General features: G+C 72.6%; 96 protein-coding genes, 3 tRNA genes, 1 other RNA gene, 1 pseudogene and 1 riboswitch (2 of these 102 only partly in view). Of the genes and pseudogenes, 36 read left to right on the forward strand and 65 right to left on the reverse strand.

The window, feature by feature from the left end; translation table 11 throughout:
* Window positions 1-120 carry the end of a hypothetical protein gene (locus IF20_RS17005; RefSeq protein WP_199896636.1) on the forward strand. It extends 126 nt beyond the left edge of the window, so 120 of the gene's 246 nt are visible here — the last part of the coding sequence; its start codon lies beyond the left edge, outside the window; its stop codon occupies window positions 118-120.
* A 166-nt stretch (window positions 121-286) separates the two neighbouring features.
* Here the strand turns inward: IF20_RS17005 and IF20_RS17010 are convergent, their stop codons facing one another.
* Entirely contained in the window at window positions 287-670 is a 384-nt protein-coding gene (locus IF20_RS17010; RefSeq protein WP_052866052.1) for a rodlin, read from the reverse strand.
* A gap of 87 nt (window positions 671-757) precedes the next feature.
* On the opposite strand from IF20_RS17010, the gene IF20_RS39225 reads away from it, so the two are divergent.
* Window positions 758-949: a hypothetical protein gene (locus tag IF20_RS39225; RefSeq protein ID WP_199896637.1), complete on the forward strand. Its 192-nt coding sequence runs from the start codon at window positions 758-760 to the stop codon at window positions 947-949.
* Between the two features lie 146 nt (window positions 950-1,095).
* On the opposite strand, the gene IF20_RS17015 is transcribed toward IF20_RS39225, so the two are convergent.
* The 5 genes from IF20_RS17015 to IF20_RS17035 all read right to left on the reverse strand — a co-directional run bounded on the left by IF20_RS17015 (window position 1,096) and on the right by IF20_RS17035 (window position 4,020).
* Entirely contained in the window at window positions 1,096-1,374 is a 279-nt protein-coding gene (locus IF20_RS17015) for a hypothetical protein (RefSeq protein WP_052866053.1), read from the reverse strand.
* Window positions 1,375-1,688: 314 nt separating this feature from the next.
* Window positions 1,689-2,483 (reverse strand): chaplin, encoded by a 795-nt coding sequence (locus IF20_RS40715; protein WP_052866054.1) that lies wholly within the window; start codon window positions 2,481-2,483, stop codon window positions 1,689-1,691.
* Window positions 2,484-2,618: 135 nt separating this feature from the next.
* Window positions 2,619-2,852, reverse strand: coding sequence for a chaplin (locus tag IF20_RS17025; RefSeq protein ID WP_052866055.1), 234 nt, complete (start codon window positions 2,850-2,852; stop codon window positions 2,619-2,621).
* A gap of 325 nt (window positions 2,853-3,177) precedes the next feature.
* The gene (locus IF20_RS17030) at window positions 3,178-3,564 is read right to left on the reverse strand and encodes a rodlin (RefSeq protein ID WP_052866056.1); all 387 of its coding nucleotides are present in this window, start codon (window positions 3,562-3,564) and stop codon (window positions 3,178-3,180) included.
* A 210-nt stretch (window positions 3,565-3,774) separates the two neighbouring features.
* A complete protein-coding gene (locus IF20_RS17035; RefSeq protein WP_052866057.1) occupies window positions 3,775-4,020 on the reverse strand; it encodes a chaplin in 246 nt (81 codons plus the stop codon).
* Window positions 4,021-4,375: 355 nt separating this feature from the next.
* On the opposite strand from IF20_RS17035, the gene IF20_RS17040 reads away from it, so the two are divergent.
* Window positions 4,376-4,615, forward strand: coding sequence for a chaplin (locus tag IF20_RS17040; RefSeq protein WP_052866058.1), 240 nt, complete (start codon window positions 4,376-4,378; stop codon window positions 4,613-4,615).
* 93 nt (window positions 4,616-4,708) lie between these two features.
* On the opposite strand, the gene IF20_RS17045 is transcribed toward IF20_RS17040, so the two are convergent.
* From IF20_RS17045 to topA, 7 genes are all read right to left on the reverse strand, one after another.
* Window positions 4,709-4,954, reverse strand: coding sequence for a hypothetical protein (locus IF20_RS17045; protein ID WP_052866059.1), 246 nt, complete (start codon window positions 4,952-4,954; stop codon window positions 4,709-4,711).
* 663 nt (window positions 4,955-5,617) lie between these two features.
* Entirely contained in the window at window positions 5,618-6,529 is a 912-nt protein-coding gene (locus IF20_RS17050) for a DUF2382 domain-containing protein (protein WP_052866060.1), read from the reverse strand.
* Between the two features lie 497 nt (window positions 6,530-7,026).
* Window positions 7,027-7,100, reverse strand: a tRNA-Thr gene (locus IF20_RS17055).
* A gap of 70 nt (window positions 7,101-7,170) precedes the next feature.
* Window positions 7,171-8,763 carry an alpha/beta hydrolase gene (locus tag IF20_RS17060; RefSeq protein WP_052866061.1) on the reverse strand — a complete coding sequence of 531 codons (1,593 nt, stop codon included), beginning with the start codon at window positions 8,761-8,763 and terminating at the stop codon, window positions 7,171-7,173.
* Between the two features lie 243 nt (window positions 8,764-9,006).
* Window positions 9,007-10,242 (reverse strand): DNA polymerase III subunit delta', encoded by a 1,236-nt coding sequence (locus IF20_RS17065; RefSeq protein ID WP_052866062.1) that lies wholly within the window; start codon window positions 10,240-10,242, stop codon window positions 9,007-9,009.
* Window positions 10,243-10,509: 267 nt separating this feature from the next.
* Window positions 10,510-13,890 carry a dTMP kinase gene (tmk, locus tag IF20_RS17070; RefSeq protein WP_052866063.1) on the reverse strand — a complete coding sequence of 1,127 codons (3,381 nt, stop codon included), beginning with the start codon at window positions 13,888-13,890 and terminating at the stop codon, window positions 10,510-10,512.
* Between the two features lie 82 nt (window positions 13,891-13,972).
* Window positions 13,973-16,810, reverse strand: coding sequence for a type I DNA topoisomerase (topA, locus tag IF20_RS17075; protein WP_052866064.1), 2,838 nt, complete (start codon window positions 16,808-16,810; stop codon window positions 13,973-13,975).
* Window positions 16,811-17,271: 461 nt separating this feature from the next.
* Between topA and IF20_RS17080 the strand changes: the two genes are divergently transcribed.
* Window positions 17,272-17,775: a DUF2752 domain-containing protein gene (locus IF20_RS17080; RefSeq protein ID WP_110944249.1), complete on the forward strand. Its 504-nt coding sequence runs from the start codon at window positions 17,272-17,274 to the stop codon at window positions 17,773-17,775.
* A 46-nt stretch (window positions 17,776-17,821) separates the two neighbouring features.
* On the opposite strand, the gene IF20_RS17085 is transcribed toward IF20_RS17080, so the two are convergent.
* The 6 genes from IF20_RS17085 to bldG form a co-directional block, all read right to left on the reverse strand.
* Window positions 17,822-18,019 carry a hypothetical protein gene (locus tag IF20_RS17085; RefSeq protein WP_052866065.1) on the reverse strand — a complete coding sequence of 66 codons (198 nt, stop codon included), beginning with the start codon at window positions 18,017-18,019 and terminating at the stop codon, window positions 17,822-17,824.
* Between the two features lie 114 nt (window positions 18,020-18,133).
* On the reverse strand, window positions 18,134-19,726 hold the full coding sequence (locus IF20_RS17090) for a DUF7059 domain-containing protein (protein ID WP_052866066.1): 1,593 nt from the start codon (window positions 19,724-19,726) through the stop codon (window positions 18,134-18,136).
* A 124-nt stretch (window positions 19,727-19,850) separates the two neighbouring features.
* Window positions 19,851-20,423: a hypothetical protein gene (locus tag IF20_RS17095; protein WP_052866067.1), complete on the reverse strand. Its 573-nt coding sequence runs from the start codon at window positions 20,421-20,423 to the stop codon at window positions 19,851-19,853.
* Between the two features lie 213 nt (window positions 20,424-20,636).
* Window positions 20,637-23,033 carry a sodium-translocating pyrophosphatase gene (locus tag IF20_RS17100; RefSeq protein WP_052866068.1) on the reverse strand — a complete coding sequence of 799 codons (2,397 nt, stop codon included), beginning with the start codon at window positions 23,031-23,033 and terminating at the stop codon, window positions 20,637-20,639.
* A gap of 1,121 nt (window positions 23,034-24,154) precedes the next feature.
* Window positions 24,155-24,610: an ATP-binding protein gene (locus IF20_RS17105; protein ID WP_052866069.1), complete on the reverse strand. Its 456-nt coding sequence runs from the start codon at window positions 24,608-24,610 to the stop codon at window positions 24,155-24,157.
* Between the two features lie 110 nt (window positions 24,611-24,720).
* Window positions 24,721-25,062, reverse strand: a complete 342-nt coding sequence (gene bldG, locus IF20_RS17110; protein WP_052866070.1) for an anti-sigma factor antagonist BldG — start codon at window positions 25,060-25,062, stop codon at window positions 24,721-24,723.
* Between the two features lie 55 nt (window positions 25,063-25,117).
* Here bldG and IF20_RS17115 point away from each other — a divergent pair, with 55 nt between their 5' ends.
* On the forward strand, window positions 25,118-27,721 hold the full coding sequence (locus IF20_RS17115) for a DEAD/DEAH box helicase (RefSeq protein ID WP_110944250.1): 2,604 nt from the start codon (window positions 25,118-25,120) through the stop codon (window positions 27,719-27,721).
* A 170-nt stretch (window positions 27,722-27,891) separates the two neighbouring features.
* Here the strand turns inward: IF20_RS17115 and IF20_RS37825 are convergent.
* From IF20_RS37825 to ssd, 7 genes and pseudogenes are all read right to left on the reverse strand, one after another.
* Window positions 27,892-28,104 (reverse strand): annotated as a pseudogene (locus tag IF20_RS37825) (Rv3654c family TadE-like protein); the annotation flags it as partial.
* A 76-nt stretch (window positions 28,105-28,180) separates the two neighbouring features.
* Complete coding sequence (locus IF20_RS17125; RefSeq protein ID WP_234426721.1) at window positions 28,181-28,507, reverse strand: TadE family type IV pilus minor pilin; 327 nt, start codon at window positions 28,505-28,507, stop codon at window positions 28,181-28,183.
* 55 nt (window positions 28,508-28,562) lie between these two features.
* Window positions 28,563-28,796 carry a DUF4244 domain-containing protein gene (locus IF20_RS40540; protein WP_052866416.1) on the reverse strand — a complete coding sequence of 78 codons (234 nt, stop codon included), beginning with the start codon at window positions 28,794-28,796 and terminating at the stop codon, window positions 28,563-28,565.
* Between the two features lie 355 nt (window positions 28,797-29,151).
* Window positions 29,152-29,736, reverse strand: a complete 585-nt coding sequence (locus IF20_RS17135; RefSeq protein ID WP_052866072.1) for a type II secretion system F family protein — start codon at window positions 29,734-29,736, stop codon at window positions 29,152-29,154.
* Between the two features lie 241 nt (window positions 29,737-29,977).
* Complete coding sequence (locus IF20_RS17140; protein WP_052866073.1) at window positions 29,978-30,970, reverse strand: type II secretion system F family protein; 993 nt, start codon at window positions 30,968-30,970, stop codon at window positions 29,978-29,980.
* On the reverse strand, window positions 30,967-32,121 hold the full coding sequence (locus IF20_RS17145) for a TadA family conjugal transfer-associated ATPase (protein WP_052866417.1): 1,155 nt from the start codon (window positions 32,119-32,121) through the stop codon (window positions 30,967-30,969). Before IF20_RS17145 ends, IF20_RS17140 begins: the two co-directional genes overlap by 4 nt.
* 221 nt (window positions 32,122-32,342) lie before the next feature.
* Window positions 32,343-33,521: a septum site-determining protein Ssd gene (gene ssd / locus IF20_RS17150; RefSeq protein ID WP_234426692.1), complete on the reverse strand. Its 1,179-nt coding sequence runs from the start codon at window positions 33,519-33,521 to the stop codon at window positions 32,343-32,345.
* A 440-nt stretch (window positions 33,522-33,961) separates the two neighbouring features.
* Here ssd and IF20_RS17155 point away from each other — a divergent pair, with 440 nt between their 5' ends.
* A complete protein-coding gene (locus IF20_RS17155) occupies window positions 33,962-34,843 on the forward strand; it encodes an HAD family hydrolase (RefSeq protein ID WP_052866074.1) in 882 nt (293 codons plus the stop codon).
* Window positions 34,844-35,262: 419 nt separating this feature from the next.
* On the opposite strand, the gene IF20_RS17160 is transcribed toward IF20_RS17155, so the two are convergent.
* Window positions 35,263-36,084: a Fic family protein gene (locus tag IF20_RS17160; protein WP_052866075.1), complete on the reverse strand. Its 822-nt coding sequence runs from the start codon at window positions 36,082-36,084 to the stop codon at window positions 35,263-35,265.
* A gap of 101 nt (window positions 36,085-36,185) precedes the next feature.
* On the opposite strand from IF20_RS17160, the gene IF20_RS17165 reads away from it, so the two are divergent.
* From IF20_RS17165 to IF20_RS39990, 7 genes are all read left to right on the forward strand, one after another.
* The gene (locus tag IF20_RS17165) at window positions 36,186-37,178 is read left to right on the forward strand and encodes an ATP-binding protein (RefSeq protein WP_052866076.1); all 993 of its coding nucleotides are present in this window, start codon (window positions 36,186-36,188) and stop codon (window positions 37,176-37,178) included.
* 352 nt (window positions 37,179-37,530) lie between these two features.
* On the forward strand, window positions 37,531-39,873 hold the full coding sequence (locus tag IF20_RS17170; RefSeq protein WP_110944251.1) for a bifunctional SulP family inorganic anion transporter/carbonic anhydrase: 2,343 nt from the start codon (window positions 37,531-37,533) through the stop codon (window positions 39,871-39,873).
* Between the two features lie 204 nt (window positions 39,874-40,077).
* Window positions 40,078-42,039 carry an acetate--CoA ligase gene (gene acs, locus IF20_RS17175; protein ID WP_052866077.1) on the forward strand — a complete coding sequence of 654 codons (1,962 nt, stop codon included), beginning with the start codon at window positions 40,078-40,080 and terminating at the stop codon, window positions 42,037-42,039.
* Between the two features lie 298 nt (window positions 42,040-42,337).
* Complete coding sequence (gene nhaA, locus IF20_RS17180) at window positions 42,338-43,693, forward strand: Na+/H+ antiporter NhaA (protein WP_234426723.1); 1,356 nt, start codon at window positions 42,338-42,340, stop codon at window positions 43,691-43,693.
* Window positions 43,694-43,735: 42 nt separating this feature from the next.
* Window positions 43,736-44,218 carry a phage holin family protein gene (locus IF20_RS17185; RefSeq protein WP_052866079.1) on the forward strand — a complete coding sequence of 161 codons (483 nt, stop codon included), beginning with the start codon at window positions 43,736-43,738 and terminating at the stop codon, window positions 44,216-44,218.
* Window positions 44,215-45,168, forward strand: a complete 954-nt coding sequence (locus IF20_RS17190; RefSeq protein WP_052866080.1) for an alpha/beta fold hydrolase — start codon at window positions 44,215-44,217, stop codon at window positions 45,166-45,168. Before IF20_RS17185 ends, IF20_RS17190 begins: the two co-directional genes overlap by 4 nt.
* A 161-nt stretch (window positions 45,169-45,329) precedes the next feature.
* Complete coding sequence (locus tag IF20_RS39990) at window positions 45,330-45,527, forward strand: hypothetical protein (RefSeq protein ID WP_110944252.1); 198 nt, start codon at window positions 45,330-45,332, stop codon at window positions 45,525-45,527.
* 117 nt (window positions 45,528-45,644) lie between these two features.
* Here the strand turns inward: IF20_RS39990 and IF20_RS17195 are convergent, their stop codons facing one another.
* The 3 genes from IF20_RS17195 to nth form a co-directional block, all read right to left on the reverse strand.
* Window positions 45,645-46,844, reverse strand: a complete 1,200-nt coding sequence (locus IF20_RS17195; protein ID WP_052866419.1) for a MarP family serine protease — start codon at window positions 46,842-46,844, stop codon at window positions 45,645-45,647.
* A gap of 13 nt (window positions 46,845-46,857) precedes the next feature.
* Complete coding sequence (locus IF20_RS17200; protein ID WP_052866081.1) at window positions 46,858-47,637, reverse strand: NUDIX hydrolase; 780 nt, start codon at window positions 47,635-47,637, stop codon at window positions 46,858-46,860.
* A 74-nt stretch (window positions 47,638-47,711) separates the two neighbouring features.
* Window positions 47,712-48,773, reverse strand: coding sequence for an endonuclease III (gene nth, locus IF20_RS17205; RefSeq protein WP_407702524.1), 1,062 nt, complete (start codon window positions 48,771-48,773; stop codon window positions 47,712-47,714).
* Between the two features lie 476 nt (window positions 48,774-49,249).
* Between nth and IF20_RS17210 the strand changes: the two genes are divergently transcribed.
* Window positions 49,250-49,924 carry a Crp/Fnr family transcriptional regulator gene (locus tag IF20_RS17210; protein ID WP_030260115.1) on the forward strand — a complete coding sequence of 225 codons (675 nt, stop codon included), beginning with the start codon at window positions 49,250-49,252 and terminating at the stop codon, window positions 49,922-49,924.
* Between the two features lie 121 nt (window positions 49,925-50,045).
* Here IF20_RS17210 and IF20_RS17215 read toward each other — a convergent pair whose 3' ends face one another.
* The 4 genes from IF20_RS17215 to IF20_RS37835 form a co-directional block, all read right to left on the reverse strand.
* Window positions 50,046-50,876: an MBL fold metallo-hydrolase gene (locus tag IF20_RS17215; protein ID WP_052866082.1), complete on the reverse strand. Its 831-nt coding sequence runs from the start codon at window positions 50,874-50,876 to the stop codon at window positions 50,046-50,048.
* Complete coding sequence (locus IF20_RS17220) at window positions 50,873-51,790, reverse strand: NUDIX hydrolase (RefSeq protein WP_052866083.1); 918 nt, start codon at window positions 51,788-51,790, stop codon at window positions 50,873-50,875. Before IF20_RS17220 ends, IF20_RS17215 begins: the two co-directional genes overlap by 4 nt.
* 282 nt (window positions 51,791-52,072) lie before the next feature.
* Entirely contained in the window at window positions 52,073-52,537 is a 465-nt protein-coding gene (locus IF20_RS17225; protein ID WP_052866084.1) for a RidA family protein, read from the reverse strand.
* Window positions 52,534-52,692, reverse strand: a complete 159-nt coding sequence (locus tag IF20_RS37835) for a DUF4177 domain-containing protein (RefSeq protein ID WP_003967454.1) — start codon at window positions 52,690-52,692, stop codon at window positions 52,534-52,536. Before IF20_RS37835 ends, IF20_RS17225 begins: the two co-directional genes overlap by 4 nt.
* A gap of 160 nt (window positions 52,693-52,852) precedes the next feature.
* Here IF20_RS37835 and IF20_RS17230 point away from each other — a divergent pair, with 160 nt between their 5' ends.
* Window positions 52,853-53,881 (forward strand): ArsA family ATPase, encoded by a 1,029-nt coding sequence (locus tag IF20_RS17230; RefSeq protein WP_052866085.1) that lies wholly within the window; start codon window positions 52,853-52,855, stop codon window positions 53,879-53,881.
* Window positions 53,878-55,269 (forward strand): ArsA family ATPase, encoded by a 1,392-nt coding sequence (locus IF20_RS17235; protein WP_052866086.1) that lies wholly within the window; start codon window positions 53,878-53,880, stop codon window positions 55,267-55,269. Before IF20_RS17230 ends, IF20_RS17235 begins: the two co-directional genes overlap by 4 nt.
* Before the next feature lie 614 nt (window positions 55,270-55,883).
* Here IF20_RS17235 and IF20_RS17240 read toward each other — a convergent pair.
* Complete coding sequence (locus IF20_RS17240; RefSeq protein ID WP_052866087.1) at window positions 55,884-56,222, reverse strand: WhiB family transcriptional regulator; 339 nt, start codon at window positions 56,220-56,222, stop codon at window positions 55,884-55,886.
* Window positions 56,223-56,821: 599 nt separating this feature from the next.
* Here IF20_RS17240 and IF20_RS17245 point away from each other — a divergent pair.
* Window positions 56,822-59,041 carry a transglycosylase domain-containing protein gene (locus tag IF20_RS17245; protein WP_052866088.1) on the forward strand — a complete coding sequence of 740 codons (2,220 nt, stop codon included), beginning with the start codon at window positions 56,822-56,824 and terminating at the stop codon, window positions 59,039-59,041.
* A gap of 80 nt (window positions 59,042-59,121) precedes the next feature.
* Here IF20_RS17245 and IF20_RS17250 read toward each other — a convergent pair whose 3' ends face one another.
* The gene (locus tag IF20_RS17250; RefSeq protein WP_052866089.1) at window positions 59,122-59,586 is read right to left on the reverse strand and encodes a GatB/YqeY domain-containing protein; all 465 of its coding nucleotides are present in this window, start codon (window positions 59,584-59,586) and stop codon (window positions 59,122-59,124) included.
* A gap of 322 nt (window positions 59,587-59,908) precedes the next feature.
* On the opposite strand from IF20_RS17250, the gene IF20_RS17255 reads away from it, so the two are divergent.
* From IF20_RS17255 to IF20_RS17265, 3 genes are all read left to right on the forward strand, one after another.
* Window positions 59,909-60,835, forward strand: coding sequence for a metallophosphoesterase (locus IF20_RS17255; RefSeq protein ID WP_052866090.1), 927 nt, complete (start codon window positions 59,909-59,911; stop codon window positions 60,833-60,835).
* Window positions 60,836-60,968: 133 nt separating this feature from the next.
* A complete protein-coding gene (locus IF20_RS17260) occupies window positions 60,969-61,754 on the forward strand; it encodes a Pr6Pr family membrane protein (protein ID WP_052866091.1) in 786 nt (261 codons plus the stop codon).
* A 12-nt stretch (window positions 61,755-61,766) separates the two neighbouring features.
* Window positions 61,767-61,840, forward strand: a tRNA-Pro gene (locus tag IF20_RS17265).
* A 191-nt stretch (window positions 61,841-62,031) separates the two neighbouring features.
* On the opposite strand, the gene IF20_RS17270 is transcribed toward IF20_RS17265, so the two are convergent.
* Together IF20_RS17270 and IF20_RS17275 are read right to left on the reverse strand one after the other, a co-directional pair.
* Window positions 62,032-62,682, reverse strand: a complete 651-nt coding sequence (locus tag IF20_RS17270) for a TlpA family protein disulfide reductase (protein ID WP_052866092.1) — start codon at window positions 62,680-62,682, stop codon at window positions 62,032-62,034.
* A gap of 89 nt (window positions 62,683-62,771) precedes the next feature.
* Entirely contained in the window at window positions 62,772-63,692 is a 921-nt protein-coding gene (locus IF20_RS17275; protein ID WP_052866093.1) for a LysR family transcriptional regulator, read from the reverse strand.
* 101 nt (window positions 63,693-63,793) lie between these two features.
* Between IF20_RS17275 and IF20_RS17280 the strand changes: the two genes are divergently transcribed.
* A complete protein-coding gene (locus IF20_RS17280) occupies window positions 63,794-65,095 on the forward strand; it encodes an MFS transporter (RefSeq protein ID WP_234426693.1) in 1,302 nt (433 codons plus the stop codon).
* A gap of 198 nt (window positions 65,096-65,293) precedes the next feature.
* Here the strand turns inward: IF20_RS17280 and cobN are convergent, their stop codons facing one another.
* On the reverse strand, window positions 65,294-68,998 hold the full coding sequence (gene cobN / locus IF20_RS17285) for a cobaltochelatase subunit CobN (RefSeq protein WP_234426694.1): 3,705 nt from the start codon (window positions 68,996-68,998) through the stop codon (window positions 65,294-65,296).
* A gap of 88 nt (window positions 68,999-69,086) precedes the next feature.
* Window positions 69,087-69,182, reverse strand: a riboswitch (cobalamin riboswitch).
* A gap of 83 nt (window positions 69,183-69,265) precedes the next feature.
* Between cobN and cobG the strand changes: the two genes are divergently transcribed.
* From cobG to cobJ, 3 genes are read left to right on the forward strand one after another with little or no spacing between them, the layout of a single operon-like run.
* Window positions 69,266-70,762: a precorrin-3B synthase gene (gene cobG, locus IF20_RS17290; RefSeq protein WP_110944253.1), complete on the forward strand. Its 1,497-nt coding sequence runs from the start codon at window positions 69,266-69,268 to the stop codon at window positions 70,760-70,762.
* Window positions 70,759-71,406 (forward strand): precorrin-8X methylmutase, encoded by a 648-nt coding sequence (locus IF20_RS17295; protein ID WP_052866095.1) that lies wholly within the window; start codon window positions 70,759-70,761, stop codon window positions 71,404-71,406. Before cobG ends, IF20_RS17295 begins: the two co-directional genes overlap by 4 nt.
* Window positions 71,403-72,980 carry a precorrin-3B C(17)-methyltransferase gene (cobJ, locus tag IF20_RS17300; RefSeq protein ID WP_110944254.1) on the forward strand — a complete coding sequence of 526 codons (1,578 nt, stop codon included), beginning with the start codon at window positions 71,403-71,405 and terminating at the stop codon, window positions 72,978-72,980. The genes IF20_RS17295 and cobJ overlap by 4 nt, the downstream gene beginning before the upstream one ends.
* Before the next feature lie 4 nt (window positions 72,981-72,984).
* Here the strand turns inward: cobJ and IF20_RS17305 are convergent, their stop codons facing one another.
* Complete coding sequence (locus IF20_RS17305; protein ID WP_052866096.1) at window positions 72,985-73,764, reverse strand: cobalt-precorrin-6A reductase; 780 nt, start codon at window positions 73,762-73,764, stop codon at window positions 72,985-72,987.
* An 11-nt stretch (window positions 73,765-73,775) separates the two neighbouring features.
* On the opposite strand from IF20_RS17305, the gene IF20_RS17310 reads away from it, so the two are divergent.
* The gene (locus tag IF20_RS17310; RefSeq protein ID WP_052866097.1) at window positions 73,776-74,918 is read left to right on the forward strand and encodes a cobalt-precorrin-5B (C(1))-methyltransferase; all 1,143 of its coding nucleotides are present in this window, start codon (window positions 73,776-73,778) and stop codon (window positions 74,916-74,918) included.
* Window positions 74,919-74,995: 77 nt separating this feature from the next.
* Here IF20_RS17310 and cobM read toward each other — a convergent pair whose 3' ends face one another.
* Together cobM and cbiE are read right to left on the reverse strand one after the other, a co-directional pair.
* Window positions 74,996-75,745 carry a precorrin-4 C(11)-methyltransferase gene (gene cobM, locus IF20_RS17315; protein ID WP_052866098.1) on the reverse strand — a complete coding sequence of 250 codons (750 nt, stop codon included), beginning with the start codon at window positions 75,743-75,745 and terminating at the stop codon, window positions 74,996-74,998.
* Window positions 75,742-77,160 (reverse strand): precorrin-6y C5,15-methyltransferase (decarboxylating) subunit CbiE, encoded by a 1,419-nt coding sequence (gene cbiE / locus IF20_RS17320; RefSeq protein ID WP_110944255.1) that lies wholly within the window; start codon window positions 77,158-77,160, stop codon window positions 75,742-75,744. The genes cobM and cbiE overlap by 4 nt, the downstream gene beginning before the upstream one ends.
* Before the next feature lie 193 nt (window positions 77,161-77,353).
* Here cbiE and IF20_RS17325 point away from each other — a divergent pair, with 193 nt between their 5' ends.
* Window positions 77,354-79,162: a S9 family peptidase gene (locus tag IF20_RS17325; protein WP_052866099.1), complete on the forward strand. Its 1,809-nt coding sequence runs from the start codon at window positions 77,354-77,356 to the stop codon at window positions 79,160-79,162.
* A 217-nt stretch (window positions 79,163-79,379) separates the two neighbouring features.
* Here the strand turns inward: IF20_RS17325 and IF20_RS17330 are convergent, their stop codons facing one another.
* From IF20_RS17330 to ffs, 10 genes are all read right to left on the reverse strand, one after another.
* Window positions 79,380-80,207, reverse strand: a complete 828-nt coding sequence (locus tag IF20_RS17330) for an SURF1 family protein (protein ID WP_052866100.1) — start codon at window positions 80,205-80,207, stop codon at window positions 79,380-79,382.
* Window positions 80,208-80,335: 128 nt separating this feature from the next.
* Window positions 80,336-81,901: a hypothetical protein gene (locus IF20_RS37845; protein ID WP_110944256.1), complete on the reverse strand. Its 1,566-nt coding sequence runs from the start codon at window positions 81,899-81,901 to the stop codon at window positions 80,336-80,338.
* Window positions 81,898-82,563 carry a SigE family RNA polymerase sigma factor gene (locus tag IF20_RS17340; RefSeq protein WP_110944257.1) on the reverse strand — a complete coding sequence of 222 codons (666 nt, stop codon included), beginning with the start codon at window positions 82,561-82,563 and terminating at the stop codon, window positions 81,898-81,900. The genes IF20_RS37845 and IF20_RS17340 overlap by 4 nt, the downstream gene beginning before the upstream one ends.
* A 457-nt stretch (window positions 82,564-83,020) precedes the next feature.
* Window positions 83,021-84,199 carry an aspartate-semialdehyde dehydrogenase gene (locus IF20_RS17345; RefSeq protein WP_234426695.1) on the reverse strand — a complete coding sequence of 393 codons (1,179 nt, stop codon included), beginning with the start codon at window positions 84,197-84,199 and terminating at the stop codon, window positions 83,021-83,023.
* Window positions 84,196-85,467, reverse strand: coding sequence for an aspartate kinase (locus IF20_RS17350; RefSeq protein ID WP_052866101.1), 1,272 nt, complete (start codon window positions 85,465-85,467; stop codon window positions 84,196-84,198). The genes IF20_RS17345 and IF20_RS17350 overlap by 4 nt, the downstream gene beginning before the upstream one ends.
* A 432-nt stretch (window positions 85,468-85,899) precedes the next feature.
* Entirely contained in the window at window positions 85,900-86,559 is a 660-nt protein-coding gene (locus IF20_RS17355; protein WP_052866102.1) for a DUF5063 domain-containing protein, read from the reverse strand.
* The gene (gene recR, locus IF20_RS17360; RefSeq protein WP_052866103.1) at window positions 86,552-87,151 is read right to left on the reverse strand and encodes a recombination mediator RecR; all 600 of its coding nucleotides are present in this window, start codon (window positions 87,149-87,151) and stop codon (window positions 86,552-86,554) included. The genes IF20_RS17355 and recR overlap by 8 nt, the downstream gene beginning before the upstream one ends.
* Before the next feature lie 195 nt (window positions 87,152-87,346).
* Window positions 87,347-87,706: a YbaB/EbfC family nucleoid-associated protein gene (locus tag IF20_RS17365; protein ID WP_110944258.1), complete on the reverse strand. Its 360-nt coding sequence runs from the start codon at window positions 87,704-87,706 to the stop codon at window positions 87,347-87,349.
* A gap of 197 nt (window positions 87,707-87,903) precedes the next feature.
* Window positions 87,904-90,678, reverse strand: coding sequence for a DNA polymerase III subunit gamma and tau (locus IF20_RS17370; protein WP_052866105.1), 2,775 nt, complete (start codon window positions 90,676-90,678; stop codon window positions 87,904-87,906).
* 128 nt (window positions 90,679-90,806) lie between these two features.
* Window positions 90,807-90,905, reverse strand: an RNA gene (gene ffs, locus IF20_RS37850) — signal recognition particle sRNA small type.
* A 129-nt stretch (window positions 90,906-91,034) separates the two neighbouring features.
* Here ffs and IF20_RS17375 point away from each other — a divergent pair.
* The 6 genes from IF20_RS17375 to IF20_RS17400 all read left to right on the forward strand — a co-directional run bounded on the left by IF20_RS17375 (window position 91,035) and on the right by IF20_RS17400 (window position 96,158).
* A tRNA-Ser gene (locus IF20_RS17375) sits at window positions 91,035-91,122 on the forward strand.
* A 630-nt stretch (window positions 91,123-91,752) separates the two neighbouring features.
* Window positions 91,753-93,264: a sensor histidine kinase gene (locus IF20_RS17380; protein WP_324605573.1), complete on the forward strand. Its 1,512-nt coding sequence runs from the start codon at window positions 91,753-91,755 to the stop codon at window positions 93,262-93,264.
* A gap of 54 nt (window positions 93,265-93,318) precedes the next feature.
* Window positions 93,319-93,705, forward strand: coding sequence for a roadblock/LC7 domain-containing protein (locus tag IF20_RS17385; protein WP_052866427.1), 387 nt, complete (start codon window positions 93,319-93,321; stop codon window positions 93,703-93,705).
* On the forward strand, window positions 93,702-94,073 hold the full coding sequence (locus IF20_RS17390) for a DUF742 domain-containing protein (protein ID WP_052866107.1): 372 nt from the start codon (window positions 93,702-93,704) through the stop codon (window positions 94,071-94,073). The genes IF20_RS17385 and IF20_RS17390 overlap by 4 nt, the downstream gene beginning before the upstream one ends.
* Window positions 94,054-94,677 (forward strand): GTP-binding protein, encoded by a 624-nt coding sequence (locus IF20_RS17395; RefSeq protein WP_052866108.1) that lies wholly within the window; start codon window positions 94,054-94,056, stop codon window positions 94,675-94,677. The genes IF20_RS17390 and IF20_RS17395 overlap by 20 nt, the downstream gene beginning before the upstream one ends.
* Complete coding sequence (locus IF20_RS17400) at window positions 94,674-96,158, forward strand: cytochrome P450 (protein WP_052866109.1); 1,485 nt, start codon at window positions 94,674-94,676, stop codon at window positions 96,156-96,158. The genes IF20_RS17395 and IF20_RS17400 overlap by 4 nt, the downstream gene beginning before the upstream one ends.
* Window positions 96,159-96,184: 26 nt before the next feature.
* Here IF20_RS17400 and IF20_RS17405 read toward each other — a convergent pair whose 3' ends face one another.
* The gene (locus tag IF20_RS17405) at window positions 96,185-97,441 is read right to left on the reverse strand and encodes a pyridoxal phosphate-dependent aminotransferase (protein ID WP_234426697.1); all 1,257 of its coding nucleotides are present in this window, start codon (window positions 97,439-97,441) and stop codon (window positions 96,185-96,187) included.
* A 5-nt stretch (window positions 97,442-97,446) separates the two neighbouring features.
* Window positions 97,447-98,553 (reverse strand): tryptophan dimethylallyltransferase family protein, encoded by a 1,107-nt coding sequence (locus tag IF20_RS17410; protein WP_234426698.1) that lies wholly within the window; start codon window positions 98,551-98,553, stop codon window positions 97,447-97,449.
* A 499-nt stretch (window positions 98,554-99,052) separates the two neighbouring features.
* On the opposite strand from IF20_RS17410, the gene IF20_RS17415 reads away from it, so the two are divergent.
* Together IF20_RS17415 and IF20_RS17420 are read left to right on the forward strand one after the other, a co-directional pair.
* Window positions 99,053-99,661, forward strand: coding sequence for a DUF4232 domain-containing protein (locus tag IF20_RS17415; protein WP_052866110.1), 609 nt, complete (start codon window positions 99,053-99,055; stop codon window positions 99,659-99,661).
* A 457-nt stretch (window positions 99,662-100,118) separates the two neighbouring features.
* On the forward strand, window positions 100,119-100,385 hold the full coding sequence (locus tag IF20_RS17420; protein ID WP_052866111.1) for a hypothetical protein: 267 nt from the start codon (window positions 100,119-100,121) through the stop codon (window positions 100,383-100,385).
* Window positions 100,386-100,478: 93 nt separating this feature from the next.
* On the opposite strand, the gene IF20_RS17425 is transcribed toward IF20_RS17420, so the two are convergent.
* The 10 genes from IF20_RS17425 to IF20_RS17470 form a co-directional block, all read right to left on the reverse strand.
* Window positions 100,479-102,038: an ABC transporter ATP-binding protein gene (locus tag IF20_RS17425; protein WP_110944316.1), complete on the reverse strand. Its 1,560-nt coding sequence runs from the start codon at window positions 102,036-102,038 to the stop codon at window positions 100,479-100,481.
* A gap of 65 nt (window positions 102,039-102,103) precedes the next feature.
* Window positions 102,104-102,958 carry an ABC transporter permease gene (locus tag IF20_RS17430; protein WP_052866113.1) on the reverse strand — a complete coding sequence of 285 codons (855 nt, stop codon included), beginning with the start codon at window positions 102,956-102,958 and terminating at the stop codon, window positions 102,104-102,106.
* Window positions 102,955-103,887, reverse strand: a complete 933-nt coding sequence (locus tag IF20_RS17435) for an ABC transporter permease (RefSeq protein ID WP_052866430.1) — start codon at window positions 103,885-103,887, stop codon at window positions 102,955-102,957. Before IF20_RS17435 ends, IF20_RS17430 begins: the two co-directional genes overlap by 4 nt.
* Window positions 103,888-103,949: 62 nt before the next feature.
* Window positions 103,950-105,530, reverse strand: coding sequence for an ABC transporter substrate-binding protein (locus IF20_RS17440; protein WP_052866114.1), 1,581 nt, complete (start codon window positions 105,528-105,530; stop codon window positions 103,950-103,952).
* 47 nt (window positions 105,531-105,577) lie between these two features.
* On the reverse strand, window positions 105,578-106,399 hold the full coding sequence (locus tag IF20_RS17445) for a class I SAM-dependent DNA methyltransferase (protein ID WP_234426699.1): 822 nt from the start codon (window positions 106,397-106,399) through the stop codon (window positions 105,578-105,580).
* A 20-nt stretch (window positions 106,400-106,419) separates the two neighbouring features.
* Window positions 106,420-107,688, reverse strand: coding sequence for an MFS transporter (locus tag IF20_RS17450; protein ID WP_052866115.1), 1,269 nt, complete (start codon window positions 107,686-107,688; stop codon window positions 106,420-106,422).
* On the reverse strand, window positions 107,685-108,785 hold the full coding sequence (locus IF20_RS17455; RefSeq protein ID WP_052866116.1) for a dipeptide epimerase: 1,101 nt from the start codon (window positions 108,783-108,785) through the stop codon (window positions 107,685-107,687). The genes IF20_RS17450 and IF20_RS17455 overlap by 4 nt, the downstream gene beginning before the upstream one ends.
* Window positions 108,786-108,796: 11 nt before the next feature.
* Window positions 108,797-109,873, reverse strand: a complete 1,077-nt coding sequence (locus IF20_RS17460; protein ID WP_052866117.1) for a PLP-dependent cysteine synthase family protein — start codon at window positions 109,871-109,873, stop codon at window positions 108,797-108,799.
* On the reverse strand, window positions 109,870-110,724 hold the full coding sequence (locus tag IF20_RS17465; protein WP_052866118.1) for a Rossmann-like domain-containing protein: 855 nt from the start codon (window positions 110,722-110,724) through the stop codon (window positions 109,870-109,872). Before IF20_RS17465 ends, IF20_RS17460 begins: the two co-directional genes overlap by 4 nt.
* A complete protein-coding gene (locus IF20_RS17470; protein ID WP_199896638.1) occupies window positions 110,721-111,977 on the reverse strand; it encodes an ATP-grasp domain-containing protein in 1,257 nt (418 codons plus the stop codon). The genes IF20_RS17465 and IF20_RS17470 overlap by 4 nt, the downstream gene beginning before the upstream one ends.
* Window positions 111,978-112,132: 155 nt before the next feature.
* Here IF20_RS17470 and IF20_RS17475 point away from each other — a divergent pair, with 155 nt between their 5' ends.
* Window positions 112,133-113,626: an alpha/beta fold hydrolase gene (locus tag IF20_RS17475; RefSeq protein WP_110944260.1), complete on the forward strand. Its 1,494-nt coding sequence runs from the start codon at window positions 112,133-112,135 to the stop codon at window positions 113,624-113,626.
* Window positions 113,627-113,648: 22 nt separating this feature from the next.
* Complete coding sequence (locus IF20_RS17480; RefSeq protein WP_052866119.1) at window positions 113,649-114,248, forward strand: GNAT family N-acetyltransferase; 600 nt, start codon at window positions 113,649-113,651, stop codon at window positions 114,246-114,248.
* Window positions 114,249-114,281: 33 nt separating this feature from the next.
* On the opposite strand, the gene IF20_RS17485 is transcribed toward IF20_RS17480, so the two are convergent.
* On the reverse strand, window positions 114,282-114,816 hold the final stretch of the coding sequence (locus IF20_RS17485) for a PTS ascorbate transporter subunit IIC (protein ID WP_052866120.1). The gene runs 1,028 nt beyond the window's last position; the window shows 535 of its 1,563 coding nt (coding positions 1,029-1,563); its start codon lies off the right edge, out of view — the gene reads right to left on this strand; its stop codon occupies window positions 114,282-114,284.

Raw genomic sequence — 114,816 nt, forward strand, 5'->3', positions numbered from 1 at the left:
TTCCCGCCCCGCCGCGAACTCCCCGACGACGCCGAACCGCAGGCGGACCCGCCGCTCCGGGCGCCACGGGTGCCCGACCCGCCGCGCCGGCCGCCCCGCCAGCGCCCGTACGAACTCTGACCGTACGGACCCGGCCGTCCGTACCGCCCGCCCCGGCCGCGGCGGCCGGGGCCGTCGCCGTGCCGGTACCGTGCGCCGGCGTGCCGCTCCTGTCGGCCCACCCGAACGGCGAAAGGCCCGGGCCGCCCCTCCGGAGAGGGTGCGGCCCGGGCCTCCGACGGCATTCCTAGTGGTTGCCGGTACCGTTCGCCGACAGGATCGGCACGTTCTCGAGGAGGTGCGCCAGCGACTGGTCCCCCTTGTCCTGCGAGGAGTTCTCGGTGCACTGCATGTTCTGCTGGTCCGAGAGGATCGGGATGTCGTCGATGAGAGCGATGGGGATCTTGTAGAAGGCGATGCAGGGCTTGTTGAAGGAGCCCTGGATCAGGCCGATCTGCGGGCTCATGTTGCCTTGCGTGGTGGAGTTGCCGTAGGCCTCGGCCGCGCCGTTGCCGGTGACGCTGGCGGGCCCGTGGTCGTCTCCGATGGCAAGCGCCTGCGGGGCAGTCGCGGCCGACACCCCGACGACGGACGCCGCCACCGCGGCGGTGGCCATGAACTTCTTGATCACGATTCACCCTTCTTGTTACTGAATGCCCGCATCCGGAGCGCTCTGCCCAACTCATCTCAGCGGGTTTGGTTGTGCAATTTCACCCATATGATTCTTGGCCCGGATCCCGAATTCACTGTGGCGGCGCAGCCGCACGAAGGAATAACGGCACGGGCGTTCGTCCATACGTTCAAGAAAACCCGCACACCCTTCCATGAAATCGATGCACCGCCGGGCATCCGCCGTTCGACGGTAAATTCGGCGGTGCGCCGGACAACGGGCACCGGCACGGTATGTTGAACGAGCGGCCGACCGGCGAGGACGATTCCGTTCCCCTTCATCCGGAACCGTCCTCGCGGTCGCGGGCCCGGACGGGCCGTACGCCGTCCCGCTGCGCGGCGGCCGATCCTTGCGCCGGATCGGCCGCCCGGCGGTGCGGGCCAGGACTATTTCAGCGCCACCAGGGGCGCGTTGCCCACGAGTCCGGTGGCCCCGTCCACCAGCTTGTCGGCGTTGCCGTGCTTCACTGCTCCGGCCGTCTCCGCCAACCGGTCCAGCACCGGATCGACCTCTTCGCCCCTCGTCCTGGCGAGGGCGTCGTACACCCCGCCGTTCAAGCTCATGTGCGGTGAGGTCGTAGGGGAGGCATCGGCGAACGCAGGGGTCGCACCTACCAGCACCGCCACGGAGCCGGCGAGGATTGCCGCGGTCTTCACGAGCTTCATCTTCAGCGTCCTTTCCACAACAGGGTCTTGCCACAACGGCGCCCTGCGTGTCGTGCAGGTACTGCGGAGTGCCGCGCATTCCGCTGCCGGCACCCTGGGTAACGACCCGGCCTCCGTACGGAAACTACGCCTCTGTCGCTTTTTCCGACGACACTCGAACGACGCGAATTATTGCTGATTTGCAGGCGTTATCCTCTGCGCCGTCCCGGAGCAACGCCGACCCATCCATAAGGAAATCTGAATTTCTCCCCGGTGGCCTGCACCGGCTCCGTACCGTGCTGCCCGGCGGCGCATGGGGCACCCGGCAGCGGGTTTCAGCGCCGCGCCGTACGTGCCCGGCGGTACAGGATCGCCCCGCCGACCACCAGCGTGGCTCCGGTACCGGCCGCCACACCGATCCACTGGGTACCGGTGCGGGCCAGTTGCGTTCCCACGGACTCCGGCTCGGTGGCGCGCGGCGCCGCGTCCGCCTCCTGGTGTGCCGGGCGCGCGTCCTTCCCCTCGTCGGCCCGCGGCTTCTCCTGCCCGGCCGGCCGCGACTCCTTCGGCCCACCCGGCCGCGGCGACTCGGACGTCACATGCTGCGGTACGGAGTCGTCGGCGTGCTCCTGCTCGTCGGCGTACTCCTGCTCGCTCGACGAGGAGACGCAGCGGTTGCCGAAGGCGGGATTCAACAGGCCGACGACGTCGACGGAGTTGCCGCAGGCGTTGACCGGTACGTCGACGGGTGCCTGGGCGTTGTTGCCCGAGCCGGCGCCCGGTGAGTTCTGCGTCGAGCCGGTCGCGCTCGCGCCCCCACCGCTGTCCTTGCCGCCCTCCGCGTGCTGTTCGCGATGCGCTCCGTGCGCCTGCCCGTCGTCACCTCCCCCGTCACCGGCACAGCCGTTGCCGAAGCTCGGATTGAGCGCCCCGACGGCATCCACGCTGTTCCCGCAGACGTTCGCGGGCAGCTCCACCGGCGCTTGGACGGTGTTCCCGGAGAGGACGCCCGGGGAGTTGCCGCTTCCGCTGCTCGCCCCCGCGTCCGCGAACGCGATGCCTCCGGTCACCCCGAGCACACCCGTGGTGGCCGCGGCGGCGAGGAGACCCTTTGCCAGGACCTGTCGCATTGGTCTTCCTGTCTTCGCTTGCCATCGCGTAAGGGCTGCTGCCCGTACGCCCGTAACTACAAGGCGGCCCCGGGGCGCATGGCATGCGTCCCGAGGCCGTCCAGGTCGAACTCGCACCTGCGTGCGTCGCGGACGTCAGTCGTTGACGCAGGTGTTGCCGAAGGCGGGGTTCAGCAGGCCGATGATGTCGATGGTGTTGCCGCAGACGTTCACCGGAATGTGAATCGGAATCTGGGCGACATTGCCGGACAGCACGCCCGGAGAGTTGTTGGCGGCACCGCTGGCACCCGCGTCGGCGAACGCCGGCGCGGCGGCGCCCGCAGCCATCAGCGTTCCAGCGGCGACCGCGGCGACCTTCGTGTACTTCACTTTCAGCCCTTTCTGCAGCGAAGTTCGTAACGGTCACGACCTTCGTGCCGCACGAGCGCTATCCCGATCGCCCGTAACAACGCTGCCGTGTCTGGTAACGAGCACCCTGGAGAATCGAAACCCCACCACCCGAACTTTCCGCGGAACCCCCTCTAATGACCCAACGAGTCGGCCCGACGTAATGCTTGTAGGAATTTCCGTTCGTCACCTCTTCGGTGCCGGATTCGGCGGCCGAGGATTCCCCGCGGAACTTTCCGAGAACGCGATAAGGCCCGGACCGCCAGCGGAGAGAACTGGCGGCCCGGGCCTTCGCGGACGGTGAGGATCAGCTGTTGCCGGTACCGTTCGCCGACAGGATCGGCACGTTCTCGAGGACGTCCGCCAGCGACTGGTCCTGCTTGTCCTGCGACGAGTTCTCCGCGCACTGCATGTTCTGCTGGTCGGAGAGGATCGGGATGTCGTCCACGAGAGCGATCGGGATCTTGTAGAAGTTCAGCAGGCACATGTCGTTCAGCGTGCCCTGAGTCAGGCCGTCCTGGGGGCTCATGTGGCCGTGCGTCGTCTGGTTGCCGTAGGCCGACGAGGAACCGTTACCGGTCATCGAGGTGGGGCCATCGTCGTCACCGACCGCCAGCGCCTGGGGAGCGGAGGCCGCCGCCATTCCGATGATGGATGCCGCCACGGCTCCCGTGGCGAGGATCTTCTTGAACACGATTCACCCTTCTCAGTGCAGATTGCCCGTAGTCGGAGCGAACTGGTCAACGCGATCCGATGGGTTTGGTTCTGTACTGTCACCCGAATGAACGCGCAACGGCGCGGCAGCCTGACGCCCGGAAGGACATCAGACTGCCGCGCCGTACGGAAAACGGACCGCAGCCGCATTGCCGTAAACCGACTCATAGGCCGGCGCGCGGCACACCTGTCATCGGTTGAGGCACGGGTTGCCGAACGTCGGGTTGAGCACCCCGATCACACTGACGGTGTTGCCACAGGCGTTCACCGGAACATGCACGGGGACCTGGACCAGATTCCCGGAACCGACGCCCGGGGAATTCTCGGCGGCACCGAACGCGCCCGAACCGGAGGTGGCGGACGCCATACCGGAAGCCCCGAGTACGGCGGCCCCGGCTACGGCGGTGAGCAGGGCGGTCTTGACAACGCGCGACATAGCAGTACCTCTTCACTGAACAGCGGACGGTGACGTCGGCTTCGATTCCTTCGCCCAGTTGGGCTAACAAACCGATCAACGCATCAACGGTCGGACGGGTACGGTTCCGATCGGGTGAATCACTGGTCAGGTGTACGGGCCGCAACACGCCGAAGGCCACTTCGGCGACCGATACGCACTCCGGCGTTCCGCACCAGCCAGAATTCGGAACGCAGCCGATCGGCCCCGCACATTCAGCGCATTGAGCCGATCGAAGGTTTATCGGCGGCTGCCCGTAGCCGATGGACCGGAACTGCGTTCAGCACGATGCGGCGCCCGTCCGGAGCCGCGGTAACCATCCCTGGAGGGATTCCCCATGAAGAATGCCCACAAGGCCGCTCTGGTCCTGGCCGCTGCCGGCCTCGCCACGGGTGCCGCTTCCGGTGCCGCGCTGGCCGACAGCGGCGCCTCCGGCGCTGCCGTTGGTTCGCCGGGTGTCCTGTCCGGCAATGCCGTCCAGGTTCCGATCCACGTTCCGGTGAACGTCTGCGGCAACACCATCGACATCATCGGTCTGCTGAACCCCGCTTTCGGCAACACCTGCGTCAACGACTGACGTCCGCGCACGGCAGGAAACAGCGGAAGGGCCCCGCGAGAGCGAGGCCCTTCCGCTTTCCGTTTCCCCTGTGAAGAACCGACGTACCCTCCCTCAGAGGAGGCTGATGCCGCCGAGGTCGTAGTCGAAGTAGTGGTGGTGGTGACCCCAGCCGTGGTCCCAGCCGTGATCCCAGCCGTGGTCCCAGCAGCTGTGGGACCAGCAGGGCCAGGTCGCCGAGGCGGACGTCGGGGCGGCAGCGGCCTCTTGCGACTGTGCCGAGGCCACGCCGGAGAGCGGGACAACGGCTGCCGCCGTGAGCGCGGCGGTGGCGGCGAAGCGTCCGATGAACTTGCGCATGGTCTCTCTCCTTCTGCGCAGAAATGGGACACAAGAATGATGACAGCCGCACACTGTTCGACGCTCGTCCAGCCCTACTAATAACTCCGGTGGGGGAATCCGGTGGCCGCCTTCTCGCGCACTTTGCCACCCGGCGTTATGGTGCCCCGAAAAACGGCGGCGCTTGACCTTTCAACTGAACGGCCGAATACGGCACCCGATCGGCCGATCGCCCCGGAAAAATAATGCCCGAAGGATTCGGAAGCCCGCATCGCGCGGCAGGACGCCGGCGAGGGGTCGCCGCCGGGTACGTGAGTCGGCTCCGGCGGCGACCGTGCGCGAGAAGGCGTGGCTCCCCGTCCGCGTCTTCTGGCGCTGTTTTCGCCCGTCACCGGCCGCCGGGAGCGCGGGATGACCCCGACGGGACAAGTCCGGGAGGGCGGGGCCGGAAGACCGCGACGTCGCCGCAGACTCGGCGGATCTCCGGCCGTTCATGGGCCCGGATGACGATCTCGGGGGCTCGGAGATCCACTGCTGCACGCCGTACCGGGAGGTGTGGTGCCCACTGCCGGTACGGAACTTCCGTACGGCTCCGAGGCTAGAACCTCCGCCCCGCTGCCGGAAAGCCCCATTCACGACAGCCTGCCGCTGCCCGGCTCGCCGCCCGGCCGGGCAGACGGTCACTCAGCGGTCGCGCTCCTCGGGCCGGCGGGTCCGTTCGGCCTGCCCGGTCCGGTCGTGCTCCTCGGGCAGATCGGTCTCGATCTCCTCCTTGCGGACCTCGCCCCGGACGGTCTCCTCGTCGGTGCGCTCCTCGGTCGTCAGACGGACCCGCTCCACCGGTACGGTCTCGGTCTCCACCACCGGCCGCTCCTCGTGCAGCGTCACCTCGTGCTCGGCCTCGGAGATGTCCGGCCCGGCCATCGCCGCGTCACGATTGGCCTCGGTGATCGGTTCCCGTTCGATACGGGCCTCTTCGTGCCGCACCGGAACGGTCCGCTGGACCTCCTCGGTGACCACGTACTTGCGCAGCCGCGCGCGCCCCGCCTCCCGGCGCTCGGTCCCGGTGCGCAGCCGCTCCTCGGAGCGCGTCATCGCGTCGTCGGTGGACTCTCCTGCGACCGCGGGCCCGGTGGCGGCGGGGCCTCCGGCCTCGGCGGTGGGCTCCTCGGTCACGGGTCCCGGTGCCGCGGCCGCGGCAGACCGCTCGGCATCCGGCCGCGCAGTGCCCGGGCGGCTGCCTTCCGCCGGCTGCGCGGACCACTGTTCCGCCTTCTCGTCGACGAGGCCGTAGTGCACGAACAGCCGCTCCTCGTCGGACGGGGACAGATGCCCGCCGGCGTCCACGTCGACGTGCGGGGCGTCCTTGACCGTGCTCTTGGGGTACGGCACCTCCAGGTGGTCCTGAACGACAGTGGCTTCCAGAGTGGGCACGAAGGTCTCCTTCGTACCGAACAGACCGGTCCTGACGGTGACCCAGTCGGGCCGGCCCGTCAGGTCGTCGAAGAAGATGTGCTTGGCGTCGCCGATCTTGTTGCCCTCGGCGTCGTAGACCGGGTGGTCCAGCACCACGGGTATCTGCTCCTGGGTGATCACTTTCACCCTCCTTGTCTTGGCCTGACCGCATCCGCGTAACCGGCGCCCGAGACCGGAAACAGGGATGCGCGGACCGAAGCGGCCACAACCGGGGCTGCTGTTCCGCCGCCCTCGCGTCCGGCCGCGCCCAACGGTGCCGAGGCAGCCGCAAGCGCACCGCCGGGCGCTCCATCCGCCCAGCTCGGACGCCTTCCGACCACCGCCCGGGACACACCGCGCACACCAGCCGTCTACGCGACGCCGCACAACGAGAAGCCCACATCGCGTCACCGGTAGGGGCAGCAAGAAGCGGACGCCCGGCCGCCAGATGCCGAGGGGCCGGGTCCCCCGACGAACCCTGCCGGACCGGCCCTTCCGGCCCCACGACACGACGCAGCGCACTCCCTGCGACCGGCTCAAGACGCAGAAGAGCGGGCGCCCACCGGCGATCCCGCTGCCGCATCCGATAACGGAAGAAGCCCCAGGTCACGGATGTGACCTGGGGCTTCCCCTCGCCGAGCCGCCTAAGGGAATCGAACCCTTGACCTACGCATTACGAGTGCGTCGCTCTGGCCGACTGAGCTAAGGCGGCGTGGTGCGCGGCCCAGTCTACACATGGCGGAGGGGTGGTTCGTAATCGACTTCGGCGGCGGTAGGCGAGGTCAGGAGCAGCGCTTGTTCTTGGCGGGCGGGGTGCCCTCCAGGAGGTAGGTGTTCACGGCGGTGTCGATGCAGTCGCTGCCGCGACCGTACGCGGTGTGGCCGTCGCCCTCGTACGTCAGCAGGCGTCCCGACGAGAGCTGGGACGCCAGGCCGCGGGCCCACGGGTACGGGGTCGCGGGGTCGCGGGTGGTGCCGACGACGAGGATCGGGGCGGCGCCCTTCGCCTCGATGCGGTGCGCCTCCCCGGTGGCCTTCACGGGCCAGTACGCGCAGTTCAGCGGGGACCACGCGAAGTTCTCGCCGAAGACCGGGGAGGCCTTGCGGAAGGCGGGGAGCGCGGCTTCGACCTGTGCGGGCGAGGAGAAGGCGGGCGGCAGGTCGAGGCAGTTCACCGCGGGGTTGGCGAACATCTGGTTGGCGTAGCTGCCGTCCGGTTCCCGCTCGTAGTACGAATCGGAGAGGGCGAGCAGGCCGCTGCCGTCGCCCTTCTGCGCCTTGGCGAGATACTCGCGCAACAGTGGCCAGGCCGCCTGGTCGTACATGGCGGCGATCACGCCGCTGGTCGCCAGGGACTCGGTGAGCTTGCGGCTCTCCCCCGTGGCGACGGGGTGCGCGTCCAGGCGCCGGAAGAAGGCGGAGAGCCGCTTGCCGGCATCCGCAGTGCTCTTGGTGCCGAGCGGGCAGTCGCGCTTCTTGATGCAGTCGGCGGCGAAGGACGTGAAGGCGGTGTTGAAGCCGGCGGTCTGGTCCTCGTTGAGCTGCCGCGAGGTGAGCGAGGGGTCCATCGCGCCGTCCAGCACGAGCCGGCCGACGCGGGAGGGATACAGGCCGGCGTACGTCGCGCCGAGGAAGGTGCCGTACGAAGCGCCCACGTAGGTGAGCTTCCGGTCGCCGAGGACGGCCCGGAAGATGTCCATGTCGCGCGCGGCCTCGACGGTCGAGACGTGGCCGAGCACCTTGCCGGAGCGGGACTTGCAGCCGTCCGCGAAGTTCTTGAAGGCGGTGGTGAGCTTCTTCTGCTCCGCCTTGTCGTCCGGGGTCTGGTCGACCTGCGTGTACGCGTCCATCCGCTGGTCCGAGAGGCAGCGCACCGGTTCGCTGCGGGCGACGCCGCGCGGGTCCATCGCGACCATGTCGTACCGGGCCTTCACGGCGGCCGGCTCCGGTGCGTACTGCTGGAGGTAGTTGATCGCGGAGGCGCCGGGACCGCCCGGGTCGACCATCAGGGAGCCGAGCCGCTTGCCGGGGCCGGTGGCCTTCTTACGGGAGACGGCGAGCTCCAGGTCGGTGGCGCGGCTGGGCTTCGCGTAATCGAGGGGCGCCCTGAGGGTGGCGCACCGGAAGCCCTTGGGGCCGCAGGAGCGCCAGGTCAGCTTCTGGTCGTAGTACGGGCGCAGGGCTGCCGGCACGGCCGCGGGCAGGGGTTCCAGGGCCTTGGACGCCTTGTCGCTGTCCGGGCGCGCGTCGGGACCGTTCTGGGCCGGGGAGGCGACGGTGTCGCCGTCCGTGCTCGCGGACGAGCTGCAGGAGACGAGCAGCGCGGCGGCCGCGAGCAGGGCGCCGGAGGTACGAAGCAGACGGCTGGTGTCCATGGGTACGGTCCCTCGGTCGGCGGCGGGCGGCACATGGCTCGGTGACTGTTCGTGACCAATGGTGACAGTTGGCGACAGCTCTGGGGAGCGTATCCGTACCGCTGCGCTCGCGCCCGGCCTATTGCCCTCGTCCGAGTGACTTCAGCCGCCCGGTGGGCACCGCCCGGCCACATCGACGGGGCACGGGGTGGCCGGCCGGGAGCCCGTACGTGCGCCACGGCCGACCCCTGCGCGTGCGGACGCTCAACTCGCTCGGAGGGCGGCTGTCATGGCTTCGACGGCCAGGAGCGGTGCCACGTTGCGGTCCAGGGCCCGGCGGCAGGCGAGGACCGCTTCTATGCGGCGCAGGGTGCGCTCGGCGGTGGAGCCGGTGGCGATGCGCTGGACGCTGTCCCGTACGTCCTCGTTGGCCAGCTCGACGGCGCTGCCGAGCTGGAGCGCCAGGACGTCGCGGTAGAAGCCCGTCAGATCGCTGAGGGCGAGGTCCAGGCTGTCGCGCTGGGTACGCGTGGAGCGCCGCTTCTGCTTGTCCTGCAGGTCCTTCATCACGCCCGCCGTACCGCGCGGCAGCCGGCCGCCCGTCCCGGCAGCGGCGCCCAGCGCGGCCCGCAGCTCCTCGGTCTCCTTGGCGTCGACCTCCTCGGCGACCTGCTTGGCGTCCTCCCCCGCCGCGTCGATCAGCTCCTGCGCGGACCTGAGGCAGCCGCCGATGTCGTCGATCCGGAGCGGCAGCTTGAGGACGGCGGCGCGGCGGGCGCGGGCCCGCTCGTCCGTCGCCAGCCGGCGGGCCCGGCCGATGTGCCCCTGGGTGGCGCGCGCCGCGGCACCGGCGGCGGCCGGCTCGATGCCGTCCCGCCGCACCAGCATGTCGGCCACGGCCGACGTGGCGGGCGTCCGCAGCGTCAGCAGGCGGCAGCGCGAGCGGATGGTGGGCAGCACGTCCTCGATGGACGGCGCGCAGAGCAGCCAGACCGTGCGCGGCGCGGGCTCCTCGACGGCCTTCAGGAGGACGTTGCCCGCGCCCTCGGTGAGGCGGTCGGCGTCCTCCAGGACGATCACCTGCCAGCGGCCGCCGGCCGGCGACATGGAGGCCCGGCGGACCAGGTCGCGGGTCTCCTTCACGCCGATGGACAGCAGGTCCGTACGGACCACCTCGACGTCGGCGTGCGTCCCGACCATCGCGGTGTGGCAGCCGTCGCAGAAGCCGCAGCCGGGGGCGCCGCCGAGGGCGCGGTCGGGACTCACGCACTGCAGCGCGGCCGCGAAGGCACGCGCCGCGGTGGACCGGCCGGAGCCGGGCGGCCCGGTGAAGAGCCAGGCGTGCGTCATCCTGGACGCGCTCATGGAGGCCGGCGCGGACTCGGACACCGCAGCGCGCCCCGCCTCCTCGACCGTGACCAGGGCGTCCGCGTCGCGCGCCGCGGCGGCGAGCTGATCCGTCACCCGCTCCTGGCCCACCAGGTCGTCCCACACCGCCATTGCCGCTCCGCCGTCCTGTCCGTGTCTGCCGTGCACCGTCGCCCGCCGTGCCGCCGCCGATGGCGGTCACGTACGTGTACGGATGTCGCGCCGCCGCCCCGGGTGGCCCGTCGCCTTCCATTGTGGTGGACGGGACCGACATCCCGGACCGCCTGTGGACAACCCCGGCCGAAGGAGCCCGCCGGAGGTTCCGGAAAGCCGACCGGAAAAGCCCCGGCCCCCGGCACGCCGTACGCGCCAGGGGCCGGGGCCCGGAAACAGGGCAGGTCAGCGGCGGCCCCAGTGGCCGCGCTGCTCCTTCTCTTCCGTCTCTTCCGTGTCGCGCGGGCCGAGCAGTTCGTCCGCGAGGGTCGGGAGGTCGTCCAGCGGGGTCTCCTCGGCCCACTCCGGGCGTCGGCGGCCGGCCGGCCGCGGCTGCTGCTGCTCGTACTGAGGGTGCGGCTGCTGCGGCGCGTACGACTCGTACGGCGACTGACCGGCGGGCCGGCCGTGGGTCGGCAGGCCGGTCGCCGGGTCGATCTGCGGCAACTCGGCCGTGCGCTCGACGCTCGACTCGCCCGCGGGCCGCCGCGTACCGCCCTCGTCCGGGCGGAACATCCACGACGGCACCCGGTCCTCCGGGCCCTCGGAACGCACGGGCGGCAGAACGGCGGTCTCGTCGGCCGCGCGGCTCCGGTCGGCGTCCTCGGGCCGTACGGACGGCAGGACGGCCGTCTCGTCGGCCGCGCCGGCGCCCGCGGTGGGCGCCCGCCGGCCGTCACCGGACCCGTCGTCGTCCGCGGCCGCCTCGGGCTGCGGCAGCACCGCGGTCTCTTCGGAGTCGAAGCCGGTCCGGTCGTCCCGGTCCGCGGCGTCCGCGGCGTCCGCGGCGTCCGCGCCGGAACGGGGCGCGTTGCCGAAGCCGGGCGCCGCCTCCTTGCGCATCTCCACCCGCGGCGTCCCGCCGGGCACGGTCTCCGCCGCGTCCGAAGCGGTACCCCGCGTGTCCGCCTGCGGCTCCTTGCGCATGCTGATGACCGGCGTCTCGGTCGTCGGCGCGTCGGCGTCGTGCACGCCCTCGGCGGCCGAGGCCGCGGCGAGCCGCGCCTGCTCGGTGCGGAGCAGCGCCTCCTCCGCCTTGCGCTGCTTCTCCAGGCGACGCTCCTCGGCCTCCTGGCGGAGCCGCTTCTCCTCCTCGTGCTGGCGGCGCAGCCGCTCCTGCTCGGCCTTGCGCGCGGCCTCCTCGGCCTCCCGGCGCTTGCGCTCCTCCTCGGCCTGGCGGCGGGCCTCCTCGGCACGCTGCCGGGCCTCCTCCGCCTGCCGCGCCGCCTCGCGCGCCTTGGCCGCCTCGATCTCGCGGCGCTTGCGCTCCTCCTCCTCGGCGCGCAGCCGGGCCAGCTGCTCCTGGCGCTCGCGCTCCTGCCGCTCCTCCTCGGCCTTGCGCGCCGCCTCTTCCTCGGCCTTCTTGCGGGCCGCCTCCTCGGCGGCCTTGCGGGCCTCGGCCTGGGCCTCGACCTCGGTCTCGGAGAGCGGCAGCACCTGGTCCAGGCGGTGCCGTACGACGGTGGTGACGGCCTCGGGCTCCTGGCCGGCGTTCACGACCAGGTAGCGCGCCGGGTCGGCGGCGGCGAGGGCGAGGAAGCCGTTGCGCACCCGCTCGTGGAACTCGGCGGGCTCGGACTCCAGCCGGTCCGGCGCCTCCGTGAAGCGCTCGCGCGCGGTCTCCGGGGAGACATCCAGCAGGACCGTGAGGTGCGGGACGAGGCCGTCGGTGGCCCAGCGGGAGATGCGGGCGATCTCGGTGGGGGCGAGGTTGCGGCCCGCGCCCTGGTACGCCACCGAGGAGTCGATGTACCGGTCGGTGATGACGACGGCGCCGCGCTCCAGGGCGGGCCGGATCACGCTGTTCACGTGCTCGGCGCGGTCCGCGGCGAACATCAGGGCCTCGGCCCGGTCCGACAGGCCGGAGGTGGACACGTCCAGGATGATCGAGCGCAGCCGCTTGCCGATGGCGGTGGCGCCCGGCTCCCGGGTCACCACGACCTCGTGGCCCTTGGCCCTTATCCAGTCGGCGAGCGCCTCGACCTGGGTGGACTTGCCGGCCCCGTCGCCGCCCTCCAGGGCGATGAAGAAGCCGGTCGCGGCCGGGGCCTCAGCCGGGTCGCCGCCGCGCAGCGCCTCGCGCAGGTCGCGGCGGAGCGGTACGCCCTGCCGGTCGTCGGTCTTGCCGAGCACCCACGCGGCGACCGGCAGCAGCAGCGCGCCGACGAGCATCAGCGTGAACGCGGCGCCGCCGTGCGCGAAGACGAACGAGCCGGTACCGAGGTGGTGCGGGCCGATGGCGGCGGCCAGCAGCGGGCCGACGATCGCGGCGGGGGCGACGGCGAGCCGCACGACGGCGTGCAGGTGCTCGGTCGTACGGGAGGTCCGGAACTCCTCGGCCTCCTGGTCGAGCAGGACGTGCCCGGTGTTGGCCGCGACGCCGGCGCTCACGCCGGCGAGCAGGGCCAGCAGCAGGACCGTGGTCGGGTCGGGGACCAGGCCCATGGCCAGCAGCGCGAGGCCGGTGACGGCGACGGCGAGGGCGAGCAGCCGGCGGCGCGAGAAGCCGGGCAGGATCTTGCCGGCGCCGCGGATGCCGAGGACCGGGCCGCCGCTGAGGGCCAGCACGAAGAGGGCGAAGCCGACCGGGCCGCCCCCGAGGTCGCGTACGTGCAGGACGCTGAGCGCGACGGCGGCGGCGATCGCGGCGGCGACCGCCGCGCAGGCCAGCACGAGGAGCGGGATGGCGCCCGTACGCCCCTTGTCGACGCCCGTGCCGCTCTTGGGCCGGCGCAGGCCCTCAAGGGGCGAGCGCGGACGCGGCGTACGGGAGCCGGGGAACGCGAGGAAGTACAGGATCGAGACGGACGCGGCGAACAGGCCGGCGGCCACGTACGAGCCGAGGGCCGCCTGGTGGGTGTGGAACCACGCGATGCCCGCGCCCAGGGCGTTGCCGAGGAGGGTGACGAGCAGCAGGCCGGCGGCGGCGATGGGCAGCGACACGAAGCCGGTGCGCAGGAAGAGCCGGCGCAGCGCGTCGTGGTGGTCCGGCTGCGGTCTCACGGCGTCGCCCTCGGCGGGCGGCGCGGGCAGCAGCGCGGGGGCCGCGCTCTCCCGGCACACCGTCCAGAAGCGCTCGGCGACGCCGGTCACGAAGGCCGTGATCAGCACGCAGGCCAGGGCGTTGTCCGGGAGCCAGTCGATCCACAGGGGGGCGATGATCAGCAGCAGGGCCCGCACGCCGTCCGCGGCGATCATCGTCCAGCGACGGTCCAAGGGGCCTTCGGGAGCGGTCAGCGCGGAGAGCGGGCCGAGCAGCACGGCACCGAAGAGCAGCGTCGACAGCAACCGGGCACCGAAGACGGCGGCGACCGCGAAGGCCGCGCCCCGGTATCCGCCGCCGAAGGCCGCGGCGCCTCCGTGGGGGGTGAAGACCGCCGCTTGAAGCGCGAGCAGGACCAGGACCAGCACGCCGAGGGCATCACCGATGCCGCCGACGAACTGGGCGCTCCACAGCCGTTTGAGGGGAGGGAAGCGCAGCAGGGCTCGCACGGCGCGCTCGCGGGAGTCCGCGGCGAGGGCGCCGGATGTGGGGGTCACGACCGTTGGCTGCTCGGTACGCGTCATTCCGCCAGCCTAGCGGGACCCGGTGACACACCGGGTCCCCGCCCGAACAGAAGATCGGCCCCCGGACGGGCCGACCCTCCCGTCAGTCGTCGGACGCCGCCGACTTCGCCGCCGTCTTCTTGGCGGCGGTCTTCTTCGCCGTCGTCTTCTTCGCCGTCGTCTTCTTCGCGGCCGTCTTCTTGGCCGCGGTCTTCTTCGCCGGCGCCTTCTTGGCGGCCGTCTTCTTCGCTGCCGTCTTCTTGGCGGCCGTCTTCTTGGCCGGGCCCTTGGCGCGCTTCTCGGCGAGCAGTTCGTACCCGCGCTCGGGCGTGATCGACTCGACGTCGTCGTCCCGCCGCAGCGTCGCGTTGGTCTCGCCGTCGGTGACGTACGGGCCGAAGCGGCCGTCCTTGACCACCACGGGCTTCTCGCTGACCGGGTCGGTGCCCAGCTCCTTCAGCGGCGGCTTGGCCGCGGCCCGGCCGCGCTGCTTGGGCTTGGAGTAGATCTCCAGCGCCTCGTCGACCGTGATGGTGAAGAGCTGCTCCTCGCTCTCCAGGGAGCGCGAGTCCGTGCCCTTCTTCAGGTACGGGCCGTAGCGGCCGTTCTGCGCGGTGATGTCCACGCCCTCGGCGTCCTGGCCGACCACCCGCGGCAGCGACATCAGCTTCAGCGCGTCCGCGAGCGTCACGGTGTCCAGGGACATCGACTTGAAGAGCGAGGCCGTGCGCGGCTTGACGGCGTTCTTGCCGGTCTTCGGGGTGCCCTCGGGCAGGATCTCCGTGACGTACGGGCCGTACCGGCCGTCCTTGGCCACGATCTGGTGGCCGGACTCCGGGTCCGTGCCCAGCTCGAAGTCGCCGCTGGGCTTGGCCAGCAGCTCCTCCGCGTACTCCACGGTCAGCTCGTCGGGCGCCAGGTCGTCCGGCACGTCGGCGCGCTGGTGGTTGTCGGTGTCCTTCTCGCCGCGCTCCACGTAGGGGCCGTAGCGACCCACCCGGAGCACGATGCCGTCGCCGACCGGGAAGGAGGAGACTTCGCGGGCGTCGATCGCGCCCAGGTCCGTGACGAGCTCCTTGAGGCCGCCGAGGTGGTCGCCGTCGCCGTTGCCCGCCTCGGAGGCGGCGCCCTCGGCCTCGCCCTCGCCGAAGTAGAAGCGGCGCAGCCACGGCACGGACTGGGCCTCGCCGCGTGCGATGCGGTCGAGGTCGTCCTCCATCTTGGCGGTGAAGTCGTAGTCGACGAGCCGGCCGAAGTGCTTCTCCAGGAGGTTGACCACGGCGAAGGACAAGAAGGACGGCACCAGGGCCGTGCCCTTCTTGAAGACGTAACCGCGGTCCAGGATGGTGCCGATGATCGACGCGTACGTCGACGGGCGGCCGATCTCCCGCTCCTCCAGCTCCTTGACCAGCGTGGCCTCGGTGTAGCGGGCCGGCGGCTTGGTGGCGTGGCCGTCGACGGACATCTCGCGGGCGGTCAGCGGGTCGCCCTCGGTGACCTGCGGCAGCCGGCGCTCGCGGTCGTCCAGCTCGGCGTTCGGGTCGTCGGCGCCCTCGACGTACGCCTTGAGGAAGCCGTGGAAGGTGATGGTCTTGCCGGACGCGCTGAACTCGGCGTCCCGGCCGTCGCTCGCCGTGCCGCCGAGCTTGACGGTGACGCTGTTGCCGGTGGCGTCCTTCATCTGGGAGGCGACGGTGCGCTTCCAGATCAGCTCGTACAGCTTGAACTGATCGCCGGTCAGGCCGGTCTCGGCGGGCGTGCGGAAGCGGTCGCCGGAGGGGCGGATCGCCTCGTGCGCCTCCTGCGCGTTCTTCACCTTGCCCGCGTAGGAGCGCGGCTTCTCGGGGAGGTAGTCGGCGCCGTAGAGCTGCGTGACCTGCGTCCGGGCCGCCGCGACGGCGGTGTCCGACAGCGTCGTGGAGTCCGTACGCATGTAGGTGATGAAGCCGTTCTCGTACAGCTTCTGGGCCACCTGCATCGTCGACTTCGCACCGAAGCCCAGCTTGCGGCTGGCCTCCTGCTGCAGCGTCGTCGTACGGAACGGCGCGTACGGGGAGCGGCGGTACGGCTTGGACTCGACCGAGCGGACGGAGAACCGCGTGTCCTCCAGCGCCGCGGCCAGCGCGCGGGCGTTCGCCTCGTCCAGGTGCAGCACCTGGTCGCTCTTCAGGCGGCCGTCGGCACCGAAGTCGCGGCCCTGGGCAACGCGGCGGCCGTCGACCGTGGTCAGGCGGGCGCCGAAGGTGCCCGGGTCGGACACGTCGCCCTCGCGCCCTGTGGCGAAGGTGCCGGTCAGGTCCCAGTACTCGGCGGAGCGGAAGGCGATGCGCTCGCGCTCCCGCTCGACGACGAGGCGGGTGGCCACGGACTGCACGCGGCCGGCCGACAGCCGCGGCATGACCTTCTTCCACAGGACCGGCGAGACCTCGTAGCCGTAGAGGCGGTCGAGGATGCGGCGGGTCTCCTGGGCGTCGACGAGCTTCTTGTTCAGCTCGCGCGGGTTCGCCACGGCGTCCCGGATGGCGTCCTTGGTGATCTCGTGGAAGACCATGCGGTGGACGGGGACCTTGGGCTTGAGGATCTCCTGCAGGTGCCAGGCGATGGCCTCGCCCTCGCGGTCCTCATCGGTGGCGAGGAAGAGTTCGTCGGACTCGGCCAGCAGCTCCTTGAGCTTCTTGACCTGGTCCTTCTTGTCGCTGTTCACGACATAGATCGGCTGGAAATCGGCGTCGACGTTCACGCCGAGGCGCGCCCAGGACTCGCCCTTGTACTTCGCCGGGACCTCGGCCGCGCCGTTCGGAAGGTCACGGATGTGCCCGACGCTCGCTTCGACGACGTATCCAGGGCCGAGGTAGCCCTTGATCGTCTTCGCCTTGGCAGGCGACTCGACGATGACGAGTCGGCGGCCGCCGCCTTGTGCGGTGTCGCTGGTCGGGGACAACTTCGCTCTTCTCTCCGGTCGACGCTGGGGGGTACCTCGGGACGGAACTCCCGAGGGCGACTCTGCGGTGACGCTGCGGAGTGTGACGGTACATCCCGCCCCCGTGTCAAACGGAAAAAGCCCACAACGCCACTCGAACGGTAACCCGAGTCCAGCCCTTCGTGCCGCCCGGACCGCGCTCCGCCGCCCGCGGCACGCTGCGTGATCACCGGCCGCTCGGGAACCGCGGAAGGGGCCGCGGAAGCGCACGCGCGGCCCTCGTCGCCACGGAAGGGGATACTCCGGATCCGGCTCCGCCCGTCCCGCCCGAACAGCAACGGAAGGGGCCCGAGGCATATTCCGTTTGCGGCTCCGTTCCGCCCCGGGGACCGGTCGCCGGCCGGGGTCGCGGAGCCCCTCCCGGGGCGGCTGGCAGGATGGTGGCGGGTCACACAGATATACGTCTTCGGGGGGCACCGGCCATGGCCGAGGAGCACGACGGCCGCACCGGTGCGGCGACGGACGCGGCGGCCCCGATCTCCCCGCCCGCCTCGGGCGCGTCGCCGTACGCCGCTTCGGGGGCGGCGGCCGACGCGACACGAGTGCGGCGTACGACGCTGCGCACAGCTGTGGTGGTGACCGGTCTCACTGCCGCGGCCGCCGCCTACCTGTGGCACACGAACCCGCACCGGCCGGGGCAGGCACTGCCGCGCTGCCCCTTCAACGCCATGACCGGGCTGCTCTGCCCGGCGTGCGGCGGCACCCGCATGGCGTACGACCTGCTGCACGGCGACCTGCCCGCGGCGTTCCACGACAACGCGGCGCTGCTCGTCCTCGGGGTGCCGCTCGCCGCCTACGTGGGCGGGCGGCTGCTCTACGAAGGGCTGCGGGGGCGGCGCTACCGTGTCCGGCCCACGCCACGCACGCTCGCCGCGATTCTCGCCACTGCACTTGTATGGGGCGTCGTACGGAACGTGGCGGGCTGACCCGGGCCCCGCGGAGCGAACCCGGGGCCGCCGGGCCCCTGGGGTGTCAGGCGACGGCCAGCAGCCAGCAGCCCGCTGTCAGAAACAGCGTGCCGAAGAGCGCGGTCATGGTCACCGCGAGCGGCCGGCTGACGCCGAGCGCGACCGGCGCGTGGAGGCTGGCACGCGCCACCAGCCACAGCAGCAGTCCGCCGCCGAACAGCGCAAAGGCGACACCGGAGAACAGCGCGGGTCCACTTTCCATGGCCGCAGCCTGGCACTCCCGCGCGTCCCCCCGGCGAACGCCGGGTGAACACGCGCGATCCACCCCTCGTGCGGGCTCCTCCGAGGCTGTCGGGAGCCCGCCCGGACGCGCCCGTCAGCCCTCTGCCGCGTCGCCGTCCTCCGCCGGGCCGCCGACCGGCTCCAGGAAGCCCTGTTCGACCAGCATCCGGATCGCCTCCGGCGTGCGGTCCCGCAGCATCACCGGGTCCTCGCCGACCAGCTGCGCGATCGCGTCCAGGATGCGCCCGGCCGGCAGCGAGCCGTCGCAGACCCCGGCGAAGCCCGCGCCGACCGTGTCGACCTTCGTGGCCCTTCGCATGCCCCGGTTCTGACGGAGCACCACATGCTCCGGGTCCTCCGCGCCCGGCAGCCCGACCTGCTCCTGCACGACCTCGGGGGCGAGCTTGAACCGCCCGGCCAGCAGCGCCGCGTCGTCCGTGGCCCGCAGGAAGTCCTGGCGCGCGAAGTGGCCGAGGACGGCGGGGCCGAGCGGCTGCTCGACCGGGTGCGGCCACTCCTCGATCGTGATCGCGGGCTCGTCGGCGCCGGACTTGCGCAGCGTGATCCACCCGAAGCCGACCGCCTTGGTCTTGCGCGCCTCGAACTCGTCCAGCCACGCCTCGTACCGCGCGGCGTACTCCTCGGGGCCCGCTCGGTGGTCGCCGGCGTCCCGCAGCCACAGTTCGGCGTACTGCGTGACGTCCTGCACCTCGCGCTGCACGATCCAGGCGTCGCAGCCGCGCGGCACCCACGAGCGCACGCGGTCCTTCCAGTCCTCCCCCTCGACGTGCTGCCAGTTGGCGAGCAGCTGGCAGTACCCGCCGTCGTTCAGATGGCCGGCCGCCTGCTGCACGAGTGTGCGGCACAGGTCGTCGCCGCCCATGCCGCCGTCGCGGTACGTGAGGCGGGCGCCCGGGGAGATCACGAAGGGCGGGTTCGAGACGATCAGGTCGTACGTCTCCTCCCCCACGGGCTCGAACAGCGAGCCCTCTCGAAGGTCCGCGGGCTGCGCGCCGGAGAGCGCCAGGGTGAGGGCCGCCATGCGCAGCGCCCGTGGGTTGAGGTCCGTGGCGGTGACGCGGGTGGCGTACTCGGCGGCGTGCAGCGCCTGCACGCCGGAGCCCGTACCGAGGTCGAGGACGGAGTCGAAGTGCGGTCCCGCGGCCGGCGCACCGGCCTGGGGGCGCAGCATGAGCCCGGCGAGGGTGGTGGACGCGCCGCCCACCCCGAGCACCAGCTCGGCGCGGTCCACGTCGGCCGGGCCACGGCCGATGCCGCCCGCGCCGCCGACCGCGCAGCCCAGGTCGGACACGATCCACCAGTCCTGGCCCTCGGGGCCGCCGTACGGGCGTACGTCCACGGTCGCGCGTACGTCGTCGCCGTCCCGGACGAGCCAGCCGTCGGCGAGGCAGTCGTCCAGGGGCAGCGCGTCGCCCGCGCGGGCGGCCGGTACCGGCTGCTGGAGCAGGAAGAGCCGCACGAGAGCCGTCAGCCGGCCCTCGCCTCTGGTGGCGCGCAGGGCCGGCACGGTCTCGCTGCGGGCCAGCGCGGCGTAGGCGGTGGCACCGAGCAGCTCCAGCAGGCCGTCGGCGGTGAAGCCGGCGGCCAGCAGCGCCTCCCGCAGCCGGGCGGTGCGGGCGGCGGACTGGGGGTCTCGGTCGTCTGCGACGGGGAGGTGCGTACTCACGCCCCCATTGTCAGGGCAAGCGTCGGTGGCGAACCACCGGCACGACGGCGACGGCCCGGCCGGTCCGTACGGACGAAGCGTCAGGAGGGCCGGGCCGCCGACCGCGCGGACCGTCCGTTTCCGCTCAGGAGCCCTTCTGGGACGAGGTCGACGCCTTCTGCGTCTGGCAGCCCTTCTGACCGGACATCGCCTTGCCGACGTCGCCGGACTCCAGCTTCTTGAAGGCGGCCTCGCTCTTCTTGTTGAGCTTGTTGATGCCGTCCGACAGCGAGCGCAGCCCATCGGCGAACTTCTGCTTGTCCTTGGTGTCCAGACCGTCGACCTGCTTCTTGAGGTCGGCGTAGCCCGAGGAGAGCCCCTTCAGCTCCTTGACCGCCTTCTTCTGGTCCGCGTCGCCGCCGTCGACCGGCGGGGCGCCCGCCTTGTTCAGCGCCGTGGCCAGCGAGCCGTAGGCGTCCGAGATCTTCTGGAACGCCTGGGAATCGGTCTGCTGGACCTTCTTGGAGTCGGTCGTGCCGTCGTCCGCTGTCTGCATCGACGCGTTGGCGTCCTGGATCTGCTTGAACTGAGCCTGCGCCGGATCGCAGAAACGCTTGGCCCAGTCATTGAGCTTCTTGTCGCCGTCGTCGCTGCAGCCGGTCAGCGCGAGCACCAGTGCCGCACCGCCGGACAGTGCAGCCACAAGCTTCTTGTTCACCGGATTGGTCCCTTCCATGGCTCTCGGCCCCGGAACATACACGCCCAACAGGCTTTGACCATGAGACGAGCATCCCGTACGACCCGCATTGAAGCCATTTGCACCAAGGGACGGTGACCGATACCTCTCGCTTCCGGCATACGTACGGGCGGGTGGCCGAGGCACACAAAACGCCTCGGCCACCCGCCCGTTGAGGGGTTGTGCAGCCGTCCGTCAGGAAACGACCGCCGGGTCGGCCGTCTGAGCGACCTTGCCGGAGTTGTCTTCGTCACCCACGGCGATGCCGCGGCGCTTGGAGAGGTACACCGCGCCCACGATGATGAGCAGCGCGACGACCGCGGCCGTGACCCGTACGCCCATGTTCGCGTCGGCGCCGTAGCTGAACTTGACCACGGCCGGCGCGATGAGCAGCGCGACCAGGTTCATCACCTTCAGCAGCGGGTTGATGGCCGGGCCCGCGGTGTCCTTGAAGGGGTCGCCCACGGTGTCACCGATGACGGTGGCCGCGTGCGCCTCGCTGCCCTTGCCGCCGTGATGGCCGTCCTCGACCAGCTTCTTGGCGTTGTCCCAGGCACCACCGGAGTTGGCGAGGAACACCGCCATCAGGGTGCCGGTGCCGATCGCACCCGCCAGGAAGGAACCGAGCGCGCCGACGCCGAGCGAGAAGCCCACCGCGATGGGCGTGAGCACCGCCAGCAGGCCGGGGGTGGCCAGCTCGCGGAGCGCGTCCTTCGTGCAGATGTCGACGACCCGCCCGTACTCGGGCTTCTCGGTGTAGTCCATGATCCCGGGCTTCTCCCGGAACTGCCGGCGCACCTCGAAGACCACCGAACCCGCCGAGCGGGACACGGCATTGATGGCCAGTCCGGAGAAGAGGAAGACCACCGCGGCACCCAGGACCAGCCCGACCAGGTTGTTGGGCTGGGAGATGTCCAGGCTCAGGCCCATGCCCTGCGCCGCATCGCCCACGTCCCGTACGGCCGTGGCGATGGCATCGCGGTACGAGCCGAACAGCGCGGCCGCCGCGAGCACCGCCGTCGCGATGGCGATGCCCTTGGTGATGGCCTTGGTGGTGTTGCCCACGGCGTCCAGGTCGGTGAGCACCTGCGCGCCGTCGCCCTCGACGTCGCCGGACATCTCGGCGATGCCCTGGGCGTTGTCGGAGACCGGCCCGAAGGTGTCCATGGCGACGATGACGCCTACGGTGGTCAGCAGGCCCGTACCGGCGAGCGCGACCGCGAACAGCGCCAGCATGATGGACGCGCCACCCAGCAGGTACGCGCCGTACACGGCCAGACCGATCAGCACGGCCGAGTAGACCGCCGACTCCAGACCGATGGAGATGCCCGACAGCACGACGGTCGCGGGGCCGGTCAGCGAGGTCTTGCCGATGTCCCGTACGGGGCGCCGGCTGGTCTCGGTGAAGTAGCCGGTCAGCTGCTGGATGAGCGCGGCGAGCACGATGCCGATGGCGACCGCGACCAGGGCCAGCACGCGCGGGTCGCCCGACCGGCCGGTGATCGAGTCGTCGGTGACGCCGGCCAGGCCCGCGTAGGTGGACGGCAGGTACGTGAAGGCCGCGATGGCCACCAGTACCAGCGAGATCGCGGCGGAGATGAAGAAGCCGCGGTTGATGGCGGTCATACCGCTGCGGTCGGAGCGCCGGGGCGCGACGACGAAGATGCCGATCATCGCCGTGACCACCCCGATGGCCGGGACGAGCAGCGGGAAGGCGAGACCCGAGTCACCGAAGGCGGCCATGCCGAGGATCAGCGCGGCGACCAGGGTGACGGCGTACGACTCGAAGAGGTCGGCCGCCATGCCGGCGCAGTCGCCGACGTTGTCGCCCACGTTGTCCGCGATGGTCGCGGCGTTGCGCGGGTCATCCTCGGGGATGCCCTGCTCGACCTTGCCGACGAGGTCGGCTCCGACGTCCGCGGCCTTGGTGAAGATGCCGCCGCCGACTCGCATGAACATGGCGATCAGCGCGGCGCCGAGGCCGAAGCCCTCCAGCACCTTCGGGGCGTCGACCGCGTACACGAGGACGACGCAGGACGCGCCCAGCAGGCCGAGGCCCACCGTGAACATGCCGACGACCCCGCCCGTACGGAATGCGATCTTCATCGCCTTGTGCGAAACGGCCGTCAGATCACGGGGCGCCGTGTCCCCTTCGGCCGGGGTGGCTTCGCGGGCCGCCGCGGCCACTCGCACATTGCTGCGCACGGCGAGCCACATGCCGATATAGCCGGTGGCCGCGGAGAATCCCGCGCCGATCAAGAAGAACACGCTGCGCCCGATGCGCTGTGTCCACGTGTCCGCGGGCAACAGCATGAGCAGGAAGAACACCACGACGGCGAATACGCCGAGGGTGCGCAACTGCCGTGCGAGATAGGCATTGGCGCCTTCCTGCACGGCAGCGGCGATCTTCTTCATACTGTCGGTGCCCTCGCCGGCCGCGAGCACTTGCCGTACCAGTACGGCCGCGACGGCGAGCGCCGCCAGGGCCACGACGGCGATCACCAGCACGATGCCGCGGTTGCCGCTCGTCAGCGATGGCTCGGCCAGGTATGTGGGGGTGTCGAGCATCTGAGGGGTGTAAGGCCCCGCCATTCGTCCTCCTTGACGTTTGGCACATGGGCGCGCGAATGCACGCTCAGGCGTCCTGAGCAAAGATGTGGACGGATTGTAGGGAGCCGCACTAGATCAAAACAGTACGCGTCAAAGGGAATTCGCCTGCAGCCGCGAAGATCAATAGGTGATCGCTCCGAGAATTAGCCCGGAAGGCGGAATGCGGCAAATTCGCTGACCGCGTGCGGATGATCTCGCTGTCCTATTGAACGCCGCTGCTCAGAGGCGAGCGGGAGATCCTTTTCGCACAGGCCGCACGGCGCGCGACGCGGAGCCGCACACTCCGCTCCGGCGCCCGGCGCCGACGGGGCGTCCCGCGTGTGCGTACGCGTACGAACACGTAGGCGTAGGCGTAAGCCGACCGGTACACCTGCCCTCGGCGACCGGCACCGCTGCACGGCGTGGGACCGGTACGGCACCGGTAGGAGGCGACACCCGGCCGGCGAGGCGGCCCCGCGGGGACACTTGGGGGCCCCAGGGAGGGCCGGGGAGGGCCGGAGAGGGCCGGGGAGGGCCTGGGAGGGCCAGAGAGCCGCGGGCCTGGGAATGGCTGGGGCCGGGGCGGGTTGAGGCCGGGGCGGCTCGGGGTTCGGGGCTGGGGGGGCCGGGCTCGGGGCTTGGGACTTGGGGTTCGGGGCTCCGGGCACGGGGCTTGAGGTTTAGGGCTCGGGGCTCAAGGTTTGGGAAAGGCTGGAACCGGGCCGTTGGGGGCCGGGAGGGGAGGTCCGCGGGCCAGCGCGGCTACGGGCTCGCGGGGCTGTTTCGGGCCAGCGGGCCAGCGCGACTGCGGCCTGCGGGCCTGTAAGCCGGCGCGGCTGCGGACCAGCGGGGGCGCGGGGCGCGGGCCAGCGGGGCGCGGGCCAACGGCGGGAACAGCGTGCGGCGATGACGGCACATGGCGGCGTACGGCAGTGACGGCGTACAGCGGGGCTGCGGCGGTGATGGGCAGTCCAGGGCGCGATGGCGCGAGGAGGGGCGGGCCGGGTCCGAACGGGTTGGCTCCGGCGGGTCGCACGCCACGGGTAAACAGCCGGGCCCGGGCGGGCCCGCAAGGTAGGAACGAGCCGGGCCCCGGTCGTCGCCGGCCGCGGCCCCCCAGGCCGCTACGGCAGGACCGGGTCCGGGACCGTCGGCCAGCTCATCCGGATGACGCCGCCGGTCTCGCTGGAGGACACCTCGACGTCGTCGACCAGACCGCTGATGACGGCGAGGCCCATCTCGTCCTCGATCTCGTCGCCCGCCACGGACTCCACGCCGTCCGGCTCGCCGTCCGCCGCGCGCACGCCCGGTACGGAACCGGCGGCCGATCCCGGCACCTCGTCGCCGACCTCGATGGAGAACTTCTTCTCGTCCTCGATCAGCATCACCGTGATCGGTGCGGCGAGATCGTTGTTGCGGTGCAGACCCACGGCGCGACTGCACGCCTCACCGACGGCGAGGCGCACCTCGTCGAGCACCGCCTCGTCCACCCCGGCCCGTCGTGCCACGGCGGCCGCGACCAGACGCGCGGTCCGAACGTGCTCGGGAAGGGCGCTGAAACGAAGTTCGACGGTGGCCATTGCCATCCCCCTCGGTATGCGGGCGTGCTAGGCAGGGGGCCGGACGCGTCGCCCGGTACCCCCCACTGCTTCCTGCCCCCGCGCACGCGGCACGGGGCACCGGACAGCTGTCAGTCGGTGGCCGAGACGGCCTCGTCGACCGAGGTGTGAATCGGGAACACCTTCGTCAGTCCGGTAATACGGAAGATCTTGAGAATGCGCTCCTGGTTGCAGACCAGGCGCAGCGAGCCCTCGTGGGCACGCACCCGCTTCAGGCCACCCACCAGAACGCCGAGCCCGGTGGAGTCGAGGAAGTCGACGCGCTCCATGTCCACCACGAGGTGGTAGCTGCCGTCATTCACGAGCTCGACCAGCTGCTCCCGCAGCTTGGGCGCGGTGTATACATCAATCTCGCCACCGACGTCGACGACCGTACGGTCGCCAACGGTACGGGTCGACAGGGACAGGTCCACGGATCCTCCAGCACCTTGCTATCGAGCGGTCGCCCCCCATGGATCGGCAGCCGCGATGGCATTCAATCACTTACCAGCAGGCGCGCACGACGCCTTAAGAGCATTGTCCGTCACACCGGTGACACACTCGGTGCCGATGGCCTCCAATCAACCTCCGCCGGATGCGGGTGCACGCCCCTCCCCGGGCATGGTCCTCGACCGTCTCGCCAGGGGAGAGATCCGCGCTACGCGCATCACTCATACGGAGCACTTGCCCCCGCGGATCGGCAGCCATGCCGACTGGCCCGCATCTATCCGTACGGAAGTGATCGACGCCATCCGTACCGCGGGCATCGAGCGCCCCTGGAAGCACCAAGCCCGCGTGGCCGAACACGCGTTGCAGGGTGAATCCGTCATCGTCGCCACCGGCACCGCCTCCGGAAAATCGCTGGCGTACCTCGCTCCCGTGTTGTCCGGGCTGCTGGACGGTTCGGAGGCGCCGAACGGCCGGGGCGCCACCGCCCTGTACCTCGCTCCGACCAAGGCACTCGCGGCCGACCAACGGCGTGCCGTCCGCGATCTGGCCGCCCCGCTGGGCACCGCGATCCGCCCGGCCGTGTACGACGGCGACACGCCGGTCGAAGAACGCGAATGGGTGCGCCAGTACGCCAACTACGTCCTCACCAACCCCGACATGCTGCACCGCGGCATCCTCCCGGCCCACCCCCGCTGGTCCTCCTTCCTGCGCGCGCTGCGCTACGTGGTCATCGACGAGTGCCACACCTACCGCGGTGTTTTCGGGTCGCATGTCGCCCAGGTCATACGCCGGCTGCGCCGGATCTGCGCCCGGTACGGCGCCGAGCCGGTCTTCCTGCTGGCCTCCGCCACCTCCGCCGAGCCTGCCGAGTCGGCCGGGCGGCTCATCGGCACGCCGGTCGTGCAGATCACCGAGGACACCTCGCCGCGCGGCGAGGTCGTCTTCGCGCTCTGGGAGCCGCCGCTGACCGACCTGCACGGCGAGCAGGGCGCCCCCGTACGCCGCACCGCCACCGCCGAGACCGCCGACCTCCTCACCGACCTCGCCGTGCAGGGCGTACGCAGCGTCGCCTTCGTACGCTCCCGGCGCGGCGCCGAGCTGATCGCCCTCATCGCCCAGGAGCGGCTGGCCGAGATCGCGTCGTCGGCGCCGGACGCCGCGGGCCGGTCCCTCCCCGGCCGGGTCGCGGCGTACCGGGGCGGCTATCTCCCCGAAGAGCGCCGCGCCCTGGAGCGTGCCCTGCACACCGGCGACCTGCTCGGCCTGGCCGCCACGACGGCACTCGAACTGGGCATCGACGTCTCCGGCCTGGACGCCGTCCTGATCGCCGGCTATCCCGGCACCCGCGCCTCCCTGTGGCAGCAGGCGGGCCGGGCCGGGCGGGCGGGGCAGGGCGCGCTCGCCGTGCTCGTCGCCCGCGACGATCCCCTGGACACCTACCTCGTCCACCATCCCGAAGCCCTCTTCGACCGGCCGGTCGAGTCCACCGTCCTCGACCCCGACAACCCGTACGTGCTCTGGCCCCACCTGTGCGCCGCCGCCGCCGAGATACCGCTCGGCCCCGAGGACCTGGCCCTCTTCGGCCCGGAGACCCCGGACGTCCTCGCGGGCCTGGAACGCCGCCGGCTGCTGCGCCGCCGCGGGAAGTCCTGGTACTGGACCCGCCGCGAACGCGCCGCGGACCTCACCGACATCCGCGGCCAGGGCGGCTCCCCCGTCCAGGTCGTGGAGGCCGCCACGGGCCGGCTCCTGGGGACGGTCGACGAGGCCGCCTCGCACTCCACCGTCCACGAGGGCGCCGTCCACCTGCACCAGGGCCGTACGTACGTGGTCGAGCACCTGGACCTGGAGGACAGCGTCGCCCTGGTCGAGGAGGCCACACCGCCCTATTCCACGGTCGCCCGCGACACCACCGCCATCTCCGTCCTGGAGACCGACATCGAGGTGCCGTGGGACGACGCGCGCCTGTGCTTCGGCTCCGTCGAGGTCACCCATCAGGTCGTCTCCTACCTGCGCCGCAAACTGATTACCGGAGAGGTGCTCGGCGAGACCAAGCTCGACCTCCCGCCGCGCACGCTGCGCACCCGCGCCGTGTGGTGGACCATGACCGAGGACCAGCTCGATGCGGCCCGGGTCAATCCGGAACAGCTGGGCGGCGCCCTGCACGCCGCCGAACACGCTTCCATCGGCATCCTTCCGCTCTTCGCCACCTGCGACCGCTGGGACATCGGCGGCGTCTCCGTGCCGCTGCACCCGGACACCCTCCTTCCGACGGTCTTCGTCTACGACGGCCACCCGGGCGGCGCGGGCTTCGCGGAACGCGCCTTCCACACCGCCGCCGACTGGCTCGCCGCCACCCGTAAGGCCATCGCCTCCTGCGAGTGCGACGCCGGCTGCCCCTCATGCATCCAGTCCCCCAAGTGCGGCAACGGCAACGAACCCCTGCACAAACGCGGCGCCATCCGCCTGCTGACAGAACTCCTCCGAGGAGCGGAGAAGGCGCCGCATGAACCCCACCGCACCGGTCCGGCCGCCTCGACCGGCTCGATCGCTTCGACCGGCTCGACCGCTTCGACCGGGACGGACGGGGAGATGCCCGACACCACCCATCCGCTCAAGACGGAGGAGGAGAAGAAGGGGTGAGCGGCCGGCGAGGTGGCCCGGGAGCCGCTGGTCCCGCCGGGTTCGGGGACCGCTGACCCCGCCGGGCCTATGAGGCTCGCCGGTGTGACCGGGTTGAGGGGCGTGTCCGACGGGCCCGCTCGGGAGCGGATCCGCGGGGTGAACGGTCCCGCGCGGGACTCCGCCGACACGTCGGCGATCTCCGCCCGTACCGAGCACCGCACCAGCCTCGCGTGCTGCGCCGAGGCCACCCGACGGGCCGCGTCGCACGCCTCGGTCTCCCCGTACAGGCTCCGCCCCGCTGCGGCGAGCGCCGCCAGGTCAGCCGCCGCGCCCGCCCTGTGACGGGCGATCGCCGCCTGTCCGAGGGCCAGCACCACGGCGAACACCACACACAGGGCCATCGCACCCACCGCCGCGCAGACCGTCGCCGCCCCTTCGTCTCCCGTCCGTCGTCGCGACCCACCGCTCCAGCGCCGCTCACCGCCCCACCGTCTCCTCAGCAAGAGCCACCGCCTCCCCTCTGAGCGTCATGTTCAGCGGCCCCATCGCCGGAGCCGCAGCCGCGACCCGTACGCGGACCAGGTCGCCCTCCCTTTCGAACGCCACCCGCGCTCCCTGCGGGGCGATCGCCCGGACGGCCGCCAGCGTGCTGCCCTCGGCCTCCGAACGCGCCGCCGCCCGGGCCCCGGCACGGGCGGCGTCCACGCACTGGATCTGCGCGCACGCCGCCATCAGTCCCCACAGGAGCATCGCCACGAGCAGCACCAAGGTCGGGATCACCGCCGCCGTCTCGGCCGTCACCATCCCCCGGTCCGACGTCGTCCTCGCCGACACGGCTGCCCGCGCGGAGACGGTCGTGTCAGACCGGCGCATGAAGCGCCCTGCCGATCAATGAGCTCAGGGCCGAGCTGACCGACCCACTCGTCACGACCTTGAACAGCACCGCGGCGAACGCACAGGCCGCCAACGTGCCCATGGCGTACTCGGCCGTCGTCATCCCGCGGTCCGCGCGCTTCCGCAGCGCAAGCCGCCACTGGCTGCCCCACCTGCTCCCGTACCTCGCCGCTCGGCGCCTCCTCTCCAGCCGCCGCATCACCCTGCCGAAGTCGAGGCGAGCGACGGCCCATGCGGCCCACCCAGGAGGGCCTCCCGTCACCATCACCGAGCCGTGGCCGCCCGCCACGGCCGCCGCCGTCCACACCGGCCCCACCGTCGCTCCGCTCGTTGCCCCTTTCGATGCTTCGCTCGTTGCCTCCTTCAGTGCTCCGTTCGTTGCTTGGCTCGTTGCTTCGTTCGTCGCCTCCTTCGTCGCTCCGTTCCTCGCGTCGCTTCCTGCTCCCTCTGTCGTCGCTCCGGACGGCATACGTGCTGTGGTCGTCATGAGATCCCCCTGTAGGTCATGCCTGTTGATGTGTGGTGATGGGTGTTCCATGCGTGCCGGTCGGGTGTCACACCCGGGGCAGTAGTCCCTGGGCCAGCCCGACGAGTACCGGGGCCACCCCGAGCGTCAGGAAGGCCGGCAGGAAGCAGACCGCCAACGGCAGGGTGACCAGCACCCCTGCCTTGCGCGCCGCCTCGGTCGCCGCGCGGCCCCACTCGGACCGCAGGTCCGCCGCGATACGTGCGACCGACTCGACGGCCGGCGCACCGGATATGTCCGCGCGCGCCAGACAGCGTCCCAACTCCCGTGCGCCGGGGAGCTCGGCGAACCGCCCCCAACTGGCTTCCCCTTCGCCTCCGAGGCGAAGTTCCGCCGCCGTGTGCCGCAGACGCTCGCCGACCGGGCCGCCCAGGGACTCGCCCACCGCGGCCGCCGCTTCGGCGGGACTCGCCCCCGCCGCCAAGCAACCGGCCAGCAGGTCGGCTGCCGTGGCCAGTTGCTCGCGTACGGCTGCCTCCTCCGCACGGGCGGCGGATCGGACACGCACCTGGCGCCGTCGGCGTCGGGTGGCGTACGCGGCCCCGGCTCCCGCTGCGGCTCCCACGACGCCGCCGACCAGGACGAATCCGGTAACGGCCGCGACGACGAACACGGTCCCCTCCCGTACGGCTGCGGTCCGCCGCTCGTCGCGGGCCCGGCTCTCCGGTCCACCGCGAGGCGCTCCGCACCTGGTCGAGAGGGCGCCTGCCGTGTTGGCGGCTGAGAAGATACGGATCGCGCGCCGCCGTGCAGTTCGTGCGTGGGCGGCCTGCCGCATGACCGAGGTCGTGCAGATCGCCGTACAGAGCACGGTAGTCGTCAGCGGGAAAACCGTCCCCAGGCTGTGGATAACTTCAACGGCCCCCATCGGCTCGCCGCCCTTCGGCCGCACGGACGATACGGATCGTCCAGAGAATCCCGGCCCACTCCAGCAGCCCGCCGACCGCCAGAAGGCCCCAGCCGACCGGCGTGTGCAGAAGAACGCGGATGGGGTCCGCTCCCAACGCGCTGCCCATCAGCAGCCCGAACGCCGGGAGGAGGGCGAGCATCAGGGCAGTCGTTCTCGCTCCCGCCAATTGCGCCGAGAGGTCGGCTTGTTGATGTCGCTGCGCCCGCAGGCCAGTCGTAACGCGGTCGATGCCGGCTGCGAGCCCCACGCCGCCCTCGACCGCGACCTGCCAGCAGGCCGCCACACCGGTCAGCCCCTCTGCGCCCGGTAGGCGCGCCGCCTCCCGCAGGGCAGCCGGCACGTCACCGCCGTACCGCGCCGCAGCCAGCACCGCAGCTCCCGGTTCTCCCAGCCCGCCCGGACCCGCACCGCTCGGGCCCGTGTCCCGCGCCGCCTCCGTACCGGCGAGCAAGAGGGCCTGCCCCGGTTGGCGTCCCGAGCGCAATTCGGCGGCGGCTGCGGCACAGAGCACGATCACGTGGTCCCGGCGCCGGTCGCGCTCCCGCTGGGCCGCGCGACCGCACAGCCGACGGTGGGCGATCGGCACGGCCAGCACCCCGAGGGCCGGCGGCAGCAACGACTGGCCCAGGAGTCCGAGTCCGGCGCCGAGCGGCAGGCACCACAGGGCATGGCCCAGACGTGCCAGTCGGGCTGCCCAGGACCGGGCCCTCAGAGCCGTACGTTCGCCGTACGCCTGGAGCCGGCCGGGGCGCGGCCGGCGTCCGGCACCCGGTCGCCGTACGGCGTGCCCGAGAGCGGAGGCCTGGCCGCCCGCCAGCAACAGGCGGGCGCGGCGTACGGAGTCGTTCCGGCCGGCGACCGTCCAGAGACCTGCCCCCGCGCACAGCAGCGCCGCGCACACCGGTGTCATCGCGTCCTGCGCGAGCTGCGCGGTCATGGCGCTTCCCCGTCCATCGCGCGGCCCCGGTCGCAGAGTTCGGTCAGGCGGGGCCAGCCTTCGGCGCGCCGGAAGCCGGCCGGGTGCCAGAGCGCGGCGGGTGTGGTGGTGACCAGGCCGGAAGGGGCCCGGTCGAGGACGTGGATCTCGGCGATGCGGCGCCGGCCCGCACGGTCGCGTACGAGGTGGAGCACGACGGACAGCGCGGCGGCCAACTGGCTGTGCAGGGCCGCCCGATCCAGCCCGGCAGTCGAGCCGAGCGCCTCCAGACGGGTCGGTACGTCGGCGGCGGCGTTGGCGTGCACGGTGCCGCAGCCACCCTCGTGGCCGGTGTTGAGCGCGGCCAGCAGGTCGGTGACCTCCGGGCCGCGGACCTCACCGACGACCAGCCGGTCCGGTCGCATGCGCAGCGCCTGACGCACCAGGTCCCGCAGGGTGACCAGCCCTGCGCCTTCCTGGTTGGCCGGGCGGGTCTCCAGCCGTACGACGTGCGGATGGTCGGGCCGCAGCTCGGCGGAGTCCTCGGCGAGCACGATCCGCTCCTCCTCGCCCACCAGGCCCAGCAGGGCGCTGAGCAGCGTGGTCTTGCCGCTGCCGGTGCCGCCGCTGATCAGGAAGGAGAGTCGGGCGGCGAGGATCGAGCGGAGCAGTCGGTCGCCACCGGGCGGCACCGTGCCCGCCGCGGCCAGCTCGTCCAGCGTGAACGCCTTGGGGCGCAGTACGCGGAGCGAGAGGCAGGTCGAGCCGACGGCCACCGGTGGGAGTACGGCGTGCAGTCGCGTTCCGTCGGGCAGCCGCGCGTCCACCCACGGGTGCGCGTCATCCAGTCGCCTGCCCGCCACCGCCGCCAGACGCTGGGCGAGCCTGCGGACGGCCGCGGCGTCGGGAAAGCGCACGTCGGCGCGGCGGAGTCCGCCGCCACGATCCACCCAGACCTCATCGGGCGCGGTGACCAGTACGTCCGTCACGTCCGGTGCGGCGAGCAACGGCTCCAGAGGGCCGCTGCCGATCATTTCCGAGCGCAGCGCCGTCACGACACCCAGCACCTCGGCGTCCCCCAGCAACCGCCCCTCCGCGCGCAACGCCACGGCCACGCGGGCGGGCGTCGGCTCGGCACCGGCCCTGGCGAGCCGCAGGCGTACCGCGTCCAGGAGTGGCCGTGCCGTGCCGCCGCCTGCGGCCCGGTCCTGCGCAGCTTCGCCGGTGTCGGCCTTCGATGCTGCACGGGCGTGGGAAAGGGCTGCGGAGCATGCCGTGTTGCCGGCCGGGGCCACGAAGCCGGCCGGATCCGGGTCCTTGAGTCGGGCACTCAAGCCGTTCATGCGAGCGAAGCCGTTCATGCGAGGGAGGCCGTGCACAAGAGGAAGACCGTTCATGAGAGGCCGCCCTCGTCGAGCCAGGAACGGCTGCCGACTCCGAGACCGGGTACGCCACGCCCCTGGTGGCAGGGGCGCGCGGGCTCCGGTCCGTCCAGCACTCGGGCCCAGAACTCCGTGCAGAACCGGCTCAGTGGTGCCCGCGGATGAGCTCCTGGTGGGATGCCTCGGCCGAGGGACTCCGCAAGGTGCGGGTCCCACGGCAGGGTGCCGACCGGCGGCAGGGCGAGCAGTCGGGCCGGTTCGCCGTCCGGCAGACCGGGCCCCGGCGTCTCGCGCGCCACGACGCGCAGATCACGCAGGAGAGTGCGGGCCGAGGCGGCGACGCGCCCCGCCGCTGCCGTCGCGCGCAGCTCGGCGGGGATCAGCAGCAGCCCCACGTCGATCTGGGCGAGCGCTTCCGCGACGGCTCCGTCGAGGCGGCGCGGCAGGTCCACGACCACGATGCCGCCGCGCCTGCGTGCCGCCGACATCACCGCGCGCATGGCCGTCGGCGGGATCGTCACCGACTCGCCGCGGTCCCAGCTCAGTACGCGGAGCGCGTGCAGCCGCGGCAAGGAGTCGGCCAGGGCACCGCCACCGACCCGGCCGCGGGACTCGGCGAAGGCAGGCCAGCGCAGTCCCTTCTCCCGCTCGCCGCCGAGCAGGACGTCGAGGCCACCGCCGAGGGGGTCGGCGTCGATCAGTATCGTCCGGTGTCCCTGGCGCGCTGCCGTCACCGCCAGGGCACAGGCCAGGGTGCTCGCGCCGGAGCCGCCCCGGCCGCCGAGGACGCCCACCGTGAGGGCCGGGCGCCCGTCTCCTTCCACCGCGTCGGCGATGCGGTCCACCAGCCAGCTCTCGCCGTCCGGCAGCCCGAGGACCCGCTCGGCGCCGATCTCGACGGCCTGCTGCCACACGCGGGTGTCGTCCGGCTGCTGCCCGATGAGGACGACGCCGGGCCGGCGGCCGACGCCTCGCAGCCGGTCGATGCAGTCCTCCCCGACGATCACCAGCGGGGCCGAGTCCCAGCCGGCCGTACCGGCACCCCCGCCATGCGTCACGGCCGGCATCGTGCCCGCCGCCGCGCAGAGCCTCAGAAGATCATCGAGGAGATTCTCGTCCTCCGTGACGATCAACGGGCCGGGCTCTTGCGCGTCGCGCTCCGCCCCATCTGAATCGTTGCTTCCGACCACGTTCTGTCCCCCTGTCGCTACACAACTCACACATCCGCGAACTTCGCGGACTTTCACGGTGCAGCGATCCGGAAAATCACGTGGATCTTGGTCGAAAACTGTGGACAACTACTGGGGCTGTGAATATCCCGGTCACCTATACCAGCGACTTTGGCAAAATTCCTGAGAGCATCCTTCTGATTACGGTAAGTTACGAACGGCGCGCGTGGCAGCGCACGGCGACCGACCGCCAAAGGAAGATCAAAGAGGTGCCCCCGCGGCCCAGAAACGGGTCCGGACATGCGACGACCCCCGCCGGGGGGGAGAGCGGGGGTCGTCCCCACGGCCGACTCGGGGGGGGAGGAGTCGGGCCGGGTTAGCACGGTCGCGAACGATCCGTGACTTCCATGGTGTACCCGAGAGCCTTCTCAGGCAAACCCACGCGCCACACCTTACGCCGAATGGTGCCCCCCTATGCTCGCCTTGTGGAAAACCGAAGCTCGCTTCCTTCAGCACCCCACTCGGCTCCTCGGACGGCCGCGTTCTTCGACCTGGACAAGACAGTCATTGCTAAGTCGAGCACGCTGACCTTCAGCAAGTCGTTCTACCAAGGCGGCCTGATCAATCGGAGGGCCGCGCTGCGTACCGCGTACGCGCAGTTCGTCTTCCTCGCGGGCGGTGCGGACCACGACCAGATGGAGCGGATGCGGGAGTACCTCTCCGCGCTCTGCCGTGGGTGGGACGTGGCCCAGGTACGGGCGATCGTCGCCGAGACCCTCCACGACCTGATCGATCCCCTCATCTACGACGAGGCGGCCTCCCTCATCGAGGAGCACCACACCGCCGGGCGGGACGTCGTCATCGTCTCCACCTCCGGCGCCGAGGTGGTCGAGCCCATCGGAGAGCTGCTGGGAGCCGACCGGGTGGTGGCCACGCGGATGATCGTCGGCGCGGACGGCCGCTTCACGGGCGAGATCGAGTACTACGCCTACGGCCCCACCAAGGCCGAGGCGATCCGGGAACTGGCCGTGTCCGAGGGGTACGACCTCGCACGCTGCTACGCGTACAGCGACTCGGCGACGGACCTCCCGATGCTGTCGGCCGTCGGCCACCCGCACGCGGTCAACCCCGACCGCGCGCTGCGCCGCGAGGCCGCCTCCCGTGGCTGGCCGGTGCTCACCTTCAGCCGGCCGGTCCGGCTGAAGCAGCGGATCCCGTCGCTGGCCATGCCGGCACGCCCGGCACTGGTCGCCGCCGCGGTGGGTGCGGCGGCCGCCACGGCGGGCCTGGTCTGGTACGCCAGCCGGCGCCGCGGTGCGCCGGCGCGCGCCCTCTCGACCTGAGCCGCCGGCCCCTCACCGCAGCCCGACGCTGCGCACGCGGCACACGCTGCGCACGCGCCTGAATCGTCCTCTTTTGAAGGTAAAAGTAAAGATGTGCAGCGAGGGGTTCCGCTTGCCGGGCCGCAGGAGTACAAAGGAATTGACGGCCCGCGAGACCAAGGATCTCCGAGAGGAAAACCTGTAACGCAGTAAGGCCCACGGACCGCGCACGAACGCCAGGCACCCACGCGACGCCGACCCGTCGATTACGGGCCAGCCGCATCAGGTGACGGACAAAGACTCCGACCTGTCGGCAACTATCGAGCACGCTTGGTAACCCGGCGGACGTGCAGCGCGGCGGTACCGAGCAGGATCAGGTACCGCCGCAACCCTTTGTCCGGGCCCGAGTGGCCCTCGTACGTCCGGGCCCGAGAGCCCCTTTACGCAGCGCCTCGTTGCAGTGCCTCGCACACCGCCGTGCTCTCCCGCGCGCCGAGTTCGACCGCGCGCCCGCAGTGGGCGATCCAGGCGGCCATCCCCTCCGGAGTACCGGAGACGTAGTTCTCCAGGGCCGCCACGTATGCCGCCCGGCCCAGCTCCGCGTAGCCGACCTCCGACGGGCAGATGGACTTCGGGTCGAGGCCGCTGCCGACCAGGACGATACGTTCCGCCGTACGCGCCACCAGGCCGTTGCAGGATCCGAAGGGCCGCAGCGCGAGCAGCTCACCGTGCACCACGGCGGCCGTCACCAGCGCCGGGGCCTCCGTCCCCGACAGCAGCAGGCGCGCCAGCCCGTCCAGCCGGCCGGCCACCTCGTCGGCGTCCGGCAGCGCCAGCTCGATCAGCGGCTCGTCCACGGCTTCACCGGCCAGCCGCGGCCGGCCCACGCTCTCATCGGGCGCGTCGCCACCGGCCGCCACGAGGTGCAGCCGTGCCAGCACCCGAAGGGGCGACTGCCGCCACACACTCAGGAGCTGCCCCGCCTCGGCCGACAGCCGCAGCGCCGCACCTACGGTGCGCGCCTCCGCGTCGCTACTGAAGTCCGTCCGCCTGCGCACCTCTTCCAGCGCCCAGTCGGCATCGGACAGGGCCGCCGAGCCGCGCGCGCTGCGCAGCGCAGCCTCCGCGGTGACCTCGTTGCTGCGACGGCGCATGACCCGGTGCCCGTAGACCCGGTCGATGCTCTTGCGTACGGAGTCCACGCTGTCGGCGACACCGGGGAGCGAGGCAAGGGTCGCGAGCGGGTCGGCTGTCGTACTCATGGGGACGACCCTACGCACCGCAAGGGCGGACCCCTCGTTGGAGTGGTCTTCTTCACGTAAACCCCTCACGTTGAGCAAAGTCGCAATTACGCTTCGTGAACATGAAGATCGCTTTCGTAGGCAAGGGCGGTAGTGGCAAGACCACGCTGTCCTCGCTGTTCATCCGCCACCTCGCTGCCGACGGCGTCCCCGTGATCGCGGTGGACGCCGACATCAACCAACACCTGGGGGCCGCGCTCGGCCTGGACGAGAGCCAGGCCGCCGCGCTCCCCGCGATGGGCGCCCACCTCCCGCTCATCAAGGACTACTTGCGGGGCGCCAACCCGCGCATCACCTCCGCCGAGACGATGATCAAGACGACGCCGCCGGGTGCCGGCTCCCGGCTGCTGCGGGTCGTCGAGGACAACCCGGTGTACGCCGCCTGCGCGCGCCACGTACACCTCGGCGACCGCACGGTCCGGCTCATGGCCACCGGGCCGTTCACCGAGTCCGACCTCGGGGTGGCCTGCTACCACTCCAAGGTCGGCGCGGTGGAGCTGTGCCTGAACCACCTCGTGGACGGTCGCGAGGAGTACGTGGTCGTCGACATGACGGCGGGCTCGGACTCGTTCGCCTCGGGCATGTTCACCCGCTTCGACGTCACCTTCCTGGTGGCCGAGCCGACCCGTAAGGGCGTCGCCGTGTACCGCCAGTACAAGGAGTACGCGCGGGACTTCGGGGTCGAGCTCAAGGTCGTCGGCAACAAGGTGCAGGGCCCGGACGACCTCGCCTTCCTGTGCGACCAGGTGGGCGACGACCTGCTGGTGACGTGCGGCCAGTCCGATTGGGTCCGCGCCATGGAGAAGGGCCGACCGGCGCCCTTCGTGGAGCTGGAGGACGCCAACCGGAAGGCGCTGCGCACGCTGCACGCCGCCGCCGACGCCGCGTACGAGGGACGCGACTGGGAGCGCTACACCCGGCAGATGGTGCACTTCCACCTGAGGAACGCCGAGAGCTGGGGCAACGGGAAGACCGGGGTCGACCTGGCGTCCCAGGTCGACCCCGGCTTCGTGCTCTCCGAGGCGCCGGCCACGGCCGCGCCACAGCCCGCCTGACGGCCGCACGGCGGCTCGCCCCGGAACCCGGTCCCACCGGGGCGCCCGCCGGCGGGAACGCCCCACCGGCAGGCCTTCACGAGCGGCTCCGGCGCCGAGGCGGCGCCCGCCTCCCCGGCAGCGCACACGCCGACAACGAGCGCGAACGTTCACCTGATGGGCGGAACAATCAGCCCGTTTGCCCGCCACGGCTTCGTGGCGATCCGACGCGTCATTACGATCTCTTTACCGACGCCGAAGAGTCACCGGACCGTCACTTACCGCGACGCCTCCCGGCCGGCTCAGCCCCGCAGTACACCGCCGCCCACGACCGCGCCCCGAGCGCGGCCGCGTCGCCCCGGAGGAGACGGGAATGCCGCAGCCTCACGCATCCGAGCCGGCCGCGCAGGGTCCCCAGGACCCGCGTACCGAGCAGCAGGACCACGACAGACAGCGGGACTCAGAAGGGCTGTTCCGGCTCTTCCACCGCGCCCCCGGCGAGGACTGGCGCCGCGACCTCGGTGCTTCCTTCGTCATCTTCCTGATCGCCATCCCCCTCTCGCTGGGCATCGCGCTGGCCATCGGCGCGCCCCCACAGGCCGGGCTCATCGCGGCGGCCGTCGGCGGCCTCGTGGCGGGCCTGCTCGGCGGCGCCCCGCTTCAGGTCAGCGGCGCCGCCACCGGTCTTCTCATCGTCACCGGCGACCTCGTACAGCGGTACGGCTGGCGGACCACATGCGCCATCACCGTGCTGGCCGGGCTCGCGCAGCTCCTGCTGGGCGCGCTCCGGGTGGCCCGCGCGGCGCTCGCGATCAGCCCGGCCATCGTGCACGGCATGCTCGCCGGCATCGGTGTGACCATCGCGCTCGGCCAGCTGCACGTGGTGCTCGGCGGCGACGCGCACAGCTCCTCGCTCACCAACATCGCGGAGCTGCCCGGCCAGCTGACGCGGCTGCACGGCGGTTCCGTGGTGATCGCCGCGCTCACCGTCGCCGTCCTGGCCGGCTGGCCCCGGCTGCCCGGGCGCGTGGGACACGCGCTGCGCAGGATTCCCGCGCCGCTGCCCGCGGTCGCCGCGGCCACCGCCCTGAGCGCGGCCTTCGTAGTGCCGCGGGTCGAGCTGCCCTCGTGGGAGGCGCCGACACTGCCGGCACTCCCGGACGGGCCGCTGCTCGGCCTGGTCGCCGCCGTGCTGACGGTCACGCTCGTGGCGAGCATGGAGTCGCTGCTGTCGGCCGTCGCGGTCGACAAGCTGGCCGCCGAGCAGCCCGGCGCCCGCCCGGGAGGCACCCACCTGGGCCGTGAGCTGGCCGGTCAGGGTGCGTCGAACGTCCTCTCCGGACTGCTGGGCGGCCTGCCGATCGCCGGCGGCGCCATGCGCGGCTCGGCGAACGTGAAGGCGGGGGCGACGGGGCGCGCGTCGACGGTGCTGCACGGCGTGTGGGTGGTGCTGTGCTCCGGGCTGCTCGCCGGGGCGCTGGAGATGATCCCGCTGGCCGCGCTCGCCGCGTTGGTGATGCTCGTGGGCGTACGGATGGTCAGCTTCGCGCACATCCGGCACGTACAGCGGCACCGCGAGTTCCCGGTCTACGCCGTCACGCTGGGCGGTGTGGTGATCTTCGGGGTGCTGCAGGGCGTCGGCCTGGGCGTCACGGTCGCCGTCTTCCTGGCGCTGCGCCGGCTCACCCACACCCGGGTCTCGGTCATCGAGGACGGCGCGCGGCACCAGGTGCGCGTGACCGGCCAGTTGACGTTCCTGGCCGTACCGCGGCTGACCCGGGCGCTGGCGCAGGTGCCCGCGAGGGCTCACGCGGTCGTCGAGCTGTACGGCTCGTTCATGGACCACGCCGCCTACGAGGCGCTCCGGTCCTGGTCGAACGCGCACCGGGCGCGCGGCGGCGAGGTCACCGTGGGCGGGCGCGGCGGCCGGCCCATCGGTGAGCCGGGCGGCCCGCACTCCTGCCGCCCCTGGACGCCGTGGCGCAACCATCACTGCACCCGACCCGCGCCGCCCACCGGCACCGACGACGTCCAGCTTTTGGGCGGCGGCCAGCTGCTGGGCGGGGTCAGCGCCTTCCAGCGGCACACCGCGCCGCTCGTCCGGGAGGAGCTGGCGCGGCTCGCCCGGGAGGGGCAGCGGCCCACGAACCTCTTCCTGACGTGTGCCGACTCCCGCCTCGTCACCAGCATGATCACGTCGAGTGGGCCGGGTGACCTCTTCACGGTGCGCAACATCGGCAATCTGATGCCGCCACCGGGCACGGAGGCCGCCTGCGACTCCGTGGGCGCCGCCATCGAGTACGCCGTCGAGGTGCTGAAGGTCGGCTCGATCACCGTGTGCGGGCACTCGGGGTGCGGCGCGATGCAGGCGCTCCTCGGCTCGCACCGCCATGAAGCCGGCGCGCAAACCCCGCTCGCACGCTGGCTGCGGCACGGCCACCCGAGCCTGGACCGGATGCAGCGGCCGGAAGGCGCGCACGTCCGGCTGGCCGAGCGGCCGGTCGCCGACGATCTGGAGCGGCTGGCGCTCGTCAACGTCATGCAGCAGCTCGACCACCTGATGTCGCATCAGTGCGTGGCGCGGCGCGTGGCCGAGGGGACGCTCGACCTGCACGGGATGTACTTTCACGTGGGTGAGGCACAGGCGTACGTCCTGGAGCACGGATCCGACCGGTTCTCGGCCGTGCAGCCCGGGGCCACGCCGGTCACCGCGTAGCGCCCGAACTCGCCCCGGTGGCCGGGCCGACCGCCGTGACCTGCGGCGGTCGTGTCCCGTGCGGCACCTCGGCGGATGGGCCCGCCGACCTCAAGAACAGCAAAAGGTCTACACCAATATTTATCAACAGCCCTTGTCAGAGCGCCCCATCGGCTGATGAGCTAAGGCCGGGACACACCGGACGCCCTGAGACTGGGAGATGCCGTGAGCAACGAGAGCCTGGCCAACTTGATGAAGGAGGAGCGGCGGTTCGCGCCGCCCGCCGACCTGGCCGCGAACGCCAACGTCAAGGCGGCGGCGTACGAGCAGGCCGCGGCGGACCGGCTGGGCTTCTGGGCCGAGCAGGCGAAGCGTCTGACCTGGGCCACCGAGCCCACCCAGACGCTGGACTGGACGAACGCGCCGTTCGCGAGGTGGTTCGCCGACGGCAAGCTCAACGTCGCGTACAACTGCGTCGACCGGCACGTCGAGGCGGGCAACGGCGACCGGGTGGCCATCCACTTCGAGGGCGAGCCCGGCGACACCCGCTCCCTCACCTACGCCGAGCTGCAGCGCGAGGTCTCCAAGGCCGCCAACGCGCTGACGTCGCTGGGTGTCGAGGCCGGCGACCGCGTCGCGATCTACATGCCGATGATCCCGGAGACGGTCATCGCCATGCTGGCGTGCGCCCGTCTGGGCGCGCCCCATTCGGTGGTCTTCGGCGGCTTCTCCGCCGACGCGCTGGCCACCCGCATCAACGACGCGGACGCCCGCGTCGTGATCACCTCCGACGGCGGCTACCGCAGGGGCAAGCCCTCCGCGCTCAAGCCCGCCGTGGACGAGGCGCTGACCAAGCCCGGCACGGAGAACGTGCGCAACGTCCTCGTGGTCCGCCGCACCGGCCAGGACACCGCCTGGATGGAGGGGCGCGACGTCTGGTGGCACGAACTCGTCGACCAGCAGAGCGACCAGCACACCCCGCAGGCCTTCGATGCCGAGCACCCGCTGTTCATCCTGTACACCTCGGGCACGACGGGTAAGCCCAAGGGCATCCTGCACACCACGGGCGGCTACCTCACCCAGGTCTCGTACACCCACCACGCGGTCTTCGACCTCAAGCCGGAGACCGACGTCTACTGGTGCACCGCCGACGTCGGCTGGGTGACCGGCCACTCGTACATCACCTACGGCCCGCTCTCCAACGGCGCGACCGAGGTGCTCTACGAGGGCACGCCCGACACCCCGCACCAGGGCCGCTGGTGGGAGATCGTCCAGAAGTACGGCGTGACGATCCTGTACACCGCGCCGACCGCGATCCGGGCCGCCATGAAGTGGGGCGACGACATCCCCGCCAAGTTCGACCTGTCCAGCCTGCGCGTGCTGGGTTCGGTCGGCGAGCCGATCAACCCCGAGGCGTGGATCTGGTACCGCAAGCACATCGGGGCCGACCGGACGCCGGTCGTGGACACCTGGTGGCAGACCGAGACCGGCGGCATCATGCTCAGCCCGCTGCCCGGCGTCACGGCCGCCAAGCCCGGCTCCGCGCAGGTGCCGCTGCCCGGCATCGCGGCGACCGTGGTCGACGACGAGGCCAACGAGGTGCCCAATGGCGGCGGTGGTTACCTCGTCCTGACCGAGCCCTGGCCGTCCATGCTGCGCACCATCTGGGGCGACGACCAGCGCTACCTCGACACCTACTGGTCGCGCTTCGAGGGCAAGTACTTCGCCGGCGACGGCGCGAAGAAGGACGAGGACGGCGACGTCTGGCTGCTGGGCCGGGTCGACGACGTCATGCTGGTCTCCGGCCACAACATCTCCACCACCGAGGTCGAGTCCGCGCTGGTCTCGCACCCCAAGGTGGCCGAGGCCGCCGTCGTGGGCGCCACCGACCCGCAGACCACCCAGTCCATCTGCGCCTTCGTGATCCTGCGCGGCGGCGTCGAGCAGGACGAGGCCCTGGTCAACGAGCTCCGGGCGCATGTCGCGCAGAGCCTGGGCCCGATCGCCAAGCCCAAGCGCATCCTGCCGGTCCAGGAGCTGCCCAAGACCCGCTCCGGCAAGATCATGCGCCGGCTGCTGCGCGATGTCGCCGAGAACCGGGACATGGGTGACGTCTCGACGCTGACCGACTCCTCGGTCATGGGGCTGATCCAGTCCCAGCTGTCGAGCGCGCCGAGCGAGGACTGAGACCGGTACGCACCACAGAGGGGCGCCCCGCCGTACGCCGGCGGGGCGCCCCGCTGCGTACGCGGCCTCACCAGCGGCCGACGCCCCGGCCCGCAAAGCCCGGTATGTCCGCACGCCCAAGATCGCTGGATCGCTTGTGCGCCACCCGGGTACAGTGAAGAACGCGTCAAGAAATACGCGAAACGCTCAGGGTGCGCCGGGAAGTCTGGTCGGCAACTGCCACAGCCATGCTCAGCTGCCGCCCGGAGGTCCCCGCGTGAACTCGCCCGCTCCCCGCCGCTCCGTCCTCCTCGGACGGATGTCCCTGCCCGAGCGGAACCACCTCACGGATCTCCTCCGCACGGAGACCGTGGGCGGCGTTCTGCTGCTGGTCGCCGCGGTGATCGCGCTGATCTGGGCCAACACCCCGCTCGGCGACAGCTACGAAGCGGTGCGCGGCTTCCATCTCGGACCGGCCTCCCTCGGCCTGGACCTCTCCCTCCAGCACTGGGCGGCCGACGGCCTGCTGGCGGTCTTCTTCTTCGTGGCCGGCATCGAGCTCAAGCGCGAGCTGGTCGCGGGCGAGCTGCGCGACCCCAAGGCCGCCGCGCTGCCGGTCGTCGCGGCGCTGTGCGGCATGGTCATGCCCGCGGTCGTCTACACCGTCGTCACCACCACGGGCGGCGGCTCGCTGGACGGCTGGGCGGTCCCCACCGCGACGGACATCGCCTTCGCCCTGGCCGTACTGGCCGTCATCGGTACGTCCCTGCCCTCCGCACTCCGCGCGTTCCTGCTGACCCTGGCCGTCGTCGACGACCTCTTCGCCATCCTGATCATCGCGGTCTTCTTCACCTCCACCCTCAACTTCTGGGCGCTCGGCGGCGCGGCACTCGGGCTGGGCGTCTTCTTCGTACTGCTGCGCAAGGGAGTACGCGGCTGGTACGTGTACGTACCGCTCGCGCTGGTCATCTGGGGCCTGATGTACAACAGCGGCGTGCACGCGACCATCGCGGGCGTGGCCATGGGCCTGATGCTCCGCTGCCACCGGCGCGAGGGTGAGCCGCACTCCCCCGGCGAGCACATCGAGCACCTCGTGCGCCCCCTGTCGGCCGGCCTCGCGGTCCCGCTGTTCGCCCTCTTCTCGGCCGGCGTATCGGTCTCAGGGGGCGCGCTGCACGACGTCTTCACCCGGCCGGAGACGCTCGGGGTGGTGCTCGGCCTGGTCCTCGGCAAGGCGGTCGGCATCTTCGGCGGCACGTGGCTGACCACCCGGCTGACCAAGGCCTCGCTCAACCCCGACCTGAAGTGGCCGGACGTCTTCGCCGTATCGGCGCTGGCCGGCATCGGCTTCACGGTCTCCCTGCTCATCGGCGAGCTGGCGTTCGCCTCGGACCCGGTGCTCACCGACGAGATCAAGGCCGCCGTGCTGACGGGGTCCCTGACGGCGGCCGTGCTGGCCACCGTGCTGTTGAAGGTCCGCAACGCCAAGTACCGGCGCCTGTACGAGGAGGAGAACCGCGACGAGGACCGGGACGGCATCCCGGACATCTACGAAGAGGGCACCCCCGCCTACCACCTCCGGATGGCCGCCCTCCTCGAAGAGAAGGCGGCCGAACACCGACGACGGGCCGAGGTGGCCGCCGCCTCCGACGCCGGGCAGGATGGTCCGGCATGATCTGAGAGGTAATCACCAGGAGACAGAGAACGGGAGCAGTCGATGAGCACAGCAGACGACGGCGCGGCCCGCGGCACGGACCGCAGCCTCGGACAGCTGGTGGCCCACGCCACCACCGAAGTGTCCGCGCTGGTCCACGACGAGATCGCGCTGGCCAAGGCCGAGCTGCGGAACGACGTGAAGCGGGCCGGCGTCGGCGGACTGGCGGGCGGGGCGGCGGCGATCGTGCTGCTCTTCTCCCTCCCGATGCTCAGCTTCGCGCTGGCCTACGGCATCCAGGCGTGGAGCGGCTGGCACCTCTCGGTCTGCTTCCTGCTCTCCTTCGCGGCCAACGTGCTGGTCGCCGGGTTGCTGGGCCTGATCGCCCTGGTCTTCTTCAAGAAGGCCAAGGCCGGCAAGGGGCCGCAGAAGACCGTCGCGTCGGCCAAGCAGACCGCGGCCGTGCTGGGGAACGTCAAGCCGCACCCGCGGCCGGCCGTGGAGGAGCACCCGGCGGTCGAGAGTGTGACACGCTCGGCCGTATGACGGCTTCCGAATCCTCGCCGGCGCTCTCGCCCGCCTCGGTCGTACGGCTCGACCTCCCCGGTGGGCAAGAAGTGACCCACCGGGACGTCGCGGCCAACGGCGCGCGGTTCCACATCGCCGAGATGGGCGACGGGCCGCTGGTACTGCTGCTGCACGGCTTCCCGCAGTTCTGGTGGGCCTGGCGGTACCAGCTGCCCGCGCTCGCCGAGGCGGGCTTCCGGGCGGTGGCGATGGATCTACGGGGCGTGGGCGGCAGCGACCGCACGCCCCGTGGCTACGACCCGGCCAACCTCGCGCTGGACATCACCGGCGTGGTGCGCTCGCTCGGCGAGCCGGACGCCGCGATCGTGGGGCACGACCTGGGCGGCTACCTGGCCTGGACGGCCGCGGTGATGCGGCCGAAGCTCGTCCGGCGGCTCGTGGTGTCCTCGATGCCGCACCCGCGGCGCTGGCGCTCGGCCATGCTCGCCGACATGAAGCAGAGCCGCCGCTCCTCGCACATCTGGAGCTTCCAGCGGCCCTGGCTGCCCGAGCGGGCCCTGGTCGCGGACGACGCGGCGCTGGTCGGCCGGATGATCCGGGACTGGTCCGGGCCGCGGCTGCCCGAGGACGACGCGGTCGAGGCGTACCGGAGGGCGATGACCATCCCGTCCACGGCGCACTGCTCGATCGAGCCGTACCGCTGGATGGTGCGGTCGATGGCGCGGCCGGACGGGATCCAGTTCAACCGCCGGATGAAGTGGCCGGTGCGGGTGCCGACGCTGCACCTTCACGGGTCCCTCGACCCGGTGATGCGTACCCGCAGCGCGGCCGGCTCCGGCGAGTACGTCGAGGCGCCCTACCGCTGGCGGCTCTTCGACGGCCTGGGGCACTTCCCCCACGAAGAGGATCCGGTCGGCTTCACCGCCGAGCTCATCAACTGGCTGCAGGACCCCGAGCCGGACCGGTGAGCCCACGGACGCCCTCGTCAGCGGTGTTCGGGTGACGGAAGTGACGCCCCGCCGAACGGATACGAACGCCCGTCTGACGAACAGCCACTTGCCTCGCGCATACGCCAATTGACCGACACCGGTGCGGTTACGGACCGCGGGGCACGGGCAGAGACGAGGGTATGGGCTGGACGCACGACTACCGTGACGTGGCACGCAACCGCCGCAGCAACGCCGCTGCGCTGGGCACCAAGGAGAGGAGCGCCCCTGACCTCCGGGCGGGCGGACCTCATGAGCTCGCCGATCCACTCGGCATCCCGCGTATCTTGCGCCGCCGTGCGCGCTGGATGACCGCGCGGCTCCGCCATCCGCGGAGCTGACCCCGGACCGCCGGGGCCGCGCCGCCAGGAGCCCGCTGGACGGGCTCGCAGGACGGCGGGCGCCCAGGAAGGCCCGGCGGGCTCCCGGGAGCGGCAGCGGCCGCTCCGGGTCCCTTCTCACATCGCGCAGCCCTGGCTGTCGACCTGCCGCTGGGCCGTACGGCCCCGCTGGATGTCGCTGCGGACCTCGTCGGCCGTCAGGGCGTACCCCGTGCTGTCGTCGTCCAGGGACTTGGCGAAGACCACGCCGTAGACCCTGCCGTCCGGCGTGAGCAGCGGGCCGCCGGAGTTGCCCTGCCGGACCGTGGCGTACAGGGAGTACACATCGCGGGCGACCGTGTCGCGGTGGTAGATGTCCGGGCCGTTGGCCTGGATGCGGCCCCGCACGCGGGCCGAGCGGACGTCGTAGCCGCCGTTCTCGGGGAAGCCGGCGACGATCGCGCTGTTGCCGCTGCGCGCGTCCTGGTCGGTGAAGCGCAGCGCGGGCGCCTGCAGGGCCGGGACGTCCAGTACGGCGATGTCGCGCCGCCAGTCGTACAGCACGACCTTCGCGTCGTACCGCTGTCCCTCGCCGCCGATCTGCACGGTCGGCTCGGTCACGCCGCCCACGACATGCGCGTTGGTCATGACGCGGTGCGGGGCGAACACGAAGCCGCTGCCTTCGAGGACCTTGGCGCAGCCGGTGGCCGTGCCGACGACCTTCACGATGCTCTGCTTGGCGCGGGCCGCGACCGGGCTGCCGGCCAGCGCCGGGTCCGGCGGCTCGACCTCCTGGATCGGCTCGTTGGAGAACGGCGTGAAGACCTGCGGGAAGCCGTTCTGCGCGAGGACGGAGGAGAAGTCGGCGAACCAGGTGTCCGCCTGCGCAGGGATCACCCGGGAAACGCCCAGCAGCACCTTGGAGTTCCGTACCTCCTTGCCGAGCGTCGGCAGGGACGTGCCCGCAAGCGCCGAGCCGATCAGCCAGGCCACCAGCAGCATCGCCACGACGTTCACCAGCGCGCCGCCCGTGGCGTCCAGGGCGCGCGCCGGGGACCAGGTGATGTATCTCCGGAGCTTGTTGCCCAGGTGCGTGGTGAGCGCCTGCCCCACGGAGGCGCACACGATCACGATGGCGACCGCCGCGATGGCGGCGAAGGAGCCCGGTGTGGCGTCCTCGGTCACTTCGTTCCAGATCACGGGCAGCAGGTAGACCGCGATCAGACCGCCACCGAGGAATCCGATCACGGACAGGATGCCGACGACGAAACCTTGGCGATAACCGACGACCGCGAACCACACGGCAGCGACCAACAGCAGGATGTCCAGGACGTTCACGCCCGCCACCGTCTCATGAGCGCCAGTCGAGCGGGACCTGCTTGTCCCGGTCCCAGTCCACTTCCCACCCCGCGTAATGCAGGATGCGGTCGATGAGACCGGCGGTGAAACCCCAGACCAGAGCCCCTTCGACGGTGAAGGCCGGGCCGACGTGGCCACTCGGATGGCGGGACGTCACGCGGTGCGCGGGGTCCGTGAGATCGGCCACGGGAACCGTGAACACCCGGGCCGTCTCCGCCTGGTCGACCGCGCCGACCGGGCTGGGCTCGCGCCACCAGCCGAGCACCGGTGTCACCACGAAGCCGCTCACCGGGATGTAGAGCCGGGGCAGCACACCGAAGAGCTGCACACCGGACGGGTCCAGGCCGGTCTCCTCCCAGGCCTCGCGCAGCGCGGCCCGCAGCGGACCGTCACCGTCCGGGTCGCCGTCCTCCGGGTCCAGCGAACCGCCGGGGAAGGAGGGCTGACCCGCGTGCGAGCGCAGCGTCCCGGCGCGCTCCATGAGCAGCAACTCGGGGCCGCGAGCGCCCTCTCCGAAGAGGATCAGCACGGCCGACTGCCGGCCACCGCTCGCGGGCGGCAGGAAGCGGCTCAGCTGATGCGGCTCGACCGTCGCCGCCGCGTCCGCCACCGGCCGCAGCCACGCCGGCAGGCCCTCGGTCGTGACCCGTACGTCCGCGGCGACCGCCCCCGCGCCGGCTGCCCGCTCTCCGTACCCCGTCCGGCCGTCCGTCCGCCGTCCGTGGGCGTCCTGGTCGTACGCCCCTCGTGCGGTCTCCTGTGCTCTCGTCATACGCGCCCCCTCAGGCCCTCACTGCGATGGTCACCCCGACGCCCCGGTCCGGGCCGCTCTCCGTCGGCCGGCCGTCATGCGGCCCCCAGAGGCGGCGCGGGCGGGCCGGGGAAGTCGGCCGGGGGCCGCAGCCGCTGGCCCGGCTTGCCGCCCATCTCGTACTTGAGCAGCTTCTTCGCCTTCTCCGGGTCGGTCTCGCCCTCGCCGTACGACGGGCACAGCGGCGCGACGGGGCAGGCACCGCAGGCGGGCTTGCGGGAGTGGCAGACGCGGCGGCCGTGGAAGATCAGGCGGTGCGAGAGCATCGTCCACTCGCTCTTGGGGAAGATCTCGGCGATCTCCGCCTCGACCTTCTCCGGGTCCTGCTGCGTGGTCCACCCGAAGCGGCGCACCAGTCGCCCGAAGTGCGTGTCGACGGTGAGGCCCGGGACGCCGAAGGCGTTGCCGAGCACCACGTTGGCGGTCTTGCGGCCCACGCCGGGCAGGGTGACCAGGTCCTCCAGTCGGCCGGGCACCTCACCGCCGAACCGGTCGCGCAGCGCGGACGACAGGCCGAGCAGGGACTTCGCCTTCGCCCGGAAGAAGCCGGTCGGGCGGATCAGCTCCTCCAGCGCCTCGGGGTCGGCGGCGGCCATGTCCTCGGGCGTCGGATACGCGGCGAAGAGGGCCGGGGTGGTCTGGTTGACCCGCAGGTCGGTGGTCTGGGCCGACAGGACGGTGGCGACGAGCAACTCGAAGGAGTTGCGGAAGTCCAGCTCCGGGTGGGCGTACGGATAGACCTCGGCGAGCTCGCGGTTCATCCGGCGGGCGCGGCGCACCAGGGCGACGCGGGACTCGGCCTTACGGGCGGCCGGGGCCTCGGGCGCCGCGGTCTTTTTCGCCGCGGCGGTCTTCTTGCCCGCGGCCTTCTTGTCCGCGGCCTTCTTCGCCGTGGTCTTCTTGGCCGCGGTCTTCTCAGGCGCGCTTTTTCCGTCCGCGGTCTTCTTCACCGCGACGGTTTTCTTCGCCTTCGCGGTCTTTTCGGCGGCGGTTCCGGCGGCCTTTCCGGGGGCGGCCGACTTCTTCCCCGCGGCAGCCGTCCGCTTCGCGGCCGGAGCGCTCCTCTTGGCCTCTGACGTGCTCTTCTTCGCCGTCACCGTGCTCTTCTCCGCGGTCGCAGCCGGCTGCCTCGTGGTGGCCGGTTCCCTATGGGTGCCCACCGTGCCCGATTCCGGGTCGGCGGTGGTTGGCGCGGAGGCGTCCGACACCTCCGTCACCCCGGCCTTCTCCGCCGCAGGAGCCCTTTTGGCGGTAACGGACCCCACCAGCTTCGAGTCCGCTTTCGAAGGCTTCGCGGCATTCGCGCTCGCCTGTTCGCCCACAGCAGAATCGCGGCCTGCGCTCACTCGTCCGGCCCCCTTGTCCTGTGCTCTCACCGGCGTATTGGACACTCGGCCAGACTACGGCCACCCACCGACATCCGGCCCGATCACCAGGAATCGCGACTCCAATCGGCCCCCTGCCTTATGGCGGCGGACACCTGTCCGGCATCCTTGTGATTGATCGCACTGTTTTGCATTCCGGCATGATGGGGACCTACGTCACCCGGAGCATGTCGACAAGGAGAGAACTCGTGGACGACGTTCTGCGGCGCGCACCGCTCTTCGCGGCGCTCGATGACGAGCAGGCTGCCGAGCTGCGTGCCTCGATGACCGAGGTCACGCTTGCCCGTGGTGACGCCCTGTTCCACGAAGGGGACCCGGGCGACCGCCTGTACGTGGTCACCGACGGCAAGGTGAAGCTCCACCGCACTTCCCCCGACGGCCGCGAGAACATGCTCGCCGTCCTCGGTCCCGGTGAGCTCATCGGTGAGCTGTCCCTCTTCGACCCGGGCCCGCGCACGGCCACGGGTACGGCGCTCACCGAGGTGAAGCTGCTGGGGCTGGGCCACGGCGACCTGCAGCCCTGGCTGAACGCCCGCCCGGAGGTGGCCACGGCCCTGCTGCGCGCCGTCGCCCGCCGGCTGCGCAAGACCAACGACCAGATGTCCGACCTGGTCTTCTCCGACGTGCCGGGCCGTGTGGCGCGCGCCCTCCTGGACCTCTCGCGCCGCTTCGGCGTGCAGTCCGAGGAAGGCATCCACGTCGTCCACGACCTCACCCAGGAAGAGCTGGCCCAGCTGGTCGGCGCCTCCCGGGAGACGGTCAACAAGGCGCTCGCGGACTTCGCCGGCCGTGGCTGGCTGCGCCTGGAGGCCCGCGCGGTGATCCTCCTGGACGTCGAGCGCCTCGCGAAGCGCTCCCGCTGACACACCGCCCCGTACGCACACGCGTCACGCGGCACTACGAAAGGGCCCCGCTCCGGTGGGGCCTTTCGTATGCCCCGACCGGCGCGCGGACCGGCTCACGGGCAGCCCCGTGGGCGGCCCCTCAGACGAGCCCGTGCTCGCCCAGGTAGTCCAGCTGTGCCCGTACGGACAGCTCCGCCGCGGGCCACAGGGAGCGGTCGACGTCGGCGTACACGTGGGCGACGACGTCCGCGGCCGTACGGCGGCCCGCCTCGACGGCCGTCTCCACCTGGGCGAGCCGCTTCGCCCGGTGGGCGAGGTAGAACTCCACGGCCCCCTGTGCGTCGTTCAGCACCGGCCCGTGGCCCGGCAGGACCGTGGTCACGCCGTCGTCGACCGTCAGGGAGCGCAGCAGCCGCAGCGAGTCCAGGTAGTCGCCGAGGCGGCCGTCGGGGTGTGCCACCACCGTCGTACCGCGTCCGAGGATCGTGTCGCCGGTCAGCACGGCCGCGTCGGCCGGCAGATGGAACGAGAGCGAGTCGGCCGTGTGTCCCGGCGTGGGCACGACGCGCAGCTCCAGGCCGCCGGTCGTGATCACGTCCCCGGCGGCCAGCCCCTCGTCGCCGAGGCGCAGCGCGGGGTCCAGGGCCCGTACCGGCGTACGGGTCAGCTCGGCGAAGCGGGCGGCGCCCTCGGCGTGGTCGGGGTGCCCGTGGGTGAGCAGGGTGAGCGCGACGCGCCGGCCGGCCCGCTCGACGGTGTCCACGACCGCCTTCAGGTGTCCTTCGTCCAGCGGCCCCGGATCGATGACCACGGCGCGGTCGGAGTCCGGCTCCGCGACGATCCAGGTGTTGGTGCCGTCCAGGGTCATGGCGGACGGGTTAGGGGCCAGTACGCAGTACGCGCGGGCCGTCGCGGCGCCGGAGAGGACGCCGCCGCGCGGCTGGCCGGGGAGTGCGGCTGCGTCGGTCATACGGCAGGCCCTTCGGGGGAGCCGGACGCGGCGCCACCGTGGCCGGCCGCCGCGCCCGAGGGGATGTGTTTGGTGAACTCTTCGTGACCCGGCCAGCTCAGCACGATCTCCCCCTCGACGAGCTCCGCGCGCGCCAGCACGGGGGTGAGGTCCTGCCGGGCCGCCGCGGCGAGCGCGTCGGCGGCGCTGCCGTGCGGCGCCAGGGTGCGCAGCGTGGCGATGGTCGGCGGCATCATCAGCAGCTCGCCGCGGTCGTAGCCGGCGGCGGCCTCGGCGGGCCGGGTCCACACCGTACGGTCGGCCTCCGTGGAGGCGTTGCGCGTGCGCTGGCCCTCGGGGAGCGCGGCCACGAAGAACCACGTGTCGTAGCGCCGGGGCTCGAACTCGGGGGTGATCCAGCGCGCCCAGGCCCCCAGCAGGTCGCTCCGGAGCACCAGGCCCCGGCGCTCCAGGAAGTCGGCGAACGACAGCTCACGGGCCACCAGAGCGGCGCGGTCGGCCTCCCAGTCGTCCCCGGTGGTGTCGGCGACGACGGTGCCGGCCGAGGGCCCCGCGAGCAGGACGCCGGCCTCTTCGAAGGTCTCGCGGACCGCCGCGCAGACCACCGCCTGCGCCACGGCCTCCTCGACGCCCAGCCGGGCGGCCCACTCGGCGCGCGAGGGCCCGGCCCAGGCCACCGGCCGCTCGTCACGAGGGTCGACGGAGCCGCCCGGGTACGCGTACGCGCCGGCCGCGAAGGCCATGGAGGCGCGCCGGCGCAGCATGTGGACGGCCGGGCCCTGACCGGAGTCGCGCAGGAGCATGACGGTCGCCGCTCTTCGGGGGGCGACCGGCGTCAGCTCCCCACTGGCGAGCGCCCGGATCCGGTCCGGCCATTCGGGCGGATACCACTGGCCGTTGGTCGTCGTCGACATGGCCGGATGCTATGCGTTCACGCGCGGATGTTCGAGGGGGCACCGGTCCCGGTCGCGCCCTACAGGGGCCGCTGACCACGGTGCACGAGAGAGCGGTGGGCCACCGGCCCCGTAGGCGAGCGAGGCGGCGGCCACGAGGGCACGAGGACACGAGGAAGCCGGACCTTGAAGACGCTAGGGCCCGCAGACACGAAGGAGCCCCGAGAAAACGAGGGGCGGTACCGGCCGCGGCTCGTGCCGCGGTCCGTACCGCCCCTCGGAGTCCGTCGTCCGGTCGGCCGCTCAGTCCGCGATCTCGACCTGGATCTCGACCTCGACCGGCGCGTCGATCGGCAGCACGGCCACGCCCACGGCGGAGCGGGCGTGTACGCCCTTGTCGCCGAGGATCTCGCCGAGCAGCTCGCTGGCGCCGTTGACGACGCCGGGCTGGCCGGTGAAGTCCTGCGCGGAGGCCACGAAGCCGACGACCTTCACGACCCGGACGATCTTGTCCAGGTCGCCGGTCACGGACTTCACGGCGGCCAGCGCGTTCAGCGCGCAGACGGCGGCCAGTTCCTTGGCCTGCTCGGCGCCGACCTCGGCACCGACCTTGCCGGTGGCGGGCAGGGCACCGTCCACCATCGGCAGCTGGCCGGAGGTGAACACGTAGTTCCCGGAGCGCACGGCCGGCTGGTAGGCGGCCAGCGGCGGTACGACGTCGGGGAGCTTCAGGCCGAGCGACTGGATCTTGTCCTCGACCTGGCTCATGCCTTCTCCCGCTTCAGGTAGGCCACGAGCTGCTCAGGGTTGTTCGGGCCCGGCACGACCTGGACCAGCTCCCAGCCGTCCTCGCCCCAGGTGTCCAGAATCTGCTTCGTCGCGTGCACCAGCAGCGGCACGGTCGCGTATTCCCACTTCGTCATGGGGCGAGCGTAATGCCTGTACAGGGTCGCCGAGGACGCGCGCCCGCGGCACCCCCGTACGCGCCTCCGAGGCCCCTCGGGGGCGCCACCGACCGAGGCATACACGACAGGCCCGGCGTCCCGTGCGTAGCCGGGAGGCGGACTGGTTAGGCTCCATGGCGTGAGCAGGCTCCATGTCGTCAGCGGCAAGGGCGGTACCGGCAAGACCACGGTCGCCGCCGCCCTCGCCCTCGCCCTGGCCACCGAGGGGCAGCGCACCCTCCTGGTCGAGGTCGAGGGCCGGCAGGGCATTGCCCAAGTTTTCGAGACCGAGGCGCTGCCTTATGAAGAGCGCAAGATCGCGGTAGCTCCTGATTCAGCAGGGGCATCGCGTAGCGATTCCTCCCGGGGCGGTGGCGGGAGACGGGCGGGCGAGGTGTACGCGCTGGCCATCGATGCCGAGCGCGCGCTGCTGGACTACCTCCAGATGTTCTACAAACTCGGCGGTGCCGGACGCGCCCTGAAGAAGCTCGGCGCGATCGACTTCGCCACGACCATCGCGCCGGGGCTGCGGGACGTCCTGCTGACCGGCAAGGCCTGCGAGGCCGTTCGCCGCAAGGACAAGCACGGGCGCTTCGTATACGACGCGGTCGTCATGGACGCGCCGCCCACGGGCCGCATCACGCGCTTCCTGAACGTCAACGACGAGGTCGCGGGGCTCGCGAAGATAGGGCCGATCCACAATCAGGCGCAGGCCGTCATGCGGGTGCTGAAGTCACCCGAGACGGCCGTCCACCTGGTGACGCTGCTGGAGGAGATGCCCGTCCAGGAGACCGTCGACGGCGTCGCCGAGCTGCGCGCCGCCGGGCTTCCTGTGGGCGGCGTGGTCATCAACATGGTCCGGCCGCCCGTCCTGGACCCCGACGAGGTGGACCTGGCCGCGAACGGCGCCCGCGCGGGCATCGCCACGGCGCTCTCCAGCGCTGGGCTCGGCGGGGCGCGCCGCGGCGGCCGCGCCGAGCGACTCATCGATCCGCTGCTGGAGCAGGCCCGCGAGCACGCCGAGCGGGTCGCGCTGGAGCGCGCGGAACACACCGAGATCACCGGGCTCGGGCTGCCCACGTACGAGCTGGAGCAGCTCCCCGAGGGCGTGGACCTCGCGGGGCTCTACCGGCTGGCCCGGGACCTGCGGACACAGGGACCGATATGACATCGGAGCACACGACCTTGGACGCTTCGGCTCCGCATCTGGACGTGGACACGCTGCTCGACGACCCGCAGACCCGCATCATCGTCTGCTGCGGCGCGGGCGGCGTCGGGAAGACCACCACCGCGGCCGCGCTCGGCGTCCGCGCGGCGGAACGCGGCCGGCGAGCCGTCGTCCTCACCATCGACCCGGCCCGCCGGCTCGCGCAGTCGATGGGCATCTCCGAACTGGACAACGTCCCACGGCAGGTCAAGGACGTACGCGGCCCCGATGGCCGCGGCGAGCTGTACGCGATGATGCTGGACATGAAGCGCACGTTCGACGAGATCGTCGAGGCGCACGCGGACAAGGAGCGGGCCAGGGCCATCCTGGAGAACCCCTTCTACCAGTCCCTGTCGGCCGGGTTCGCCGGTACGCAGGAGTACATGGCCATGGAGAAGCTGGGCCAGCTGCGCTCCCGCGACGAGTGGGACCTGATCATTGTCGACACCCCGCCGAGCCGGTCCGCGCTGGACTTCCTGGACGCGCCCAAGCGGCTGGGGTCCTTCCTGGACGGCAAGTTCATCCGGGTCCTGATGGCGCCCGCGAAGGTCGGCGGCCGGGCCGGGATGAAGTTCCTGAACGTCGGCATGTCGATGATGACCGGCACGCTCAGCAAGCTGATGGGCGGCCAGCTCCTCAAGGACGTCCAGACGTTCGTGGCCGCCATGGACACCATGTTCGGCGGCTTCCGCACCCGCGCGGACGCCACGTACCGGCTGCTGCAGGCGCCCGGCACGGCCTTCCTGGTGGTGGCCGCGCCCGAGCGGGACGCGCTGCGCGAGGCGGCGTACTTCGTGGAGCGGCTGGCCGCCGAGCAGATGCCGCTGGCGGGTCTGGTGCTGAACCGTGTGCACGGCAGCGGGGCCGACCAGTTGAGCGCCGAGCGGGCGCTGGCGGCGGCCGAAGCGCTGACCGACCTGGCCGGAACCGGGAACTCCGGTTCGGCGGGCGAGGAAGACACCGAAAATCTTGGCGACGGCGGAATTGTGGATCTCGAGGACGGGAAGACTGGATCACGTACCGCCGACGCTTCCTCCCCCGCTGCGCCGGCGCTGCAGCAGCACGACCCCTCCGTAACTCCCGAATCGAAGCAGTCCCCCGAGGCCCGGTCGGCCCGTCTGGCCGCCGGCCTGCTGACCCTGCACGCCGAACGCATGCAGGTTCTGGCGCGCGAGCGGCGCACCCGCGACCGCTTCACCGCGCTGCACCCGGAAGTACCGGTGGCCGAGATCGCCGCGCTGCCCGGTGACGTCCATGACGTCTCGGGGCTGCGCGAGATCGGCGACCGGCTCACGTCCGGACACGCGGACGAGGCGTACAAGAAGAAAGCGGGCAACGACGCGAGCTGACGGCCCGACCATCAGCGCGAACCATCCGCGAGCTACTGGGCCTGCCCTTTCGGGCGCGCGCCTACCTGGATACGCGCCTGCACGGGCACGGCTCACGGCCCGTACGGACACAGCGAGCCCAGCTGTGTGACCAGTGAACGTAGTCATGGCCGGTGAACGTAGTCGTGGCCGGTGAACGCAGTCGTGGCCGGTGAACGTCGCACGGCCGGTGAACGCCGTGGTCAGTGAGCAGGGCGTGCCAAGGGGAGAGGAATTAGGGGGACCACGCGACGGCAGTGCGGAGGGCCGAGGGGGCGTCCGCCTCCCGACACGTCCTCGACAAGCCGACACGGCAGCGACGCAGGCATGGTGTCGTGGCGCGAGGCAAGCATGGTGTCGTGGCTCGATGATGTCGTGGCGCGATGCAGCGCATCCCGCGCCGACCTGCGTGCGCGACGGTGCACGACGGCGGCCGAAGCCACCGCCACGTGCCGCACTTCCACCACGCTCGTGAACGCGGCGATCGCGCGCCGACTCAAGCGCCGGCGGCCGTGCCGCAATCGGCGCTCACCCTGCCCGGTCGGTCCTGCACCGGGTGTTCATGCCCCGGCCGACGCCGGGCGCCACGGGCCGGCTCAGCCGACCGCGGCGAAGTTGTCGAACTCCTCTTCTTCGCAGTCCACGAGGATTCCCGCGCTGCGTTCGTATTCCGTACGAGCCGTTTCCAGCAGCCGACGCCACGAGGTGACGGTCGGGCGGCGGCGCAGCAACGCCCTCCGCTCCCGCTCCGTCATCCCGCCCCATACGCCGAATTCGACGCGGTTGTCCAGGGCGTCGGCAAGGCACTCGGTCCGCACGGGGCATCCGGTGCAGACCGCCTTGGCGCGGTTCTGGGCTGCCCCTTGAACGAACAGCTCATCCGGATCGGTCGTGCGGCAGGCTGCCTGTGCACTCCAGTCGGTTACCCAGCTCATGCTGGCGCCGTCCTCTCCCGAATCGAGGCTCCCCCACGGCGGCAAACGGCATATTCACCGTTGCCAGTTGAGGACGTTACGGAAGGCAGGCAGGGCGCAACACCCCCTTCGGGCCCAATCTTGAATGGTCCGAACGGACTATGCGTATGCGGCAGATCACCCAACGGAGTGAGCGCAGGGCATACGTCGCTTTTCTGGCAGGCCAGGACAGTTCGGGGTGTTTCCCACGCGCCACGAAGGCACGCGGACGGCGCATACAGGCAATCCGGTCACCGGCCCCGCGGCGGAAAACAGCGATGTGCTGGTGCGGAACCACGTTCGAGTGACAGGCGTGAACAGAGTATGCGAACAGATGCGCCCCTGTCCGGTGATTGAGAACCTAGGCGCCTCACGTTGCCGGGGCACCACGCCGAACCGCCCGTCCGATGAAGCCGTGCCCCCTCACCGTCGAACAGTGCTTCTCCGGTCCGGGACCGCACACCGTTACGCCGTCTGGCATAGCCCACCCGGGCTCCTCCGATGTCACGATCCGGTACTCGAACATTCCGGGAGGCACCCGCTGCCTCGGAACGTCCATGCCAACGGATTAGGGTGCTTTCATGGGTAAGAAGCGCGACGGTGGTGGCCTCACCGCGAGCCAGCAGGCCGCGAAGTTCCTCGGCGTGAGCGTCCTGGCCGGAGCCGTACTGGCGGGCCTGGCACTCCCCGCCGCCGGCGCGCTGGGCCTCGCCGCCAAGGGGACGGTCGAGGGGTTCGACGAGATCCCGTCCAACATGAAGACGCCACCGCTGAGCCAGCGGACGACGATCCTGGACGCCAACGGCGGCGAGATCGCCAAGGTCTACTTCCGCAACCGCACGGTGGTGGACCTGAAGGACATCTCCCCGTACATGCAGAAGGCGATCGTCGCCATCGAGGACTCGCGCTTCTATCAGCACGGCGCGATCGACATGAAGGGCATCCTGCGCGCGGTCAACAAGAACGCGCAGTCCGGCGGGGTCTCCCAGGGCGCCTCGACGCTGACGCAGCAGTACGTGAAGAACGTCTTCGTCGAGGAGGCGGGCAACGACCGGGACAAGGTCGCCGAGGCCACCCAGCAGACCATCGGCCGCAAGGTCCGCGAGCTGAAGTACGCGATCCAGGTCGAGAAGGAGCTGGGCAAGAAGAAGATCCTGCAGAACTACCTGAACATCACCTTCTTCGGGCAGCAGGCGTACGGCGTCGAGGCCGCGGCCCAGCGCTACTTCAGCAAGCCCGCCAAGGACCTGAACCTCTCCGAGTCCGCGCTGCTGGCCGGCATCGTCCAGTCGCCGAGCCGGTACGACCCGGTCAACGACGAAGAGGAGGCGACCAAGCGGCGCAACACCGTGCTGCAACGGATGGCCGACGTCCACGACATCACCCAGGCGCAGGCCGACGCCGCCGCGAAGAAGCCGATCGTGCTGCACGTCAGCACCCCGCGCAACGGCTGCATCACCGCCGTCGACGGCGCCGGCTTCTTCTGCGACTACGTCCGCGAGGCGTTCCTGAACGACCCGGTCTTCGGCAAGACGCCCAAGGCCCGGCTGGCCCGCTGGCAGCGCGGCGGCATGACGATCCGTACGACGCTGGATCCGCAGGCCCAGAAGGCCGTGCAGAAGTCCGTGAGCGATCACGTGTACGACTCGGACCCGGTCGCCACCGCGGCGGCCCTGGTCGAGCCGGGCAGCGGCAAGATCCGCGGCATGGGCCAGTCCCGGCCGTACGGCTTCAAGGCGCACCAGACCCAGATGAACCTGTCGGTGGACGGTGACATGGGCGGCGGCGCCGGTTACCAGCCCGGTTCGACCTTCAAGCCGGTGATCGCGGCGGCCGCCATAGAGCAGGGCGTCAGCCCGAACAAGGTCTACCCCTCCCCGTACCAGATGCAGTACCCGAGCCCGGTCTCCACCTGCAAGGGCATGTGGCGGGGCAGCGCTCCGGTGGAGAACGAGAACCGCAGCGAGAAGGGCCCGTACGGCATGAAGGAGGCGACCGCCAAGTCGGTCAACACCTACTTCGTGTCGCTGATCAGCGACGTCGGCATCTGCCCGGTCACGAAGATGGCCGACAAGATGGGGATCAAGCGCGCCGACGGCAAGGACATCGACCAGGTACCGTCGATCACCCTGGGCACGCAGGAGATGTCGCCGCTGACCATGGCGGCGGGGTACGCGGCGTTCGCCAACCGCGGTGAGTACTGCACGCCGGTCGCCATCGAGTCGATCACCGGCCCGAACGGCAAGGCGATGAAGGTCCCGCAGACCAGCTGCCGCCGGGCCATGTCGGAGAAGACGGCCGACACCATCAACACCCTGCTGCAGGGCGTCGTGGAGGACGGCACCGGCAAGGAGGCCGGCCTCAGCAGCCGGCCCAGCGCGGGCAAGACCGGTACGACGGACGGCCGTTACGCCGCCTGGTTCGTGGGCTACACCCCGAACATGGCGGGCGCGGTGTGGGTCGGCGACCCCGAGCACAAGCGGCGCATGGTCGACATCAACATCGGCGGCCGCCCGTACGACAAGGTCTTCGGTGGCCAGGTGCCCGGGCCGATCTGGCGGGACGCGATGGCCGGCGCGCTGGCCGGCAAGCCCGCGCCGGGCTTCCACACGGTGCCGATCCACAACCCCAAGGACAAGAAGAAGGACCGGGCCAAGCCGCCGTCCGGCGGTTCCGACGACAAGCCCGGCGGTGGCGGCATCGACCTTCCCGACCTGCCGGACCTGCCGGACGTCATAGGGGGCGGCGACGGCGGCTGGAACTGGCCGGGCGGCGGACACGGCCGCGGCCAGAACCGCTGAGCGCGGCTCGCCGGACCGCGCGAAGCACGGCGAAGGGGCGCCTCCCTGAGGGAGGCGCCCCTTCGCGCATCAGTACGCGGTCAGCCCGCCAGCAGCTTCTTCACCGCGGCGGCCACCCGGCCGCCCTCGGCACGGCCCGCGACCTTCGGGTTCACGATCTTCATGACCGCGCCCATGGCCTTCGGGCCCTCGGCGCCGTTGCCGACGGCCTCCGCCACCGCCTCGGCGACGATGTTCTCCAGCTCCGCGTCGGTGAGCTGCTTGGGGAGGTAGTCGGCGAGCACCTCGCCCTCGGCCTTCTCCCGCGCGGCCTGCTCCGCCCGGCCGCCCTTCTCGAACGCCTCGGCGGCCTCGCGCCGCTTCTTCGCCTCGCGCGCGATGATCTTCTCGACCTCGCCGTCCGACAGTTCGCGGGCCTCGGTCCCCGCGACCTCCTCCTTCTGGATCGCGGTGAGCGTGAGGCGGAGGGTGGAGGAGCGCAGCTCGTCGCGCGCCTTGATCGCTGCGGTGAGGTCGTCCTGCAGCTTCGTCTTGAGCGTGGTCATGACCCAAGTTTGCCAGGGCCCGTCGGGTACCGCGCGGAGTTATCGGGCCGTAACGCCTCCCCGAGCACCTACGAGAGCGGGCAGGGAGGACACCGGCGAACGCCCGGAATCCCCGGAGACAGGCCCCGGATTCCAGAAACCAGTCCCGGATTCCAGGAATCCAGGAATCCGGCCCCGGATCCCACACCCCCAGTCCCAGATCCCACCAAACCGGCCGGGAGTACGCCGACGGCAGCCGGCGGCAATCGGCGACATCCCGTACGACATCAAGATCATCCGGCCCTGTGTGCCGGTGCCTTCCGCTCTCTGCCACGATGGGGCCATGCGCGCGCGATACGGAGTACCCCTTTCCCTTACGGCGGTCGGCGCAGCCGGCATCGCCTACGCCGCCGGCATCGAGGCCCGGTCCTTCCGGCTCCGCCGGGTGACGATCCCCGTACTGCCGCGCGGCATGCGGCCGTTGCGGGTGCTGCAGGTGTCGGACATCCACATGGTCAGCGGGCAGAACAAGAAGCGCCGCTGGCTGCAGTCCCTGGCCGGCCTCCGCCCCGACTTCGTCGTCAACACCGGCGACAACCTCTCCGACACCGAAGGGGTGCCGGAGGTGCTGGACGCGCTGGGCCCGCTGATGGAGTTCCCCGGTACGTACGTCTTCGGCTCGAACGACTACTACGGCCCGAAGCTGCGCAACCCCGCCCGCTACCTGCTGGAGAAGGTGCAGGGGCGGCACGGCCTGAACGGCAACGCGCCCGCCGTCGGCGTCGTCCACAACCCCTGGGAAGAGCTGCGGGACGCCTTCGACGCGGCGGGCTGGGTCGGCCTCTCCAACAGCCGCGGCCGGCTGAAGCTCGACGGCTTCGAGATCGCGCTGACCGGCCTGGACGACCCGCACATCAAGCGCGACCGGTACGCCGAGGTGGCCGGTGGCCCCGAGGACGACGCGGACCTCTCCCTCGCCGTCGTGCACGCCCCGTACCTGCGCTCGCTGGACGCCTTCACCGCCGATGGTTACCCGCTGATCCTCGCCGGGCACACCCACGGCGGTCAGCTGTGCATCCCCTTCTACGGCGCCCTGGTCACCAACTGCGACCTGGACACCGGCCGGGTGAAGGGCCTGTCCACCCACACCGCCGGCGATCACACCTCCTACCTGCACGTCTCCGCGGGCTGCGGCGCCAACCGCTATACCCCCGTCCGCTTCGCCTGCCCGCCCGAGGCGACCTTGCTGACGCTGACCGAACGCGCCTGAGCAGTACGGACGAGCCCGGTCTCCGGGGGCCGCACGGGACCGTGCGGCCCCCGGAGACCGGGTCCGCACCCGCGTCGGTCCGAGGCCGCGCATACCGGTCCCCAACGCCCCACGAGACGTTTAGCGTGGAGGGATGATCGACCCGACCCGGTCCGACCCCACCCGTTCCTCGCACTACGCGACCGGCCCGGCCGGCGCCTCGGCGCTCACCCCGTCGTCGGCGGTCGCGCCGCACGCCCCCCGCCCGCTGGCCGCGCTCCTCCGCCTGCTGCTGGCGGCGGCCGCCGCCACCGGCATCGCCCTGGAGATCACGCTCGCCACGGACCTGCCCCGGCTGGCGTCCTATTTCACGATCCAGAGCAACGCGGCCCTCGCCGTCTGCGCCACGTGGACGGCGTACCGGACCGCCACCGGCCGCCGCCCCGTCTCGCCCCGGATCACCGGGGCCGTGCTGCTCTACATCGTGATCACCGGCCTCGTGTACCACCTCGTCCTGGCCGGCGACGCGACCCACTCCGCCATGACCGGCACCGCGGCGCGCGGCACCACCGGCACGATCGCCAACCACCTGCTGCACACCGTGACGCCACTGGTCGCCGTACTGGACTGGCTCTTCCTGACCGCCCCGCGCCACCTCCGCCTGCGCCACGCCTGGCAGTGGCTGGCATACCCCCTCCTCTACCTGGCCTTCGCCCTGGCCCGCGGCGCCCTGATCACTCCCGGGACGGACGGCCGCTACCCGTACCCCTTCCTGGACGTCGAGAGCCACGGGTACCTCGCCGTCCTGCTACACGCCGTCCTCTACGGTCTGGCCTTCTTCGCCCTCGCCCTGGTCCTCCTCGCGATCGACCAGTTCAGGCCCGCTCCCCCGCGCCCCGGATACCGGATTTCACGTTCGCGGATCGGTCCGCTAAAGTAGAGCTCGTTGCTTCGGGGTGTAGCGCAGCTTGGCAGCGCGCTTCGTTCGGGACGAAGAGGTCGTGGGTTCAAATCCCGCCACCCCGACTGAAGAAACACAGGCCAGGGGCCTGATCCGCGAGAGCGGGTCAGGCCCCTGGTTGTTTGTGCGGCAGGTGGGAGCCGGGGCGGCGATCACCTTTGGGTGACTGCTCGTGATGAGCGTCACAGTGCTGACCAGTTCGACCTGTCACCTGTCAGGACGCGCGGAAGTCGAAGCGGGTGGGCCCCGCCGGCGGTCAGGTGGTGGTGGTCAGGGGCTGGAGCGCCGTGCGGAGCTGCTGGGCGCCGACGGGGCCGATGGCGCGGGCGGCGAGGCGGCCCTGGCGGTCGATGACGAGGGTCGTCGGGATGAGCTGCGGGTTCACGCTGCCCTTGGGGAAACGCAGCATGAGCTTGCCCGCCGGGTCGAAGAGGCTGGGGTACGGCATCTTGTGCTGCTCTTCGAAGGCGACGGCCTGTGCGGTGCTGCCGTCGCGGGTGTTGATCCCGACGAACTGCACGCCCTTGCCCCGGCTTTCCCTCGCGACCTTGGCGAAGTCGGGGGCCTCGGCGTCGCACGGGCCGCACCAGGAGCCCCAGATGTTGAGTACGACGACCTTCCCCCGGTAGTCGTCAAGGTCCAGATTTTTGCCGCGCGTTGTCCGGCCGTCGATGGCGGGTGCCGGCGTCCGGTCGGAGACGGGGACCGCGTCGAAGCCGTCCTTGCCCCTGACGAACTCGGGGCGGGCGCCGTCGGCGGAGTCCGAGCCACCGTCCGCGCAGCCGCTCAGGAGCGATCCGGCGGCGCAGGTGGCGAGCAGCGCCCCGACGAGTCCGCGGCGGCGGGTCGCCGGGCGGGTGCCGGGACGGTTCCCGGGGCCGGTTTCGGGGCGGCTTCTGAGGGTCATTTCGGCAGTTTCGCACGGTACTTGGGCGCGCTTGCCACCGGTACCGACCCAAGGCCGGCACCGGGCCACGGCAGTGCCGGTTGCTCGGGTCAGGGCAGCGGCATGGCGTTGATGCGCGGGGCGAGTTCGCGGGCGAGGGTGGTGGCGAGGGCGCGGAAGACGGCGACTTCGGGGTTGGGGTCACCGGCGCGTGCGGCCAGGTGGCTGGACTCCTGGGGTGCGTCCAGGACGGGAACGAAAACCGCTCCGGGCCAGTTGTAGTAGCGGGCGAAGGAGCGGAGGCCCGAGCCGGCGCCGTGGCCGGTGAGGACGCCGGTGAGGACTTCCTGCGGGAAGAGGGCGACGCTGCGTCCGCGGCGGGCGGCCTCGTTGTGGAAGTAGAGGTAGTCCTTGAAGATCGTCGGTGTGTGGTCCGGCACCCGGAAGATCGGCAGGTCGGCCAGGTCGGCGACGCGTACGCCCTCGGTGCGGGCGTCGGCGAGCCGGGCGGACTCGGGGACGACGACGATGCGCTGCTCGGTGAGGAGCACGTCGCCGACCAGCCGGTCGTCGTCGGGCATCGGCCTGATGAAGGCCAGGTCCACCCGGTCCTCCACGAGCGCCGTGACGTGCTCGGTGAAGTTGAGCTGGAGCACTTCCACGGGGACCTCGGGGCGCGCCCTGCGGTAGGCGTTCACCGCGGCCGGGGTGATCTCCGCCGAGCCGTGGCCCATGATGCCGATGCGCAGCGGGCGCGTGGTCCGCTCGCGCTCCCGGCGTACCGCCTCGTGCACGTCCTCCACCGCCGTGTCCGCCGCGGCCAGCAGGGTGCGGGCGTGCTCGGCGAAGCGCATCCCGGCGGCGGTCGGCCGTACCGGGTTCCGGTGCAGCAGTGGCGTACCGAGCTCGTTCTCCAGCCGACGGATGTGCTGGGTGACGGCCGGCGGGGAGAGGAAGAGGCGGGCCGCCGCACGGCCGAAGTGCTGTTCTTCGACCACGGCCAGGAATGACGGGAGCAGCCGGAGGTCCATGGGCCCCCAGCGTACGACGCGGCCGCTATCTGCGCGTATGTCCGTTCACGATTCGTGAATGCGGGCGGTGGTGGGGCAGCGGCCGCCCGTACAACGGGGACGTGACCGACACCGCCCGGCTGACCCCGCCCCGACCTGCCCCCGCGCCACCCGCCCCGCGCCCGTACGGCCTGCGGACCGCGCTGATGATGACCGCCTCCGGCTGGAGCGCCAACCAGTTCGCCGCGCTGCTCGGCGCCTACCGCGCCGCCGGCCTCTCCGACGCCGCGGTGAACGCACTGCTCGCGGTGTACGCGGTGGGGCTGATACCGGGGCTGCTCGTCGCCGCGCCGCTCGCCGACCGGTACGGCCGGCGCCCGGTGGCGTTCGCCGCCCTCGCCCTCAATCTGGCCGCCACGCTGCTGCTGATGCTCGGCGCCGGGACGACGCTCTGGCTGACGCCCGGCCGGCTGTTCACCGGGATCAGCGCGGGTGCGCTGCTGGCGGCCGGTGGCACGTGGGTCAAGGAGCTGTCCTCGCCGCCGTACGCGCCGACGGGGACGGAGACGGTGGCCGCCCGGCGCTCCGGGATCTTCGTGTCGCTGGGCTTCGCCTCGGGCGGCCTGGCCGCCTCGCTGATCGCCCAGTGGGCCCCCTGGCCGATGGCCCTGGCGTACCTGCCCCATGTGGTGCTGGCGGTGCTCGCCGGATGCCTGGCCGCGCGCAGCCCGGAGACGCGCCCCGCCACGGGGGACACGACCACCGGCCGGATCCTCGCGGACCCCACCGCCGGAGGCGGTGCCGTTCGCCCCGCGGCGGACCACGAGGACGCCGGCAGCTCAGGCAGGACCGGTGGTCGTCGCGGCACCGGCTTCCTGCGGGCCGTGCTGCCCATGGCGCCCTGGGTGTTCGCCGCGCCGATGGTCGGCTTCGCCACGCTCCCCGGCCTGGTGGACGGCGGCCTCGCCGGCTGGCAGGTGGTGTACGCCGGGGTGGCGACCGCGGTCGTGCCCGGCTCCGGGGTGGCGGTGCAGCCGCTGGCCCGGCGGCTGAGCGTGCACAGCCGGCTGCTCACGGGGGCTGCCGGCCTGCTGGTCATGGCCGGGGGCTTCGCCCTCGCCGTACCGGCCGCCGGGTACGGGCAGCCGGTGCTCGCGCTGGTCGCCGGGGCGGTGCTGGGTGCCGGGTACGGGCTCGCCCTCACGTACGGGCTGGCCACCACCGCCGCCCTCGCCACGCCCTCCGCGCTGGCCCGCCTCACCTCCTGCTTCTGGAGCCTCGCCTACCTCGGAATGTTCGCCCCACTGCTGCTCAGCGCCCTGGCCACCGGCGTCCCGATGCCCCGCCTCCTGGCCGCGGCGGCGGTTCTGGCGGCGCTGTCCGGCGCCCTGCTCGCCTTCCTCAACCGACCCCGACGCCCCTGAGCCGGACCCGCGACGTCCCTGACCCGACCCGGCATATCCGACAACGTCCGGACGAGCCGACGCGTTCCCCTCCCCCGCGCACCGGAGCCGACGCGCTCCTCCGCGCACCGAAGCCGACGCGCCCCCGCCGGCGCGGTGTGCGTACCGCGCCGGCGGGGGCGTCTTGGCGGAGAAGGGCGCGGCGGGTGCCGCGAGCGGTCAGTCCTCGCCCTCCAGGTCGCCCTCGGTCTCCAGGAAGATCTCGCGCAGGGCTTCGAGGGCGGCGGGGTCGGGCTTGGCCCACATGCCGCGGGACTCGGCCTCCAGGAGGCGCTCGGCGATGCCGTGCAGGGCCCAGGGGTTGGCCTCCTGGAGGAACGCGCGGTTCTCCGGGTCCAGTACGTAGGCCTCGGTGAGCTTGTCGTACATCCAGTCGGCGACCACGCCGGTGGTCGCGTCGTATCCGAAGAGGTAGTCGACCGTGGCGGCCAGCTCGAACGCGCCCTTGTAGCCGTGGCGACGCATCGCCTCGATCCACTTGGGGTTCACGACCCGCGCCCTGAAGACGCGCGACGTCTCCTCCACGAGGGTGCGGGTGCGGATCGTCTCCGGGCGGGTGGAGTCGCCGATGTACGCCTCGGGGGCCGTGCCCCGCAGCGCCCGTACGGTGGCGACCATGCCGCCGTGGTACTGGAAGTAGTCGTCGGAGTCCGCGATGTCGTGCTCACGGGTGTCGGTGTTCTTGGCGGCGACGGCGATGCGCTTGTACGCCGTCTCCATCTCCTCGCGCGCCGAACGGCCTTCCAGGCCACGGCCGTACGCGTAGCCGCCCCACACCGTGTAGACCTCCGCGAGGTCGGCGTCGGTGCGCCAGTCGCGGGAGTCGATCAGCTGGAGGAGGCCCGCGCCGTACGTGCCCGGGCGGGAGCCGAAGATGCGGGTGGTGGCGCGGCGTTCGTCGCCGTGTTCGGCGAGGTCGGCCTGCGCGTGGGCCCGTACGAAGTTCTGGTCGGCGGGCTCGTCGAGCCCTGCGACCAGCCGGACCGCGTCGTCCAGCAGCCCGATGGTGTGCGGGAAGGCGTCCCGGAAGAAGCCGGAGATGCGCAGGGTGACGTCGATGCGGGGGCGGCCCAGCTCGTCCAGCGGGACCGGCTCCAAGCCCGTCACGCGGCGCGAGGCGTCGTCCCAGACGGGGCGGACGCCGAGCAGCGCGAGGGCCTCGGCGACGTCGTCACCGGCGGTGCGCATCGCGCTCGTGCCCCACAGGGACAGGCCGACCGACTCCGGCCAGTCGCCGTTGTCCGTCCGGTACCGCTCGAGGAGGGAGTCGGCCAGGGCCTGGCCGGTCTCCCAGGCGAGGCGCGAGGGCACGGCCTTCGGGTCGACGGAGTAGAAGTTGCGGCCGGTCGGCAGGACGTTGACCAGGCCGCGCAGCGGCGAGCCGGAGGGTCCTGCCGGCACGAAGCCGCCCTTCAGGGCGTGCACGACGTGGTCCAGTTCAGCCGTCGTGCCGGCGAGGCGCGGGACGACCTCCCGGGCGGCGAAGTCGAGGATGTCCGCGACCTGCTGCCCGTGCCCGGCGGCCACCTCGGCCACCGCCGCCGGGTCCCAGTCCGCGTCCTCCATCGCCTGAACGAGGCTGCGGGCCTGTTCCTCGGCCGCGTCCGCCGTCGTGCGGGTCGCCGCGGACTCGTCCAGGCCGAGCGCCTCGCGCAGGCCCGGGAGCGCCGACGTACCGCCCCAGATCTGCCGGGCGCGGAGGATGGCGAGGACCAGGTCGACACGGGGTGCGCCGGTCGGCGCGCCACCGAGGACGTGCAGGCCGTCACGGATCTGCGCGTCCTTGACCTCGCACAGCCAGCCGTCGACGTGCAGCAGGAAGTCGTCGAAGCCGTCGTCGTCCGGGCGGTCCTCCAGGCCCAGGTCGTGGTCGAGCTTGGCGGCCTGGATGAGCGTCCAGATCTGCGCGCGGATCGCGGGCAGCTTGGCCGGGTCCATGGAGGAGATCTGCGCGTACTCGTCGAGCAGCTGCTCCAGGCGCGCGATGTCGCCGTAGGAGTCGGCGCGGGCCATCGGCGGGACGAGGTGGTCCACGAGGGTGGCGTGCACGCGGCGCTTGGCCTGGGTGCCCTCACCCGGGTCGTTGACCAGGAACGGGTAGATCAGCGGCAGGTCGCCGAGGGCCGCGTCCGGGCCGCAGGCGGCGGAGAGGCCCGCGTTCTTGCCGGGCAGCCACTCCAGGTTGCCGTGCTTGCCCAGGTGGATCATCGCGTCGGCGCCGAAGCCGCCGTCGGACTGCGCGGCGGCGATCCAGCGGTAGGCGGCCAAGTAGTGGTGCGAGGGCGGCAGATCGGGGTCGTGGTAGATCGCGATCGGGTTCTCGCCGAAGCCGCGCGGCGGCTGGATGAGGATCAGCAGGTTGCCGCGGCGCAGGGCGGCCAGCACGATGTCGCCCTCGGGGTCGCCGCCCTGGCCCACGCGGCTGCGGTCGAGGAACATCTCGCCGGGCGCCGGGCCCCAGTGCTCCTCGACGGCGGTGCGCAGCTCCTCGGGGAGCGTGGCGTACCAGCGCTTGTAGTCGGCGGCCGGGATGCGTACCGGATTGGCGGCCAGCTGCTCCTCGGTGAGCCAGTCCTGGTCGTGGCCGCCAGCCTCGATGAGGGCGCGGATCAGTTCGTCGCCGTCCCCCGAGACCAGGCCGGGGATCTCCTCCTCGGGCCCGAAGTCGTAGCCCTCCGCACGGAGGCGGCGCAGCAGCTCGACGGCGGAGGCGGGGGTGTCCAGGCCGACCGCGTTGCCGATGCGGGAGTGCTTGGTCGGGTACGCGGACAGCACGAGTGCCAAGCGCTTGTCGGCGGGCGCGATGTGGCGCAGCCGGGCGTGGCGTACGGCGGTGCCGGCGACCCGCGCGGCGCGCTCGGGGTCGGCGACGTACGCCGGGAGGCCGTCCTCGTCGATCTCCTTGAAGGAGAACGGGACGGTGATCAGGCGGCCGTCGAACTCGGGAACGGCGATCTGGCTGGCCGCGTCCAGCGGCGAGACGCCCTCGTCGTTCTCCTCCCAGTCGGCGCGCGAGGAGGTCAGGCAGAGCGCCTGCAGGACCGGTACGTCGAGGCCGGTGAGGGCGCCCGCGTCCCAGGACTCGTCGTCGCCGCCGGCCGAGGCGGTGGCGGGCTTGGTGCCGCCCGCCGCCAGCACGGTGGTGATGATCACGTCGACGGCGCGCAGCGCGTCGATCAGCTCCGGCTCGGGCGCGCGCAGCGAGGCGACGTACAGCGGCAGCGGGCGGCCGCCGGCGTCCTCGATGGCGCCGCACAGCGCGTCCACGAAGGCGGTGTTGCCGCTCATGTGGTGGGCGCGGTAGTAGAGCACCGCGACGGTGGGTGCCTCGGGGCCCGTGGTGATGTCCGCACGAGGGGTGCGCTCCAGCGGGCCCCACGAGGGCGCGGCGGCGGGCGGTTCGAAGCCGTGGCCGGTGAGCAGCACGGTGTCGGAGAGGAAGCGGGCGAGCTGCTCCAGGTTGGCCGGGCCGCCGTGCGCGAGGTAGGCGTGCGCCTCGGCGGCGATGCCGACCGGGACGGTGGAGGCGGCCATCAGCTGGGCGTCGGGCGCCTGCTCTCCGGTGAGCACGACGACCGGGCGGCCGTCGGCGAGGAGCTGGTCCAACCCCTCCTGCCAGGCGCGGATGCCGCCGAGGAGGCGTACGACGACCAGGTCGCAGCCGTCCAGCAGGGCGGGCAGCTCGGCCAGGTCCAGCCGGGCGGGGTTGGCGAAGCGGTAGTCGACCGGGCCGCCGGCCGCACGAGCGCTCAGCAGGTCGGTGTCGGAGGTCGACAGGAGCAGGATCCGGCGGGCGGCGGTCTCGCCGGACTCGGGAACGGTCTCGCCGGACTGGGAGGCGTTCTCCCCGGGCGTGGGCAGCATGCGGCGTCGGGCCTTCCTCGGGGTCCGCGCCCCGGGCGGTGTCGGAATGGATCTCCCCTGCCCGGGTCGGCCCGGGAGCGGGGAAGGAGAGTTCCTGACTCACCCGGCCGAGAGGGCCGGGTTCACAGTGGCGGGACCGCGCCGGATTCGCACCGGCTTCCTCCCCTGTCGCCGTCGCCGGCGATGGTGACGGGCCCGGATGACCCGCCGTGAGCATAGTAAGGGCCACCTCCCCCGCGCGGGGCGGACGCCCGGGGCGAGGTCGGTATGCTCGCCGCCATGCCCACGGCGACCAACCCTCCACCTCGGGACGAACCCCCCATACCGGTTCGCCTCGACGCCTGCCCGGGCACTTTGCGGCTGCATACGGCGGACGACGGTGCGCTGGCCCGCGTCCGGGTGCCCGGCGGCGTACTGACCGCTGATCAGGCGGGCGCACTGGCCGATGCGGCGCTCCGGCTCGGGGACGGTTCGCTGCACCTCACCTCGCGCGGAAATGTGCAATTGCGCGGCCTGGACGGTGACTGCGGCGCGGCCCTCGCGAGCCTGCTCGACGCGGCCGGCCTGCTGCCGTCGTACCGGCACGAGCGGGTACGGAACATCGTCGCCTCGCCGCTGTCCGGGCTGGACGCCGGGCACGCGGACGTACGCCCGTGGCTGCACGCCCTGGACCGCCTGCTGTGCGCCAGCGAGGCCGCGACGGCGCTCTCGGGGCGCTTCCTGTTCGCGCTGGACGACGGGTGTGGGGATGTGGCCGCGCTCGGCGCGGATGTGACATTGATCGCCTCGGACGCCGGTCCCGCCGCGAGCTCCCCGGACGAGGACGGGGCGCTGCTCTACGTAGGAGCTGCGGACGGTGCGCTTCGGGTGCGCGGCGCCGATGCTCCTCGGGCCGCGCTGATCGCTGCCGAGGCCTTTCTGAACGCGACGGCGGAGAGCCGCTCCCGCGCCTGGCGGGTACGCGATGTCCCGGACCGCGCAGGCGCGTTGCTGCACGAGACGGCGCGACGACTGGACGCGGCGGGCATCCCCTGCACGTATACGGCGGGGACCTCGCTGCCCACGGATGCTGCGGCGCCCGTCCCCGGAATCATCGGCGGGCCCGACGGCCTTCGGGCACTGTCCGTCCTCGCCCCTCTGGGGACGCTGACCGCGGCGCAGTGGACGCTGCTGACCGACGTGGCCCGTACGGACGGCGCCGACGAACTGCGGCTCACCCCGTGGCGCGGCGTGGTCGTCCCCGGGCTGTGCCAGGAGGCGGCCGACGCCCGGCTGCAGGGACTGGCGACGGCCGGCCTGATCACCGACCCGGCCTCCCCCTGGCACGGCGTGGGCGCCTGCATCGGCCGCCCCGGCTGCGCCAAGTCGCTGGCCGACGTACGGGCGGACGCCGCCACCGCCCTCGGTGCGGGCGGCGGGCTGCCGGTGTACTGGTCGGGCTGCGCGCGCCGCTGCGGCCATCCTCAGGGCGACTGGGTGGACGTGGTCGCCACCCCCGAGGGCTACGAGGTCGACGGACACCTGGTCGAGCCCGGGGGCCCGCGGACCGAGGACGTCGGGGACCGGGGCGCGCCGGGCGGCGCACGCCTGCGTACTGTCGTGAGCGACGCCGCAGACATGAACGGGTCTTCAGATGCAAACGAGTCTGCGGGCGTGCACCCGCCGGCGGACTCCCGTGGTCCCGCCGACGGGCGGACGTCAACGGGCCTTGCCGTCGCCGTGGCGGCAGCACGCACGACGACAGCGACCACAGCGACGAGATGAGCGAGAGCACAGTGTTCGACTACGAGAAGGACGGGGCGGAGATCTACCGCCAGTCCTTTGCCACCATCCGCGCGGAGGCGGACCTCGCGGGCCTGCCCGCGGACGTCGCCCAGGTCGCGGTCCGGATGATCCACGCCTGCGGGATGACCGACCTCGTCCGCGACCTCGCGTTCAGCCCGGAGGTGATCGGCCGGGCCCGCGCCGCGCTGCAGGCGGGCGCGCCGGTGCTGTGCGACGCGCAGATGGTCGCGAGCGGCGTCACCCGCAAGCGGCTGCCCGCGGACAACGACGTGGTGTGCACGCTCTCGGAGCCGGGCGTACCGGAGCTGGCCGCGAAGCTCGACACCACGCGCAGCGCCGCCGCGCTGGAACTGTGGCGCGACCGGGGCCTGCTGGAGGGCTCGGTGGTGGCCGTGGGCAACGCGCCGACCGCCCTGTTCCGCCTGCTGGAGATGGTCGCGGAGGGCGCGCCGCGCCCGGCGGCCGTGCTCGGCATACCCGTGGGCTTCATCGGCGCGGCCGAGTCGAAGGACGCCCTGGCGGCGAACGCGCTGGGCCTGGACTACCTGGTGGTGCGGGGCCGGCGCGGCGGCAGCGCGATGGCCGCGGCCGCCGTCAACGCGATTGCGAGCACCGCGGAATGAGCACCACCACGCAGAGCGGCGACGCGGCCGAGAACGCCGGGAGCACCGAGAACGCCGGCAGCTCCAGGGCCGCTGAGAGCGACGCGCGCACCGGGAAGCTGTACGGGGTCGGGCTGGGTCCTGGCGACCCGTCCCTGCTGACCCTGCGGGCCGTCGAGGCCATCGGCGAGGCGGACGTCGTGGCGTACCACAGCGCCCGGCACGGCCGCTCCCGCGCCCGGGCGATCGCCGAGCGGTACCTGCGCCCCGACCACATCGAGGAGCTGCTCCGCTACCCCGTCACGGTCGAGACGACGGACCACCCCGGCGGCTACCGGGGCGCGCTGAACGACTTCTACGAAGAGGCCTCGGCCCGGCTGGCGGCGCACCTCGAAGCGGGCCGCACGGTGGCCGTCCTCGCCGAGGGCGACCCGCTGTTCTACGGCTCGTACCAGCACATGCACAAGCGGCTCGCGCACCGCTTCCCCACCGAGGTCGTCCCCGGGATCACCTCCGTCAGCGCCTCGGCGGCCCGGCTCGGCGCCCCGCTCGTCGAGGCCGAGGAGACGCTGACCATCGTGCCCGGCACGCTGCCGGAGGACGAGCTGACGGCCCGGCTGGCCGCCGCCGACTCGGCGGTCGTGATGAAGCTCGGCCGTACGTTCCCCACCGTGCGCCGCGCCCTGGAGCGCGCGGGCCGGCTGGCGGACGCGCGGTACGTGGAGCGCGCGTACATGGACGGCGAGCGCACGGCGGCACTGGCGGACGTGGACCCGGAGTCGGTGCCGTACTTCTCGGTGGCCGTGCTGCCGTCCCGAGTGGACAGCGGACCTGCGGCCCCGAAGCGCGGCGAGGTGACGGTCGTCGGCACCGGGCCTGCCGGCGCGCCCTGGCTGACGCCCGAGTCGCGCGGCGCCCTGGACAACGCCACCGACCTGGTCGGCTACACGACGTACCTGAACCGGGTGCCGGCCCGGGCCGGCCAGGAGCGGCACGGCTCGGACAACAAGGTCGAGTCCGAGCGCGCCGAGTTCGCCCTGGACCTCGCGCGCCGCGGGCGACGGGTCGCGGTGGTCTCCGGCGGCGATCCCGGCGTCTTCGCGATGGCCACCGCCGTACTGGAGGCGGCCGCCCAGCCCGAGTACGCGGACGTGCCCGTACGGGTGCTGCCGGGAGTGACCGCGGCGAACGCGGCCGCGGCCCGCGCGGGCGCCCCGCTCGGCCACGACTACGCCACGATCTCGCTCTCCGACCGGCTCAAGCCCTGGGAGGTCATCGCCGAGCGGCTGCGCGCCGCGGCCTCGGCCGACCTGGTGCTGGCGCTGTACAACCCCGGTTCGCGCAGCCGTACCTGGCAGGTCGGCAAGGCCCGTGAGCTGCTCCTCGAACACCGTGCGCCGGACACCCCCGTGGTGCTCGGCCGCGACATCGGCGGCCCCGAGGAGAGCGTCCGCATCGTACGGCTGGCCGACCTGGACCCGGCCGAGGTCGACATGCGCACCCTCCTGATCGTCGGCTCCTCGCAGACCCGGACGGTCCGCCGCGGCAACGACGAGCAGATCGTCTGGACGCCGCGGCGGTATCCCGAGGACTGACGCGTCACGCCTCCGTGCGGAAGGCCTTGCCCAGGTGGTCCGTCAGCCAGCGGACGGCCTGTCCGGGGTCGTCCGCCACGGGGACGCCGGCCGGGGCGGCCGGGCGGCGGACGACGACCACCGGGACCCCGGCCTCACGGGCGGCCGTGAGCTTGGGCGCGGTGGCCGCTCCCCCGCTGTCCTTCGTGACCACGACGTCGATCCGGTGCTCGCGCAGCAGTGCCCGCTCGCCGTCCAAGGTGAACGGGCCGCGGTCGAGCAGCACTTCCATGTGCGGCGGGCGCGGCCCTTCGGGGGCGTCCACGGACCGCATGAGGAACCACAGGTCCGTCAGGTCCGCGAAGGCGGACAGGCCCATCCGGCCGGTGGTGAGGAAGACCCGGCGGCCCAGCTCCGGGAGGAGCGCGGCGGCCTCCTGGAGCGATCCGGCCGGGTGCCAGTCGTCGCCTTCCCCCGGTACCCAGCCGGGCCGGCGCAGCGCCAGCAGGGGAACATGGGCCATGCCCGCGGCCGTCGCCGCGTTGAAACTGATCTTTCCGGCGAAAGGATGGGTGGCGTCGATGAGCACGTTCACCTGGTGCGCACGCAGCCACTGGGCGAGCCCCTGCGCACCCCCGAAGCCGCCGATGCGTACCTCGCCCGGCGGCAGCACGGGGCGGGCGACACGGCCCGCGAGCGACGTCGTCACGCGCACGCCGCCGGCGAGCGGGCCGTCGGCCAGCGCTGTGGCGAGGCGGCGGGCCTCCGTCGTACCGCCGAGGATCAGTACGTGCGTGGCGTGCATCGGGTCCTTCCATGAGTGAGGCGAGCGGCGGGCGCAGCGCCCAACTCAAGCACACCGGTCTGCGGCCCGGATGGACGACCGGTGCCTGTGCCACGGCGGCGGCCACCGCCGCGTACACCGCGCTGCTGACCGGCGACTTCCCCGACCCGGTGACGATCACCCTGCCCAAGGGGCAGACCCCGGCCTTCGCGCTCGCCGTCGAGGAACTGTCCGAGGAAGGGCCCGGAGAGCCCGCCGGGAGGCGCGCGACGGCGGGCGTGGTCAAGGACGCCGGGGACGACCCAGACGTCACGCACGGCGCGCTCGTCCGCGTCACCGCGCGCGCCCTGCCGCCCGGCTCCGGAGTGGTCTTCAAGGCCGGTCCCGGCGTGGGGACGGTGACCCGCCCGGGTCTCCCCCTCGATGTTGGCGAACCGGCCGTCAATCCGGTGCCGCGCCGACTGATGCGCGACCATCTGGCGCAGGTCGCCGCGCGCCACGGGAGCGGCGAGGCGGACGTGGAGCTCACCGTGTCCGTGGACCACGGCGAGGAGATCGCCCGCTCCACGTGGAACCCTCGGCTCGGCATCCTGGGCGGGCTGTCGATCCTCGGGACGACCGGCATCGTCGTGCCGTACTCGTGCTCGGCGTGGATCGACTCCATCCGGCGCGGCGTGGACGTGGCCAGGGCGGCCGGGCGCACGCACGTCGCCGGCTGCACCGGCTCGACGTCCGAGAAGACGGTGGTGGCCGAGTACGGGCTGCCCGAGGACGCCCTGCTGGACATGGGCGACTTCGCCGGGGCCGTACTGAAGTACATCCGCCGGCACCCGGTCGACCGGCTGACGGTCTGCGGCGGCTTCGCCAAGCTCTCCAAGCTGGCCGCCGGCCACCTGGACCTGCACTCCGCCCGCTCCCAGGTCGACAAGGGCTTCCTCGCCGACCTGGCCCGCCGCGGCGGCGCGGACGAGGCGCTGGCGGCGGAGGTGGCGGCCGCCAACACCGGGCTCGCGGCCCTGCAGTCGTGCACGGCGGCCGGGGTCCCGCTCGGCGACCTCGTGGCGACCACCGCCCGCGACCAGGCCCTTGAGGTACTCCGCGGCGCCCCCGTGCAGGTCGACGTCATCTGCATCGACCGCGCAGGCAACGTGGTGGGCCGCAGCACGCTCCGCTGACCGACCGCCCCGGGGCGGGTCCGGCTCAGCACACGTGAGGGCGTTCCCGCCTCAGCACACGGGAGGGCGTCCCCGTCTCAGCACACGTGGCGGTCGCGCTCCGGCGAGTACAGGTGGCTGTCCCGGAACTGCTCGGCACCCAGCGTGCGGCCCACGATGATGACCGCCGTACGGACGATCCCGGCCGCCTTCACCTGGTCCGCGATGTCCGCCAGCGTGCCGCGCAGCACGACCTCGTCGGGCCGGCTGGCCATCGCGACGACCGCGGCGGGGCAGTCGGCGCCGTAGTGCGGCAGCAGCTCCGCCACGACACGGTCCGCGTACCGGGCGGCCAGGTGCAGCACCAGAAGCGCACCGCTGCGTCCGAGGGTGGCCAGGTCCTCGCCCTCGGGCATCGCGGTCGCCTGCTGCGCGATACGGGTGAGGATCACCGTCTGGCCGACCGTCGGCACGGTCAGCTCCCGCTTGAGCGCGGCTGCGGCCGCGGCGAACGCCGGAACCCCGGGCACCACCTCGTACGGCACGCCCGCCGCGTCCAGCCGCCGCATCTGCTCGGCGACCGCGGAGAACACCGACGGGTCACCGGAGTGCAGCCGGGCCACGTCGTGCCCCGCCTCGTGCGCCCGCAGCACCTCGGCGGTGATCTCGTCGAGGTTCAGCTGCGCGGTGTCCACCAGGCGCGCGTCCGGCGGGCACTCGGCGAGCAGTTCACGCGGTACGAGGCTGCCCGCGTACAGGCAGACCTGGCAGCCGGCGAGCGTACGGGCACCGCGCACCGTGATCAGGTCGGCCGCGCCGGGGCCCGCGCCGATGAAGTACACGGTCATCTGTCGTCTCCTGGAAGTGCTTCGTAGTCGTCGTCGCCTTCGGGCCCGCGGCCGGGCCCGGCCGCTGTCCACGGGGCGCCACCGGCCCCCGCGGGCGCTTCGAACGTCCCCCCTCGGAGGACGTCGAAGGCCTCGGGATCGGCCGAGGCCCCCGCCGGGCCGGGATCCTTGCGTACGGCCCACTGCGTGACCGGCATCGCCTGCCGCCAGCCGGTGAACCCGCCCACCGGTACGGCGTGCGACACGGCCAGCCGTACCAGCTCGCCTCCGTGCCGCCGGTACCAGTCCGCGAGCAGCGCCTCGGACTCCAGCGTCACGGTGTTGGCGACCAGCCGGCCGCCCGGCGGCAGCGCGGCCCAGCAGGCCGCGAGCAGGCCGGGGCTGGTCAACCCGCCGCCGATGAAGACCGCGTCCGGGGCCGGCAGGTCGGCCAGCGCCTCGGGGGCCGGGCCGGTGACGACCCGAAGGGCCGGTACGCCGAGCCGGTCCGCGTTACGGCCGATGCGCTCGGCCCGTACGGGGTCGCGCTCGACGCAGACGGCGCGGCACGAACGGTGGGCCCGCATCCACTCGATGGCGATCGAACCCGAGCCGCCCCCGATGTCCCACAGCAGCTCGCCCGGCTCCGGTGCGAGCGCGCCCAGCGTGGCCGCACGTACGTGACGCTTCGTCAACTGCCCGTCGCTCTCGTACGCGTCGTCGGGCAGTCCGGGTACGGCGCCGAGCCGCAGCGCGTCCGGGGCCCGGCGGCACACCAGGGCGATGACGTTCAGCGCGTCCCCGGGCGGATGCGGCCAGTCCTCCGCGATACCGGACAGCACCCGCTCCCGCTCACCCCCGAGCTGTTCGAGCACCCGCATCCGCGTCGGCCCGAAGCCCTGCTCGCCCAGCAGCCGGGCGACCTCGGCCGGCGTGCCGGGGCCCGCGCTGAGCACCAGCAGCCGGCGGCCGTCGTGCAGGGCGGCGGACAGCTGCGCGGGCGGCCGCCCGACGAGCGTGACGACCTCGGTCTCCTCCACCGGCCAGCCCAGCCGGGCACAGGCGTAGGAGACGGAGGAGGGGTGCGGCAGGATGCGCAGCGCGTCGGTGCCGATCGCCCCGTCACCGAGCACTTCGGTGAGGGTCCGCCCGATGCCGTAGAACATGGGGTCGCCGCTGGCCAGCACCGCGACCTTGCGGCCGGCGTGCGCCGCCAGCAGCCCGGGCACGGCGGGCCGCAGCGGGGACGGCCAGGACACCCGGCGCCCCGCGCACTCCGCCGGCAGCAGGTCCAGCTGGCGCGGCCCGCCGATGAGGACGTCCGCGTCCCGCAGCACGTCCCGCGATGCGACCGGGATGCCGGCCCACCCGTCGGCTCCGATCCCGACGACGGTCACGGCCGGTGGCGTAGGGGGTGGGGACGTGGCGGGGGTCACAGCCGGCTACCTCGGAGGTCGAGCGGGTTCGGAGCCGCACTCTACTGGCCTCGGACGGCGGGCCGGTGGCCGCCTCCCGACCGCCCTGCCCCGGCACACCCCGTCCGGCCTCTGACATGCCCGCGCCGAAAGTTTTCCACAGGCGAACGGGCGACCCGACGAGATGTCGCACGCCGGGCGCAGAATGGGTCCCATGACTGACGAGACCCCTGCCAGCACCGACTCCATGCCGGACTGGGAAAAGCGCTTCCGGGCCCCCCGCGTCGGGCTGCCCGAGTGGGCCGAGGACGCCCCCGAGCGCTCCCTGTTCGTGTCGAACGCCACCGGCACCTTCGAGCTGTACGCGTGGGACCGGGCCAGCGGTGCACAGCGCCAGGTCACGGACCGGCCGAACGGCACGACGGACGGGACGCTCACCCCCGACGGCCAGTGGATCTGGTGGTTCTCGGACACCGACGGTGACGAGTTCGGCATCTGGATGCGCCAGCCGTTCGACGGCGGCGAGGACGAGCCCGCCGCGCCCGGCCTGGCCCCTTCCTACCCGGGCGGGCTCGCCCTCGGCCGCGACGGCACGGCCGTCATCGGCCGCTCCACCGACGAAGAGGGCTCGACCGTCCACGTCGTCCGGCCCGGCCAGGACCCCGTGGAGATCTACCGCCACCGCGAGTCCGCCGGCGTCGGCGCCCTCTCCCACGACGGCTCGCTCATCGCCGTCGAGCACACCGAGCACGGTGACGCGATGCACTCCGCGATCCGCGTCGTACGCCCCGACGGCTCCACCGTCGCCGAACTGGACGACACCAAGGGCGGCACCGAAGAACTGGGCCTGTCCGTGATGGGCTTCGCACCGGTCGACGGCGACGCCCGGCTGCTCGTGGGCCACCAGCGCCGCGGCCGCTGGGAGCCGATGATCTGGAATCCGCTGACCGGCGAGGAGACCGCCCTCGCCATCGACCTGCCCGGCGACGCCGGCGCCGACTGGTACCCCGACGGTTCGGCGCTGCTGGTCGAGCACGAGTACCAAGCCCGCGGCGAGCTGTGGCGGTACGTCCCCGAGGGCGGCGAGCTGACCCGCGTCGAGACCCCGACGGGCACGGTCTCCGGGGCCACCGCCCGGCCCGACGGCACCGTGGAGTTCCTCTGGTCCTCCGCCGCCCAGCCGCCGGAGGTCCGCTCCACGAGCGGCGCGGTCGTCCTCGACCCGCCCGGCATGAAGGCCCCGAGCTCCGTCCCGGTGACGGACACCTGGGTCGAGGGCCCCGGCGGCCGCGTCCACGCCCTGATCCAGAAGCCCGCCGGGGACGGCCCCTTCCCGACCGTCTTCGACATCCACGGCGGCCCGACCTGGCACGACAGCGACGCCTTCGCCTCGGCACCGGCCGCCTGGGTGGACCACGGCTTCGCCGTCGTACGGGTCAACTACCGCGGCTCGACGGGGTACGGCCGCGAGTGGACGGACGCGCTCAAGCACCGCGTCGGCCTGATCGAGCTGGAGGACATCGCCGCCGTCCGCGACTGGGCGGTGGCATCCGGCCTTGCCGACCCCCGCAAGCTCGTCCTGTCCGGCGGATCCTGGGGCGGTTACCTGACCCTCCTCGGCCTCGGCACCCAGCCCGATGCCTGGGCCCTGGGCCTGGCCGCCGTCCCCGTCGCGGACTACGTCACGGCGTACCACGACGAGATGGAGGCCCTGAAGGCGATGGACCGCACGCTCCTCGGCGGCACGCCGGAGGAGGTGCCGGAGCGCTTCGAGGCGTCCTCCCCGCTGACGTACGTGGACGCGGTCCGCGCCCCCGTGTACATCTCCGCCGGGGTGAACGACCCGCGCTGCCCCATCCGCCAGGTGGAGAACTACGTCGACCGCCTCAAGGACCGCGACCACCCGCACGAGGTCTACCGGTACGACGCGGGCCACGGCTCCCTCGTCGTGGAGGAGCGCATCAAGCAGCTCCGCCTGGAACTGGACTTCGCCCGCCGCTACCTGGACGCGGAGGGCGTATGAGGAGGGGGAGGACCTGAGACGCGGAGAACGCAGAAAACGCGGAGAACACGGAGGGCACGGACGCCGCTGATGTGCCCCGGGACGCCGGGGCGCGGGGAGGTGGCTCCGAGGAGCGCGGGGAGGGTGACTCCGAGCTGAGTTGATCTTGCGTGAGATGGGAGGGAGGGCGGGGTGGGGTGGGGGGGGAGGCCCCCCGGAGAGGTCTTGGAGAGGTCCCCTACCTCGCCGCCGTTTGCCCCACCGACGCCTCTCGCACGGGCATTTCTTCCTCCGGGGCGATGCCCAGGGCTGCGTCCCGGGCGGCTTCGGACTCGCGGCGGAAGAGGCGGAACCACATGAAGACCACGAAGCCGGCGAAGACGAACCACTCGCCGGTGTAGCCGAGGTTCTGGAACGCCTTGAGGTCCAGGCCGCTGCCCTCGGCCGCGGCCGGCGGTACCGCCTTCATCGGGGACTGCGCGGCGGAGACGGTGATCCAGGCGTCGTACACGTCGTACGGCACGATGTTGACCAGCGACGCCGCGCTGATCATGCCGAGCTGGCCGCTCGGCAGGCCACCGCCGCTCTGGGCGCCCTCCGTGCCCTGGTTCTCCGAGGCCTGGAGGGCACCGGAGACGGTGACCTTCCCGCGCGGCGGCGCCGGCACCTTCGCCGCGTCGGCCTTCGAGTCCGCGTCGCCCGGCAGCCAGCCGCGTACGACGGGCAGCGCCTTGCCGCCGTCCGTACGCAGCATGGTCAGCACGTAGAAGCCGGTCCGTTCGCCGAGCTGTCGGTCGGGGACGAGCAGCTGGTGACCGGTGTCGTAGCGCCCGGTCGCGGTGGCGCGCCGGCCGGAGGTGTTCTTGTCGACGGGCAGCAGCTGCGTCAGCGGGCGGGCGGCCGCGGCCTTGGCGTCGGCCGCCTGGTGTTCCTGCTGCTGGTGGGTGTCGACGCGGTCCTCGAAGCGGCTCAGCTGCCAGCTGCCCATGAAGATGCACACGGGGATCGCCAGCAGGACGAAGACGTTGATTCCCCACCATCGCGGGGTGAGCAGGAACCGGTACACACCATCAAAGGTACGGGCACCTGCCTCGTACCCGGACGGCGGGCCCGTATCCGCCGGCCCGCGGGGCCGTATCCGCCGACGCGCGGGCCCGTATCCGCCGACGCGCGGGGCCGGACGGGCCCGAGTCGTTACTGCGCCGGCAGCGCGCCGGTGCGGTAGACCGTGCCCGCGCACGCGTCGTTGAGCGTGGTGGACGCCGCGGACGGCTCGCCGGCCTCCGGGGTGTGGCTGACCGCCACGCTGGCCGCCTGCACGCCACCGTCTCCGGGGGCCTCGCTGCCGCCGCCGGTCTGGTCACCGTTGCCCTCGACGGGTGCGGTGTTGGCCGGCTCGCTGCCGCCCGCGCCCTCCGAGCTGCCGGGGGTCGGCGTGCCGGGGGCCGCGCAGCCCGAGGTGCCGCCGCCCTCCGCAGGGATCCAGGCGAACTTCACCTCGTACGCCTCGCCGGGCTTGAGCACGAGCTGGCCCGGTGCCGTCGCGGGGTCGGGCAGGCCGGGTGCGGCGTCGCCCGCGGTGTGGTCGACGACCTGGACGCGAGCCGGGTCGGCGCTGCCCTGGGCGACCGCGACGACGCTGCCGCCGCCGTCGACGGAGCAGGACGTGGTGGAGACGTTGACGACCCGGAGGGCACCGTAGACGCGGCCTTCGGCGTCGGGGGCGGCGACGCTGGCGCTGCCGTTGCCGAGCTGAGCGCGCAGGCAGGCCGGGGAGGTGACGTCCATCGTGGCGGCCGGGTCGGCGGCGGGGCCGCCGGACTGCTCGGCGCTGCCGCCCTCGCCCTTGTCCTTGCCGGTCTTCTTGTCGCCCTTGTCGCCCTTCTTGCCGTCCTTGTCGGCCGGGCGGTCGGTGTGCTGCCGGGCGGGCCCGCCGGTCGTGCCGCCGCTGGTGACGTGTGCCTGGGAGCTGCTGGCGGCGTTGGCCTGGCGGTCGGCCGCGTCGTCCCCGCCGTTGGCGACGTGCAACATGGCGGGCATGGCCGTACCGCCGAAGAGCAGTACGGCGGCGGCGCCGACCACGGCGTGCCGGCGGCGCCTGCGCCGGGCCGGTACCGCGCGGCGGAGGTGGTCGAGGGAGTCGGGGGACGGTTCCAGGTCCTGGACGGCGGACTGCAGGAGGTTCCGCAGCTCCTCCTCGCCACCACCAGGGCCACCGAGGCCGCCGAGGCCGCCCGCGCCACCGAGATCGATCCCACCGCCGAGGCCACCCGTGCGGCCGGGGCCACCCTCGGCACCCTCGCCGCCCTCAGCGCCGAGGCCGTCCCCAGCACCGAGGTCGCCCTCAGCACCGAGGCCGTCCTCACCAGCGGGTCCGCTCCCGGCGCGGGGGGCGCCCCGGCGCCCGGTGCCGTCCCCCATGGCACCGTTGTCATCCGGCGTACCCGTACACCTCCCGCGCTCGCGCTCCGGCGCACCGCCCTCCCGGCGCACCTCACGCTCCGCCAGTCCACCCTCCGAACGCGCCTCGCGCTCCGGCGCACCGCCCTCCCGACGCACCTCACGCCCCGCCAGTCCACCCTCCGAACGCGCCTCACGCTCCGGCGCACCGTCCCCCCGGCGCACCTCACGCTCCGTCAGTCCGCCCGCCGGACGTACCTCTCGCTCCGCCGGTCCGCCCTCCGGGCGTGCCGCCGCTTCGTGCCGGCCCGTCGAGCCTTCGGAGTAGGGCTCGTGCGGGCCGTACTGCTTGCTGGTCATGCCGGAGCCTCCATGGCGACGCGCAGCGCCGCGATACCCCGTGAGCCGTACGCCTTTACCGAGCCGAGCGATATGCCCAGCGTCTCGGCGACCTGCGCCTCGGTCATGTCGGCGAAGTAACGCAGCACGAGGACCTCGCGCTGGCGCCGTTGCAGACCGCGCATCGCCTTGATCAGTTGGTCCCGTTCCAGCTGTTCGTACGCGCCTTCTTCGGCGCTCGCCATGTCGGGCATCGGCTTGGACAGCAGCTTCAGACCGAGGATGCGGCGGCGCAGGGCGGAGCGGGAGAGGTTGACGACCGTCTGCCGCAGATAGGCGAGGGTCTTCTCGGGGTCGCGCACGCGTCCGCGGGCGGAATGTACGCGGATGAAGGCCTCTTGGACGACGTCCTCGCAGGACGCGGTGTCGTCCAGGAGCAGCGCGGCGAGACCGAGCAGGGAGCGGTAGTGCGCTCTGTAGGTCTCGGTGAGGTGGTCGACTGTGGTGCCCGCTGCCATCGCCTCGTCAGCGTTCCCGTGCTGGGACGGCGCCTGAGAGGGGCGCGCGGCAGGCCAGGGCGCGATCACCGGCATGCCGCCGGGGATGCGAGTACGCGATGGCCGCGCCACAGCTGTGCCGCCTGCGCCCACCGAGCCGATCGCGATGCCGAGTACCTCTGCCACGCCTGTTGGACACGCTTCCCCCCGTCAGGGTTGTACGCGCAAGGCACCGTTTTTGGCGATGCGTTGAATGCCCTCATGCGTACCAGCTCTTCCCCGATGCCCCATATTGCCCGCGCCCCTAGGGGCGGTATTACGCACTTACCGCGGCCTTTGTGAGGCCTTCGCCGTACGCCGTGAGGGCGCGTCGCCGAACCGTGCCGTGCCGAACGCCCAGGAAGGGCGGCGACAAAGACGCTCCCCGCGCGGCTGCGGTTGCAGCACGACGGGGAGCGAATAGCCGAACAGGTCATCGACCCAGCTCAGGCGGCCAGGGCCGACGGTCCGCTCACAGGACTTTCACAAGTAGTCCTCGAAATATTACCCACCGGGGAACATCTTGGGGAGTGGGTTCCTTCGATGTTCAATCAACCGGGGCCGCCCACACCACGGCTCAACCCGGCCCCCCTCGCCCCGCGGCTCAGTGGCCCGTCAGCTCCGCCGCGACCAGTTCGGCGATCTGGGCGGCGTTCAGCGCCGCGCCCTTGCGGAGGTTGTCGCCGCAGACGAAGAGTTCCAGCGCGAGCGGGTCGTCCAGGGACCTGCGTACCCGGCCGACCCAGGTCGGGTCCGTGCCGACCACGTCGGCAGGCGTCGGGTACTCCCCCTCCTCCGGGGCGTCGCACAGCACGACACCGGGCGCGGCCGCCAGGATCTCGTGCGCCCCGGCCACCGTGACCTCGCGCTCGAAGCGCGCGTGCACGGTCAGGGAGTGCGTCGTGATCACCGGCACCCGGACACAGGTCGCGGCCACCCGGAGGTCCGGCAGCCCGAGGATCTTGCGGGACTCGTTGCGTACCTTCAGCTCCTCGGAGGACCAGCCGTCCTCCTGCAGGGAACCGGCCCACGGCACGACGTTCAGCGCCATCGGCGCGGGGAACGGCCCGAGGTCGTCCCCAACGGCCCGCCGTACGTCCCCGGGCGCGGTGCCCAGTTCGGTACCGGACACCGCGGAGAGCTGGCTGCGCAGCACGTCGACGCCGGCCTTGCCCGCGCCGGAAACCGCTTGGTACGAGGAGACGATCAGCTCGCTCAGCCCGTACTCGGCGTGCAGCGCACCCAGCGCGACGATCATCGAGAGCGTCGTGCAGTTCGGGTTGGCGATGATGCCGCGCGGCCGGGCTCGGGCGGCTCGCGCGTTGACCTCCGGTACGACCAGCGGCACGTCCGGGTCGGTGCGGAAGGCGGCGGAGTTGTCGACGACCACCGCGCCCTTGGCGACGGCGACCGGTGCCCACCGCGCCGAGACCTCGTCCGGCACGTCGAAGAGCGCGATGTCGATGTCGTCGAAGACCTCTTCGGCGAGCGCCAGGACCTCGGTCTCCGCACCGCGCACGGTCAGCTTGCGGCCGGCCGAGCGGGGGGAGGCGATCAGCCGTACCTCGCCCCAGATGTCGGCGCGCTCGGAGAGGATGCCGAGCAGCACGCCGCCGACGGCGCCGGTGGCGCCGACCACGGCGAGGTTCGGCTTGCGGGCCGCACGGGCGTCCGCGCGGCCTGCCGGGGCCGCCGCCGTCGGACCGTTGTCCGGGAGCGGCGACCCGTGGGCCGATGCCGGCAGGCCGTCAGCCGCCGGCATCAGCCCGTCGGCCGGTGTCATCGGCCGGTGCCGCCATACACCACGGCCTCGTCGGAATCGGTGTCGAGACCGAACGCGCTGTGGACGGCCTGGACGGCCTCGTTGACGTCATCGGCGCGGGTGACGACCGAGATGCGGATCTCGGAGGTCGAGATGAGCTCGATGTTCACGCCCGCGTTGGACAGCGCCTCGAAGAAGCCCGCGGTGACGCCCGGGTTGGTCTTCATGCCGGCGCCGACCAGCGAGATCTTCCCGATCTGGTCGTCGTAGCGGAGCGAGTGGAAGCCGACGGACGGCTTGGTCTTCTCCAGCGCCGCGATGGCCTTGCGGCCCTCGGTCTTCGGCAGCGTGAAGGAGATGTCGGTCAGGCCCGTCGACGCGGCCGAGACGTTCTGCACGACCATGTCGATGTTGATCTCGGCGTCCGCGATGGCCCGGAAGATCGTCGCGGCCTCGCCCGGCTTGTCCGGTACGCCGACGACCGTGACCTTCGCCTCGGAGGTGTCGTGCGCGACGCCCGAGATGATCGCCTGCTCCATCGGCTGGTCCCCTTGCGGTTCGTTGCTGACCCACGTACCCCGAAGCCCCGAGAAGGAGGAGCGGACGTGGATCGGGATGTTGTAACGGCGTGCGTACTCGACGCAGCGGTGCAGCAGCACCTTGGATCCGGAGCTGGCCAGCTCCAGCATGTCCTCGAAGGAGATCCAGTCGATCTTGCGGGCCTTCTTCACGACCCGCGGGTCGGCGGTGAAGACACCGTCGACATCGGTGTAGATCTCACAGACGTCCGCGTCCAGCGCGGCGGCCAGCGCGACGGCGGTCGTGTCCGAGCCACCGCGGCCCAGGGTGGTGATGTCCTTCTTGTCCTGGGACACACCCTGGAAGCCGGCGACGATCGCGATGTTGCCCTCGTCGACGGACGTCTTGATCCGGCCCGGCGTGACGTCGATGATCCGTGCCTTGTTGTGCACGGAGTCCGTTATGACGCCGGCCTGGCTGCCGGTGAAGGACTGCGCCTCGTGTCCGAGGTTTTTGATCGCCATCGCCAGCAGGGCCATGGAGATCCGCTCTCCGGCGGTCAGCAGCATGTCGAACTCGCGGCCCGAAGGCATGGGGGAGACTTCCCCCGCGAGATCGATCAGCTCGTCCGTCGTGTCGCCCATCGCGGAGACCACTACGACAACCTGGTTGCCGTTCTTCTTGGCCTCGACGATTCGCTTGGCAACGCGCTTGATGCCCTCGGCATCCGCAACGGATGAGCCGCCGTACTTCTGCACGACAAGGCCCACGTGTGCTCGCTCCTCGCAACTGTCTGTCGGACCCCCGTGGCCTGCGGTTTCCGCAGGTCTGCGGGTGTTTCCGGACCCCCGGGTTCAGGGGCCATGCGGTCGGCTCAGTCTATCGAGCAGGCGGAAACCGCCTCGCCAATACCACATCGTGAGACACATTGCTCGCTACCTGATCGAAACGGTCAGCACGTCGGTCGCGTTCGACCACAGTGCTCACCGTCCTGACCCGGTACGAGCCGTCCCGTGTCCTTCTTCCGAGTATCTCCCGAAACGGCCGGCGTGGCGCTCCGTCGCGCCCGCTCGGCAGGCCACCTGCCCGCTCCGGCCGGGAGCACACGGAAACCACCCGGAAACGTAAGCCAGCTCACAGGGCGCACGGTGTTACGCGACCGCGCCCAAGGGCACGCCGGGCCCCCTGTGCGCGCCCGGCGCTCAGGCCTGGTGCAGGCCCAGCGGCCCGGCGATCTCCGCCGCCATCACCTTCCCGGCCTCTTCCTCCAGGTCGCCACCGCCGTCGGCGCCCGTGTCGGTGTCCAGGCCGTCCAGCTCGTCCAGCGGCTGGTCCAGCCGGACGTGCGCGACCAGCGACTGCAGGGCGCGCAGCGCGGCGCTCGCGGTGGGCCCCCAGTTCGACAGGTACGAGAACTGCCACCACCACAGGGCCTCGCTGACCCGGCCGGCGCGGTAGTGCGCGAGGCCGTGCCGCAGGTCGGTGATGATGTCGGCGAGGTCGTCGGAGATCCGGCAGGCCACCGGCGCACTGCGCGGTACGTACGGGTCGAACAGCTCGTTGTAGACGTCCACCGGGTCCAGCAGCGTCGCGAACCGCTCGCGCAGCTCGTCCACGTCCGGCTCCGGGCCGACGTCCGGCTCGTACCGCTCGTCGGGGACGATGTCCTCGTGGGCGCCCAGCCGGCCGCCGGTGAGCAGCAGCTGGGAGATCTCCAGGAGCAGGAAGGGCACGGCGCTGTCCGGCTCGTCGCCGCGCGCGACTTCCGTGACCGCGACGATGAAGCTGTCGATCGAGTCGGCGACCTGTACGGCGAAGTCGTCCGGGTTCTGCGACGCGTTGTGCAGCGTGGGATCAGACATCGAGAAGTCTCCGTCCTTCGAAGGCCCGCCCGAGCGTGACCTCGTCGGCATACTCCAAGTCGCCCCCGACCGGCAGTCCGCTGGCCAGGCGCGTCACCTTCAGTCCCATGGGCTTGATCATGCGCGCGAGGTACGTGGCGGTGGCCTCGCCTTCCAGGTTCGGGTCGGTGGCCAGGATCAGCTCGTTGACGGTGCCGTCGGCGAGCCGGGCCAGCAGCTCCCTGATCCGCAGGTCGTCCGGGCCCACGCCCTCGATGGGGCTGATGGCCCCGCCCAGTACGTGGTACCGACCGCGGAACTCCCGCGTCCGTTCGATCGCGACGACGTCCTTGGGCTCCTCGACCACGCAGATGACCGAGGGGTCCCGGCGCGGGTCACGGCAGACCTGGCACTGTTCGTCCTGCGCGACGTTGCCGCACACGGCACAGAACCGGACCTTCGCCTTGACCTCCATCAGCGCGTTCGCCAGCCGCCGGACGTCGGTCGGCTCGGCCTGGAGGACATGGAAAGCGATCCGCTGCGCGCTCTTGGGACCGACGCCGGGCAGCCGCCCCAGCTCGTCGATCAGGTCCTGGACCACGCCTTCGTACACGGAACGCTCTCTCCCTTGTCCGCCCTGCTCCGTACGCTAGTTGCCCTCCCGTCCGAAAGGGAGGTCTCGGCCCCCTGAAGAGGGAACCTGCCGGAACTCTCGGCCTGCCGGCCGTCCGGTCTTCTGCTGTTCTTCCCCGCCGGGGCCGGTCCGGTTTCCCGCGGGAAACCGGACCGGCCCTGCTGCGGGGAGGCCTCAGAAGGGGAGGCCGGGGATGCCGCTGCCGCCGCCGAGGCCCTGCGCGAGCGGGCCCAGCTTGTCCTGCTGGAGCTTCGCGGCCGCGGCGTTGGCGTCCTGAACGGCGGCGAGGACGAGATCCGCGAGGGTCTCGGCCGTCTCCTCGGGCGATGCCGCCTCCGGGTCCACCGCCTTGGGGTCGATCTCCAGGCCCTTCAGCTCGCCGGCGCCGTTCACCGTCGCCTTGACGAGACCACCGCCCGCCGACCCCGACACGGGCGTCTGCGCCAGCTCCTGCTGGGCCGCCGCAAGGTCCTGCTGCATCTTCTGGGCCTGCTGAAGCAGCTGCTGCATATCGGGCTGACCACCGGGGATCACTGCGGACTCCTGCCTTACGACTACAAATGGGTGCGGTAGCCCGAGCCTACGTGCTCCGGGAGCGTGACGCCCTACGTCGCGGGGAGGAGCACGGATGTACGCCTCCACCGGGCAGCGACGAGCCTGCGGCGATTACGGAAAGCGACAAGAGGCGCCGAGGGAAAAGCCGAGGGGAAACCGGTCACCCACGCCGCTCGTCACTCGTTGTTGAACTCTTCTATGACCGTCGCACCCAGCTCGCGGACGATGAGGTCGTAGCCGCTGAGGGCGGTGTCGACGAGGTCGGCGTCGTCCTCGGCCGGCATGTCGTCCTCGATCGAGTACGGCGGGGGCTCCGGCTCGCGGTACGCGGGCTCCGCGGCCGGCCCCGGCGCCTGCGACGCCCCGGCCGAGGACACGGCCTGCCGCGCCCGCTGCGCACCCTGGCCGCCGCCCGTGCCACCACTCCGGTCGGACCCGCCCTGCGCGGGCGCCGCCGGCGCCGCGGCGGCCTGAGGGGGTCCGGCCGGGGCCGCACCGCCGCCGTAGCCACCGCCACCGCCGAAGCCGCCACCGCCGCTCGCGCCGCCGCCGAAGCCGCCGCCGCGCGGGGCCGGGCCGCCGCTCGGCGGGTTGGCACCGCCCGACGGGTCGATGATCGCCTCGACCCGCCACTGCACGCCGAACCGCTCGGCCAGCGCCTCCCGCAGCACGTCCTCGCTGCCGCCGTTCGCGAAGCTGTCGCGCGCCCCGGCATTGGGGAAGCCGACCTGCAGGGTCGTGCCGTCGAACCCGGCCACCTGGGCGTTCTGGCTGAGCAGGATCCAGGTGAAGCGCCGCTTGCCCTTCACCGCCTCCAGGATGTCCGGCCACATCTGCCGTACCTGCTGCGTCCCCTGGGCGCTGCTCTGTCCGCCGGCGCCCGGCGAGCCCCCGCCCTGCTGGGCCGCGGGCTGCTGCATGGCCGCCGGCTGCGGCGCGGACGGCTGCGGCGCGGACGGCTGCTGCGCGTACGACGGCTGCCCACCGGGCTGCTGTACGGGTGCGCCGCCCTGGCCGCCGCCGCCGCGGCCCGCCTGGCTCCCCGGCGCGGCCGCGGTCGGCCAGCCGCCGGGCCGGCGGCCACCGGCCGCACCGCCCTCGGCGCCCTCCGCCGGTCCGCCCTGCGGTCCTGCGCCACCGGTCGTCGGCCACGCCCCGGGCCGCTGCCCGGACTCCTCACCGGCACCGCCCGGCCCACTCGCGCCACCAGGTACACCTGGTCCACCCGGCCCACTCGCGCCACCAGGTACACCTGGTCCACCCGGCCCGCTCGCGCCGCCGGGCCCGCCCGGTCCGCTCGCCGCGCCTGGCCAGGCACCCGGCCGACGGGCCCCGGCACCGGCCTCCTCGCCTGCCCCCGCCGCCTGCGCGCCGTCGCCCGGCGCACGCCCCGGCTGCTGCGCGCCGGAAGGCCACGCGCCCGCCGGGCCGCCACCGCTGCCGGGCGCGGGGCCGGCACCCGAGGCGTCCCCGGGCGCGCTGCCCGCACCGGGCGTCCCTCCGGTCCCCGGCTGGCCGCCGCCGGCAGGACCACCCGGCGCGCCTGCCGCTGCTCCCGTCGCTGCGCCGGCCGCCGGGCCGTTCCCGGGGCCACCTCCCGTGCCGCCCATCGCGCCGCGCACCGCGGCGCGCGCCGCCGCGGGACCGCTCGGCCCCGCCGGAACGCCCGGCGCCGCATGGGTGTCGGGCCCGGGCACGTACCCCGCCGCGGGCTCGCCGCCCGGCTGCATGACCGGCATCCCGGCCGCACCCGGTGCGCCGCCCGGCATGCCGCCGCCGAGCGCGGCGACGCCGACGCCGCGCTCCAGGCGGTCCAGTCGCGCCTGCATCGAGCGCTCGTCGTCGTACGCGGCAGGCAGCAGCACCCGCGCACAGATCAGCTCCAGCTGGAGCCGCGGCGAGGTGGCCCCGCGCATCTCCGTCAGACCGGAATTGACCAGGTCGGCCGCCCGGCTGAGCTCCGCGGCGCCGAAGACGGACGCCTGGGCCTCCATCCGCTCCACGACGTCGGCCGGGGCATCGATCAGCCCCTTCTCCGCCGCGTCCGGCACGGCCGCCAGGATCACCAGGTCACGCAGCCGCTCCAGCAGGTCCGCGACGAACCGCCGGGGGTCGTTGCCGCCCTCGATCACCCGGTCCACGACCTCGAAGGCCGCCGCCCCGTCCCCCGAGGCGAACGCCTCCACGATCGAGTCCAGCAGCGACCCGTCGGTGTACCCGAGCAGAGCCGTGGCCATGGCGTAGGTCACGCCGTCGGCGGCGGCGCCGGCCAGCAGCTGGTCCATCACCGACATCGAGTCACGCACCGACCCGGCGCCGGCCCGTACGACCAGCGGCAGCACGCCCTCCTCGACCGGGATCTCCTCCCGGCCGCACACCTCGTGCAGGTACTCCCGCAGGGTCCCGGGCGGGACGAGGCGGAAGGGGTAGTGGTGCGTACGCGACCGGATCGTCCCGATGACCTTCTCGGGCTCGGTGGTCGCGAAGATGAACTTCAGATGCTCCGGCGGCTCCTCGACCACCTTCAGCAGGGCGTTGAAGCCCGCCGAGGTGACCATGTGGGCCTCGTCGATGATGTAGATCTTGTACCGGCTGCTGGCGGGGCCGAAGAAGGCCTTCTCGCGCAGCTCACGGGCGTCATCCACACCACCGTGCGACGCGGCGTCGATCTCGATCACGTCGATCGATCCGCGGCCGTTGCGCGCGAGGTCGACGCAGCTCTGGCACTCCCCGCAGGGATTCGGAGTGGGGCCTTGCTCACAGTTCAGGCAGCGCGCCAGGATCCGCGCGCTGGTCGTCTTGCCGCAGCCGCGCGGTCCGCTGAAGAGATACGCGTGGTTGACGCGGTTGTTCCGCAGGGCCTGCTGCAGCGGGTCGGTCACGTGCTCTTGCCCGATGACCTCGGCGAAGGTCTCGGGGCGGTAGCGGCGGTACAGCGCAAGGGATGACACGCATACGACGATATCGGCCCGCACCGACAAACGGTCCCCGCCGACGATGCCCCACGGCCGTGCTCACCGGGGACCGGACTCGGGGCCACCGCGCCCCGGGCCTGCCGGACGCGCAGCACCGCCCCGGGAACGCAAACGCCCCCCACGCACCCGCCAGAGCCGACCTACCCTTGCTGCCTTCCGGCCCTGGGGGAGTTCAGTCAGATAGCGCCACGTGAGGGGCTGCGCCCACAGTACCTGATCCAGCACCCCCGAAACGACCCTCACCACCTCCCTGGACGGGGTTGTTCACGTCACACGGGACGGCCGGGGATCGAGTTCGCGAGCACTCCTCCACGTCATGTAATGTCTTCCTCGGAGGATTCGCCTAGAGGCCTAGGGCGCACGCTTGGAAAGCGTGTTGGGGGCAACCCCTCACGAGTTCGAATCTCGTATCCTCCGCCAGTGCCTCACCGGGCACGATGTCGAAGGGCCCCACTGTTCGCAGTGGGGCCCTTCGACGTTCTCGTGGCGGTTCTCGCCCTCCGGTTCGTCCGCCCGGTTCGTCCGCCGCATGCGTGTGGGCCCGGCCATCCGAGCCGATCAACTGGACGCGCCACCCCGACAAGGCCACCGGTTTGCTGCGTCTTCGCGCCATATGGCCCGCAAGCCGCGTGACTCGGACATAATTGTGCACCCGCTCCTTTGCGCCGGTTGCCGGCAGCCCGAAAAGGAGCCGGGGATTTCGGCGTATGGCCAGCGCCAAACGATTCTGCTGAATTTCGCACGTGAGTGCATTCATTTGTCGTATGCACTCGCCCCACAAAGCTATTCCCACACCGCTATGCTCACTGCCGCGCAGCGAGTTGCGACGGAAAAACGCGTCGCTGCTGGCTGTGGTGATACCGCCCACCGCACGAGGGTTCGGGCGTCCTGGGGACCCGACTCCGCGCGGAATGTCGATAAGTCATGCGCTGCGACCGAATATCGGCGAGCGTGATCCGACGGTCGCCCCTGCCGTTGCCGGCCATTTCCCGGGGCCCGTGAATGCCGCGCATGACGCCCTGTTCCCCCCTTTGTGCTCTGAGGATGCCGATGGTCCGTGCTGATGCATCACCCGGAAGGCCGGGGCCCGCCACCGCGATGTGGCTGCTGCCGCCCTCACTACTGGCCATATGTACGACCGTGGCCGCGTCGTCGGGGCCTCCGACGGCCCGCCCCTACACCGTCTGGGCCGGCATCGTCGCGACGACGGCCGTGGCCGTGGCGGCGATCGTCGCCGCGCGCCGGGGCCGCGCCCTCGACACGCTGCGCAAGCAGTACGCCGCGCGCGAGGACTTCCTGCAACGGCAGCTGGCCCAGCAGGAGATCGAGACGGTACGGCTGGCCAACGAGACGCTGCCCACTGCCCTGGCCCGGATGAAGAAGGGCACCTCGGTCGACGAGGTGGTGCGCACCCTCGACACGGCGTCCCTCGTCAGCCCCGGGTTCGACACGGCGCACCGCCGCGTGGTGCGCCGCACCCTGCAGGCCGTCGAGATCGAGGGTGACCTGCGTTCCGCCGCCCAGCAGGCCTTCGTGAACATCGCCCGCCGCGTCCAGGCCATCGTGCATCAACAGGCCCTGGAAGTACGGGAGATGGAGGACCGCCATGGCCGGGACCGCCAGGTCTACAACGACCTGCTGCACCTCGACCACAGGACGGCGCTGGTCGGCCGGCTCGCGGACAGCATCGCCGTACTCGGCGGGGCCCGCCCGGGGCGCCAGTGGCAGAAGGACATCCCGCTGTTCAACGTGTTGCGCGGCGCCATGTCCCGGATCACCGACTACCGGCGGGTGGATCTGCACTCGGTGGCCGACGTCGGCATCATCGGCCGGGGCGCGGAGCCGCTGATCCACGCCGTCGCCGAGCTCCTGGACAACGCCACGCGCTACTCACCGCCCCGGACCCGGGTCCATCTGACCGCGTCAGAGGTGCAGTCCGGCGTGGCGGTCGAGATCGAGGACGCCGGGCTCGGCCTGACCGACGAGGCCCGCAGGCGCGCCGAGGAGGCCCTGGCCCAGAGCACCCCCGGCGGGGGGCTGGACCTGAACGACCTGGGTGAGGCGCCGCGTCTCGGCCTGGCGGTGGTCGGCCGGCTGGCCAAGGCGAACAACTTCAAGGTGTCCCTGCGGAAGTCCGCGTACGGCGGCGTACGCGTCGTACTGATCGTCCCGCCGGAGACGGTCACCGTGAACCCGGTGCCCGGCGGAGACCTGATCAAGGCAGCCGTCCTGCCGCCGCACCGCCATGTCCCCGCCTACGGCCTGACGCGGGCCCCGCAGCCGCCCGTCGAGGAGGCCGCGCCCACCGCCGTCCGGCGCAACGCCAACGGGCTCCCGCAGCGCAAGCGGCGTACCCGCGCGCTGTCCCCCTACCCGCGGCCCCAGACGGCTTCCCGCCGCGCCGACTCCCGGTCCCCGGAATCGGCCGACGCACCCCCAGAGGCCGGGCTGTGGATGTCCGCCTTCCTCGACGGCGTCTCCGGCGATTCCCACGCCGATTCCCCGACCGAATCCCCAGCGCCTCGTCCCCACGGCCTGAGCGATGACGAGTCCGAGCAGTAACTGAATCATCAGGTAAGGATGAGTAAGTACGTGGTGACAAAGCAGTGGCTCAATATGGACTGGATGTTGGAGGAATTGGCATCCAGCGTCCCGCAGATCCGCAATATCGTGTTGCTGTCCTCGGACGGCCTGTGTATGGCGCAGAACGGTACGGAAGGCGACGCGGCCGACCGCCTCGCCGCCGCCTGTGCCGGTCTGCAAAGTCTTTCTGCGGCCATCGCCGTGGAATTCCCGCACGGCGACGGCCGGATGAAACTCGTGGTGGTCGAGGTCGACGGCGGTTTCTTCTATCTGATGGCGGCCGGCGCCGGGGCGTATCTGGCGGTACTGGCCGACGCCGACGTGGACGCCGGGCTGGTGGGGCAGCGCATGCGTGACCTGGTCGCCCGGATCGGGCAGCACCTCAGCAGTCCGCCGCGGTCCGACCGGCAGCTGCCATGAAAGAACCGAAAAGGGCGAAGCCACGGCCCTGGGAAGAAGGCGGCCCCGACCGGCTCTACCTCCTCGCCGACGACCGGAATCCGCCCGAGGAGCCCGTTTCCCTGGACGTGGTCACGCTGATCGTCAGCCGCAGCGAGGCCGGTTCGGGCATGGAGCCCGAACGCGCCTCCATCGTCGGCATCTGCGGCTACCCGCTCTCCGTCGCCGAGATCTCCGCGTATCTCCGGCTGCCGGTCAGCGCGGTGATCGTGCTGCTCACGGACCTGCTGACGAGCGGCCACGTCGAAGCCCGGGCGTCGATCCCCGCCAGGACGATGCCCGATGTCGAACTCTTGGAGGCGGTGATGCATGGACTACAGAATCTCTGAGCCCGTCGTCGGTCCCCGGCCCGAAGACGCCCTGCCGGACTCGGTCACCACCGCGGTGAAAGTCGTCGTCGTCGGGGGCTTCGGCGTCGGGAAGACCACCCTCGTCGGATCGGTCAGTGAGATCAGACCGCTCACCACCGAGGAGACCATGACGCAGGCCAGCGCCGGGGTCGACGACATCGCCGGCATCGAGCGCAAGAGCGAAACGACCGTGGCGATGGACTTCGGCCGGATCACCCTCAGCGACGAATTGGTCCTGTACGTGTTCGGCACCCCCGGCCAGCAGCGCTTCTGGTTCCTGTGGGACGGCCTCTTCGAAGGCGCGCTCGGCGCCGTGGTCCTGATCGACGCCCGGCGGCTGGAGGACAGCTTCGACGTGATGGGCCGGCTCGAGGAGCGCGGAGTGCCCTTCATCGTCGCGATCAACGCCTTCCCGGACGCCCCCTCCTATCCGGTGGCCGACCTCCGGGAGTCCCTGGACATCCCCGATGCCGTACCGGTGGTCGACTGCGACGCCCGGGAGCGTTCCTCCAGCCGCGACGGCCTGCTCACCCTCGTGCGTTACCTGTACGCCCTCACCACCACGACCTCGGAGCCACGGTGACCTCCTCCTCCCCCGACCGGACCCGCACCACGTCGCCGTCCGGACCGCCCCCGGAGTGCCCGGCGCACGCCGGAGCCGGGAGTACCGACGGACTGGCCCGGCTCTTCGGCCCCGAGGCGGCCGCCGATCCCATGGGCATGTACGAGCGCCTGCGCGCCGAGCACGGGCCCGTCGCGCCCGTCCTGCTGGACGGCGACCTGCCGGCCTGGCTCGTGGTCGGCTACCGCGAGATCCTGGAAGTCGCCGGTACCCCCGGCCGGTTCAGCCGCGACTCCCGTACGTGGCGCTGGTTCAAGGAGGGGAAGGTGCCACCGGACTCCCCACTGCTCCCGATGATCGCCTGGCAGCCGGTCTGCCTGTTCCTGGACGGTGCGGAGCGCGACCGGCTGCGGACGGCGGTCACCGACAGCCTGAGCCGCTTCCACCACCAAGGCATCCGGCGGCACATCATCCGCTTCGCCCACCAGCTCACCGACGAGTTCTCGGAGCGGGGGAAGGCCGACCTGGTCGCCGAGTACACCGAGCAGCTGCCCATGCTCGTCCTGACGCAGCTGCTGGGCATGCCCGACGAGTTCGGGCCGCGGCTGGTCGCGGCCAGCCGGGACATGGTGGCGGGCACCGAGACGTCCGTGGCCAGCAACGAGTTCATCGTGGAGACGCTCGCGGACCTCGTACGGCGCAAACGCAAGGACCTCGGCCAGGACATCGCGTCCTGGTTGATCGAGCACCCTTCCGGGCTGACCGACGAGGAGGTCTGGAACCACCTGCGGGTCATCCTCATCGCGGCGAACGAGACCACGGTCAATCTGCTCAAGAGCACGCTGCGGATGGTGCTGACCGACCCCCGCTGTCACGCGTCGCTGGCCGGTGGGCAGATGGTCCTGCCGGACGTGGTGGAGCACGTGCTCTGGACCGAGCCACCGCTGATGACCATCCCCGGCCGCTGGGCCGCCGTGGACACGGAGATCGGCGGTCAGAAGGTCGAGGCGGGGGACATGCTGCTGCTCGGTCTGGCCGCCGGCAACCACGACCCGGCCGCCCGCCCGGACCCTTCGGCCCCGCTGTACGGGAACCGCGGGCACCTCGCGTTCAGCAGCGGCTCGCAGGAATGCCCCGGTCAGAACATCGGGCGCGCCATCGCCGACACCGGCATCGACACGCTGCTGGCGCGGCTGCCCGACGCCCGGCTCAGCATCCCCGAGACGGACCTGCGCTGGGTGTCGGGCTGGATGACGCGCCATCTGACCAGCCTGCCGGTGACGTTCACCCCGGGCCCGCGCCACTTCTCCGCTTCCGACGACGGCGCGGCCGGTACGGTCCCGGGGCCCGGGGCCCCCTCGGACGCCCGGGACGCGGCGGCCCCCGGCTCGGAGCCCGCTGCCGACGCCCCGCTCCCTCCGGTTCCCCCGTACCCGTCGACGCCGCCTCACCGGAGTCGTCGGTCCTGGTGGGGCTCGCTGAGGGCATGGCTGCGGGGGTGAGGCGGGAGGCCCGGGCCGCGGGCGGCTCAGGCCGGGACGGCCCGCGTGCGGGGCGACAGCCCTTCGACGGCCCGCTCCACGCGGTTCAGCGCCTCTTCCAGCACCGCCCGGGACGTGGCGTAACTGATGCGGATGTTGCCTTCGGCGCCGGGGCCGAACCATTCCGGCGTGCCGGCCACCACCGCGACCCGGGCCTCCGCCAGGAGGAACGCGCCCATGGCGCGGCTGTCCAGGCCGGTGGCCGACACCTCGGGGAACAGCACGAACGTGCCGTCCGGTCGGCGGCAGCTCACCCCCGGCATCGCGTTCAGCCGTGCCACGCAGTAGTCCCGCATCTCCCGCAGGTGGGCCAGGAACGCGTCCCGCCAGGGCCAGCCGTGGCGCAGCGCGGCCAGCGCACCGGCCTGGGTGAAGGGGGTCAGGCTGTACGCGGCGCCGAGACGGCGGAAGATGCGCCGCAGCGCACCCGCCTCGGCCGCGTTCGGGGCGATCACGAATCCCATCCGGAGGCCGGGGAGCGCGAAGGTCTTGGACAGCCCGGTCACGGTGTGGATGCGCGGGTCGGCCGCCGTGTCCAGGCTCGCCATGCTGACGTGCACGCCGGGTGGGTACACGATCTCGTTCCAGACCTCGTCGGACAGGACCGGGATGCCGTGCCGGCCCGCCGTTTCCGCCACCGCGCGGAGCGTGTCCTCGGGGAAGACCGTGCCGAGGGGGTTGTGCGGGTTGCACATGCAGATCAGTGCGGTGCGCGGGGTGATCAGAGCGGCGAGCCGGTCCGGGTCGAGCTGTCCCGTGTTCTTGTCCACGGGGCAGTGGACGCGGCGGGCGCCGGCGGCGTCGACGGCCTGGCCGAAGAGCAGGTCCACGGGGTCCGGCAGGATGCACTCGTCGCCCGCGCCGCACAGGAGATGCACCACGCCCCACAGCGCGGCCGCCGTGCCGGGCGCGGGCACCACGTGGTCGGGGTGTGCGCGTATCCCGTAGCGGTCCCGGGCCACCTCCGCGAACGTCTCCCGGAGTTCGTCGAGCCCCTCCGGTGACGCATAGGGGAAGTAGCCGTCGGCCAGCGCCGAGATCATGGCGTCGGTGACCACCCGGGGCCCGGGGAAGTCCGGTTCGGCCGCCGTCAGCGGGATCACGTCGGGCGGACAGGCGCCCCACCGTATGTGCGACCGGTTGCGGAGCAGTGCGGGCCGGACGCGCGCGTCGTCGAAGAGCGCACCCATCGCCTCCTGCGCCGCGCCGTGGGACGGCGTACGCGAGATGTCGTGCAGCGGCATGGCGGTCACCCCCGCTGGTAACGGGCCGGCGGATAGCGGTCGTAGAGCTCCGAGGACCAGTAGGTGGTCACCCGGGGCCGGCCGTGCTGCACGCGCGCCGATGCGTACGTGTGGATCCCCCGCCCGTCCGGCAGCGGACGCCGCGCCACATGGTCCAGCAGCGCTCGATAGTCGCTGTCGGGGAGCCCGAGGTCGGTCATGACCGAGCTGATGCGGTTCCGTACGGTCCGGTCGCTCTCGGCGTGCACCCACAGGGGGACGTACAGCGTCGCGGAGACGGGGAGGTGCCCGCCGGCGGTCGCGAAGGTCAGATTGCTGACGAGCGGCTGGCTCCGCACCGCCCCCGATTTTCCGGTCACCTCGCGGCAGAATTCGGCGAGGAGTCCGGTTTCGTGCTGGGCCGATATTTCCATGCGCGCGTCGAGGTCTTCCGGGGTGGCGTCGTAGTGCCGGAAATACACTTTCACGCGCGATTCGGGGCCGTCGGTCAGGTCGAGGCTGACATAGACGATCCGGTCGAGGTCGAATCCGCGGTCCGCGTAGTCGACGACCGCCGTCCACGCTTTCCCGAATCCCATACGCTCCATTGCCTCCTGGGTCCGCTCGACGTCGGTCATGCTGTCGTTGGCGTTCGGGTTCAGGTAGACCTTGAACTCGGGCTGCCGGTTCGGCGCGAGGACCACGGCGTGCATCATCGCGAAGCCCCTGGGATTCTCCTGCGGCAGGAAGAGGTCCGCTATTTTCGCGAGCCGGTCGCCGTCCGCGCCGAACTCCTGGATCAGTACCCGGGTGAGCTCGATCGCCGATTCCTGTGCGGCCGGGGTGCCCGGCCGGGCCGGCAGGGCCTCGACCAGCACGCGGATCTGGCGACAGGCGCGCGAGAAGGCCGCGGAGAACTCGATCGGCGAACCGTCGGCGCACACGTCCGAGTGCCAATGTGGTCGCTCACCTATCTGCTTCTCGCCCCATGGCGTGAGCATCCCGCGCAGCACCTTCGTGCCCTGTTCGACATCCATTCCCGTACTGTCCAGAAGACGCGCGAGAGTGGAAACTCCGTAATCCAAGAACGTCATGCCCGAAGGCGTCCGCGAATCCGCACGCAGAACCACCATGGTTTTCCTCCCTGTCGCTCACCGGGTCACGCCGTACCGTGCGCTTGCCTCGCCGGCCGATCAGCCAGCACCAAGAGGGTCGGATACTCCTGAATGCACGTGCCCGGGGAGGAAACCACCGATCGCTTCGCCCGGACCGCGCCACATCCCTGCATTCATCGTGCAGGCACCCGAAAACTGACCTTCAGCACGGCGACTGTCGCCGATTACCTGAAATCCGAGGCCCCTTCACAGATAACGAAGCTTCTTCCGGGTCGACAGCGGCGTGCGGGGGGCTCGCGGTGTCTCCACCGAAAATGCCACGCGCCCATGTCGGACGAATGTGCACGCTGTTACCCAGAGAGGCAGGAGAAGTCTCACCATGCGGAACCGTTTGTCACAGCCACGTACTAGGGGGCGGTCCCGCGCGACACCGGCGGCGCCCTCTGGGGCACAGTGATCAACAACGCTCACTCGCGTGAGGTGAGCGCTCCCCCCACACATCCCCCAAGGAGAAACGATGCGTGCCCCGAAGCTGTCCCTCCTGGCCGTGGTCGTCGCCGCCGGCCTCTCACTCACCGCCTGCCAGGGCGAGGACAGCACCTCCGCGAGCGGCAGCAGCGACAGCTCCTCGGCCCAGAGCTCCGGCGGCAGCAGCGCGCCCGCCGACGACAACTCCACCGGCGCGCAGTCCGGTTCCAGCAGCGGCGGCTCCGACGGAGGCGGCGCCTCGGGCTCCGGCTCGTGCAAGACCTCGCAGCTCGACTTCAGCACGTCCCACGGCATGAGCGAGGGCATCACGCTCATCAACCTCAAGAACACCGGGTCCGCCGCCTGCACCCTGCAGGGCTTCCCCGGCGCGGACCTGAAGGGCAAGGACGGCACCGTCAGCGCCACCCGCAGCAAGATCGGCCCGACGAAGGTCGGCGTCGCGCCCGGCGAGGAGACCCGCTTCACCCTCCACCACCCGATGAACGACTCCGGCGGCAGCGGCGTGACCTACACGTCCCTCATCGTCACCCCGCCCGGCGAGACCCACTCGCACACCCTGCCCGTGAGCATCAACGTCCCCGTCTCCGACGGCCCTTCGTCCGCCATCACGGTCGACCCCGTGGGCGCCGGCAAGTAGCGGCTCCTCCCGACAGGCCCCGGCGGACAGCGCCGGGGCCTTCGCCGTACCGGACCCGGGCCCGGGTGACGTACGCGCACCACGCCGCACTGCCCGCTCTCCCCGGCCGAGCAACCCACAGTCGCCTGGACAACCACGCCGAATGTCCCGGTCGGCACGGAGTACGCCACCCCTGACGTATCGGCCCGGCCGCATCCGGCTGCGCGGCCCGTAGGCCCGCGGCCGGCCTACGCACCGACGTGCGGCCCACCCGCCGCAGGCGCAGGTGGTACCGCGTACCCGGCGCGGCGGTCCACGTACGTACCGCGTGGACGGGCTCCCGTCACGGCCCACGCCGCCGCCGTTCGCCCCGGCGTCCGCGGCCGAAGAGGCCTGAGGAGCGGGCGTGCGGGTGCGTATGGGGTGCCTCCCGAGGGGTACCGGAGCGAGGTTGGTCCTTCAGAGGGGAAGACTCGGCATGACAACACCGTCCCGAGAGTGCGTCGTCCTCGACATCCCGCAGGGACTGCGGCTGGACCTGCTGGGTCTGGTCGTCGAGATCGGTCAGGTCCGCATAGTCGCCGACCGGGCAGGCCTGCTCGGCAACCTCATCGCCTCGTTGACCTGTGGCGGCGGCACGGCCGCCGCGCAGAGCCTCGAAGCGCTGGCCCAGATGCTCCGTACGCAGGAGAAGTCCGGCGGCACGAACCAGCACGCGCAGGACCAGGAAGTCGCGGGCACGTAGCGGCCCGCCGGACGGCCGCGCCCGCAACGGCCTGGGGCCCGCACCACGGGGGTGCGGGCCCCAGGTCATGCGCCGCCGAACAGCGCCTCCCGGTCAGGCGGGGGCCTCCGCCACCCAGGATTCCGGGGGCCGGAGAAGGGCGGCCGTCGTGGGGTGGGCGGGGGCTTCGAGGAGACGGGCGGTGGGGCCGTGTTCGGCGAGGCGGCCGTTGTCGAGGACCGCGGTGCGGTCGGCGAGGGCCGCGGTGTCCCGGTCGTGGGTGATCAGTACCAGGGACAGTTCGGGGCGGGTCCGAAGCAGGCCGGTGAGATGGGTGAGCAGGGACCGGCGGGTGAGGGTGTCCAGACCCGAGGTGATCTCGTCGCAGACGAGGACGCGGGGGTGCGCCAGGAGGGCGCGGGCCAGTGCCGCGCGCTGCAGTTCACCGCCGGAGAGCTGCGGGGGGTTACGGCGGACGAGCGCCACGGGGAGCCCGAGGGCGGCCAGGGTGTCCGCCGCCTCGGCCAGGGCGTCGGCGGTGGGGACGGCACGCAACCGGACGGCGGTGCGGGCCACCTGGTCCAGGACGGGCCGGTGCTCGTCGAAGGCGTCGCGGGCGTCCTGGAAGACGTACTGGACGGCGGCCAGTTGCGCGCGGCTGCGGGCGCGGAGGCTGCGCGGCAGGGTTTCGCCGTCGAGCCGGATCTCGCCGTCGTAGGCGCGGTGCAGGCCCGCCACGCAGCGGCCGAGGGTCGTCTTGCCGCTGCCCGACCGGCCGACCACGGCCAGGCACTCGCCGGGGCGCAGGGAGAGGTCGGGGAGGCGCAGGACGGGGGTGCGGTGGTGGTGGGCGGTGAGGGAGCGGATGCGGAGGAGGGGGGCGGGGGCGTTTTCGGCGGCGGTGTCGGTGGGCTCAGTGGTCTCAGGAGGGTCGGCGCGCGCGTACGACGCGGGCTCGGGGGCGAGGAGGGCGCGGGTCCAGGGGTGGCGCGGGGCCGTCCGGACGTGCCGGGGCGGGCCGGCTTCGAGGATGCGGCCCGCGCACATGATGTGCAGGTCGTCGGCCAGGGCGTGGACGACGTCCAGGTCGTGGCTGAGGAGGAGTACGGCGATGCCCTGCCGGGCCACGGCGGCGAGCTGGTCGACGATGCGGCGCTTGGTGAGCGCGTCCTGGCCGGTGGTCGGCTCGTCGGCGATCACCACCCGGGCCCCGGTGAGGAGCGCCTGGGCGAGGACGACGCGCTGCTGCTGGCCGCCGGAGAGCTGGTGCGGGTAGCGGCGCAGCAGGGTCTCGGCGTCGGTGAGCTGGGCCTCCGCGCAAGCGCGCAGGACGCGTTCGGTGACGGCCGTGCGGCGGTCGCGGCGGGGCAGGTCGCGGACGCGCGCGCGGGCGATGTCGCGGAGGAGGGCGTCGACCCGGCGCGCGGGGTTGAGGGCGGCCGCCGGGTGCTGGGGCACGTAGCCGACCGGGCCTTCCGGTACGCGGACGGTGCCGGTCACGTGGGCGCCCGCCGGGTACTCGCCCAGCAGCGCCGCCGCGGTGGTCGTCTTGCCGCTGCCGGAGGCGCCGACGAGCGCGGTGATCCGCCCGGCGTACAGGCGCAGGGAGACGCCGTCGACGAGGGCGCGCGCGCCGGGCGCCTCGCCCGCACCGCCCCGGGCGCCCTCCGGCATCACCACGCGCAGGTCCTCGATCTCCGCGACCGGGGCCTCCGTGGCGTACAGGAACTCGGGCCCGTTCACGCGGGGTGCTCCTTTCGGGGGCGGGGCAAGGGGCGGAGGGGTGTGGGGCGGCGGCCGCGGGACGTCAGGGCCGCGTCGAGGAGCAGGTTGCCGCCCATGGTCAGGGCGACGATCAGCACGGCGGGCAGGACGACGGCCCAGGGCTGGACGAACAGGCCCGTGCGGTTGCGGTCGACCATCACCGCCCAGTCCGCGGCGTCCGGGGCCACCCCGACGCCCAGGAAGGCGGCGGTGGCGACGAGGTACAGGACGCCCGTCAGCCGGGTGCCGGCGTCGGCGGCGAGGGTGCGCAGGGCCGACCGTCCGACGTAGCCGACGGCCATCCGCCACCAGCTCTCGCCCTGCATCCGCAGCGCTTCGACCGCCGGGCGGGCGGCCGCCTCCGCCGCGGTGGCGCGGACGATGCGTGCGGCGTCCGGGATGTTGACCAGCGCGACGAGCAGCGCGAGCCCCACCGTGCCGGGCGAGAAGACGGCCGCCACCAGCAGGATCAGCAGCAGGGACGGGATCGCGAGGAGCACGTCCAGCGGGCGCATCAGCAGGTCTTCGAGCCAGCGGCGGTGGGTCAGCGCGCCGGTCAGGCCGAGCGGCAGGGCCACCGCGTACGCCAGTGCCGTCGCGGAGAGCGCGGTGAGGACGACGGTACGGCCGCCGAGCAGCACCTGCCGCCAGACGTCCCGGCCGACGAAGTCGGCGCCGGCCCCGTGTCCGCCGCCGAGGGTGAAGGAGGCGGCGCGGGGGCCCGGTTCGCCCGCGACCAGCGGGCCGAGGAGGGCGATGAGCAGGGGGCCGGCGACGAGGAGGAGACCGAGGAGGAAGCGGCCGGGGCGGGCGCGTACCGGGAATCTCACGCCGCCACCCCCGCTCGCGGGGCGAACCGGCGGGCCACCAGGTCGGCGCCGAGGTTCAGGACGACGGCGGTGAGGCCGAAGACCACGGCCAGGCCCTGGATGACCGGGACGTCGCGCTCCGCGACGGCGTTGATCAGGACCGTGCCGAGGCCGGGGATCACGAAGAGGGCCTCGACGACGATGACGCCGCACAGCAGCCAGTCGATGGTGCGCGCGAGCTGCTGGGCGGCGGGCGCGAGGGCGTTGGGCAGGGCGTGCGCGTACCGGACGCGCGCGCCCGCGATGCCGTACCGGCGGGCCTGCGCGGCGTACGGTGACGCCAGCGCGTCGATCATGCCGGCGCGGACCAGCCGGACCAGCGAGCAGACCGGCCGGGACAGCAGCACCAGAACCGGCAGGACCAGCGCGGCGGGGTGCGCGAGCAGGTCGTCGCCGAACCCCACGGCGGTCGGCGGCAACCAGCCCAGGCGCAGCGCGAAGACGGTGACGAGGAGGACGCCGAGGGCGAACTCCGGTACGGCGTAGACGGCCAGCGTCACCGAGCTGACGAGGCGGTCGACGAACCGGCCCTCGTGCCGGGCCGCGAGGACGCCCAGGCCGACGGAGAGCGGGACGAGCAGGGTGACGGTGAGGGCGGCGAGCAGCACGGTCGGGCCGACGCCGTTCGCGAGGTACGTGGCGACCGGGCGCCCCGAGGTGAGGGAGGTGCCGAGGTCGCCGTGGAGGAGCCCGGCGGCCCACGCGACGAGGCGTTCGTGGGCGGGACGGTCCAGGTGCAGCGCCTCGCGGATCGCGGCGATGCGCGCCGGGTCGGGCTGGTCGCCGGCGAGGGCCACGGCCGCGTCGCCCGGGAGCGCCTCGGTGAGGGCGAAGACCAGCAGGACGACGGCCACGGTCTGGCCGGCGCCCAGCAGGAGCCGGCGGACCAGCCAGGCCCGCAGGTCGCCGCCGCGCGCGGCCTGCCCGGCTCCGCCGCCGGTACCGCTGCCCGTCACGCCAGCCACACCTTGTCGAAGCGGGCCCAGTCCAGGGTGTTGGCGGGCGCTCCGTGCGCGACGCCGCGGACGTTCTGGGCCGTGCCGAGGATCCAGTCGGCGAAGCCCCAGACGAGGAAGCCGCCCTCGGCGTACAGGCGGCGCTGCATGCGTCCGTAGACGGCGGCCCGTGCCGTGTCGTCCTTGGTCGACTGGGCCTGCTGGTAGAGGGCGTCGAAGTCCTTGTGGTGCCAGTGGGTGGCGTTGGTGGTGGAGTCGGTGAGGAGGCGCTGCGAGAAGTGGGACTCGATGGGCATGGCGCCGGAGCGGTAGCTGGCGAGCGTCCCGGAGTCCAGGGTGTCGGCCCAGTACGTGTCCTTGCTGCCCGTGCGCACCGTCACGCGCACCCCGGCCTCGGCGGCCTGGTCGCGGAAGATGGCCGCGGCCTCGGTGAAGCCGGCGGCGACGTCGGAGGTGTCCAGGGTGACCCGCAGGTTCTCGGCGCCCGCCTTCTTCAGCAGGTGGCGGGCCTTGTCGGGGTCCTGGACGCGCTGCGGCAGGTCGTCGGCGTAGTTCTCGTAGCCCTTGCCGAACAGGTCGTTGCCGATCTCGCCGGCGCCGGACAGGGCGCCCGCGACCAGCTCCTTGCGGTCGGCGATCAGGAAGAACGCCTCGCGGACCCGCTTGTCGTCGAACGGCGCCCGGTCGGTCTTCATCGCGAAGGCCTGCATGGCGCTGTTGCGCAGCCGGACGATCTCGATCTGCCCCTTGCCCTCGTGCGCGCGGGCGGTGGTCGGGGTCAGTTCGTGGGCGTACTCGACCTGGCCGCCGAGAAGGGAGTTGACGCGGGCCGACTCCTCGTTGGCGACGATGAACTCCAGCCGGTCCAGGTGCGGGGGCCCGTCCCAGTACGCGTCGTTGCGCTCGACGACGGTGGAGCGGCCGGGCCGGAAGGACACGAAGCGGAAGGGGCCGCTGCCCACCGGCTTGCGGTCGAAGTCGTGCGCGCCCTCGGGGACGATGTACGCGCCGAACGCCGCGAGGACGTTGGGGAATTCGGCCGTGGGGCGCTTCAGGACGAACTCGACCGTGCGGCTGTCGAGCGCGCGGCTCGCCTTGAGGTCGATGGGCTCCAACGACGCCTTGGCGCGGAAGCCCTCCTTGGGGTCGGCGATGCGGCGGTAGCTGTAGAGGACGGCGTCGGCGGTCACCGGTCTGCCGTCGTGGAAGGTGGCCTTGCGCAGCTTCACGCGCCAGCGGTCCAGGCCGTCGTTCGGCTCCCAGGAGGCGGCCAGTCGGGGCTGTGCCGAGAGGTCGTTCCCGTAGTCGGCGAGCTTGTCGAAGAGGGCCTTGGCCCGGGCGGCGTCGGCGAAGAGGTTGGTGCGGTGCGGGTCGAGGGTCTCGCTCGCGCCGCCGCCGGCGAACACGGCCCGCAGCGTGCCGCCGCGCCGGGGCGTGCCGCCGCCCGCGGCTCCACCGGGGCCGCCGCAGCCCGCCAGCGCGAGCGCGCCGAGCCCGGCCGCGCCGCCGGCGGCGGCGAGGAACCCGCGGCGCCGCAGGCCGGGGAAGCGGGAGTCGTCGAGGGGGGCAGGGGGCATGACGGTGTCCTTCGGGTACGGGAGAGGTACGAGAACGGGTGGTGCGGTCAGCCGGTGTGCGTCAGGCGGGCGACGAGGTGCAGCCGGTCCCCGTCCAGGCGCCGCCCCGGCCCGTCGCCCTCCTGCCAGACGGGCTCGGTGCGCGGGCCGGGGCCGTCGTGCAGGGCCAGCACCTCGAAGCCGTGCGCGGCGAGGCGGTGGCGCAGCTCCTGGGGGAAGAGCAGCCGCCACGCGGAGCGCTGCTCGTGCGGCGGGGTGCCGTCGTCCGCGGTCCACACGCGGGTGCGGCGCAGCAGTTGCGCGGCGCGGTCGACGGTGAGGGTGGTGGTCGCGGACCAGGTGGTGCCCCGCCAGGTGACGGCGGTGGTGGTGGGTGCGTCGAGGAGTTCGGTGCGGCCGAGGAAGAACGCGCCGTTGCGCGCCTCCGCGACGAGCAGGCCGCCCGGTGCCAGGCTGCGCCGGCAGGAGGCGAGGAAGCCGTCGAGCTCGTCGTTGGTGTGGCAGTACAGCAGGGCGCTGTCCAGGCAGACCACGGCGTCGAAGGAGCGCGCGGGGAAACGGAAGGCGCGCAGGTCGGCCCGTACGTAGGAGGGCCCGGGGTGGTGCGTGCGCGCGTACGCCAGCATCGCTTCGGAGAGGTCGGCGCCGACGACGGACCGGCCGACCCGGTACAGGTGGGCGGCGTCCCGTCCGGTGCCGCAGCCCATGTCCAGGACGCGCGGGCCCGCTCCGTGGCGGAGCAGGCAGTCCTCGGCCCAGCGGCCGGCCAGCCGTTCCTCGTCGGGGAACCGGGCCTCGTACAGCTCGGGGTTGTCGGTCAGCAGATTGCGGGCCGAGGGGGCGTCGGCCACCGGTGTGCCGCTGGTCACGGTCGTTCCTTCCAGGGTCCTCACGCGGCCACCGCCACGGGTTCCGCAGGGGTACGGGCCGGCAGTCCGCGCAGCCGGTGCAGCCAGACCACCCCGGCGGCGGACAGCAGCCCGAACGCCAGGCAGCAGGCCCAGGGCAGCCAGCCGGCGCCGGTGCGTCCGCCGGTGTCCATGGCCCAGCCGACGACGGCGTTGCCGGCCGCGGCGGCGATGCCGGAGACGACGTAGAACAGGCCGAAGTAGGTGCCGGTCAGCTCGGCGCGGCCGAAGTCGGGGATCAGCTCCATGACGAACGGCTGGGCGACCATGACGCCGAGGTAGAGCAGCAGCGCTCCGGCCAGTACGGGCAGGGCGCGCAGTACGGCTCCGCCGACGCTTCCCGGCGGCCCGGTCGGTCCCGCGACGGCCATCGGCGGGACGAACGCCAGCCCCATCAGGCCGAGTCCGGCGGCGATCCAGCGGGCGCGGTGGCCGCGCTCCTTCAGGGCGCGGGTCAGGCGCAGTTGGAGGGTGAGGTTGGCGACGGTGCCGCCGAGGAAGACGAGGCCGGCCGCGCCGTCGAAGCCGGTGGCCCGGCGGGCGCCGTCCGGCAGCAGCAGGTAGAGCTGGTTCTCCATGGTGAACATGCCGACCATGGCGAGCGCGAAGGCCAGGAAGACCCGGTTGCCGACGACCTCGCGCCAGTCGCCGAGGACGGAGTTCTTCGTGGGGACGGCGGAGCGGGCGGGCAGCACGGCGGCCTGCGCGACGGTCAGTACGGCGAAGATCGCGGCGGCGGTGAGCGCGGAGGCCCGGAAGTCGACCAGCAGCAGCGCGGAGCCGAGCAGCGGCCCGACCAGCGCGCCGGTGGTCGCGAACACGTTGAACAGCGCGAACGCCTCGGCCTTGCGCTCCCCCGCCTCCTGCGCGAGGTAGGCGCGCACGGCCGGGTTGAACAGCGCGCCGGCCAGTCCGCTGAGCACGGAGGCGGCGAGCAGGACGGCCAGCCCGTCGCCGAGCGCGAAGAGCGCGAAGCCCACGGTGCGCAGCGCGCAACCCGCGATGATGACGCCACGGGCGCCGAGCCGGTCAGCGGCCGATCCGCCGATGAGGAACAGGCCCTGCTGGCTGAGGTTGCGGACGCCGAGGACGATGCCGACGACCGCGGCCGACATGCCCAGGTCCTCGCCCAGGTGGACGGCGAGGTACGGGATGAGCAGGTAGAAGCCGGTGTTGACGCCGAGCTGGTTCACCAGCAGCAGGCGGATGGCGAGCGGGAAGCCGCGCATCTCGTGCCAGATTCTCGTCATCGGGGCGCCTCCGCGACGAGGTCCGCCGGGCCGGCGGCCGGATGCGGCAGGTCGGCGCCGGGGACGGGCCGCACGCCCAGGCCGGGGCCGCGCCCCGCGCGTACGGTGCCGTCGGTGCCGCCGATGCCGGTCCAGGGGTCGTGCGCGAGCAGCAGGTGGCCGTCGAGGTCGGCCCAGCGGGCGCGGTCGGCGAGGTGGACGGCGGGGGCGAGCCCGAGGGAGCTGGCGGTCAGGCAGCCGAGCATCAGATCGGTGCCGCTGCCGGATATCAGCTCGGCGATGCGCAGGGCCGCGTGTACGCCGCCGCACTTGGCGAGCTTGACGTTGATGCCCTGTACGCGGCCGGCCAGCCGCCGGGCGTCCTCGAAGGAGACCGCGTCCTCGTCGGCGATCACCGGCAGCGGGGAGCGCTCGGCGAGCCGGGCCAGCGCCTCGGGGTCGCCGGGCGCGAGGGGCTGCTCGACGGCCTCGACGCCGAGCTCCGCGTACCGGGGCAGCAGGGCGCGGGCCTGCTCGGCGGTCCAGGCGCCGTTGGGGTCGAGCAGCAGCCGGGCGTACGGCGCCGCCGCGCGGACCGCGCGCACGCGCTCGATGTCGTCCTCGGGGTCGGGCGAGCCGGCCTTGACCTTGAGGACGGAGAAGCCGTGCCGGGCCAGCCGGCCGGCCTCCTCCCCGGCGGCGCGGCGCGTGCCGATGCCGAGGGTGCGGGCCGTCGCGGCCCGCGGCGCTTCGGGGGCGCCGAGGAGCCGGTGCACGGGCGCGTCGGCACGCTTGCCGGCGAGGTCGAGCAGGGCCGACTCGACGGCGGCGGTGACGGCGGGCGGGGTGCCCGGTGCGGGCAGCTCCCCGGCGCGGAGCGCGTCGAGCGCCGCCTCGGGCCCGTCGAAGCGGGCGAGTTCCAGGGCCGTCTCGCGGAACAGCCGGCCGATGGTGGCGGCGTCCAGGCCGTAGTAGACGCTGGCCACGACCTCGCCGTAGCCGCGCTGTCCTCGGTGTTCGACGGCGAGCCAGACGGCGTCGCGGGCGGCCATCGTCGAGCGGGAGATGCGCAGCGGCTCGGTGAGCCGGAGCCGCACGGTGCGCTGGTCGGTCTTCACGGGGTTCCTTCTCAAGGGGTGGTGCGGGCGGCGAGCGGGTCGGCGACCGTCCGGCAGCGCGTCCACCCGGTGGCCTCGGCGGCCCGGGGGTGCGGGATCTCGACGGGGCGGGTGGCGGCGGCGCCGAGGTCGAGTCCGTGCGCGGCGGCGAAGTCGTCGTCGTAGACGGTGCCGAGGTACCGCTGCGGACCGTCGGGGAAGACGGTGGCGACGACCGCGCCGGGGTGGACGCGGGCCGCCCAGGCGGCGACCAGGGCGACGGCTCCGGTGCTCCAGCCGCCGCTGACGAAGTTGCCCGCGGCCAGCCGGCGGCAGGCGTCGGCGGACTCGGCGGGGCCGACCCAGTGCACCTCGTCGAACGCGTCGTAGGCGACGTTGCGCGGGTGGATGCTGCTGCCGAGGCCGCGCATGAGGCGGGGCCGGGCGGGCTGCCCGAAGATCGTGGAGCCGGTGGCGTCCACGCCGATCAGCCGCAGCCCGGGCCAGTGCCGCCGCAGCGGGCCGATGATGCCGCCGCTGTGGCCGCCGGTGCCGACGCTGCACACCAGGACGTCGAGGTGGTCCAGGTCGGCGGCGATCTCGGCGGCGAGCGAGGCGTAACCGGCGCCGTTGTCGGGGTTGTTGTACTGGTCGGGCCAGTAGGCGTCGGGCAGTTCGGCGCGCAGGGCCCGCAGCCTGGCGAGGCGCGCGGCCTGCCAGCCGCCCTCGGCCGCCGGGCGGTCCACCAGCTCCAGCCGGACGCCGTACGTCCGCAGCAACTGGCGCATCGACGGCTCCAGTTCGGCGTCCCCGACCAGTACCACGGGGTGGCCGAGGGCCTGCCCGGCGAAGGCCAGGCCGACGCCGAGCGTGCCGGAGGTGGACTCCACGACCGGTGCGCCGGGCAGGAGTTCACCGCGTTCCCTGGCGCCCAGCAGCATGGCGACGGCGGCCCGCGCCTTCATGCCGCCCGGCGCGAGCCCTTCGAGCTTGGCCCAGAAACCGGGGTGCGGGCAGGGCAGGTCAGCGGTGATCCGGGCGAGCGGGGAGCGGCCCAGCAGGCCGAGCAGCTGCGGGTTGGCGCGGGCGCGCAGGACGGCCGTGGTCATGCGGCGGCCCCGGCGGCGGCACGGTCCGGCAGGGCGGCGGTACCGGCGTAACGGTGCACGGTGCCGGGCCCGCCGTCCAGCCAGAAGAACGGGTACGGCTCGGCGCACACCGCGCTCACCCCGGCCCCGAGGAACCGCGGCAGCACGGCGCTGCCGGTCTGCGCGAACATCACCAGCGGGGTGCCGTGCGCGGCGGCGTGCGCGCGCAGCGCCTCGAAGGTGCCGTTGCCCAGCGTCATGCCGGACGCCAGCACCGCGTCGCAGCGGTCGAGTTCGGCGAGCGCGTCGGTGACGACCGGCTCGCCCCACTCGGTGGTGCCGCCCTTGAGGTCGCACGGCACGTACGTCAGGCCGCGCTCGCGCACCGCCTCCAGCAGCGAGTTGACGACGCCGACGACCAGCACCCGCGCGCCGGGCGGTACGTCGAGCAGCTCCACGACGGCCCGCGCGCGGGCCCGGGACTTCTCCAGCGAGCTGCCGGCGGGCAGCGGGTGAGGCCGGGCGCCGGGCGCGGTGTCGTGCGGCAGGACGTGCATCAGGTACGCGTCCAGCGCCGCGATCCGTACGGGCAGCAGCTCGTGTGCCAGCAGCCCGGCGACGTCCGCGCCGACGCACCGCTCGACGGCCGCGTCGGTCAGCGCGCCGGGTTCCACCGCGCAGGAGCCGACCGCCGCGCCCAGCCGGAGGCTGAGCACTTCGTTGCGGTAGCCGCCGCTGCGGCCGGCGTGGCGTACGGCCTGCCGCGTGCTGAAGGCGACGGAGATCCGCAGGTCGGCCGGGTCGGGGCCGTATGCGCCCGCCAGGACGCGGGCCACCAGGTCGTCGTAGGAGCCGGCGGTACAGGAGCTCATCGGCCCACCACCCGCGGGCGCAGGGCGGACAGCAGCCCCTCGACGCGGGCGCGGGCACCCGGCCCGTCCGGGTCGCCGGCCATGACGTGCCCCAGGTACTCGTTGTTGCTGCCGGCCGCCTTGACGTCCTTGCCCGCCTCGGCGAGCTGGAGTTCCAGTACGCCGTCGGCCTCGCGCACGGCGTCGCCGCCGTCGATGCCGGCGAGCACGCCCGCGCTCTCCGGTACGAGGAAGCCGATGGCGGCGCTGCGCAGCCCGATGTCGCGGACGGTCAGGTCGGGCCGGCGGCCGAGCGCGACGTCCACGCAGGCGGCGGCCACGTCGATGCCGGTGACGTGGCGGATCAGCTCGGTGATGCGGTTGCCGGCGGGGCGCGGATTGACCTCGACGACGCGTGGTCCGTCGGGGGTCAGCTTGATCTCGGTGTGCCCGACGACGTCGTCCAGGCCGAGCGCCTTGAGGGCCTGCACGGCGGTGTCGGCCGCGGCCTCCGCGTCGGCGGCGGGCAGCGCCGCGGGGAACATGTGGCCCGTCTCGATGAAGGCGGGCGCGCCGCCCACGCTCTTGTCGGTCACCCCGACGACGTGCGTACTGCCGCCGTGCGTCACGGTCTCGACGCTGACTTCGGGGCCGATGAGCAGCTCTTCGAGCAGGACGACGGGCGCCCGGCGCTGGCCGCGCGCGTTGACGGGGAAGTCCTCGACGGCGCGGTAGGCGCGCTGCAGCTCCGCCTCGTCCGCGACCTCGCGGACGAACATCCCCGCGCACAGGTCCACCGGCTTGAGGACCAGCGGGTAGCCGATCTCCGCCGCGGCGGCGGCCGCTTCGGACCGGTCGGTGCAGAGCGCGAACCGCGGCTGGGGCAGTCCGGCGTCCGCGAGCACCCGGCGGGTGGCGTCCTTGCGGCAGGCGTTCTCGACCGCTTCGGGCGCCGGGCCCGGCAGGCCCAGGTGGCCGGCGATCCGCCCGACGGTGGGCAGGTAGTAGTCGCAGGAGGTGAGCACGGCGTCGAAGCCGAGCGCGGCGTGCAGCCGCGCCACGTACGGCAGCAGCGTGTCCAGGTCGTTGGTGTCGGCGGTCAGCACGTTGCGCGCGCCGAGCAGCGGATGGGCGGCGCCTTCGGGGGCGTTGCGCAGGTAGTGGTGCAGGTCGCGGGTGAGGAAGGTGAACTCGTGCCCGCCCTCGCGGATCGCGCGCGGCAGCAGCCTGCTCATCGCTCCGACCCAGCTCTCGACCATCAGCAGATGAGCCACGATTCCCCTTCTCCGGCGGTGTGTTGCGGTCGTCGGCCGTGGCCGGGACGCGTCCTGACGGAGCCGTCCGGCTTGACCGCCCCACACTGTAAACGATAATCGTTTTCAAGTCACCCGTTGCTCGGTGCCCCGCCACTGCCCTGAATGCGAGACCTGTGACCACCGTCGTCCGCCGCTCCGGCCTGCTGTGCGCCCTCGCCGCCGGCACCGCCGCGCTGCTGCCCGCCTCCCCCGCGCACGCCGCCGCGCCCCGGGCCCCCGCCCTGCACTTCGGCGCCTGCCCCGACTCCGTGCCGGCCCCGCCGGCCCCCGACCGCGTCGAGTGCGGCGAGCTGAGCGTCCCGCTGGACCACGACCACCCCGAAGGCCGGCACATACGCCTCGCCGTCTCGCGCGTACCGGCCTCCGGCACCTCCGAGGAGCGGCGCGGCGTCCTGCTGGTGAACCCGGGCGGCCCCGGCGGCTCCGGCCTCCCGTACGCCGTCACCAAACGCGCCAAACTGCCCGAGAGCGTGCGGCGTGCGTACGACGTGATCGGCTTCGACCCGCGCGGCACCGGCCACAGCGCACCCGCCGACTGCGGCCCGATGGGCGGCCTCTTCGACGCACCGGGCCGGGACCCGGTACCGAAGGACCACGCGGCCGAACGCGGCTACCTCGACTCCCTCCGCCGCACCGCCGACGACTGCGCCACCGGCGTGGGCACCGCCCTCCCGCACCTGTCGACCACCGAGACCGCCCGCGACATGGACGCGCTGCGGACGGCCCTCGGCGAGCGGCGCATCTCCTACCTCGGCGTGTCCTACGGCAGCTACCTCGGCGCCGCCTACGCCGCCCGATTCCCGCACCGCATACGCCACATGGTGCTGGACAGCGTCGTCGGGCCCGAGAACTGGTACGACTTCGACCTCCGGCAGAGCCGGGCCCTGCTGCGCCAGCGCGACACGTTCTTCGGCTGGACCGCCGCGCACGACAAGCGCTTCGGCCTGGGCAGCAGCGCCGCCGAGGTCCGCGCCGCCTACCAGCGCGTCCGCGACGGCCTCGCCGCCCGCCCCGTCGACGGCTTCGGCGCCGCCGAGTTCGACCGCACCGTGTACCGGGCCCTCGGCCGCACCGAACGCTGGGTGGGCCTCGCCGACGGCCTCCGCGACCACCTGCGGACCGGGAAGGTCACGGGGCTCCGCCCGGCCGATCCCTTCGACGGCGCCGCGTCACGCACGTACGAGGCCGCCAACCGCACCGTCAAGTGCGCGGACGGGCCCGGACCCACGCCCGCCCGGGTGATCGCCGACCTGCGGCGGATGCGACGGCTCGACCCGCATCCGGTACTCACCGGCATGGAGGCCCCGGTCTGCGCGTACTGGCACCACCGCCCCGCCCACCGCACCGCGCTCGGCAGCCCCGCCGCGCCACCCGTCCTCCTGGTCGCCTCCGACCACGACCCCGTCACCCCGATCGCGGGCGCCCGCGCGCTGCAGCGGCGGCTGCCCGGCTCCCGGCTGGTCACCCTGCACGACGACTACTCCCACGGGGTGTTCGCCAGCCGGGGCAACGCCTGCGTGGACGGCGCGGCGGCCGCGTACCTGACGGCCGGGACCGTACCGTCGGCCGACGTGCACTGCACCGGCCCCGGCCTGCCGACGCCCTGATCCTCGGAAAGCACGGAGCACCATGACTGTCACCGTCACCCCGCACGCCGCCGTCCCCGGCACCCCCGGCTACACCATCCGGGCCGCCACCCCCGCCGACGTGCCCGGCGCCCGCCGCGTCATGCTCGACACGCTCTACCGGGAGTTCGACTACGGATACGTGCCGCGGTGGCACGAGGACATCGTCGACATCCCCGCCACCTACCTCGACGACCCGCGCCACCTGCTCCTCGTCGCCGTGCACCGGGGCGAGGTGGTGGGCACGACCGGCATCCGGTCGGCCGGCCCCGCCCATCCGCCGCACCCCCGCTGGCTCGCCGACCGCTACCCGTCCGGCTCCACGGCCCAGCTCGTCCGCGTCTACGTCGACCCGGCCCACCGGCGCCACGGACTGGCCCGCACGATGGTGCGGCGCGCCTGTGACTTCGTGGCCGCGACCCCCGGCTACGCCCGCATCTACCTGCACACCAACGTCAGGGTCGAGGGCAGCGGCGCGTTCTGGCGCAGCCTGGCCACGGAGGTCTTCGACGCCCGCGCGACCGGCGAGCACGGCCCGGGCGTCGAGACGGTCCACTTCGAGATCCCGATGCCCCAACGGGCCCCGGAGCCCGCCAGGGGCTGACGCCGCCCCGGCCCTTCCCCGCCGGCCGTGCCGTCAGTCGGACTCCGGCGGCGGGGGCGGGGTGGGCGCGCCGGCCGGCGGGGCGATCTTCGCGTACGACGTCGTCGTGGCGGCCGGGGCGGCCGACGCGGGCGCCGCGGCACGGGGCAGTACGGCGTCCCGGCGGGCGCCCGGGTCCCAGCCGGTCTCCACCACCCGCTTCTGCACCAGCACGGCGCCGGCCAGCACCAGCCCGCCGATGGCCAGCATCAGCACGACGGCGCCCGCGCCGCCCGCCTTCGCCGCGTTGCCGATCAGCGAGCCGAACCAGCCGAAGTCCGCGTCGCCGAAGGTGGTGTTCTCGTCCCCGAACGCGCCGAGCACCTTCAGCAGCAGCGCCGGCAGGAAGGTGATGAGGACGCCGTTGACGAACGCACCGAGAGCCGCGCCGCGCCGGCCGCCCGTCGCATTGCCGTAGACGCCGGCCGCGCCGCCGGTGAAGAAGTGCGGCACCAGGCCCGGCAGGACGAGCGCGAGCCCGAACCACGGGTGGAAGAGCGCGGACAGCAGCCCGAGGCTGACCAGGCCG

Source organism: Streptomyces niger (genome assembly GCF_000718305.1).
GTDB classification, from domain to species: Bacteria; Actinomycetota; Actinomycetes; order Streptomycetales; family Streptomycetaceae; genus Streptomyces; species Streptomyces niger.

What these genes read in the sequence shown, in the direction of transcription:
- IF20_RS39225 (WP_199896637.1), top strand. Translation starts at nt 758, where the DNA reads ATGATTCTTGGCCCGGATCCCGAATTCACTGTGGCGGCGCAGCCGCAC.
- IF20_RS17015 (WP_052866053.1), bottom strand. Translation starts at nt 1,374, where the DNA reads ATGAAGCTCGTGAAGACCGCGGCAATCCTCGCCGGCTCCGTGGCGGTG.
- IF20_RS40715 (WP_052866054.1), bottom strand. Translation starts at nt 2,483, where the DNA reads ATGCGACAGGTCCTGGCAAAGGGTCTCCTCGCCGCCGCGGCCACCACG.
- IF20_RS17035 (WP_052866057.1), bottom strand. Translation starts at nt 4,020, where the DNA reads ATGTCGCGCGTTGTCAAGACCGCCCTGCTCACCGCCGTAGCCGGGGCC.
- IF20_RS17040 (WP_052866058.1), top strand. Translation starts at nt 4,376, where the DNA reads ATGAAGAATGCCCACAAGGCCGCTCTGGTCCTGGCCGCTGCCGGCCTC.
- IF20_RS17045 (WP_052866059.1), bottom strand. Translation starts at nt 4,954, where the DNA reads ATGCGCAAGTTCATCGGACGCTTCGCCGCCACCGCCGCGCTCACGGCG.
- IF20_RS17060 (WP_052866061.1), bottom strand. Translation starts at nt 8,763, where the DNA reads ATGGACACCAGCCGTCTGCTTCGTACCTCCGGCGCCCTGCTCGCGGCC.
- IF20_RS17065 (WP_052866062.1), bottom strand. Translation starts at nt 10,242, where the DNA reads ATGGCGGTGTGGGACGACCTGGTGGGCCAGGAGCGGGTGACGGATCAG.
- tmk (WP_052866063.1), bottom strand. Translation starts at nt 13,890, where the DNA reads ATGACGCGTACCGAGCAGCCAACGGTCGTGACCCCCACATCCGGCGCC.
- IF20_RS17080 (WP_110944249.1), top strand. Translation starts at nt 17,272, where the DNA reads ATGGCCGAGGAGCACGACGGCCGCACCGGTGCGGCGACGGACGCGGCG.
- IF20_RS17085 (WP_052866065.1), bottom strand. Translation starts at nt 18,019, where the DNA reads ATGGAAAGTGGACCCGCGCTGTTCTCCGGTGTCGCCTTTGCGCTGTTC.
- IF20_RS17100 (WP_052866068.1), bottom strand. Translation starts at nt 23,033, where the DNA reads ATGGCGGGGCCTTACACCCCTCAGATGCTCGACACCCCCACATACCTG.
- IF20_RS17105 (WP_052866069.1), bottom strand. Translation starts at nt 24,610, where the DNA reads ATGGCCACCGTCGAACTTCGTTTCAGCGCCCTTCCCGAGCACGTTCGG.
- IF20_RS17115 (WP_110944250.1), top strand. Translation starts at nt 25,118, where the DNA reads ATGGCATTCAATCACTTACCAGCAGGCGCGCACGACGCCTTAAGAGCA.
- IF20_RS17125 (WP_234426721.1), bottom strand. Translation starts at nt 28,507, where the DNA reads ATGGTGACGGCCGAGACGGCGGCGGTGATCCCGACCTTGGTGCTGCTC.
- IF20_RS40540 (WP_052866416.1), bottom strand. Translation starts at nt 28,796, where the DNA reads ATGCGGCGGCTGGAGAGGAGGCGCCGAGCGGCGAGGTACGGGAGCAGG.
- IF20_RS17140 (WP_052866073.1), bottom strand. Translation starts at nt 30,970, where the DNA reads ATGACCGCGCAGCTCGCGCAGGACGCGATGACACCGGTGTGCGCGGCG.
- IF20_RS17155 (WP_052866074.1), top strand. Translation starts at nt 33,962, where the DNA reads ATGGTGCCCCCCTATGCTCGCCTTGTGGAAAACCGAAGCTCGCTTCCT.
- IF20_RS17160 (WP_052866075.1), bottom strand. Translation starts at nt 36,084, where the DNA reads ATGAGTACGACAGCCGACCCGCTCGCGACCCTTGCCTCGCTCCCCGGT.
- IF20_RS17165 (WP_052866076.1), top strand. Translation starts at nt 36,186, where the DNA reads ATGAAGATCGCTTTCGTAGGCAAGGGCGGTAGTGGCAAGACCACGCTG.
- IF20_RS17170 (WP_110944251.1), top strand. Translation starts at nt 37,531, where the DNA reads ATGCCGCAGCCTCACGCATCCGAGCCGGCCGCGCAGGGTCCCCAGGAC.
- nhaA (WP_234426723.1), top strand. Translation starts at nt 42,338, where the DNA reads ATGTCCCTGCCCGAGCGGAACCACCTCACGGATCTCCTCCGCACGGAG.
- IF20_RS17185 (WP_052866079.1), top strand. Translation starts at nt 43,736, where the DNA reads ATGAGCACAGCAGACGACGGCGCGGCCCGCGGCACGGACCGCAGCCTC.
- IF20_RS17190 (WP_052866080.1), top strand. Translation starts at nt 44,215, where the DNA reads ATGACGGCTTCCGAATCCTCGCCGGCGCTCTCGCCCGCCTCGGTCGTA.
- IF20_RS39990 (WP_110944252.1), top strand. Translation starts at nt 45,330, where the DNA reads ATGGGCTGGACGCACGACTACCGTGACGTGGCACGCAACCGCCGCAGC.
- IF20_RS17200 (WP_052866081.1), bottom strand. Translation starts at nt 47,637, where the DNA reads ATGACGAGAGCACAGGAGACCGCACGAGGGGCGTACGACCAGGACGCC.
- IF20_RS17215 (WP_052866082.1), bottom strand. Translation starts at nt 50,876, where the DNA reads ATGACCGACGCAGCCGCACTCCCCGGCCAGCCGCGCGGCGGCGTCCTC.
- IF20_RS17220 (WP_052866083.1), bottom strand. Translation starts at nt 51,790, where the DNA reads ATGTCGACGACGACCAACGGCCAGTGGTATCCGCCCGAATGGCCGGAC.
- IF20_RS17225 (WP_052866084.1), bottom strand. Translation starts at nt 52,537, where the DNA reads ATGAGCCAGGTCGAGGACAAGATCCAGTCGCTCGGCCTGAAGCTCCCC.
- IF20_RS37835 (WP_003967454.1), bottom strand. Translation starts at nt 52,692, where the DNA reads ATGACGAAGTGGGAATACGCGACCGTGCCGCTGCTGGTGCACGCGACG.
- IF20_RS17235 (WP_052866086.1), top strand. Translation starts at nt 53,878, where the DNA reads ATGACATCGGAGCACACGACCTTGGACGCTTCGGCTCCGCATCTGGAC.
- IF20_RS17240 (WP_052866087.1), bottom strand. Translation starts at nt 56,222, where the DNA reads ATGAGCTGGGTAACCGACTGGAGTGCACAGGCAGCCTGCCGCACGACC.
- IF20_RS17245 (WP_052866088.1), top strand. Translation starts at nt 56,822, where the DNA reads ATGGGTAAGAAGCGCGACGGTGGTGGCCTCACCGCGAGCCAGCAGGCC.
- IF20_RS17250 (WP_052866089.1), bottom strand. Translation starts at nt 59,586, where the DNA reads ATGACCACGCTCAAGACGAAGCTGCAGGACGACCTCACCGCAGCGATC.
- IF20_RS17255 (WP_052866090.1), top strand. Translation starts at nt 59,909, where the DNA reads ATGCGCGCGCGATACGGAGTACCCCTTTCCCTTACGGCGGTCGGCGCA.
- IF20_RS17260 (WP_052866091.1), top strand. Translation starts at nt 60,969, where the DNA reads ATGATCGACCCGACCCGGTCCGACCCCACCCGTTCCTCGCACTACGCG.
- IF20_RS17270 (WP_052866092.1), bottom strand. Translation starts at nt 62,682, where the DNA reads ATGACCCTCAGAAGCCGCCCCGAAACCGGCCCCGGGAACCGTCCCGGC.
- IF20_RS17275 (WP_052866093.1), bottom strand. Translation starts at nt 63,692, where the DNA reads ATGGACCTCCGGCTGCTCCCGTCATTCCTGGCCGTGGTCGAAGAACAG.
- cobN (WP_234426694.1), bottom strand. Translation starts at nt 68,998, where the DNA reads ATGCTGCCCACGCCCGGGGAGAACGCCTCCCAGTCCGGCGAGACCGTT.
- cobG (WP_110944253.1), top strand. Translation starts at nt 69,266, where the DNA reads ATGCTCGCCGCCATGCCCACGGCGACCAACCCTCCACCTCGGGACGAA.
- IF20_RS17295 (WP_052866095.1), top strand. Translation starts at nt 70,759, where the DNA reads ATGAGCGAGAGCACAGTGTTCGACTACGAGAAGGACGGGGCGGAGATC.
- cobJ (WP_110944254.1), top strand. Translation starts at nt 71,403, where the DNA reads ATGAGCACCACCACGCAGAGCGGCGACGCGGCCGAGAACGCCGGGAGC.
- IF20_RS17305 (WP_052866096.1), bottom strand. Translation starts at nt 73,764, where the DNA reads ATGCACGCCACGCACGTACTGATCCTCGGCGGTACGACGGAGGCCCGC.
- IF20_RS17310 (WP_052866097.1), top strand. Translation starts at nt 73,776, where the DNA reads ATGAGTGAGGCGAGCGGCGGGCGCAGCGCCCAACTCAAGCACACCGGT.
- cobM (WP_052866098.1), bottom strand. Translation starts at nt 75,745, where the DNA reads ATGACCGTGTACTTCATCGGCGCGGGCCCCGGCGCGGCCGACCTGATC.
- IF20_RS17325 (WP_052866099.1), top strand. Translation starts at nt 77,354, where the DNA reads ATGACTGACGAGACCCCTGCCAGCACCGACTCCATGCCGGACTGGGAA.
- IF20_RS37845 (WP_110944256.1), bottom strand. Translation starts at nt 81,901, where the DNA reads ATGACCAGCAAGCAGTACGGCCCGCACGAGCCCTACTCCGAAGGCTCG.
- IF20_RS17345 (WP_234426695.1), bottom strand. Translation starts at nt 84,199, where the DNA reads ATGACACCGGCCGACGGGCTGATGCCGGCGGCTGACGGCCTGCCGGCA.
- IF20_RS17355 (WP_052866102.1), bottom strand. Translation starts at nt 86,559, where the DNA reads ATGTCTGATCCCACGCTGCACAACGCGTCGCAGAACCCGGACGACTTC.
- IF20_RS17380 (WP_324605573.1), top strand. Translation starts at nt 91,753, where the DNA reads ATGGTCCGTGCTGATGCATCACCCGGAAGGCCGGGGCCCGCCACCGCG.
- IF20_RS17385 (WP_052866427.1), top strand. Translation starts at nt 93,319, where the DNA reads ATGGACTGGATGTTGGAGGAATTGGCATCCAGCGTCCCGCAGATCCGC.
- IF20_RS17390 (WP_052866107.1), top strand. Translation starts at nt 93,702, where the DNA reads ATGAAAGAACCGAAAAGGGCGAAGCCACGGCCCTGGGAAGAAGGCGGC.
- IF20_RS17395 (WP_052866108.1), top strand. Translation starts at nt 94,054, where the DNA reads ATGGACTACAGAATCTCTGAGCCCGTCGTCGGTCCCCGGCCCGAAGAC.
- IF20_RS17405 (WP_234426697.1), bottom strand. Translation starts at nt 97,441, where the DNA reads ATGCCGCTGCACGACATCTCGCGTACGCCGTCCCACGGCGCGGCGCAG.
- IF20_RS17410 (WP_234426698.1), bottom strand. Translation starts at nt 98,553, where the DNA reads ATGGTGGTTCTGCGTGCGGATTCGCGGACGCCTTCGGGCATGACGTTC.
- IF20_RS17415 (WP_052866110.1), top strand. Translation starts at nt 99,053, where the DNA reads ATGCGTGCCCCGAAGCTGTCCCTCCTGGCCGTGGTCGTCGCCGCCGGC.
- IF20_RS17420 (WP_052866111.1), top strand. Translation starts at nt 100,119, where the DNA reads ATGACAACACCGTCCCGAGAGTGCGTCGTCCTCGACATCCCGCAGGGA.
- IF20_RS17425 (WP_110944316.1), bottom strand. Translation starts at nt 102,038, where the DNA reads ATGCCGGAGGGCGCCCGGGGCGGTGCGGGCGAGGCGCCCGGCGCGCGC.
- IF20_RS17440 (WP_052866114.1), bottom strand. Translation starts at nt 105,530, where the DNA reads ATGCCCCCTGCCCCCCTCGACGACTCCCGCTTCCCCGGCCTGCGGCGC.
- IF20_RS17450 (WP_052866115.1), bottom strand. Translation starts at nt 107,688, where the DNA reads ATGACGAGAATCTGGCACGAGATGCGCGGCTTCCCGCTCGCCATCCGC.
- IF20_RS17460 (WP_052866117.1), bottom strand. Translation starts at nt 109,873, where the DNA reads ATGACCACGGCCGTCCTGCGCGCCCGCGCCAACCCGCAGCTGCTCGGC.
- IF20_RS17465 (WP_052866118.1), bottom strand. Translation starts at nt 110,724, where the DNA reads ATGAGCTCCTGTACCGCCGGCTCCTACGACGACCTGGTGGCCCGCGTC.
- IF20_RS17480 (WP_052866119.1), top strand. Translation starts at nt 113,649, where the DNA reads ATGACTGTCACCGTCACCCCGCACGCCGCCGTCCCCGGCACCCCCGGC.